The organism is Streptomyces sp. NBC_00536 (assembly GCF_036346295.1).
Taxonomy (GTDB): Bacteria; Actinomycetota; Actinomycetes; order Streptomycetales; family Streptomycetaceae; genus Streptomyces.
This window is the reverse complement of the sequence record NZ_CP107819.1, coordinates 2,061,759-2,174,402: the sequence shown is the minus strand read 5'-3', so window position 1 is coordinate 2,174,402 and position 112,644 is coordinate 2,061,759. Positions and strand designations below refer to the sequence as shown.

101 protein-coding genes, 1 tRNA gene and 4 pseudogenes (2 of these 106 running past the window's edge) are annotated in these 112,644 nt (G+C 72.4%); 51 read left to right on the top strand and 55 right to left on the bottom strand.

The genetic code is table 11. The features are described 5' to 3' along the window. The 5 genes in view from rbsK to OHS33_RS09365 are tightly spaced (at most 50 nt apart) and all read right to left on the bottom strand, a layout consistent with a single transcriptional unit that may run on beyond the window. Positions 1-264: the start of a ribokinase gene (gene rbsK / locus OHS33_RS09385; RefSeq protein WP_330329917.1), read on the bottom strand. Its footprint begins 642 nt before the window's first position; only the first 264 of its 906 coding nucleotides appear in the window; the start codon lies at positions 262-264; the stop codon falls past the left edge of the window. Continuing rightward, positions 261-1,898 (bottom strand): ADP-ribosylglycohydrolase family protein, encoded by a 1,638-nt coding sequence (locus OHS33_RS09380; RefSeq protein WP_330329916.1) that lies wholly within the window; start codon positions 1,896-1,898, stop codon positions 261-263. Before OHS33_RS09380 ends, rbsK begins: the two co-directional genes overlap by 4 nt. 50 nt (positions 1,899-1,948) lie before the next feature. Further along, a complete protein-coding gene (locus OHS33_RS09375) occupies positions 1,949-3,094 on the bottom strand; it encodes an ADP-ribosylglycohydrolase family protein (RefSeq protein WP_330329915.1) in 1,146 nt (381 codons plus the stop codon). 7 nt (positions 3,095-3,101) lie between these two features. Next, entirely contained in the window at positions 3,102-4,586 is a 1,485-nt protein-coding gene (locus OHS33_RS09370; protein ID WP_330329914.1) for an ADP-ribosylglycohydrolase family protein, read from the bottom strand. Continuing rightward, positions 4,583-5,617, bottom strand: a complete 1,035-nt coding sequence (locus tag OHS33_RS09365) for an ADP-ribosylglycohydrolase family protein (protein ID WP_330329913.1) — start codon at positions 5,615-5,617, stop codon at positions 4,583-4,585. The genes OHS33_RS09370 and OHS33_RS09365 overlap by 4 nt, the downstream gene beginning before the upstream one ends. A 281-nt stretch (positions 5,618-5,898) precedes the next feature. Here OHS33_RS09365 and OHS33_RS09360 point away from each other — a divergent pair, with 281 nt between their 5' ends. From OHS33_RS09360 to OHS33_RS09350, 3 genes are all read left to right on the top strand, one after another. After that, positions 5,899-6,630: a VIT1/CCC1 transporter family protein gene (locus tag OHS33_RS09360; RefSeq protein WP_330329912.1), complete on the top strand. Its 732-nt coding sequence runs from the start codon at positions 5,899-5,901 to the stop codon at positions 6,628-6,630. A 407-nt stretch (positions 6,631-7,037) separates the two neighbouring features. Next, positions 7,038-11,606: a glutamate synthase large subunit gene (gene gltB / locus OHS33_RS09355; RefSeq protein WP_330334975.1), complete on the top strand. Its 4,569-nt coding sequence runs from the start codon at positions 7,038-7,040 to the stop codon at positions 11,604-11,606. After that, the gene (locus OHS33_RS09350; protein ID WP_330329911.1) at positions 11,599-13,059 is read left to right on the top strand and encodes a glutamate synthase subunit beta; all 1,461 of its coding nucleotides are present in this window, start codon (positions 11,599-11,601) and stop codon (positions 13,057-13,059) included. The genes gltB and OHS33_RS09350 overlap by 8 nt, the downstream gene beginning before the upstream one ends. Positions 13,060-13,225: 166 nt before the next feature. On the opposite strand, the gene OHS33_RS09345 is transcribed toward OHS33_RS09350, so the two are convergent. The 3 genes from OHS33_RS09345 to OHS33_RS09335 all read right to left on the bottom strand — a co-directional run bounded on the left by OHS33_RS09345 (position 13,226) and on the right by OHS33_RS09335 (position 15,898). Continuing rightward, a complete protein-coding gene (locus OHS33_RS09345) occupies positions 13,226-14,005 on the bottom strand; it encodes a GntR family transcriptional regulator (RefSeq protein WP_330329910.1) in 780 nt (259 codons plus the stop codon). Further along, positions 14,002-14,544 carry a GntR family transcriptional regulator gene (locus OHS33_RS09340; protein ID WP_330329909.1) on the bottom strand — a complete coding sequence of 181 codons (543 nt, stop codon included), beginning with the start codon at positions 14,542-14,544 and terminating at the stop codon, positions 14,002-14,004. The genes OHS33_RS09345 and OHS33_RS09340 overlap by 4 nt, the downstream gene beginning before the upstream one ends. 694 nt (positions 14,545-15,238) lie before the next feature. Continuing rightward, positions 15,239-15,898, bottom strand: coding sequence for a hypothetical protein (locus tag OHS33_RS09335; RefSeq protein WP_330329908.1), 660 nt, complete (start codon positions 15,896-15,898; stop codon positions 15,239-15,241). A 529-nt stretch (positions 15,899-16,427) separates the two neighbouring features. Between OHS33_RS09335 and OHS33_RS09330 the strand changes: the two genes are divergently transcribed. The 3 genes and pseudogenes from OHS33_RS09330 to OHS33_RS09320 all read left to right on the top strand — a co-directional run. After that, the gene (locus OHS33_RS09330; RefSeq protein WP_330329907.1) at positions 16,428-16,649 is read left to right on the top strand and encodes a hypothetical protein; all 222 of its coding nucleotides are present in this window, start codon (positions 16,428-16,430) and stop codon (positions 16,647-16,649) included. Further along, positions 16,646-17,758 (top strand): hypothetical protein, encoded by a 1,113-nt coding sequence (locus OHS33_RS09325; protein WP_330329906.1) that lies wholly within the window; start codon positions 16,646-16,648, stop codon positions 17,756-17,758. The genes OHS33_RS09330 and OHS33_RS09325 overlap by 4 nt, the downstream gene beginning before the upstream one ends. 108 nt (positions 17,759-17,866) lie before the next feature. Beyond that, positions 17,867-19,150: pseudogene (locus OHS33_RS09320) on the top strand (DUF1906 domain-containing protein); the annotation flags it as partial. A 189-nt stretch (positions 19,151-19,339) separates the two neighbouring features. Here OHS33_RS09320 and OHS33_RS09315 read toward each other — a convergent pair. Genes OHS33_RS09315 through OHS33_RS09305 form a run of 3 tightly spaced genes read right to left on the bottom strand, consistent with a single transcriptional unit; the run spans position 19,340 to position 21,250 of the window. Next, positions 19,340-19,843, bottom strand: a complete 504-nt coding sequence (locus OHS33_RS09315) for a pyridoxamine 5'-phosphate oxidase family protein (protein WP_330329905.1) — start codon at positions 19,841-19,843, stop codon at positions 19,340-19,342. A 36-nt stretch (positions 19,844-19,879) separates the two neighbouring features. Further along, positions 19,880-20,620, bottom strand: coding sequence for a vWA domain-containing protein (locus tag OHS33_RS09310; protein ID WP_330329904.1), 741 nt, complete (start codon positions 20,618-20,620; stop codon positions 19,880-19,882). A 15-nt stretch (positions 20,621-20,635) separates the two neighbouring features. Beyond that, positions 20,636-21,250, bottom strand: coding sequence for a PadR family transcriptional regulator (locus OHS33_RS09305; RefSeq protein ID WP_330329903.1), 615 nt, complete (start codon positions 21,248-21,250; stop codon positions 20,636-20,638). Between the two features lie 132 nt (positions 21,251-21,382). On the opposite strand from OHS33_RS09305, the gene OHS33_RS09300 reads away from it, so the two are divergent. From OHS33_RS09300 to OHS33_RS09285, 4 genes are all read left to right on the top strand, one after another. Beyond that, positions 21,383-22,111 carry an SDR family NAD(P)-dependent oxidoreductase gene (locus OHS33_RS09300; protein WP_330334974.1) on the top strand — a complete coding sequence of 243 codons (729 nt, stop codon included), beginning with the start codon at positions 21,383-21,385 and terminating at the stop codon, positions 22,109-22,111. Positions 22,112-22,178: 67 nt separating this feature from the next. Continuing rightward, positions 22,179-22,526: a hypothetical protein gene (locus tag OHS33_RS09295; RefSeq protein ID WP_330329902.1), complete on the top strand. Its 348-nt coding sequence runs from the start codon at positions 22,179-22,181 to the stop codon at positions 22,524-22,526. A gap of 7 nt (positions 22,527-22,533) precedes the next feature. Beyond that, the gene (locus OHS33_RS09290) at positions 22,534-23,286 is read left to right on the top strand and encodes a class I SAM-dependent methyltransferase (RefSeq protein WP_330329901.1); all 753 of its coding nucleotides are present in this window, start codon (positions 22,534-22,536) and stop codon (positions 23,284-23,286) included. A gap of 21 nt (positions 23,287-23,307) precedes the next feature. Beyond that, positions 23,308-23,679 carry a DUF2568 domain-containing protein gene (locus tag OHS33_RS09285; protein ID WP_330329900.1) on the top strand — a complete coding sequence of 124 codons (372 nt, stop codon included), beginning with the start codon at positions 23,308-23,310 and terminating at the stop codon, positions 23,677-23,679. 286 nt (positions 23,680-23,965) lie between these two features. Here the strand turns inward: OHS33_RS09285 and OHS33_RS09280 are convergent, their stop codons facing one another. Together OHS33_RS09280 and OHS33_RS09275 are read right to left on the bottom strand one after the other, a co-directional pair. Further along, positions 23,966-24,964: an acyl-CoA dehydrogenase family protein gene (locus tag OHS33_RS09280; RefSeq protein WP_330329899.1), complete on the bottom strand. Its 999-nt coding sequence runs from the start codon at positions 24,962-24,964 to the stop codon at positions 23,966-23,968. Then, on the bottom strand, positions 24,964-26,109 hold the full coding sequence (locus OHS33_RS09275; protein ID WP_330329898.1) for an acyl-CoA dehydrogenase family protein: 1,146 nt from the start codon (positions 26,107-26,109) through the stop codon (positions 24,964-24,966). The genes OHS33_RS09280 and OHS33_RS09275 overlap by 1 nt, the downstream gene beginning before the upstream one ends. A gap of 86 nt (positions 26,110-26,195) precedes the next feature. Between OHS33_RS09275 and OHS33_RS09270 the strand changes: the two genes are divergently transcribed. The 5 genes from OHS33_RS09270 to OHS33_RS09250 all read left to right on the top strand — a co-directional run bounded on the left by OHS33_RS09270 (position 26,196) and on the right by OHS33_RS09250 (position 31,084). Continuing rightward, positions 26,196-26,984, top strand: a complete 789-nt coding sequence (locus OHS33_RS09270; protein WP_330329897.1) for an SDR family oxidoreductase — start codon at positions 26,196-26,198, stop codon at positions 26,982-26,984. A gap of 83 nt (positions 26,985-27,067) precedes the next feature. Continuing rightward, the gene (locus OHS33_RS09265; protein WP_330329896.1) at positions 27,068-27,682 is read left to right on the top strand and encodes a TetR/AcrR family transcriptional regulator; all 615 of its coding nucleotides are present in this window, start codon (positions 27,068-27,070) and stop codon (positions 27,680-27,682) included. A 20-nt stretch (positions 27,683-27,702) separates the two neighbouring features. Further along, on the top strand, positions 27,703-28,860 hold the full coding sequence (locus OHS33_RS09260; RefSeq protein WP_330329895.1) for an acetyl-CoA C-acetyltransferase: 1,158 nt from the start codon (positions 27,703-27,705) through the stop codon (positions 28,858-28,860). A gap of 229 nt (positions 28,861-29,089) precedes the next feature. Continuing rightward, positions 29,090-29,293: a cold-shock protein gene (locus tag OHS33_RS09255; protein ID WP_330329894.1), complete on the top strand. Its 204-nt coding sequence runs from the start codon at positions 29,090-29,092 to the stop codon at positions 29,291-29,293. A gap of 99 nt (positions 29,294-29,392) precedes the next feature. Continuing rightward, complete coding sequence (locus OHS33_RS09250; RefSeq protein WP_443065270.1) at positions 29,393-31,084, top strand: DEAD/DEAH box helicase; 1,692 nt, start codon at positions 29,393-29,395, stop codon at positions 31,082-31,084. Between the two features lie 78 nt (positions 31,085-31,162). Here the strand turns inward: OHS33_RS09250 and OHS33_RS09245 are convergent, their stop codons facing one another. Genes OHS33_RS09245 through OHS33_RS09225 form a run of 5 tightly spaced genes read right to left on the bottom strand, consistent with a single transcriptional unit; the run spans position 31,163 to position 35,640 of the window. Beyond that, entirely contained in the window at positions 31,163-32,122 is a 960-nt protein-coding gene (locus OHS33_RS09245; RefSeq protein WP_330329892.1) for a tyrosine-protein phosphatase, read from the bottom strand. Positions 32,123-32,152: 30 nt separating this feature from the next. Continuing rightward, a complete protein-coding gene (locus OHS33_RS09240) occupies positions 32,153-33,202 on the bottom strand; it encodes an NAD(P)H-dependent flavin oxidoreductase (protein WP_330334973.1) in 1,050 nt (349 codons plus the stop codon). Positions 33,203-33,260: 58 nt separating this feature from the next. Then, positions 33,261-34,025, bottom strand: coding sequence for a CoA-transferase subunit beta (locus tag OHS33_RS09235; protein ID WP_330329891.1), 765 nt, complete (start codon positions 34,023-34,025; stop codon positions 33,261-33,263). Beyond that, positions 34,022-34,894, bottom strand: a complete 873-nt coding sequence (locus OHS33_RS09230) for a CoA transferase subunit A (RefSeq protein WP_330329890.1) — start codon at positions 34,892-34,894, stop codon at positions 34,022-34,024. Before OHS33_RS09230 ends, OHS33_RS09235 begins: the two co-directional genes overlap by 4 nt. Then, positions 34,894-35,640 (bottom strand): enoyl-CoA hydratase family protein, encoded by a 747-nt coding sequence (locus OHS33_RS09225; RefSeq protein ID WP_330329889.1) that lies wholly within the window; start codon positions 35,638-35,640, stop codon positions 34,894-34,896. Before OHS33_RS09225 ends, OHS33_RS09230 begins: the two co-directional genes overlap by 1 nt. A gap of 56 nt (positions 35,641-35,696) precedes the next feature. Here OHS33_RS09225 and OHS33_RS09220 point away from each other — a divergent pair, with 56 nt between their 5' ends. After that, positions 35,697-36,506: an SDR family oxidoreductase gene (locus tag OHS33_RS09220; protein ID WP_330329888.1), complete on the top strand. Its 810-nt coding sequence runs from the start codon at positions 35,697-35,699 to the stop codon at positions 36,504-36,506. A 1-nt stretch (position 36,507) separates the two neighbouring features. After that, positions 36,508-37,416 (top strand): SDR family oxidoreductase, encoded by a 909-nt coding sequence (locus OHS33_RS09215; RefSeq protein ID WP_330329887.1) that lies wholly within the window; start codon positions 36,508-36,510, stop codon positions 37,414-37,416. A gap of 236 nt (positions 37,417-37,652) precedes the next feature. Here the strand turns inward: OHS33_RS09215 and OHS33_RS09210 are convergent, their stop codons facing one another. After that, positions 37,653-37,838, bottom strand: a complete 186-nt coding sequence (locus tag OHS33_RS09210) for a hypothetical protein (protein ID WP_330329886.1) — start codon at positions 37,836-37,838, stop codon at positions 37,653-37,655. Positions 37,839-37,949: 111 nt separating this feature from the next. Continuing rightward, entirely contained in the window at positions 37,950-39,644 is a 1,695-nt protein-coding gene (locus OHS33_RS09205; RefSeq protein ID WP_330329885.1) for a DUF885 domain-containing protein, read from the bottom strand. 424 nt (positions 39,645-40,068) lie between these two features. Between OHS33_RS09205 and OHS33_RS09200 the strand changes: the two genes are divergently transcribed. From OHS33_RS09200 to OHS33_RS09185, 4 genes are all read left to right on the top strand, one after another. After that, complete coding sequence (locus tag OHS33_RS09200) at positions 40,069-40,725, top strand: DUF4360 domain-containing protein (protein WP_330329884.1); 657 nt, start codon at positions 40,069-40,071, stop codon at positions 40,723-40,725. Between the two features lie 41 nt (positions 40,726-40,766). Beyond that, positions 40,767-41,426 (top strand): DUF4360 domain-containing protein, encoded by a 660-nt coding sequence (locus OHS33_RS09195; protein WP_330329883.1) that lies wholly within the window; start codon positions 40,767-40,769, stop codon positions 41,424-41,426. Positions 41,427-41,537: 111 nt separating this feature from the next. Further along, positions 41,538-42,386: a helix-turn-helix domain-containing protein gene (locus tag OHS33_RS09190; RefSeq protein ID WP_330329882.1), complete on the top strand. Its 849-nt coding sequence runs from the start codon at positions 41,538-41,540 to the stop codon at positions 42,384-42,386. Further along, complete coding sequence (locus OHS33_RS09185) at positions 42,346-42,606, top strand: DUF397 domain-containing protein (protein ID WP_330329881.1); 261 nt, start codon at positions 42,346-42,348, stop codon at positions 42,604-42,606. Before OHS33_RS09190 ends, OHS33_RS09185 begins: the two co-directional genes overlap by 41 nt. On the opposite strand, the gene OHS33_RS09180 is transcribed toward OHS33_RS09185, so the two are convergent. The 3 genes from OHS33_RS09180 to OHS33_RS09170 form a co-directional block, all read right to left on the bottom strand. Beyond that, positions 42,603-42,989, bottom strand: coding sequence for a VOC family protein (locus tag OHS33_RS09180; RefSeq protein ID WP_330329880.1), 387 nt, complete (start codon positions 42,987-42,989; stop codon positions 42,603-42,605). The genes OHS33_RS09185 and OHS33_RS09180 overlap by 4 nt on opposite strands. A 222-nt stretch (positions 42,990-43,211) precedes the next feature. Beyond that, a complete protein-coding gene (locus OHS33_RS09175; RefSeq protein WP_330329879.1) occupies positions 43,212-43,496 on the bottom strand; it encodes a hypothetical protein in 285 nt (94 codons plus the stop codon). 803 nt (positions 43,497-44,299) lie between these two features. Continuing rightward, positions 44,300-46,213, bottom strand: coding sequence for a CAP domain-containing protein (locus OHS33_RS09170; RefSeq protein WP_330329878.1), 1,914 nt, complete (start codon positions 46,211-46,213; stop codon positions 44,300-44,302). Between the two features lie 134 nt (positions 46,214-46,347). On the opposite strand from OHS33_RS09170, the gene OHS33_RS09165 reads away from it, so the two are divergent. After that, complete coding sequence (locus tag OHS33_RS09165; RefSeq protein WP_330329877.1) at positions 46,348-46,527, top strand: hypothetical protein; 180 nt, start codon at positions 46,348-46,350, stop codon at positions 46,525-46,527. A gap of 69 nt (positions 46,528-46,596) precedes the next feature. Here OHS33_RS09165 and OHS33_RS09160 read toward each other — a convergent pair whose 3' ends face one another. Continuing rightward, the gene (locus tag OHS33_RS09160) at positions 46,597-47,445 is read right to left on the bottom strand and encodes a hypothetical protein (RefSeq protein ID WP_330329876.1); all 849 of its coding nucleotides are present in this window, start codon (positions 47,443-47,445) and stop codon (positions 46,597-46,599) included. Between the two features lie 567 nt (positions 47,446-48,012). Here OHS33_RS09160 and OHS33_RS09155 point away from each other — a divergent pair. From OHS33_RS09155 to OHS33_RS09125, 7 genes are all read left to right on the top strand, one after another. After that, positions 48,013-48,768: a serine protease gene (locus OHS33_RS09155; protein WP_330334972.1), complete on the top strand. Its 756-nt coding sequence runs from the start codon at positions 48,013-48,015 to the stop codon at positions 48,766-48,768. Positions 48,769-49,030: 262 nt separating this feature from the next. Continuing rightward, positions 49,031-49,687, top strand: coding sequence for a response regulator transcription factor (locus tag OHS33_RS09150; RefSeq protein ID WP_330329875.1), 657 nt, complete (start codon positions 49,031-49,033; stop codon positions 49,685-49,687). After that, positions 49,684-50,880, top strand: coding sequence for a sensor histidine kinase (locus OHS33_RS09145; RefSeq protein ID WP_330329874.1), 1,197 nt, complete (start codon positions 49,684-49,686; stop codon positions 50,878-50,880). The genes OHS33_RS09150 and OHS33_RS09145 overlap by 4 nt, the downstream gene beginning before the upstream one ends. A gap of 11 nt (positions 50,881-50,891) precedes the next feature. Next, positions 50,892-51,224: a chorismate mutase gene (locus OHS33_RS09140; RefSeq protein WP_330329873.1), complete on the top strand. Its 333-nt coding sequence runs from the start codon at positions 50,892-50,894 to the stop codon at positions 51,222-51,224. A gap of 81 nt (positions 51,225-51,305) precedes the next feature. After that, entirely contained in the window at positions 51,306-53,825 is a 2,520-nt protein-coding gene (gene pepN / locus OHS33_RS09135; protein WP_330329872.1) for an aminopeptidase N, read from the top strand. Positions 53,826-53,987: 162 nt separating this feature from the next. Then, positions 53,988-55,415, top strand: coding sequence for a pyridoxal phosphate-dependent decarboxylase family protein (locus OHS33_RS09130; RefSeq protein ID WP_330329871.1), 1,428 nt, complete (start codon positions 53,988-53,990; stop codon positions 55,413-55,415). Then, a complete protein-coding gene (locus tag OHS33_RS09125; protein WP_330329870.1) occupies positions 55,412-56,827 on the top strand; it encodes a lysine N(6)-hydroxylase/L-ornithine N(5)-oxygenase family protein in 1,416 nt (471 codons plus the stop codon). Before OHS33_RS09130 ends, OHS33_RS09125 begins: the two co-directional genes overlap by 4 nt. 52 nt (positions 56,828-56,879) lie before the next feature. Here the strand turns inward: OHS33_RS09125 and OHS33_RS09120 are convergent, their stop codons facing one another. Continuing rightward, a complete protein-coding gene (locus tag OHS33_RS09120) occupies positions 56,880-58,673 on the bottom strand; it encodes a bifunctional metallophosphatase/5'-nucleotidase (RefSeq protein WP_330329869.1) in 1,794 nt (597 codons plus the stop codon). A gap of 174 nt (positions 58,674-58,847) precedes the next feature. On the opposite strand from OHS33_RS09120, the gene OHS33_RS09115 reads away from it, so the two are divergent. The 3 genes from OHS33_RS09115 to OHS33_RS09105 all read left to right on the top strand — a co-directional run bounded on the left by OHS33_RS09115 (position 58,848) and on the right by OHS33_RS09105 (position 63,801). Next, positions 58,848-59,570, top strand: a complete 723-nt coding sequence (locus OHS33_RS09115) for an SIMPL domain-containing protein (protein WP_330329868.1) — start codon at positions 58,848-58,850, stop codon at positions 59,568-59,570. 156 nt (positions 59,571-59,726) lie between these two features. Continuing rightward, the gene (gene pyk, locus OHS33_RS09110) at positions 59,727-61,154 is read left to right on the top strand and encodes a pyruvate kinase (protein WP_330329867.1); all 1,428 of its coding nucleotides are present in this window, start codon (positions 59,727-59,729) and stop codon (positions 61,152-61,154) included. Between the two features lie 115 nt (positions 61,155-61,269). Then, entirely contained in the window at positions 61,270-63,801 is a 2,532-nt protein-coding gene (locus OHS33_RS09105) for a bifunctional serine/threonine protein kinase/MFS transporter (protein ID WP_330329866.1), read from the top strand. Between the two features lie 23 nt (positions 63,802-63,824). Here OHS33_RS09105 and OHS33_RS09100 read toward each other — a convergent pair. Beyond that, a pseudogene (locus OHS33_RS09100) lies at positions 63,825-63,998 on the bottom strand (cation transporter); the annotation flags it as partial. A gap of 265 nt (positions 63,999-64,263) precedes the next feature. Between OHS33_RS09100 and OHS33_RS09095 the strand changes: the two are divergent. Further along, positions 64,264-64,422: pseudogene (locus tag OHS33_RS09095) on the top strand (IS5/IS1182 family transposase); the annotation flags it as partial. Between the two features lie 15 nt (positions 64,423-64,437). On the opposite strand, the gene OHS33_RS09090 reads toward OHS33_RS09095, so the two are convergent. The 4 genes and pseudogenes from OHS33_RS09090 to OHS33_RS09075 all read right to left on the bottom strand — a co-directional run bounded on the left by OHS33_RS09090 (position 64,438) and on the right by OHS33_RS09075 (position 66,584). After that, complete coding sequence (locus OHS33_RS09090) at positions 64,438-65,010, bottom strand: SUKH-4 family immunity protein (protein ID WP_330329865.1); 573 nt, start codon at positions 65,008-65,010, stop codon at positions 64,438-64,440. Beyond that, a pseudogene (locus OHS33_RS09085) lies at positions 65,007-65,291 on the bottom strand (MarR family winged helix-turn-helix transcriptional regulator); the annotation flags it as partial. The gene OHS33_RS09090 and the pseudogene OHS33_RS09085, both read right to left, overlap by 4 nt. A 21-nt stretch (positions 65,292-65,312) precedes the next feature. Next, a complete protein-coding gene (locus OHS33_RS09080) occupies positions 65,313-66,218 on the bottom strand; it encodes an ATP-grasp domain-containing protein (RefSeq protein WP_330329864.1) in 906 nt (301 codons plus the stop codon). A 21-nt stretch (positions 66,219-66,239) separates the two neighbouring features. After that, positions 66,240-66,584 carry a hypothetical protein gene (locus OHS33_RS09075; RefSeq protein WP_330329863.1) on the bottom strand — a complete coding sequence of 115 codons (345 nt, stop codon included), beginning with the start codon at positions 66,582-66,584 and terminating at the stop codon, positions 66,240-66,242. A 77-nt stretch (positions 66,585-66,661) separates the two neighbouring features. On the opposite strand from OHS33_RS09075, the gene OHS33_RS09070 reads away from it, so the two are divergent. Continuing rightward, positions 66,662-67,270 carry a TetR/AcrR family transcriptional regulator gene (locus OHS33_RS09070; RefSeq protein ID WP_330329862.1) on the top strand — a complete coding sequence of 203 codons (609 nt, stop codon included), beginning with the start codon at positions 66,662-66,664 and terminating at the stop codon, positions 67,268-67,270. A 74-nt stretch (positions 67,271-67,344) separates the two neighbouring features. Here OHS33_RS09070 and OHS33_RS09065 read toward each other — a convergent pair. Beyond that, a tRNA-Leu gene (locus tag OHS33_RS09065) sits at positions 67,345-67,419 on the bottom strand. A gap of 74 nt (positions 67,420-67,493) precedes the next feature. Between OHS33_RS09065 and OHS33_RS09060 the strand changes: the two genes are divergently transcribed. Next, a complete protein-coding gene (locus OHS33_RS09060) occupies positions 67,494-68,183 on the top strand; it encodes an ANTAR domain-containing response regulator (protein ID WP_330329861.1) in 690 nt (229 codons plus the stop codon). Between the two features lie 117 nt (positions 68,184-68,300). Here the strand turns inward: OHS33_RS09060 and OHS33_RS09055 are convergent, their stop codons facing one another. The 9 genes from OHS33_RS09055 to OHS33_RS09015 form a co-directional block, all read right to left on the bottom strand. Then, on the bottom strand, positions 68,301-69,017 hold the full coding sequence (locus tag OHS33_RS09055) for an ABC transporter ATP-binding protein (RefSeq protein WP_330329860.1): 717 nt from the start codon (positions 69,015-69,017) through the stop codon (positions 68,301-68,303). Continuing rightward, positions 69,014-69,895 carry an ABC transporter ATP-binding protein gene (locus tag OHS33_RS09050; RefSeq protein WP_330329859.1) on the bottom strand — a complete coding sequence of 294 codons (882 nt, stop codon included), beginning with the start codon at positions 69,893-69,895 and terminating at the stop codon, positions 69,014-69,016. The genes OHS33_RS09055 and OHS33_RS09050 overlap by 4 nt, the downstream gene beginning before the upstream one ends. A gap of 4 nt (positions 69,896-69,899) precedes the next feature. After that, positions 69,900-71,720, bottom strand: coding sequence for a branched-chain amino acid ABC transporter permease (locus tag OHS33_RS09045; RefSeq protein ID WP_330329858.1), 1,821 nt, complete (start codon positions 71,718-71,720; stop codon positions 69,900-69,902). A gap of 5 nt (positions 71,721-71,725) precedes the next feature. Then, positions 71,726-72,655 (bottom strand): branched-chain amino acid ABC transporter permease, encoded by a 930-nt coding sequence (locus OHS33_RS09040; RefSeq protein WP_330329857.1) that lies wholly within the window; start codon positions 72,653-72,655, stop codon positions 71,726-71,728. 91 nt (positions 72,656-72,746) lie between these two features. Beyond that, on the bottom strand, positions 72,747-73,979 hold the full coding sequence (locus OHS33_RS09035; RefSeq protein ID WP_330329856.1) for a branched-chain amino acid ABC transporter substrate-binding protein: 1,233 nt from the start codon (positions 73,977-73,979) through the stop codon (positions 72,747-72,749). Between the two features lie 300 nt (positions 73,980-74,279). Further along, positions 74,280-74,966 (bottom strand): Tat pathway signal sequence domain protein, encoded by a 687-nt coding sequence (locus OHS33_RS09030; RefSeq protein ID WP_330329855.1) that lies wholly within the window; start codon positions 74,964-74,966, stop codon positions 74,280-74,282. A gap of 5 nt (positions 74,967-74,971) precedes the next feature. Beyond that, positions 74,972-75,448: a hypothetical protein gene (locus tag OHS33_RS09025; protein WP_330329854.1), complete on the bottom strand. Its 477-nt coding sequence runs from the start codon at positions 75,446-75,448 to the stop codon at positions 74,972-74,974. 39 nt (positions 75,449-75,487) lie between these two features. Continuing rightward, on the bottom strand, positions 75,488-75,964 hold the full coding sequence (locus OHS33_RS09020; protein ID WP_330329853.1) for a PaaI family thioesterase: 477 nt from the start codon (positions 75,962-75,964) through the stop codon (positions 75,488-75,490). Positions 75,965-76,019: 55 nt separating this feature from the next. Continuing rightward, positions 76,020-78,299 carry an FdhF/YdeP family oxidoreductase gene (locus tag OHS33_RS09015; protein ID WP_330329852.1) on the bottom strand — a complete coding sequence of 760 codons (2,280 nt, stop codon included), beginning with the start codon at positions 78,297-78,299 and terminating at the stop codon, positions 76,020-76,022. Positions 78,300-78,434: 135 nt separating this feature from the next. Here OHS33_RS09015 and polA point away from each other — a divergent pair, with 135 nt between their 5' ends. Further along, positions 78,435-81,155 carry a DNA polymerase I gene (gene polA, locus OHS33_RS09010; RefSeq protein WP_330329851.1) on the top strand — a complete coding sequence of 907 codons (2,721 nt, stop codon included), beginning with the start codon at positions 78,435-78,437 and terminating at the stop codon, positions 81,153-81,155. Between the two features lie 72 nt (positions 81,156-81,227). On the opposite strand, the gene OHS33_RS09005 is transcribed toward polA, so the two are convergent. Together OHS33_RS09005 and OHS33_RS09000 are read right to left on the bottom strand one after the other, a co-directional pair. After that, complete coding sequence (locus tag OHS33_RS09005) at positions 81,228-81,545, bottom strand: hypothetical protein (RefSeq protein WP_330329850.1); 318 nt, start codon at positions 81,543-81,545, stop codon at positions 81,228-81,230. Beyond that, positions 81,542-82,081 carry a DUF4184 family protein gene (locus tag OHS33_RS09000; protein ID WP_330329849.1) on the bottom strand — a complete coding sequence of 180 codons (540 nt, stop codon included), beginning with the start codon at positions 82,079-82,081 and terminating at the stop codon, positions 81,542-81,544. The genes OHS33_RS09005 and OHS33_RS09000 overlap by 4 nt, the downstream gene beginning before the upstream one ends. A gap of 218 nt (positions 82,082-82,299) precedes the next feature. Here OHS33_RS09000 and OHS33_RS08995 point away from each other — a divergent pair, with 218 nt between their 5' ends. The 3 genes from OHS33_RS08995 to OHS33_RS08985 all read left to right on the top strand — a co-directional run bounded on the left by OHS33_RS08995 (position 82,300) and on the right by OHS33_RS08985 (position 84,899). Further along, positions 82,300-83,634: a lytic transglycosylase domain-containing protein gene (locus tag OHS33_RS08995; RefSeq protein ID WP_330329848.1), complete on the top strand. Its 1,335-nt coding sequence runs from the start codon at positions 82,300-82,302 to the stop codon at positions 83,632-83,634. A gap of 87 nt (positions 83,635-83,721) precedes the next feature. Beyond that, positions 83,722-83,862: an SPW_0924 family protein gene (locus tag OHS33_RS08990; protein ID WP_330329847.1), complete on the top strand. Its 141-nt coding sequence runs from the start codon at positions 83,722-83,724 to the stop codon at positions 83,860-83,862. Between the two features lie 14 nt (positions 83,863-83,876). Next, positions 83,877-84,899 (top strand): DUF3068 domain-containing protein, encoded by a 1,023-nt coding sequence (locus tag OHS33_RS08985; RefSeq protein ID WP_330329846.1) that lies wholly within the window; start codon positions 83,877-83,879, stop codon positions 84,897-84,899. 18 nt (positions 84,900-84,917) lie between these two features. Here the strand turns inward: OHS33_RS08985 and OHS33_RS08980 are convergent, their stop codons facing one another. Both OHS33_RS08980 and OHS33_RS08975 read right to left on the bottom strand, forming a co-directional pair. Beyond that, entirely contained in the window at positions 84,918-87,785 is a 2,868-nt protein-coding gene (locus tag OHS33_RS08980) for an ATP-dependent RNA helicase (RefSeq protein WP_330329845.1), read from the bottom strand. A 3-nt stretch (positions 87,786-87,788) separates the two neighbouring features. Beyond that, complete coding sequence (locus OHS33_RS08975; RefSeq protein ID WP_330329844.1) at positions 87,789-88,640, bottom strand: class I SAM-dependent methyltransferase; 852 nt, start codon at positions 88,638-88,640, stop codon at positions 87,789-87,791. Between the two features lie 348 nt (positions 88,641-88,988). On the opposite strand from OHS33_RS08975, the gene rpsA reads away from it, so the two are divergent. The 4 genes from rpsA to OHS33_RS08955 all read left to right on the top strand — a co-directional run bounded on the left by rpsA (position 88,989) and on the right by OHS33_RS08955 (position 92,817). Continuing rightward, positions 88,989-90,512, top strand: a complete 1,524-nt coding sequence (gene rpsA, locus OHS33_RS08970; protein ID WP_330329843.1) for a 30S ribosomal protein S1 — start codon at positions 88,989-88,991, stop codon at positions 90,510-90,512. 183 nt (positions 90,513-90,695) lie between these two features. Further along, complete coding sequence (locus OHS33_RS08965; protein ID WP_330329842.1) at positions 90,696-91,634, top strand: PAC2 family protein; 939 nt, start codon at positions 90,696-90,698, stop codon at positions 91,632-91,634. Between the two features lie 57 nt (positions 91,635-91,691). Beyond that, entirely contained in the window at positions 91,692-92,300 is a 609-nt protein-coding gene (gene coaE, locus OHS33_RS08960) for a dephospho-CoA kinase (protein ID WP_330329841.1), read from the top strand. Between the two features lie 145 nt (positions 92,301-92,445). Further along, a complete protein-coding gene (locus OHS33_RS08955; RefSeq protein WP_330334971.1) occupies positions 92,446-92,817 on the top strand; it encodes a tetratricopeptide repeat protein in 372 nt (123 codons plus the stop codon). Positions 92,818-92,872: 55 nt separating this feature from the next. On the opposite strand, the gene OHS33_RS08950 is transcribed toward OHS33_RS08955, so the two are convergent. Next, entirely contained in the window at positions 92,873-93,145 is a 273-nt protein-coding gene (locus OHS33_RS08950) for a DUF6343 family protein (protein WP_330334970.1), read from the bottom strand. 69 nt (positions 93,146-93,214) lie between these two features. After that, positions 93,215-93,859 carry a hypothetical protein gene (locus OHS33_RS08945; protein ID WP_330329840.1) on the bottom strand — a complete coding sequence of 215 codons (645 nt, stop codon included), beginning with the start codon at positions 93,857-93,859 and terminating at the stop codon, positions 93,215-93,217. A gap of 591 nt (positions 93,860-94,450) precedes the next feature. Between OHS33_RS08945 and OHS33_RS08940 the strand changes: the two genes are divergently transcribed. Continuing rightward, entirely contained in the window at positions 94,451-97,324 is a 2,874-nt protein-coding gene (locus OHS33_RS08940) for a DEAD/DEAH box helicase (protein ID WP_330334969.1), read from the top strand. Further along, positions 97,321-98,535: a hypothetical protein gene (locus OHS33_RS08935; RefSeq protein WP_330329839.1), complete on the top strand. Its 1,215-nt coding sequence runs from the start codon at positions 97,321-97,323 to the stop codon at positions 98,533-98,535. The genes OHS33_RS08940 and OHS33_RS08935 overlap by 4 nt, the downstream gene beginning before the upstream one ends. Positions 98,536-98,582: 47 nt before the next feature. On the opposite strand, the gene OHS33_RS08930 is transcribed toward OHS33_RS08935, so the two are convergent. After that, complete coding sequence (locus OHS33_RS08930) at positions 98,583-99,125, bottom strand: hypothetical protein (RefSeq protein WP_330329838.1); 543 nt, start codon at positions 99,123-99,125, stop codon at positions 98,583-98,585. Between the two features lie 190 nt (positions 99,126-99,315). Here OHS33_RS08930 and OHS33_RS08925 point away from each other — a divergent pair, with 190 nt between their 5' ends. Then, the gene (locus tag OHS33_RS08925; protein WP_330329837.1) at positions 99,316-99,939 is read left to right on the top strand and encodes a chaplin; all 624 of its coding nucleotides are present in this window, start codon (positions 99,316-99,318) and stop codon (positions 99,937-99,939) included. Here the strand turns inward: OHS33_RS08925 and OHS33_RS08920 are convergent. Beyond that, the gene (locus OHS33_RS08920; protein ID WP_330329836.1) at positions 99,915-100,601 is read right to left on the bottom strand and encodes a DUF2293 domain-containing protein; all 687 of its coding nucleotides are present in this window, start codon (positions 100,599-100,601) and stop codon (positions 99,915-99,917) included. The two genes, OHS33_RS08925 and OHS33_RS08920, sit on opposite strands and share 25 nt — an antisense overlap. A 243-nt stretch (positions 100,602-100,844) precedes the next feature. On the opposite strand from OHS33_RS08920, the gene OHS33_RS08915 reads away from it, so the two are divergent. Then, positions 100,845-101,282 (top strand): cupin domain-containing protein, encoded by a 438-nt coding sequence (locus OHS33_RS08915; protein WP_443065269.1) that lies wholly within the window; start codon positions 100,845-100,847, stop codon positions 101,280-101,282. Here OHS33_RS08915 and OHS33_RS08910 read toward each other — a convergent pair. Continuing rightward, entirely contained in the window at positions 101,246-102,685 is a 1,440-nt protein-coding gene (locus OHS33_RS08910) for a WGR domain-containing protein (RefSeq protein WP_330329835.1), read from the bottom strand. The genes OHS33_RS08915 and OHS33_RS08910 overlap by 37 nt on opposite strands. Positions 102,686-102,777: 92 nt before the next feature. On the opposite strand from OHS33_RS08910, the gene OHS33_RS08905 reads away from it, so the two are divergent. Next, positions 102,778-103,461, top strand: coding sequence for a uridine kinase (locus OHS33_RS08905; RefSeq protein ID WP_330329834.1), 684 nt, complete (start codon positions 102,778-102,780; stop codon positions 103,459-103,461). A 57-nt stretch (positions 103,462-103,518) separates the two neighbouring features. On the opposite strand, the gene OHS33_RS08900 is transcribed toward OHS33_RS08905, so the two are convergent. Then, complete coding sequence (locus OHS33_RS08900) at positions 103,519-104,346, bottom strand: DUF2182 domain-containing protein (RefSeq protein WP_330329833.1); 828 nt, start codon at positions 104,344-104,346, stop codon at positions 103,519-103,521. A gap of 127 nt (positions 104,347-104,473) precedes the next feature. Here OHS33_RS08900 and OHS33_RS08895 point away from each other — a divergent pair, with 127 nt between their 5' ends. Continuing rightward, on the top strand, positions 104,474-105,124 hold the full coding sequence (locus OHS33_RS08895; RefSeq protein ID WP_330329832.1) for a DUF1326 domain-containing protein: 651 nt from the start codon (positions 104,474-104,476) through the stop codon (positions 105,122-105,124). Positions 105,125-105,156: 32 nt separating this feature from the next. Here the strand turns inward: OHS33_RS08895 and OHS33_RS08890 are convergent, their stop codons facing one another. Together OHS33_RS08890 and OHS33_RS08885 are read right to left on the bottom strand one after the other, a co-directional pair. Further along, the gene (locus OHS33_RS08890; protein WP_330329831.1) at positions 105,157-106,086 is read right to left on the bottom strand and encodes a carbohydrate kinase family protein; all 930 of its coding nucleotides are present in this window, start codon (positions 106,084-106,086) and stop codon (positions 105,157-105,159) included. 35 nt (positions 106,087-106,121) lie between these two features. Further along, the gene (locus tag OHS33_RS08885; RefSeq protein ID WP_330329830.1) at positions 106,122-107,045 is read right to left on the bottom strand and encodes a pseudouridine-5'-phosphate glycosidase; all 924 of its coding nucleotides are present in this window, start codon (positions 107,043-107,045) and stop codon (positions 106,122-106,124) included. A gap of 195 nt (positions 107,046-107,240) precedes the next feature. Here OHS33_RS08885 and OHS33_RS08880 point away from each other — a divergent pair, with 195 nt between their 5' ends. Then, positions 107,241-107,636 (top strand): cupin domain-containing protein, encoded by a 396-nt coding sequence (locus OHS33_RS08880; protein WP_330329829.1) that lies wholly within the window; start codon positions 107,241-107,243, stop codon positions 107,634-107,636. A gap of 52 nt (positions 107,637-107,688) precedes the next feature. On the opposite strand, the gene OHS33_RS08875 is transcribed toward OHS33_RS08880, so the two are convergent. The 3 genes from OHS33_RS08875 to OHS33_RS08865 form a co-directional block, all read right to left on the bottom strand. Further along, positions 107,689-108,984, bottom strand: a complete 1,296-nt coding sequence (locus tag OHS33_RS08875; RefSeq protein ID WP_443065426.1) for an MFS transporter — start codon at positions 108,982-108,984, stop codon at positions 107,689-107,691. 347 nt (positions 108,985-109,331) lie between these two features. Then, a complete protein-coding gene (locus OHS33_RS08870; RefSeq protein WP_330329827.1) occupies positions 109,332-109,883 on the bottom strand; it encodes a methylated-DNA--[protein]-cysteine S-methyltransferase in 552 nt (183 codons plus the stop codon). Positions 109,884-109,949: 66 nt separating this feature from the next. Beyond that, positions 109,950-110,912: a glycerophosphodiester phosphodiesterase gene (locus OHS33_RS08865; RefSeq protein ID WP_330329826.1), complete on the bottom strand. Its 963-nt coding sequence runs from the start codon at positions 110,910-110,912 to the stop codon at positions 109,950-109,952. 338 nt (positions 110,913-111,250) lie between these two features. Here OHS33_RS08865 and uvrB point away from each other — a divergent pair, with 338 nt between their 5' ends. Then, positions 111,251-112,644, top strand: partial view of an excinuclease ABC subunit UvrB gene (gene uvrB / locus OHS33_RS08860; RefSeq protein ID WP_330329825.1) — the 5' portion only. Its footprint extends 745 nt past the window's final position; the window shows 1,394 of its 2,139 coding nt (coding positions 1-1,394); the start codon lies at positions 111,251-111,253; the stop codon falls past the right edge of the window.

Genomic DNA, 112,644 nt, shown 5'->3' with positions numbered 1-112,644 from the left:
CTCGACGGTGCGCAGCGCCGCCGTCTCGACCCCGGACGCGGAGAGCGCGGCGCGCAGCCGTACGCCGAAGGAGTCCGCGCCGACCGCCCCGATCATCGTCACCTCCCCGCCGCTGAGGGCCGCGGCGACGGCCTGGTTGGCGCCCTTGCCGCCGGGGACGGTGCGGAACTCGCGGCCGGTGACGGTCTCTCCGAGGCGGGGGGCCTTGGGGACGTAGGCGACGAGGTCCATGTTGGTGCTGCCGAGCACGGCGATGGCCGTCATGAGCGTGCTGCCTCCTGTGCGGTGAGGTGGGCGAGGGTGTCGAACCCGACGCCGTCGAAGCCGGGGACGCTGGTCGCGAGCCGGTTCTTGAGGGGGCCGGTCCAGCGGTGCGGGAGCCGGTCGGGGGAGCCGGCCAGCAGACCGGCGAGGGCGCCCGCCGTCGCGCCGTTGGAATCGGTGTCCCAGCCGCCGGACACGGCGCGGCAGACGGAGTGCGTGAAGTCGCCGTCGGCGTGCGTGAGGGCGGCCGCGATCAGGGCGGTGTTGGGGACGGCGTGCACCCAGTGGTAGTGGCCGTAGCGCTGGTGCAGCCGGTCGACCACGTCGTCGAAGCGGGCGTGCGCGTGCGCGTGGGCGCGGGCCTCCCGGACGGCGAACCGGACCGCCTCGGCGAGGCGCGAGCGCGGCGGTACGACGGCCAGTCCGGCGGCGATCGCGCCGTGCACGTCGGCTCCGGGGGAGGCCGCGGCGGCCGTGGCGGCGGCGATGAAGAGGGCGGCGTAGACGCCGTTCCCGGTGTGCGTGAGGACCGCGTCCCGGTGGGCCTGGGCCGCGGCGGCGACCGGATCGCCGGGGTTCGTCCAGCCGTGGACGTCGGCCCGGATGAGGGCGCCGATCCACTCGCGGAACGGATTGTGGTGGGTGGCCGTGGCGGGAGGCTCCAGGCCGAGCAGCAGATTGCGGTACGCGGCCCGCTCGGCGGTGAAGGTCCGCCCGGCGGGCAGCTCGTCGAGCCAGAGCCGGGCCACGTCGGCGGTGGTGAACCGCTTGCCGTGGCGCTGGAGCAGGAGCAGGTTCAGGAGGGGGTAGTTGAGGTCGTCGTCCTCGGGGGTCCCGTCGATGTTCTCGGCGAGGGAGGTGGGCGCGGAGCGGCGGTTCCAGGGGTACGCGGCGAGCAGCTCCGCGGGGACCCCGCGGGCGGTGAACCAGTCGTCCAGCGGCCAGTTCCCGGCGGCCCGGCCCAGCGCGCGGATCCCGGCGAGCGGCAGCTTCTCGACGGGCTTCCCGAGCACGCACCCCACGGCCCGCCCCAGCCAGGCGGCCTCCAGCCGAGCCGCCTCCGGCGAGGTGGCCGGGGTGCGGGCGCGGGGCGCGGCCGTGCGCTTGCCCCCGGGCCCGGCCCCGGCCCGAGGCTCGGCCTCGGGTGCGTCCTCGGGCCCGGCCCCGGCCCGAGACACCGCCCTGGGCACGTGCATGGCCCCGGCCTCGGGTGCGGCGCCGTACCGGAGTGCGGGGGCGGTCTCCGGCGGGGTTCCGGGGCGGGAGGCCGGGGGCCAGGTGGTGGTGATGGCGGGCCAGGGGTCCGGTTCGGCTGCCGAGGCGGGGCGGGGGAGGGCGGCCAGGTCGGCCAGGAGGCGGTCGGCCAGGGCGCGCAGCTCAGGGGTGGCGGGGGTGGGCGAGGCGCCCGCCCGGGTGGGCGCCGGGTGGCCGCCCGCCGCCAGCCAGGCCCGCCGCAGGGGCTCCGCGGCCGGGCCCCGCCCGTCCTCGGCGGCCTGGCGCAACTCGTGCCCGACCAGGTCCTCGGGCTGCGCCCAGCTCAGCCGGATGGCCCCGGCCGCGGCCCCGGCCCGGTGTACGGGCGCGGACTCCGGGGGCGTACCGATGGCCCGGGGCGGGGCCGTACCCGTACCCATACCCATACCCGTACCCGTACCCGCGCTCGTGCCCGGGGTCTGCCGTGGGGTCACTGGAGGGGGGCGATCGTGGTGAAGGCGGATTCGTGGGCGCGGCGGCGGGTGAGGTCGAGGGCGAAGACCTCGCGGGCCACCCGGGCCAGGGCTGCCGCGGGGGCGTGCAGGTCCAGTCGGCTCGCCTCCGCGACCTCCTTCGCCCAGGCCCGCGGTACCACCGCCGCACCGCCCATCGCTCCGGCCAGCGCCCCCGCCATCGTGGCGATCGAGTCGCAGTCCCGCCCGTAGTTGACCGCCCCGAGCACGGCGGGCTCGTACCGCCCGTCCGCGACCAGCAGCATGCCCAGCGCGACCGGGAGTTCCTCGATCGCGTGCAGCCGGGACGGCCGCCGGGCGCCGAGCGAGGGCGTGCGGTAGTCCGGGCCGACCGAGTCGTACGGGGCCACCGCGGCCCGCAGCGGCCCGAGCGCCGACTCGACGTCCCGGTGCGGGGACGCGGCTTCGGCGACCGCCGCGATCGCGGACCGGGTGCCGTCCTTGGACAGGGAGAGCGCCGCAGCGACCACCGAGGCAGCCGTCGCCCCCGGCGCGCACGCCGCCGCCACCGCCGCCGCGAACACCCCGGCGGCCTCCCGCCCGTACGACGACTGGTGGGCGCCCGCGATGTCCAGCGCCTCCGCGTAGGCACCCGCCGGATTGCCCGCGTTGACGATGCCGACCGGCGCCATGTACATCGCGGCCCCGCAGTTGACGATGTTGCCGCTGCCCGCCTCGCGCGGGTCCACGTGCCCGTAGTGGAGCCGGGTCACGATCCACTTCTCGGCGAGGAAGATCCGTTGCAGGGGCAGGGCCTCGGCCTCCAGTTCCGGGATCCAGCGCGGCCGCGTCATCAGGTCGGGGACGAGGTGGTCGGCGACCGCGTAGGCGTCCAGGTGGTCGCGTACCGCCTCGTAGACGCGTACCAGCGCGTGCGCCATCAAGGTGTCGTCCGTGACGTGGCCGTCGCCCTTGTGATACGGCGCGATCGGGCGCGCGGTGCGCCAGTCCTCGTACCAGGGGCCGACGATGCCGTGCACCCGGCCGCCGTGCCGTTCCACGATCTGGTCCGGGGACCAGCCCTCCACCGGGCCGCCGAGCGCGTCCCCGACGGCCGCGCCGACCAGGCAGCCGGCCGCCCGGTCCTCAAGAGTGAGGGTCATGTCCGAATCATCCCCTGGGGTGGTGGGTGCTGTGGGTCTTGGGTGAGGTGAGTTCCGTACGCGCGAGCAGGGCGGCGAGTGCCACGAGGTCGGTACCGGCGAGGCGGGGCAGCGCGCAGCCCGACAGGATGCGGCAGGCGTCGCGCCAGGCCGGCGCGATCGAGTCGCCGCCGCCGAGGGCGCCGGTCAGCGCCCCGGCGAGGGCGGGGGCCGAGTCCGCGACCCGGGACAGGCAGGCCGCCGCCGGTACCGCTTCGGCGACCCGGCCGCGGGCGGCGGTGGTCAGGGCCAGGGCGACGGGGACGGTCTCGGCGGCGGCGATGCCGTAGCTGTAGACGTGGTCCACGATCTGGTGCTCCAGCAGCGGCACGATGGCGAAGGCGCCGCCGTCGGGGTTCGCGCGGGCGAGCGCGACGGCGTGCCGGGCGTTGCGGCCGATCTCGGTTCCGGCGGGGAGCCGGCCGAGCGCGGCGTCCACGGCGGCGTCCGTACCCGCCCCCGCCAGGGCGGTGGCGATGGCGGCGGCCATCGCGCGGGCGCCGTGCACGCCGTCGCCGTCCTGGGTGTAGCGGGCGTCGAACTCGGCGAGGTCGGCGGCCGCCTCCGGGTCCCCGGGGTGGACGACCGCGAGGACGCAGGCCCGGACGCAGGCGGCGTCGTCGAAGTAGTGCGGGTTGTCGTGGCCCGTGGCGGGCGGGCGCAGTCCGGCGGCGAGATTGCCGAGGCCCGCGCGTACGGAGATCCGCGCGCGCAGCGGCAGCACCGCCGACTCGACCTCGGGGGCCCGGTCGGCGGCCGCCGCGACCTCGCTGGCCAGGGCGTTCCAGGCCAGGTCGATGGCGGCCCGCATCCGGCGGGAGCGGCTCAGATCGCTCAGCAGCGCGCCGGCGGCGGTGAGCACGGACTCGGCGGCGAAGGCCGCCCACTCGGCGTCGTCGCTCGGGCCGAGGCGCAGGGGTTCGGGGGGCTGGTTGAGGGCGATGGGGACGGGGAGGGTGGTGGTGGCGTTCTGCTCGGCGAAGGTGTCCAGCTCGCGGGTGAGGCGGCGGGTCCACTCGGGCATCCGGCTGGCCCGGTGCCGGGCGGCGGGCCACCCGGCCGCGTCCCCCGCGGCGAGCCCGAGCAGCAACCCCTCGATCCGCCGCCCCCCATCACCCCCGCCGTCCGGCCCGGCCCCGGCCGGGGCCTGCGGCCCGGTCGTGGCCCCGGGTCCGTCCTCGGCCGTACGGTCCTCCGCGCGGGCCCCGGCCGTGAGACCGTCCGGGGTGGCCGCCCGGGGATGCCCGACGACCGTGCCCGGCTCGCCGGAGCGGGCGCCCGCGGGGCAGACGTCCGCCTGGGCCTGATCCGTGCCCGCGAGACGGGCGTCCGCCGGGGCCGGTACCGGGCCCGCGCCCCGTTCCGGGCCCGCGCCCGGGTCCGTACCGGGGAGCCGTTCCAGGTCTGGGCGCGGGGGGTCGGTGGGTGGGGGCGGGGAGAGCGGGGTGGTCATCTGGGGGGCTCGGTTTCCGGGGTGAGGAGGTCCGCGATGTCCAGGACGTGGTAGCCCCGCATCGAGGGCAGGCAGCTGCCCCGGACCGGGCCGATCACCGAGGACCACGCGGCGGGGATGGCGGCGGCTCCGGACAGCGCGCCGGCCAGGGCGCCCGCGACGGCCGCCGTGGTGTCGGCGTCGCGGCCCATGTTGACGGCGGTCAGGACGGAGCCCGCGAAGTCCCCGCCGCACGAGGCGAAGGCGCCGAAGGCCAGGCCCACCGCCTCCGGCGCCAGGTCCGTCCACGGGTAGCCGCCGATGACCACCGCGGAGCGCACCGCCCGTTCGCCGCGCGGGGCGGCGGTCACGGCCCGGCGCAGGGAGCGGGCGGTCCAGGAGTCCGAGGGGATGACGGACAGGGCCGCGGAGACCACCGAGGCCGGGGATCCGCCCGCCATGGCCGCGGCCACGCCCGCCGCGACGGCCTGGCCGCCGTAGATGCCCTCGCCGTCGTGGCTGACGGAGCCGTCGATCGCGACGAGCCGGGCGGCCTCGGCGGGGCGTCCGGCCGCGAAGACCCCGAACGGGGCGGCCCGCATGGCCAGTCCGTCCGACCACGCGTGCCGGTGCTGCGCGGAGATCGGCGCGGCGAGCCCCCGCCGCAGGTTCTCCAGGGTGCCGCGCTCCGAGAAGCCCGCGCCCCGGAAGGGGCCTTCGTCCAGGTCCGCGATCCAGTGGTGCCAGGCCCGTTCGACGTGCGCGACGGTGAGCGCCGACCCGTGCCGGGCCAGCAGCAGGCCGGAGAAGATCGCGTACTCGGTGTCGTCCGTACCGGCCGGGTCGTCCGACACGAAGCCTTCGATACGGCCCCACTTGGCCCGGATCTCGGACGGCTTCATGTTCTCCGCCGGAGCGCCCAGCGCGTCGCCCACCGCGAGACCGAGCAGGGCACCCCGCGCCCGGTCCAGTACGACCCGTAGGCCCGGCTCCGGACCTGCCTGCGGATGCGACTCCGGATGCGACCGCGGATTGGATGCAATCAGCTCCATGGGCGCGCCTCTCCACTTGGTGGAACTCATGATGAGCCCATGGGGGATTTGTGCCATGGCATCGGGTTTGTCGGTTGCCGCGAAACACCCGTCGAACCCTCCCGTCACCCGGTCGCCGAGGGACGAAAGCCCTGGTAAGTACGGCCTACCTTGCTGGCGGAGCCCAGAAATCGTGCGTAGTTTCGAGGTGTTCAGGGGGAGTGGGTGCCTGCACATGGCCCGGGCATTCCCGTGCCGTACTCACGCGCGCCCATTCACACGCAATTGGGGAGTTACGCCACATGTCCATTATCGACACCGAAGCGCCGCTGCACGGGGCCCACCGCGACAACCACACCCACCGTGACGTCAACGGTGGCTGGCTGCGCCCGGCCGTCTTCGGTGCCATGGACGGACTGGTCTCCAACCTCGCCCTGATGACCGGTGTGGCGGGCGGTGCGGTCGCGACGCAGACCATCGTCATCACCGGGCTCGCGGGCCTGGCCGCGGGCGCGTTCTCGATGGCGGCCGGTGAGTACACCTCGGTCGCCTCCCAGCGGGAGCTGGTCCTCGCCGAGCTGGACATCGAGCGCCAGCAGCTGAAGAAGCACCCCGTCGACGAGATGGAGGAGCTGGCCGAGCTGTACGTCTCGCGCGGGGTCGACCCGTCCCTCGCCCGCGAGGTCGCGATGCAGCTGTCCCGCGACCCCGAGCAGGCGCTGGAGATCCACGCCCGCGAGGAGCTGGGCATCGACCCGGACGACCTGCCCTCGCCGCTGGTCGCCGCGGTCTCGTCGTTCGGCGCCTTCGCGCTGGGCGCGCTGCTGCCCGTACTGCCGTACCTGCTCGGCGCGACCGCGCTGTGGCCCGCGGTGCTGCTGGCGCTGGTGGGTCTGTTCCTGTGCGGTGCGGTCGTTTCCCGGGTCACCGCCCGGTCGTGGTGGTACAGCGGCCTGCGCCAGCTGCTCCTGGGTGGCGCGGCGGCGGGTGTGACGTACATCCTGGGCACGTGGATCGGTGGCGTCGTAGGCTGACCACCCCCCGAAGGGTGAGACACTATGCAGTAAGCAGCATAAGTAGTTCATGGCTGGTTCATTACTCGCCGGTTTCGATCGGTTTCGATCGCATGTCCGGCGGGCATGAGGTGTAGGGCGGTTGGGCAATGATGCCCGGCCCGCACGGGACTTCCGCCTCCGCGCAGGGACTTCCGCCTCGCGTATTCGCCCGCGTAGGTCCCCTCTTTCCGTTTCGCGCAGTGTCCGCATGCTGGAACGCGATATCCGGTTCCCGGGATTGCCGCCATCATGTAACCTGCACGAAATTTCGCAGAGGGCCAACGTCGTCCCTCGGCTATGCATATGCCACGACGACGACGGGAGTCCCGATGCGTTCCGCATCCACGCACTCCGCGACCGGCCCCAGCACCACCGCCTGGTCGCCCATGGACGGTCGCCCCGCCCAGCAGGGCATGTACGACCCGCGCAACGAGCACGACGCCTGCGGCGTCGGTTTCGTGGCCAACCTCACCGGCGAGGCCAGCCACACGCTGGTCGAGCAGGCGCTGACCGTACTGCGGAACCTCGAGCACCGCGGCGCCACCGGCTCCGAGCCCGATTCGGGCGACGGCGCCGGAATCCTCTGCCAGGTCCCCGACGCGTTCCTGCGCGAGGTGGCCGGATTCGAGCTTCCCGAGGCCGGCGCCTACGCCGTCGGCATCGCATTCCTCCCCGCCGACGGCCCCGCACAGGCCGTCGCCGTGGAGCAGATCGAGGCCATCGCCGCCGAGGAGCACCTCACCGTGCTCGGCTGGCGCGAGGTGCCGGTCGCCCCCGACCTGCTCGGCAACGGCGCCCGCGCCACCATGCCGGCGTTCTCGCAGCTCTTCGTGAGCAACGGCAGCACCGGCATCGAGCTGGACCGCAAGGCGTTCGTGCTGCGCAAGCGCGCCGAGCGCGAGGCGGGCGTCTACTTCCCGTCGCTGTCCGCCCGCACCATCGTCTACAAGGGCATGCTGACCACCGGCCAGCTGGAGCCCTTCTTCCCGGACCTCTCCGACCGTCGCTTCGCCTCGACGCTCGCCCTGGTCCACTCGCGGTTCTCGACGAACACCTTCCCGTCCTGGCCGCTCGCCCACCCGTACCGCTTCGTCGCGCACAACGGCGAGATCAACACGGTCAAGGGCAACCGCAACTGGATGAAGGCCCGCGAGTCCCAGCTGGCTTCAGAGGCCTTCGGAGAGGGCGCGCTGGAGCGGATCTTCCCGATCTGCACCCCCGACGCCTCCGACTCGGCGTCCTTCGACGAGGTCCTGGAGCTGCTCCACCTCGGCGGCCGTTCGCTCCCGCACAGCGTGCTGATGATGATCCCCGAGGCGTGGGAGAACCACACCTCGATGGACCCCGACCGCCGCGCCTTCTACCAGTACCACTCCACGCTGATGGAGCCCTGGGACGGCCCGGCCTGCGTCACCTTCACCGACGGCACCCAGGTCGGCGCGGTCCTCGACCGCAACGGTCTGCGCCCCGGCCGCTACTGGGTCACCGACGACGGCCTCGTCGTCCTGGGCTCCGAGGTCGGCGTCCTCGACATCGACCCGGCCAAGGTCGTCCGCAAGGGCCGCCTGCAGCCCGGCAAGATGTTCCTCGTCGACACCGCCCAGAAGCGGATCATCGAAGACGACGAGATCAAGGCAGACCTCGCGGGCGCGGCGCCGTACGCCGAGTGGCTCGAAGCCGGTGAGATCGAGCTGGAGGACCTCCCCGAGCGCGAGCACATCGTGCACACCCACGCCTCGGTCACCCGCCGCCAGCAGACCTTCGGGTACACCGAGGAAGAGCTGAAGGTCATCCTGGCGCCGATGGCCCGGACCGGCGGCGAGCCGCTCGGTTCCATGGGCACGGACTCGCCGATCGCGGCCTTGTCCGAGCGCCCCCGGCTGCTCTTCGACTACTTCACCCAGCTCTTCGCGCAGGTCACCAACCCGCCGCTGGACGCCATCCGCGAGGAGCTCGTCACCTCGCTGCTGTCCTCCCTGGGCCCCGAGGGCAACCTGCTGGAGCCGACCTCCGCGTCGTGCCGCAGCGTCACCCTGCCCTTCCCGGTGATCGACAACGACGAGCTGGCCAAGCTCGTCCACATCAACGCCGACGGCGACATGTCCGGCATGAAGGCCGCCACCCTCTCGGGCCTCTACCGGGTCTCGGGCGGCGGCGAGGCGCTCGCCGCGCGGATCGCGGAGATCCGCGCCGAGGCCGACGCCGCCATCGAGAACGGTGCCCGCCTGATCGTCCTGTCGGACCGGCACTCCGACGCCGAGCACGCGCCGATCCCCTCGCTGCTGCTCACCTCCGCGGTCCACCACCACCTCATCGCCACCAAGCAGCGCACCCAGGTGGGGCTGCTGATAGAGGCCGGTGACGTCCGCGAGGTCCACCACGTCGCCCTGCTCATCGGCTACGGCGCGGCCGCGGTCAACCCGTACCTGGCGATGGAGTCCGTCGAGGACCTGCTGCGCGCGGGCACCTTCCTGTCGGACCTGGAGCCCGAGCAGGCCATCAAGAACCTGATCTACGCGCTCGGCAAGGGCGTCCTGAAGGTCATGTCCAAGATGGGTATCTCCACGGTCGCCTCCTACCGCGGCGCCCAGGTCTTCGAGGCCATCGGCCTCAACGACGACTTCGTGGGTACGTACTTCAGCGGCACCGCCACCAAGATCGGCGGCGCCGGCCTGGACGTCATCGCCAAGGAGGTGGCCGCGCGCCACGCCAAGGCGTACCCGGCCTCCGGCATCGCCCCGGCGCACCGCGCGCTGGACATCGGCGGCGAGTACCAGTGGCGCCGCGAGGGCGAGCCGCACCTGTTCGACCCGGACACGGTGTTCCGCCTCCAGCACGCCACCCGCAACCGCCGGTACGACATCTTCAAGCAGTACACGGACCGGGTGAACGAGCAGTCCGAGCGGCTGATGACGCTCCGCGGGCTCTTCGGCTTCAAGACGGGTGAGAACGGCGGCGAGGGCTCCGGCGCCCGCCCGTCCATCTCGATCGACGAGGTCGAGTCGGTCGCCGACATCGTCAAGCGCTTCTCCACCGGCGCCATGTCGTACGGATCCATCTCCAGCGAGGCTCACGAGACCCTCGCCATCGCCATGAACCAGCTGGGCGCCAAGTCCAACACCGGTGAGGGCGGCGAGGACCCGGACCGCCTGTACGACCCGGCCCGCCGCTCGGCGATCAAGCAGGTCGCCTCCGGCCGCTTCGGCGTCACCAGCGAGTACCTGGTCAACGCGGACGACATCCAGATCAAGATGGCGCAGGGCGCCAAGCCCGGCGAGGGCGGCCAGCTGCCCGGCCACAAGGTCTACCCGTGGGTCGCCAAGACCCGGCACTCCACCCCGGGCGTCGGTCTGATCTCCCCGCCGCCGCACCACGACATCTACTCCATCGAGGACCTGGCTCAGCTGATCCACGACCTCAAGAACGCCAACCCGGCGGCCCGCATCCACGTGAAGCTGGTCTCCGAGGTCGGTGTCGGCACCGTCGCCGCCGGTGTCTCCAAGGCGCACGCGGACGTCGTCCTCATCTCCGGCCACGACGGCGGTACGGGCGCCTCCCCGCTCACCTCCCTCAAGCACGCGGGCGGTCCCTGGGAGCTCGGCCTCGCCGAGACCCAGCAGACGCTGCTGCTCAACGGCCTGCGCGACCGTATCGTCGTCCAGACCGACGGACAGCTGAAGACCGGCCGCGACGTCATCATCGCCGCGCTCCTCGGCGCCGAGGAGTTCGGTTTCGCGACCGCGCCGCTCGTCGTCTCCGGCTGCGTCATGATGCGCGTCTGCCACCTCGACACCTGCCCCGTCGGCATCGCCACGCAGAACCCGGTGCTGCGCGAGCGGTTCTCCGGCAAGCCCGAATTCGTCGTGAACTTCTTCGAGTTCATCGCGGAGGAGGTGCGCGAGCTGCTCGCCGAGCTGGGCTTCCGTACGATCGAGGAGGCCGTCGGCCACGCCGAACTCCTCGACACCACCAAGGCCGTCGCGCACTGGAAGGCCCAGGGCCTCGACCTGGACCCGCTCTTCCACGTGCCCGAGCTGGCCGAGGGCGCGGTCCGCCACGCCGTCATCGAGCAGGACCACGGTCTGGCCAAGGCCCTCGACAACGAGCTGATCCGGCTGGCCGCCGACGCGCTGAACGCCCCGAGCGCCGAGGCCGCCCTGCCGGTCCGCGCACGGGTCGCGATCCGCAACATCAACCGGACCGTCGGCACCATGCTCGGCCACGAGGTCACCAAGCGGTTCGGCGGCGCGGGCCTGCCCGACGACACCATCGACCTCACCTTCACGGGTTCGGCCGGCCAGTCCTTCGGCGCCTTCCTGCCGAGCGGTGTCACGCTGCGGCTGGAGGGCGACGCCAACGACTACGTCGGCAAGGGCCTCTCCGGCGGCCGGATCGTGGTCCGCCCGGACCGCGGCGCCGACCACCTGGCCGAGTACTCGACCATCGCGGGCAACACCATCGGCTACGGCGCGACCGGCGGCGAGATGTTCCTGCGCGGCCGCACCGGCGAGCGCTTCTGCGTCCGCAACTCCGGTGCCCTGGTCGTCTCGGAGGGCGTGGGCGACCACGGCTGCGAGTACATGACCGGTGGCCAGGCCGTGGTGCTCGGCGAGACGGGCCGTAACTTCGCGGCCGGCATGTCGGGCGGCGTCGCGTACGTCATCGACCTCGACCCCTGCAACGTCAACGTCGGCAACGCGGGCGCGGTCGAGACCGACCTGTCCGACACCGACAAGCAGTGGCTGCACGATGTGGTGCGCCGCCACGAGGAGGAGACCGGCTCGACCGTGGCCGCCAAGCTCCTCGCTGACTGGTCCGTCTCGGTGGACCGCTTCAGCAAGATCATCCCCACCACGTACAAGGCAGTGCTCGCCGCCAAGGACGCCGCTGAGCGGGCCGGACTCTCCGAGTCCGAGACCACCGAGAAGATGATGGAGGCGGCGACCCATGGCTGACCCGAAGGGCTTCCTCACCACCCCCCGCGAGACCGCCTGTTCCCGTCCCGTCGCCGAGCGGCTGAAGGACTGGAACGAGGTCTACGTCCCGGGCTCGCTGCTGCCGATCATCAGCAAGCAGGCCGGGCGCTGCATGGACTGCGGCATCCCGTTCTGCCACAACGGCTGCCCGCTCGGGAACCTGATCCCCGAGTGGAACGACTTCGCGTACCGCGAGGACTGGACCGCCGCGTCCGAGCGCCTGCACGCCACGAACAACTTCCCGGAGTTCACCGGGCGGCTGTGCCCGGCTCCCTGCGAGTCGGCGTGCGTGCTCGGCATCAACCAGCCCGCCGTCACCATCAAGAACGTCGAAGTCTCGATCATCGACAAGGCGTGGGACAACGGCGACGTCACCCCGCAGCCCCCGGACCGCCTCTCCGGCAAGACCGTCGCCGTCATCGGCTCGGGCCCGGCGGGACTCGCCGCCGCCCAGCAGCTGACGCGGGCCGGTCACACGGTCGCCGTGTACGAGCGCGCCGACCGCATCGGCGGCCTGCTGCGGTACGGCATCCCCGAGTTCAAGATGGAGAAGGTGCACATCAACCGCCGCATCGAGCAGATGCGCGCGGAGGGCACCAAGTTCCGTACGGGCGTCGAGATCGGCCGGGACATCCCGGCCGACGGGCTGCGCCGCCGCTACGACGCGGTCGTCATCGCGGCCGGTGCCACGGTCTCCCGCGACCTCCCGGTCCCGGGCCGCGACCTGAACGGCATCCACTTCGCGATGGAGTACCTGCCGCTCTCGAACAAGGTGCAGGAGGGCGACTTCGTGGCGCCCCCCATCACCGCCGCGGGCAAGCACGTCGTCGTCATCGGCGGCGGCGACACCGGCGCGGACTGCGTGGGCACCGCCCACCGCCAGGGCGCGGCCTCGGTCACCCAGCTGGAGATCATGCCGCGTCCCTCCGAGGACCGGCCCGCCGGCCAGCCGTGGCCGACCTTCCCCATGCTGTACAAGGTCACCTCGGCCCACGAGGAGGGCGGCGAGCGGATCTACTCCGTCTCCACCACCCACTTCGAGGGCGACGAGGACGGCAACGTCCAGTCGCTGCACCTGGTCGAGGTGGCCTTCGAGGACGGCAAGCTCGTCCAGAAGGAGGGCACCGAGCGCGTCCTCCCGGCCCAGCTGGTCACCCTCGCGATGGGCTTCACCGGCACGGACCAGGCCAACGGCCTGGTGGAGCAGTTCGGCCTGGAGCTGGACGCGCGCGGCAACGTGGCGCGGGACGCCTCCTACGCGACCAACGTGGACGGCGTCTTCGTCGCCGGCGACGCGGGCCGCGGCCAGTCCCTGATCGTGTGGGCCATCGCCGAGGGCCGCTCCGCGGCCCGCGGCGTGGACCGCTTCCTGACCGGCGCGAGCACCCTCCCGTACCCGGTCAAGCCGACGGACCGCTCGCTGATGGTGTAACCACCGGCCCCTCCCTCCGGGGAGGGACCACCGGTCCGTCATTACCCCTCCCTCCGCGGGAGGCCCTCACACGGTCCGTACAACGGCGTACGGAACTCTGACACGGCGCCCGCCAGTCTCCGACCAGGGAAGGCGGGCGCTGTGGCATGCCCGGGGGCGGGCGGCGTCAGGCGGGCGAGAACTCGTACCGCAGCTCGTACAGGTGGCCCGACTTGACCATGACGGTCACCTCGACCGGGCGCCGGTCGTCGCTGAAGACCGTCCTCAGGGTGCGGAGCACCGGCAGGTCGCTCGTCAGCCCCAGCGCGCGGTGCTCCTCCTGGGTGGGGATGCGGGCCGATACCCGGTCGACGCTCAGTCGGGGCGGAAAGCCGAGTCCGGTCAGGAGAGTGGGTGTGCCGCCCTTGATCTTGCGGGCCTCGGCGAGCGCGGTGCCGAGTGCGATGCCCAAGGGGTAGTAGGAGCAGACCAGTTCGGCCGGTTCGCCGTCGATCCGCAGCACCTGGCGTCGCAGCACCGCGTGCTCGCCGTCCCGGAGCCCGAGCGCTGCGGCGACATCGGCGGGCGGCGTCACCTCGCGCACCTCCACGAGCGTGCTGACCGCGTGGGCGCCGGGTCCCGCGGCGTCGGTGAGCCAGGGGTAGGGGTCGTCGCCGGATGACAGCGCGAGGGAGGCCGCGGGGCGGATCGTCCGCTGCTGGTGCTCCCGTACCGTCACCCCCGAACCCGCGCGTCCGATGACGAGCCGCTCGTCCTTGAGGAGTCCCAACGCCTTCTGGACGGTCGCGCTCGAAGCGTCGAACCGGGCCTTCAGGTGGACCGTGGACGGCAGCTTCGCGCCGGGAGCCAGGTCGCCGTTCAGGATCTCGTCCCGGAGGTCGGCGGCGATGCGGACGTGGAGCGGGCGCTGGTCGAGCGGCTGTTCCTCGGGGCTGGGCAACGTCATCCGATCCTGGTCTCGTAGCGCAGCTGTGCGCGGTCCGCGGGCATGACCATCACGTCGGCCTGGAGGGGGCGGTCGGCCGCGTCCAGGGTGACCCGGGAGACGAGGAGCACCGGTTCGCCCGGCGCGCTGCGCAGGTGGCCGCGCTCCTCTTCCGTCGGCAGCCGCGCCGTGACCTCCTCCACCACCCGTACGCCGACGTGCCCCAGCGCGGCGAGCAGGGTGACCGCTCCGCCGCGGATCTTCGCGGTGGACGCGAGCGGGGTCCCGGCCGCGATCGCGGCGGGGTAGTAGGTGTCCGTCAACTCGCGGGGGACACCGTCCAGTTCGATGATCCGCCGACGCCGTACGACCCTCCCCGCGACGGGGACGCCCAGCATCCGCGCGACCTCGTCCGACGCGGGCTCCTCCTCGGCGTACAGGATGCGCTGCCCGCCCACGCGCCCCCGGGCCGCGGCCTCGGCGGTCCAGGCATCCGGCTCGCCTTCGGCACGGGGCGTCAGATATGGCGCCGACGCACTGGTCCACTGGCCTTCGCTCATGCTGCCCTCCGCTGCCCCTGTCCGGCTTTGCGGGTCCCACGCTATGCGACGAGTGGGCGTAGACTCAGGGGCGCAACCTTGCTGGAGTTCGCAAATAGCGCACGGCCTGTGTGGCCTTGAAGGCTCAGCGTCAAGACGGTGGGGTGGGCATGTCCTTTTCTCGGCAGCAGACCTTTCCCGGGAGGGGTTCCGGCGCTCCGGAGCGCCGCCCCTGACGCGCTGTCCGGCCGGGGGCTGTGGATCGCTTCGGTACTTGCCGACGAGTTCACCGTGGAGGACGAATCGGTCGGCAAGACTGTTCGCGTGGCCTTCCGAGTTCCGGCCGGTCCGGGTGTTTCCCAGGGATCGCCTGATGCTGCATACCACGTTGCGCACTGGGCCGACCCGTCCGAACGGTGAGCCGGCGGCCTACGCGAGGCCGGGCTGTCCCGTGTCGTTGAATCGGTGGACCGAGCGTCGCAGGAGGTCAAGGAACTCGGCGAGGCCGTTCGTCAGGCTCGGGAGGGATGGATCGCATTCTCCCCTGGGGCGTAGCCGTGCTTCTCCTCGAATCCGCGGGTCAGGGCGGAGAGGGCCGCCGACACCTCCTCGCGCCAAGCCGCGAGTGAGGTGGGTGTGAGACGGGTGGAGTGGTGCGGACCGCGCATGGCTCCATTTTCGCACCGGCCCTACTCGGGCCTGTTGCGAAAGTGGATCAGGAGTCGTGGTCGACTGGGGCGGCCGTCTGGTCTGACCAGCCCCGCGACAGGGGGAGGCGGCCGGATCGGAGCGTGTCGCGCTGTTCGGTCACCCAGTGCTCAACCTGATCTACGGATTCCGCGACAGGCTGGTCCGTGGTGTCGAGCAGGTGGGTGCACCATCGCGGATCGTCGGCGGTCCACCCGGTCCAGCGGTGCCAGGCCATGCGGGGCCAGCTGTCGTCGATGATGACGTCGGGTCGGGATCGGGGATCCTCGGCGTGCTTGCGGTGCCAGGCGGCCCAGCCGAGGAAGGCGTCGACGGCCGGAGCGTCCCATCGGTCCGAGTCGCGCTTGGTGAGCCTGTCGCGCCGGGCCTCGTCGGACACGTCGACCAGACAGACCGCGATGCCATCCAGCAACGGGGCGGAGGGGCTGGCCAGGACCTCTCCCAGCGGGGACTGCCCGGTCAGCAGGAGGTCGACTCCGCGGGCCTGGTATTCCAGCGCGCGACGCACCCACATCTCGGTCATGCGGTTTCGCCACTGGCGATCGGCGCCTTCCGGTACGCCGAGCTCGTCGAAGTCGTGCACGGCAATCCGCCCCAGCCGCTCGCCCACGGAGTAGGCGAGCGTGGTCTTGCCCGAACAGCTGGAGCCGGTCAGTTTGAGCAGCATCTCACCAGGGTGGCAGGTCAGTAGCGATGTCCCCGAAGGGTTTTCCCGGAACCTTCCGCCCCGCTCTGGTGCTTGTCACGACCACTCATTGATGGCAGCGACCAGTACGGTCGCTTCGTAGCGGACAGCCGGCTTGTCGTATGCCGTCGCCACCGCGCGGTGCCTCTTCAGCTGCCAGGCGGTGACGAGGAGCTAGAGCGGCTTCTGACCCTGCTCGACCGCCAGGTGCAACTTGGTGGTCAATCCGCCGCGCGAACGCCGGAACGTCCCGCCACGGCGCACCAGTCCTGGTCCGCCGGCGTATGCCGTCGATCAACTGCCGACGCGTCCACGTCGGCGGCCACCCCGGCTTCTTGCCCAGCGGCAGCAACGCAACAGACCCTCGTGCGGGGTGCCGGGGCCGTGGGCGAGGTTGCGGTTCGGCGGCCTCCGTACGGGCGCTACCCGCGAGTATTGACTATTAGTCAAAGCGGGATCAGGCTCGGGGGTGAGCCGTTGTCGTGGTGTCGCCGTCGTGGGAGGTCGTCCCGTGGGTGCTGAGGAATTCGCCAGGCTGGGTGCGGAGTTGCGGGGGGACGGGCCGCCCGGGGTGTTTGCCGGGCTGAGTGGTGGGGAGTTGGGGCGGCTCGCCGACGCGGTGCGGGGGGAGCGGGAGCGGCGGGCCGCCGGGTTGGGGGAGGCGGCCGAGGAGGCGCTGAAGCTGGTGCCCGCGCTCGCTCGGGGCGCCGTGCGCAAGGTGCTGTTCCGGTGAGCCGCGCCGAGGTGGAGAAGGTCGCGCGGCTGCTGGGGGAGGGGGATCCCGGGGCGCTGCGGTTCCTGGAGGCGCTGCCCGCCGGGGACGTGCGCCGGTTCCGGGAGCAGGTCACCGCCGTGCTCTATGACGGGGCGCCCGAGATGCTCGACCGGATCGCCGCCGCGACCAAGCTGGTGCCCGCCGCGGTGGCCGCCGCCATCTCGCAGAAGGCGCTCGGCCCCCGGCTCGCCGCGGCGGTCGCGGGCCGGCTGGATCCCGGGCGGGCCGCCGACATCATCGAGAAGCTCCCGGTGGCCTTCACCGCCGAGTCCTGCGCCCACCTGGACCCCCGGCGGATCGCGGGGGTGGTCGACCGGCTCGACGAGGGGCTCGTCGTCCGCATCGCCGTCACGCTCGCCGAGTCGGCCGACTTCCTCACCATGGGCCGCTTCGTCGGCCACCTGCGCGACCGGGCGCTTTCCCGGATCCTCGAACAGGTCGACGACGAGGCGGTCCTGCGGACCGGGTTCTACGTCGACCTGCCCGAGCGGCTGCCGCAGATCCTGCGGCTGATCGGTGACGAGCGGCTCGCGGGCGTGGTCCGGGCGGCCGCGGCGGGCGGGCTGTGGGAGGAGGCCCTCGGCGTCGCCGCGATGGTCAGCGGCGAACAGCGCGAACGGATCGCCCAGCTGACGGCCCGGCTGGACGCCCCGGCCCTGGATTCGCTGGTCCGGGCGACCCACGAGCGCGGGCTGTGGGAGGCGCTGCTGCCGCTCGTCGCGCTGCTGGGGGAGGAGGACCGTACGGCGGTCGCCCGGCTGGAGGCGCTGCGCGCGCCCGAAGTGTTGCGCGGAGTGGTCCGGGCCGTGGTGGGGACGGGCCTGTGGGGGGAGTTTCTGCCGCTGGTCGGCGTACTGCCCGAGGACGGGCGCCAGGTGGTCGCCGACACCGCCGCCCTGCTGGGCGACGGCGAACTGGACGCGCTCGTGCGCGAGGTCGACAAGCGGGACCTGTGGGAACTGGTCCTGCCCCTGGTCGAGCTGATGGACGACGCGGGCAGGACTCGGGTCTTCGAGCTGCCCGCGTTCCAGGACCAGGAGCAGGACGAGGACCGGGACCAGGAGTAGGACCAGGAGTAGGACCGGGACCGGGAGCAGGACCAGGCGGGTAGTTAGCCGGGCGGTCGCGGCCTCGCCGGATCTCCGGGAGGCCGCGGCACCTGTATACACAGCGTCATGTCGCGAGTCATGTCGAATGTCATGGTCATGCGCCGGCTGCTGGCCTCCGCCTGCGGGGTCGCCCTCGCGCTGACCCCGCTCGGGCCGGTCGCCGCCGCCGACGAGGGGCCCGGTCCCGGGCCCGGCCGCTCCTACGACTACCGCGGGCTGCGCTTCACCTTCCCCGCGACCTGGCGGGTCGTCGACCTCGAGCGCCACCCCGACGCCTGCGTGCGCCTGGACCTGCCCACGCTGTACGTCGGCCACGCCGGGCCGCAGGGCGAATGCGCGGGCCGGGCGGTCGTGGACCGCGCCGACACCCTGCACCTGGAGCCCGTACAGGACGCCCCGCAGCGGGCCGACATCCCCACCGTGGAGGTACCGGTGGGCACCGCGCTGCCCGCCGCCGCGCCCCGCACGCCCAGCAACGAACTCCGCTACTCCTTCGCCCAGTCCGGGGTGATGGCCACCGCCTCCTACGGCGACACGGCCGCCACGGTCCGCGCGGTGATCGAGAGCGCGCGCGTGGTCGGGAGCCAGGGCGACGACCCGGGCCCCCCGGGCCACCCCGGCCACCCCGGTCCGCCCGCCGTCCGGCCCGTGCCCCGGCCGGGGGCCTCGGTCACCCCGGGCGCTTACACCGGGGAGGGCTTCGACGCCTGTACGGCCCCCCGCCAGGCCACCATGGACGGCTGGCGCGACGAATCCCCGTTCGGGGCCGTCGGCATCTACATCGGCGGCGGCTCCCGCGCCTGCGCCCAGCCGCAGCTGACCGCCGCCTGGGTGAAGCGGCAGGGCGCCCGGTGGCACCTGATGCCGATCTGGGTGGGCCGCCAGCCCTGGCACAGCGCCTCCACCGGGCTGTCCACCGACCCGGACAGCGCGGCCGCGCAGGGCCGGGCGGCCGCCGACGGCGCCGCCTCGGCCGCCCGCTCGCTGGGCCTGGGCGCGGGCACCGTCCTCTACAACGACCTGGAGAACTACACCGACCGGGCCACCTGGGACCGGCCGGTGGTCGCCTACATCGGCGCCTGGACCGAACGGCTGCACGCCCTCGGCTACCGCGCCGCCGCCTACCTCGCGGCCGGTTCGGGGATGAAGGCGCTCAGCGCCGAATACGCGCGCACCGGGCGCGCCGTCCCCGACGTCGTGTGGGCCGCGGCCTGGAACGGCCGCGCCTCGGTCTCGGACTCCGACCTGGGCCTGCCCGCGCGCAGCGGGCAGTGGAGCGGGCGCCGCCGCGCCCACCAGTACCAGGGCGACCACGACGAGACCTACGACGGCGTGACCATCAACATCGACCGCAACCGGGTCGACGTGAACCCGGCCGCGATCACCCTCCCCGGGACCGGAACCGCCCCCGAGACGGTCCCGGTCCCGGTCCCGGCCCCGGTCACCGCCCCGGCCCCGGTCACCGCCCCGGCCCCGGTCACCGCCCCGGACAGTGACGACGCCGACGACGAGGCCGATGACCCCGACGGCGACCGGTCCTCACGCCTCCCGGGCGGGCTCGTCGTCGTTCCCCCGGCGGATCGTGCGCAGCCCGTCGGCCGGGGTCCAGACGCGGACCACCAGGTCGTCGCCGTCGATCCCGGTGTGGACCACCTCGGCCAGCTCCACGCGGAACAGGTGCGAGGGGTGCGGCGGCTCGCCTGACTCCTCGGCGAACCGGTGCAGCTCGGGCGGGTCGAGGATCTCCACGGCCCGCCCGGAGATCCGTACGTCCCCGTCGGGCATAGCCTCGTCCGCGCCCGGATTGGTGTGCAGCGCGAACCGCGGGTCGCGCCGCAGGTCCAGGGCCTTCATGGACCCCGGCATCATCCCGAGCCACAGCTCACCGCCCCGGAAGGTGGTGTTGAGCCCGCTGACCCGCGGTGAGCCGTCCTTGCGCAGGGTCGCCAGGACGTGGTGCGCGTACTGCCCGAAGCGGGTCCGGACCGCCTCGGCGAGTTCCGGCTCGGCCTGTTCGAAGTGCGCCCAGTTGTTCGTCGTCATACCGCCATGAAAGCGCCTGCCGGCGATGACACCGGCTCAGGCGCGCGACGCGGGCGCCACGATGCCCGCCGTACGGGCCGCCGCCAGCCACGACGGGAACTCCGCCACCAGCCGGTCGTACAACTGCCCGTCCGGCACCGCGCGCGGGTCCTCCCCGGCGTGGAAGTAGCCCGCGTTGTCGACGACGCGGGCCTGCGGCACCGGCAGCTCGTCCAGCTTGCGCAGGAAGTCGAACTGGGTGCTGTGGGTGTTCCCGAAGCCGACGAACTGCCAGAACAGCGGCAGCCGGGCCGCCTTGCACAGGTAGCGCTCCGCCGCCGTCTTGTTCAGCGGGCCGCCGTCCGTCTGGAAGACCACCAGGGCGGGGGCTGTGGACCCGCTCTCCAGGTAGTGGTCGATGACCGCGTCCATCGCCGCGTGGTAGGCCGTCTTGCCCATGTGCCCGAGGCCCGCGACGATCCGGTCCACCTCGCCCGCGTGCCGCTCCAGTGAGATCTCCGCGACGGCGTCGATGTCCGTGGAGAAGAAGACCACCGGGACCCGGCCGTCGTCGTCCAGGTGCGCGGACAGCCCGAGCACCCGGTCCGCGAAGGCCTGCACCGTGCCGTCGGCGTAGTACGGGCGCATCGAGCCGGAGTAATCCAGTACCAGGTAGACCGCCGCCCGCTGACCGTCCAGGCCGTGCTTGCGCAGCGAGACCCCGGCGCTCTTGTACAGGCTGACGAGCGCCGGAGCGGTTTCTTCCATCTTGCGCAGATCGATCGCACTGCCGGTCATGGCCCCGAGGGTACTTCAGCCGCCGGAGCGGGGCGCGGCGTCCGCCCTGGCGGCCGCCCGGGCCGCCTCCAGTGCCTCGATGTCCTCCAGCATGGCGGCGGCGAGGTCGCGCTCGGAGGCGTAGTACCGCTCGGCCCACTTGAGGGTGAGCGCGGGGTGGGCCCACGCCGCCTCGTCCTTGGCGACCTCGACGTCGGCGACCGCCCGCAGGCGCATCTGCTCCGCGAACTCCTGGTGCCGCGCCAGCACTTCGCGCATCTGCTCCGGCTCCAGCAGGTGCCCCAGCCACAGCCGCAGCATCGGCCCGTGCTTGAGGACGGGCGGGTCGACGGGGGCCTCGCGGGCCCAGGTGCGCACGGCCTCCATGCCCTCGTCCGTGATCCGGTACACCCGCTTGTCGCGGGTGCCGGTCTCCTGCGCGACCAGGCGCGAGGTGGCGTAACCCGCCTTCTCCAGGCGCTTCAGCTCGCTGTAGATCTGGCTGAAGGACGGGCTCCAGTAGAAGAACGTGAGCGACCGGTCCGACCACTTCTTCAGGTCGTAGCCGGACAGCTCCTCCCCGAAGGAGAGCAGCCCGAGCACCGCCCAGCTGGTCGCGGGAAGCGCGCGCCTGTTCGTCTCGTCTGCCACGGTCCGCAGTCTATGACCGCACGGAATGCGACCGGTCCCGGCGCCGCTCTTCCCCCTGTCATGTATGCCTGCTAGAAATATTCCTAATCAGAATAGTTGTGATGCGCACTGGAGGGCTGAGCCGTGGGAGCGCTGATCGCACTGGACGGAAAGGTCGTCGTCATCACCGGCGCCGGACGCGGCCAGGGCGCGGCCGAGGCCCGGCTGTGCGCGGAGGCGGGCGCGCGGGTCGTCGTCACCGACATTCGCGAGGACGAGGGCCGCGAGGTCGCCGCGTCGCTGGGCGGCCAAGGCCTGTACGTACGCCACGACGTGGCCGACGCCGAGAGCTGGGCCGGGGTGACGCGGGCCGCGGTGGCCGCGTACGGAACCGTCTCGGCCCTGGTCAACAACGCGGCCCTGTGGCGCACCGCCCACGTGGAACAGCAGAGCGCCGAAGGCTTCGAAGAGTTGCTCCGGGTCAACCTCCTGGGCCCCTTCCTCGGCATCCAGGCGGTGGCCCCGCTGCTGCGCGCGGCCGGGGGCGGGTCCATCGTGAACATCTCCTCCACCGCCGGCCTGGTCGGGATACCCGGCCACGCGGCTTACGGCTCCACCAAGTTCGCCCTGCGCGGGCTGACCCGGTCGGCCGCCCTCGACCTGGCCGGGGACGGGATCCGGGTCAACTCCGTGCACCCGGGCGCGATCGACACGCCGATGGTCGCCCGGGCGGTGGAGGGCCGGGACTGGTCACACCTGCCGCTGGGGCGGATGGGGCGCCCGGAGGAGGTCGGCGAGCTGGTGCGGTTCCTGTGCTCGGACGCCTCCGCCTACATCACGGGCGCGGAGTTCACCGTCGACGGCGGGATGACCACCCAGTGAGCGGCGCGGGCGCGGGGCTCGCGGGGGCGGCCGAGTGGCTGGCCCGGACCCCTTCTATCGTCGCGGGATGACGACTACGACAACCTTGTGGCGGCCGACCGGGCCGGTCGAGCTGGAGCTGGTGGCCGCGGCCGACTGGCGGGCCTGGCCGCCGCGGCTGCCCGAACAGCCGATCTTCTACCCGGTCCTGAACGAGGACTACGCGATCCGGATCGCCCGCGACTGGAACGTCAAGCACGACGGGGCGGGCTTCGTGACCCGCTTCGAGGTGGACACGGAGTTCCTCGCCCGGTACCCGGTCCAGCAGGCGGGCGGGGAGACGATCCTGGAGCTGTGGGTCCCGGCCGAGGAGCTGCCCGAGTTCAACGCCCACCTCGTGGGGAAGATCGAGGTCGTGCACGCGTTCCGCGAATAATGGGGCGATGACCACCTCACCGAGCGATGACCACGTCCGGGCCCGGGCCCGTTCCTTCGATGCCGCCGCCGTGCTCTACGGGGCCAACCGGCCCGGGTATCCGGCGGAGTTGTTCGACGCCGTCGAGGAGCTGGCCGGGCGGCCGCTGGACGGGGCGCGGGTCGCCGACGTGGGCGCCGGGACCGGGATCGCCAGCGCGCTGCTGGAGGCGCGCGGGGCGCGGGTCGTCGGCGTCGAGCCGGGTGACGGGATGGCGGCCGAATTCCGCCGGGCGCGTCCCGGGATACCGCTGGTCCGGGGGGACGGGGACCGGCTGCCGCTGGCCGACGGCTCCGTCGACCTCCTCACCTACGCCCAGGCCTGGCACTGGACCGACCCCGCCCGGTCCGTCCCCGAGGCGCGGCGGGTGCTGAGGCCCGGCGGGGCGCTCGCCCTGTGGTGGAACGACCTGGACGTGTCCGTCCCCTGGATCGACGCCCAGGACCGGCGGGTGGCGGCCCTCTTCTCCGCGGAGCCGGGCATCGCCCCGCGTGGCCTCCCTGCCGAACTCCCCTTCACCACCCGGGAGGTCCGCTGGTCGCGCCGGATCCCCCTCGATACGCACCTCGCCAACCTGGCCAGTCACTCCGCCTTCCTGGTCCTGGGCCCCGGGGTCGCCGGGGAGTTCTTCGACGCGGAGCGTGCCCTGCTGCTCGGCCGCTTCCCCGACGGGACGGTGACGGAGGAATACGTGACCACCCTGTGCCTTGCCCGGACCTGAACCAGGGGTCATCGTGGCCGCATGTCCTCGACCGCCCGCCGCCGGGCCCGCCCGCTCTTCCTCGTCAACGAGGGCCTCGCCTTCCTGCTGGAGGTCGTGGCCCTCGTCCTGCTCGGCTGGTGGGGCGCGACGCGTGACCTGCCGGTCGGCGGAGCCGTGGCCCTGGCGGTGGTCGCTCCGCTCGGGGCCGCCGTGCTGTGGGGCGCCTTCGCGGCGCCCAAGGCCCGGTGGTCCGTACCGCTGGCCGCGCAACTCGGCGTCAAGGCGGTGGTGTTCGGGGCGGGGGCCGCTGCGCTGCTCGCGCTGGCGGGTGGGGTGGCGGCCGGTTGCTTCGCCGGGGTCGTCGTCCTCAACACGGCGGCCGCGACGTACCACCGCCGGGCCGCTGCCTGAGGCCGTGTCCTGGCGGAGCCCTGGGGTGCCCGGCCGCGGGCCGTCGTCCTGGGCTCTGCCCAGACCCGCGCCTCAAACGCCGGCGGGGCTGGGGTGGCCGCTGCCGTTCCTCCGGCGGGGCTGGAGGTGGGCATTTTCAGCCCGTCCGGCGTTTGAGGACCGGGTCCGGGCGGAGCCCGGGACGCCCAGCCGCAGGCGACGTTGGTGCTCGGCCGCGGGCCGTCGTCCTGGGCTCCGCCCAGACCCGCGCCTCAAACGCCGGCGAGGCTGGGTATGCCGGGCATTTTCAGCCCGTCCGGCGATTGAGGGCCGGGGTCAGGACCTCCGCTCGGCAGGTTGACGGGGAGCCCCAGGCGTCGCGGAGGGGGCGGGCTTTGCGGAGCCAGAGGGAGAGGTCGAGTTCCTCGGTGTAGCCGACCGCGCCGTGGAGTTGGAGGGCCGACAGGGCCGCCCGGTAGCCCGCCTCCCCGGCGGAGACCTTCGCGGCGGCGATCTCCCAGGGGGCCAGGCTCAGGGCCGCGGCCCACACCAGCGGCCGGGCGAACTCCAGGGCGAGGAGGGTGTCCGCCAGGCGGTGCTTCACCGCCTGGAAGGACCCGATCGGCACCCCGAACTGCGTGCGCTGCTTCGCGTACTCCACGGTCCGGGCGAGCAGCGCCTCACCCACGCCCAGGCTCTGCGCCGCAGTCATGAGCCGGGCCCAGTGGAGGGCCACAGCGGCCGCCGCCGTCACCCGGGGGCCCGTGGCCAGGAGTTCGCCTCCGGGGGCGGGGCGCGAGAGGTGCCGGGCGGGGTCCAGGGAGGCCAGTTCCGACACCGGCCCGGGTGCCGCGAGGCGTAGTTCGCCGGTCGCCGACACCGTGAAGGTGTGGTCGGTGGCCGAGGCGTCCACCGCGTACGGGCCGCCGTCCGCCAGGACCACCGTGGCCAGTGCCTCGCCCGAGAGGAGGGCCGGGAGGAAGCGTTTGGCCAGGGCCCCGTCCCCCAGCTCCGACAGCAGCACCACCGCCCCCACCGTCTCCGCCAGCGGCCCCGGCACCGCCGCGCGGCCCAGTTCCACGAAGCCCAGGGCCAGTTCCACCGGGAGGGCGCCGAGGCCTTCGTACTCCTGCGGCGCGGCCAGCGCGAACAGTCCGGTGTCCGCGAGCCGGGTCCACAGGGCCCGGCCGGGCCCGTACGCCCCGGCGGACCAGGACCGTACGACGGCGGGGACGGCCGCGGCGGCCAGCAGACCGCGCAGGGTGCGGGTGAAGTCCGACTGCTCGTCGGTCGGCAGGAAGCGCATCAGCGGCGGCCCTTCGGGAGGCCGAGCAGCCGCTCGGCGATGATGTCGCGCTGGATCTCGTTGGTGCCCGCGTAGACCGGCCCGGCCAGCGAGAAGATCCACGGCTCCGCCCACGGCCCGTCGGCGAGTTCCCCGTCCGCGCCGAGCAGGTCCAGCGCGCTCTCGTGCAGGGCGATGTCGTATTCGCTCCAGAACACCTTGTTCAGGCTGGACTCGGCGCCGATCGTCTGGCCCGCCGCGAACCGGGAGGCGTTGGTCCAGGTGAACAGTTCGTAGGCGCGCGCCCCGATCACGGCGTCGGCGACCCGGTCGCGCAGCGCCGTGTCGGCCGGGTCGGCCCGCTCCCGCCACAACCGGGTGAGACGGTCCGCCGCGGCCAGGAAGCGGCCGGGGGAGCGCAGGGTGAGCCCGCGCTCGTTGCCCGTCGTGGACATCGCGATCCGCCAGCCCTGCCCCGGCTCGCCGATCACGTCCTCGTCGGGGACGAACACCCGGTCCAGGAACAGTTCGGCGAAGGCGGGCTTCCCGTCGAGGCGCCCGATGGGCCGTACGGTCACCCCCGGCGCCCGCAGCCCGAACATCAGGTAGGTCAGCCCCTGGTGGGGTTTCGCGGCCTCCGGGTCCGTGCGGAAGATGCCGAAGGCGCGGTCCGCGAAGGCGGCCCGCGAGGACCAGGTCTTCTGCCCCGACAGCAGCCAGCCGCCGTCCGTGCGCTCCGCGCGGGACGTCAGGGAGGCGAGGTCGGAGCCGGACTCGGGCTCCGACCAGGCCTGCGCCCAGATCACCTCGCCGCTCGCCATCGGGGGCAGGACGCGGGCCCGCTGCTCGGGGCTCGCGTGGTCGAAGAGGGTGGGGGCGAGGAGGTTGATGCCGTTCTGCGAGACCCGGCCGGGCGCCCCGGCGGCGAAGTACTCCTCCTCGAAGACCAGCCACTTCACGATGTCCGCGCCCCGGCCGCCGTACTCCTCGGGCCAGGACACCACCGACCAGCGGTCGGCGGCCAGGCGCGCCTCCCATTCCCGGTGCGCGGCGAAGCCCTCGGCGGTCTCCAGCGAGGGGAGCGGCGCGTCGGGGACGTTGGCGCGCAGCCAGGCGCGGGCCTTGGCCCGGAACGCGGTCACTTCGGGTGTGTGGGTCAGGTCCATCCCGGAACATCCTTCCCTAACAAGTGTTTGGTAGGTTAACGTACGCCCATGAGCAGCGTCGAGGAGTTCCGCAAGGAGGTCCGTGCATGAACGCCACCGCTCCCCGGTACGTCGCCGGGCACGGGCTGCTGACGGACCGCGCGGCCGTGATCACCGCGGCGGCCGGGGCCGGGATCGGCGGGGCCACCGCCCGCCGCTTCCTGGAGGAGGGGGCCCGTATCGTCATCGGCGACGCGCACGCCCGCCGCCTCAAGGAGACCGAGGAGGCGCTCGCCGCCGAGTTCGGCGCCGACCGGGTCACCTCCCTGCCCTGCGACGTCACCGACGAGGAGCAGGTCACGGCCCTGTTCACGCTCGCCGAACGCACCCACGGCGGCCTGGACATCGTCGTCAACAACGCCGGTCTGGGCGGTACCGCCGCCCTCGTCGACATGACCGACGAGCAGTGGACCAGGGTCCTCGACGTCACCCTGAACGGCACCTTCCGCTGCACCCGCGCCGCCCTGCGCTCGCTCCGGGCGGCGGGCAACGGCGGGGTGATCGTCAACAACGCCTCCGTCATCGGCTGGCGCGCCCAGAGCGGCCAGGCCCACTACGCCGCCGCCAAGGCCGGGGTGATGGCGCTGACCCGCTGCGCGGCCCTGGAGGCCGCGGAGTTCGGCGTACGGATCAACGCGGTCGCCCCCAGCCTCGCCATGCACCCGCACCTGGTGAAGGTCACCAGCGCGGAACTCCTGGACGAGCTGACGGCGCGGGAGGCCTACGGGCGCTACGCCGAGCCGTGGGAGGTCGCCAACGTCATCGTGTTCCTGGCCAGCGGCTACGCGTCGTACATGACCGGCGAGACCGTATCGGTCAGCAGCCAGCACGCGTAGGACGGCGTAGGGCGGCAAGGGACGGCAAGGGGCGGCTCAGGACGGCGTAGGACCACGGGAACCACGGGGACCACAATGGGCGCGTGCCAACGAACCAGAAGAAGCAGCAGGTGACGGCCTCGCCGGAACGCCGGCGGGAACTCCTCGCCGTAGCCGCCGAGGTCTTCGCCGCCCAGGGCTACAACGCCACCACCGTCCGCAAGATCGCCGACGCCGCCGGGATGCTCGCCGGCAGCCTCTACTACCACTTCGATTCCAAGGAATCGATGCTGGACGAGATCCTCTCGACCTTCCTGAACGAGCTGTGGCAGGGCTACGACACCGTGCTCGACGCCGGGCTCGGCCCCAGGGAGACCATCGAGGCCCTCGTCACCGAATCCTTCCGGGAGATCGACCGGCACCGCGCCGCCGTCGCGATCTACCAGAAGGAGGCCCGGCACCTGTCCGCGCAGCCCCGCTTCCACTACCTCTCGGACTCGCAGGTCAAATTCGAGAAGGCGTGGCTGGGGACGCTGGAGCGGGGGGTCGCCGCCGAGGTCTTCCGCGCCGACCTGGACATCCGCCTCACCTACCGCTTCGTGCGCGACACGGTGTGGGTGGCGGCGTCCTGGTACCGGCCGGGCGGCCAGCACAGCCCCGAGGAGATCGCCCGCCAGTACCTCTCGATGGTCCTGGACGGGATCGCGCTCCGTACCTGAACCCTCACCAAGGAGTCCCGATGCCCGAGGCCTACATAGTCGACGCGGTACGCACCCCCGTGGGCCGCCGCAAGGGAGGCCTGTCCGGGGTCCACCCGGCGGACCTCGGCGCCCATGTCCTCAAGGCCCTCATGGAGCGGTCCGGGGTGGACCCGGCCGCCGTCGAGGACGTGGTCTTCGGCTGCCTCGACACGGTGGGCCCGCAGGCCGGTGACATCGCCCGGACCGCGTGGCTGGCCGCGGGGCTGCCCGAGGAGGTCCCCGGCGTCACCGTCGACCGCCAGTGCGGCTCCTCCCAGCAGGCCGTCCACTTCGCGGCGCAGGGCGTCCTGTCCGGCACCCAGGACCTGGTGGTCGCGGGCGGCACCCAGAACATGTCGATGATCCCGATCGCCTTCGCCTCCCGGCAGGCCGCCGAACCGCTCGGCCTCACCGAGGGCCCCTACGCGGGCTCCGCGGGCTGGCGCGCCCGCTACGGCGACGCCCCCGTCAACCAGTTCCACGGCGCCCAGCTGATCGCCGAGAAGTGGGGGATCTCCCGCCTCGACATGGAGGAGTTCGCCCTGCGCTCGCACCAGCGGGCGCTGCGCGCCATCGACGAGGGCCGTTTCGCGCGCGAGACCGTCGCCTACGGGGACGTCCGCACCGACGAGGGCCCGCGCCGGGACACCACCCTGGAGAAGATGGCGGGCCTGAAGCCCGTCGTGGAGGGCGGCACCATCACCGCGGCCGTCTCCTCCCAGGTCTCCGACGGCGCCGCCGCGATGCTCATCGCCTCGGAGCGGGCCGTCGCCGAACACGGCCTCACCCCGCGCGCCCGCATCCACCACCTCTCGGTCCGCGGCGAGGACCCCATCCGGATGCTGTCCGCACCGATCCCCGCGACGGCGTACGCACTGAAGAAGACCGGGATGTCGCTGGCCGACATCGACCTGGTGGAGATCAACGAGGCCTTCGCGCCGGTGGTCCTCGCCTGGCTGAAGGCGACCGGAGCGGATCCCGAACGGGTGAACGTCAACGGCGGAGCGATCGCCCTGGGGCACCCGCTGGGGGCCACCGGGGTCAAGCTGATGACGACGCTGCTGCACGAGCTGGAGCGCACCGGGGGCCGCTACGGACTCCAGACGATGTGCGAAGGCGGAGGTCAGGCCAACGTGACCATCATCGAACGGCTCTGACCGCGCTCCGACCGCCCGCGCGCCCCGGCGGCCCGCCGGGGCGCGACACAGCGATGTTGGTCACACACTCGCGGCGAAGATCCCCGGCCTTCCTGTGGTACGTTGGAGACGTTGCAGTTGTGGTACCCATGAACTTTATGTGCGCCTGACGGGATTGCTCCTCAGGCGCTTTTATTGTTTCCGGCATTCTCCGGATGGGGCCCTTGCCACCTATTCAGGAGATTTAAAAATGGCACTTGGCACCGTGAAGTGGTTCAACTCGGAAAAGGGCTTCGGCTTCATCGAGCAGGACGGCGGCGGCCCGGACGTCTTCGCGCACTACTCGAACATCGCCACCCAGGGCTTCCGTGAGCTCCAGGAGGGCCAGCGCGTGTCCTTCGAGGTCACCCAGGGCCAGAAGGGCCCGCAGGCCGAGAACATCCTGCCTGCCTGACGCTCTTCGCACGGCCGGGGTCCGCACCGTGAGGTGCGGGCCCCGGCCTGTGTGTTGTTACGTCGCTTGTTTCTGCCGGTTCCAGGAGGGCTTTCCCGCATGACCAGCTCCAGCTCCGCACGTCCCAGCCGCCGTCCCGTCAGGGGTCGGGGTGCTGCTCAGGGACGTCCGAAGGCTGGCGGCGGCCGGCCCAAGGGCGGTTCCGCCCAGCCTGCCCGGCCGCAGGAATTCACCATGCCGGACCCGATCGCTCCGGCCCTCCCCCCGGTGGCCGCCTTCGCGGACCTCGACATGCCCGCCGCGCTGCTGAAGACCCTCGCCGCGCAGGGTGTCACCGAGCCGTTCCCGATCCAGGCCTCCACCCTCCCGAACTCCCTCGCGGGCCGTGACCTCCTCGGCCGCGGGCGCACCGGCTCCGGCAAGACCCTCGCCTTCGGCCTGGCCCTGCTGGCCCGTACGGCCGGCCGCCGCGCCCAGCCGAAGGCGCCGCTCGCGCTGGTCCTCGTACCGACCCGTGAGCTGGCCCAGCAGGTGACGGACGCGCTGACGCCGTACGCCACCGCCGTGAACCTGCGCATCACCACCGTCGTCGGCGGCATGTCGATCAACCGGCAGTCCGGCGCCCTGCGCCGCGGCGCCGAGGTCCTCGTCGCCACCCCCGGCCGCCTGAAGGACCTCATCGAGCGCGGCGACGCGACCCTCGACCAGGTCTCGATCACGGTCCTCGACGAAGCCGACCAGATGACCGACATGGGCTTCATGCCGCAGGTCACCGCGCTGCTCAAGCAGGTCGAGCCCGGCGGTCAGCGGATGCTCTTCTCCGCGACCCTGGACAAGAACGTCGACAAACTGGTCAAGATGTTCCTGGACGACCCGGTCTCGCACTCCGTGGACCCGTCGGCCGGCGCCGTCACCACGATGGAGCACCACGTCCTGTACGTCATGGACGAGACCGACAAGAAGGCCGTGGCGACGCGTATAGCCGCTCGCGACGGCCGGGTGATCATGTTCGTCGACACCAAGCGCGGGGTCGACCGCATGGTCAAGAAGCTCCTCGCGGACGGCGTCCGCGCCTCCGGCCTGCACGGCGGCCGCTCGCAGCCGCAGCGCAACCGCACCCTCGACTGGTTCAAGACGGGCGAGGTGACCGCCCTGGTCGCCACCAACGTCGCGGCCCGCGGCATCCACATCGACGACCTCGACCTCGTCGTCAACGTGGACCCGCCGACCGACCACAAGGACTACCTGCACCGCGGCGGCCGTACCGCCCGCGCCGGTGAGTCCGGCAGCGTGATCACGCTGGTCCTGCCCGAGCAGAAGCGCGAGATGACCCGGCTCATGTCGGACGCGGGCATCAACCCCCGCACCGCGCAGATCCGCTCCTCGGACGAGGAACTGGTCCGCCTCACCGGCGCCCGCGTGCCCTCCGGCATCCCCGTCGTGATGGAGGTGCCGCAGCCCACCCCGGCCAAGCCCCGCACCGGCACCAAGAGCGGTGGCGGCCAGGGCGCGCGCCGTCGCTCCGGCGGCCCGCAGGGCGCCGGCTCCGGTTCCGCGTCGGGCTCGGGCGAGCGTCCGCGCCGCGCCCGCGGCACGGCCGGCGTCTCCGCGCCCTCCGGCGGCTCCGCCGCCGGTGGCCAGGGCCGCCGCAGCGGTGGCTCCGGCGCGGCGGGCGGCGCGTCCGCCCGCACCCGCACCGGTGGCGGCGCCCAGGGCGCGAGCCAGGGCTTCGGCCAGGGCCGTCGCCGCGCGACCGGCGGCGGCGCCGGTTCGGGCCGTCCCAGCGCCTGACGATCCAGTACCTGTACGACGAGAACGCCGGGCAGCGCATGATGCGCTGCCCGGCGTTCTCGCGTTCCCGGCCGGGTCCTACGACCGGACCAGCTTCGTCTGGAGCTTCGCCAGGGTCTTCAGGTCCAGCCCGAGGCCGTCCGTCAGATAGCCGTAGAAGCTCCCGTAGTCGGCCTCCAGCTGCGCCGTCGCCGAGTCCAGGTAGTCCTGGCGGACCTCCTGGAGCGGGATCAGCAGGTCCGGGTTCTGCATCCGGCCGGACTGTTTGAGCCCCGCCCGGACCTGGGCGTCGTACGCCGCGCGGAAGGTGTTCGAGGCCAGGTAGTCGCGCTCGGCCGTGGGCTGCGGCACGGCCAGGGCCCGCAGGAGGACGTAGCTCATCCAGCCCGTCCGGTCCTTGCCGGAGGTGCAGTGGTAGAGCAGCGGTCCCTGCGCGCCGTCCGCGATCTCCCGCAGGGTCGCCGCGAACTGCGCCCGGCTGTCGGGGCTGGTGACGAAGGTGCGGTAGATGTCGCGCATGTAGGCCTCGGCGCGGCCGCCGCCGAGGATCTGCTCCTGCTTGACCGGGTCGCCGGTGGCGATGGCGCCGACCAGGGTCCCGTACAGGCCCAGGTCGCTGACCTGGCGCGACGTGGGGGTCAGCCCGGCGGGCAGCCGGTCGGCGCCGTCGTACTGGAGTTCCATGGGGATGCGGAAATCGACGACCTTCGTGAGGCCGAGACCGGAGACCGTGGTGAGGTCCGCGTCGGTCAGCTTGCTCAGCGCGTCGGAACGGTAGACGAGGCCCTGGCGGACCTGGCCGCCGAGGAGGGTGCGGTACCCGCCGATGTCACGGACGTTGACCGCGCCCTGGAGGGGGATCTGGCGGATCGTTTCCGCCAGCTGCTGCTGGTACGGGTACGGGTACGGGTACGGGTGCTGCTGGTGCCGGGCGGTGGCCGTCGGCGCGGCGTACGCGGCGCCGACGGGCAGGGTGCCGACGGCGAGCGCGGAGAGAAGCACTCCGGTCGCCGCCAGGCGGATTCGGGCACGGCTCATCGATGCGACTCCTGAGGGGGAGAAGGGGGATCACCCTGCCGGAGGCAGGGCGCGGAGCACTGCGTGTGCCTCGGCCATGACGCGGGCGACGAGTTCCGCACAGGACGGAAGGTCCTCGATCACGCCCGCGACCTGGCCGGATGCCATGACGCCGAGGTCCGTACGGCCCTCGACCATGGACGCCTTGAGGAGCATGGGGGTGTTGGCGGCGAGCAGGACCTGGCTCCAGGACAGGTCCTTGCCGTGTTTCATCGCGAGCCCGTCGCGGACCATCTGCGGCCAGCTCAGCCCCGAGATCCGGCGGAAGGCCGCCGCGTGCCGGACCGCCTTGGCCAGCGCCCGGGTACGGCCCGCCCGCTCCAGGGAGATGACCAGCTCGCTGCGCAGCATCCGGTGCGGCAGCCCGTCCACGGCCGTCGTCACCGTGACGTCCTTGACGCCCGCCGCGAGGTAGCGCGCCTTGACCGGGTCCGGGACGGTCGAATCGGAGGTCAGCAGGAACCGGGTGCCCATCGCGATGCCCGCCGCCCCGAAGGCGAGGGCGGCGACCAGACCGCGCCCGTCGCGGAAGCCGCCCGCGGCGATCACCGGGATGTCCACCGCGTCCACGACCTGCGGCAGCAGTACGGTCGTGGCCACGTCCCCGGTGTGCCCGCCGCCCTCCCCGCCCTGCACGATCACGGCGTCCGCGCCCCAGGCCGCGACCTTCTCCGCGTGCCGGCGCGCCCCGATGGACGGGATGACCACCACGCCCGCGTCCTTGAGCCGCGCGATCAGCTCCCTGGACGGCGCGAGCGCGAAGGACGCGACGCGCACCCCCTCGTCGATGATCAGCTGCGCCCGCTCGGCCGCGTCCCCGGCGTCCGCGCGCAGATTGACCCCGAAGGGTGCCTGCGTACGGGACTTGACCTCCTGCACCGCGCTGCGCAGCTGGTCGACGGTCATCGTGGCGGAGGCCAGGATGCCGAGCGCGCCGGCGTTGGCGGCGGCGGACACCAGGCGCGGGCCCGCGACCCAGCCCATGCCGGTCTGGACGATGGGGTGCTCGATGCCGACGAGCTTGGTGAGGGCGGTCTCCATCACGGTCTCCATCCGGTCTCCGTCACGGTGTCCATCGAGGCCTCCATCGCGGCCTCCATTACGCGGGCACCTCGCGCAGGCGGGTGGCGCGCGGGTCGAGTTCCTCGTGGATCAGGCGCAGTTCGGCGGCGGTCGGCTCGCGGGTGTACGCGCATTCCCCCTCGCTGATCCCCGTGAGGTCGAAGCCGGTGGCCGCGCGGACCTCCTCGACCGTCACCCCCGGGTGCAGGGAGGCGATCCGCATCGAGCGGTCCGGGGTCTCGAAGTCGAACACGCCGAGGTTGGTCACCACGCGCGGGATGCGGTGGAAGCGGGTCGCGGAGGGGCCCGCCGCGGCGGCGCGGTCGTAGCCCACGCCCGAGACCATGTCCACGCGCTCCACGAACACCCGCGAGGAGTGCTTGGGGATCCAGTAACTCACCGGATTGTTCAGGGTGTTGACGGGGGCCCCGCGCACGCCGAGCAGCTGCCGGGCGGGCTGCTCCCAGTCGCCGATGCAGGAGATGTTCTGGTTCCCGAACCGGTCGATCTGGCTCGCGCCCATCATCACGTGCCGCTTGCCGCCGGTGACCATGGCCAGGTGCTGGCGGTAGGGCAGCCAGCCCTCGATGGCCCCGTCCGGGCCGACCAGGAACGCCTCGCCGTTGGTCAGCAGCAGGTCGGGGGAGAAGGTGCGGCGGGCGAGCCGGGCGCCGATGGAGGGGATCAGGCCCATGGGGCTCGCGAGCACCTCGCCGTTGTCCCGCCAGGCCTCGGCGCAGGCGATCACGCAGTGGTCGGCGCGGGTGGCCGCGGAAGTCGCTGCTGTCGCTGGGGTCGTCACTGCTGCTCCTCGTGCCAGGCCTGGACGGCGGACTGGTAGGCCTTCTCGTTGCCGGACAGGAAGCGGGCGGTGAACTCCGCCCAGGCGGCCGGATCGGCGGCCGCGGCGGCGTACGCCTTCTGGAAGGGCTCGTCGCGCTCGTAGTCGGGGGCGCAGGTGGTGAAGTGCGCGCCGTGCGGGGTCTCGACGACCCCGGTGACCGAGTGCCGCTTGATCAGCAGGGTCTGCGGGGCGGCCGCGCGGGTCAGCTCGGCGGTCTCGACGAGGCGTTCGCAGGAGACGTACGCCGTGTCGGCTGCCTCGCAGAAGAGGTCGTCGAAGTACGGGTCGGGGCCCAGGTACTGGCCGTTGCCCGCGCGGTCGGCGCGGTTCACGTGGACCAGGGCCGCGTCCATGCGCAGGGCGGGTACGGCGACGAACTCCTCGCCGTCGGCGTAGGGGGAGGTGACCGTGCGCAGCTCGGGGTTGACCCGCATCACGTCGGAGCCGAGGCCGGCCCGGACGGGGAGGAAGGGCAGCCGGTTCGCGGCGGCGGTCAGGCCCCACATGAACATGGCCTCGTCGATCTCGGTGAGGTCGAAGGCGCCGCGTTCGCGGGCGGCCCGGAAGTGGGGTTCGAGGGGGATGGAGTCGAGGGTGGTGAAGGCGGCCACCAGCTTGCGGATCTTCCCGGCCGCGGCCAGCAGGCCGACGTCGGGCCCGCCGTAGGAGATCACGGTGAGATCGGTGATCTCGGACCGGAGCAGTGCTCTGACCAGGGCCATCGGCTTGCGGCGCGAACCCCAGCCGCCGATCCCGACCGTCATTCCGCTGCGCAGCCGCCCGACCACCTCTTCGGGGGACATGATCTTGTCGGTCTTGTCGCTCATCAGCGCTCCTCGCCTCCGAAGGTGTCGCGGACCCGGTCGGCGACCCCGCTGAGATTGGCCTCGAAGGTGAAGCCCTGCTCGAAGCGGTAGCTGCGCCGCACGTCCACGGGGTCGATGCCGTTGATCGCCGCCTTGGCCAGGCGGATCAGATAGCCGTCCTTGAGCGCGATCTCGGCGGCCAGCTCCAGGGCCGCCGCGCGCAGGGCGCCCGGCGGAACCACCTTCCACACCGAGCCGTGCGCGTGCAGTTCGGCGGCCGTCGCGGTGCGCGAGGTGTAGTACAGGGCGCGCATCAGGTGCTGGGGGACCAGCCGGGACAGGTGGGTGGCCGCGCCGAGCGCGCCCCGGTCCAGCTCCGGCAGCCCGAAGGTGGCGTCGTCGCCGGCGACGATCGCGTCCGCGTTGCCGACCAGGCCGATGCCGCCGCCCAGGCAGAAGCCGTGCACGGCGGCGACCACCGGGACCTCGCATTCGTACACGGCCGCGAAGGCCTCGTAGCAGCCGCGGTTGGCGCCGATGAGCGCGCCGTGCCCGGTGTCGCGCTGCATCTCCTTGATGTCGACGCCCGCGTTGAAGCCGCGGCCCTCGGCGGCCAGGACCACGCAGCGGACCTCGGGGTCGCGGCCCGCGGCGCGCAGGGCGTCGGCGAGGTCGTACCAGCCTTGTACGGGCAGGGCGTTGACCGGTGGGTAGTCGACTGTGACGAGTGCGATGCCCTTGCCGGGGCTTGAGGTGGAGACACCCATGAGCGGATCAGCTACCTTTCCACCAAACGTTTGTTAGGGGAGGAAGGTAGCAGCCCATGGAGCTGGACGGGAGGGTCGTCGTCGTCACCGGCGGCACCCGGGGCGTCGGCGCCGGGATCGCCCGGTCGTTCCTCGCGGCGGGCGCGCGGGTCGTCGTATGCGCCCGCCGCCCCCCGGACGAGCCGGTGGTGGCGGACGGTCGCGAGGCCCTCTTCCAGGCCCTCGACCTGCGCGATCCGGCGGCGGTGGGGGAGTTCTTCGCGGCCGTCGCCGAGCGGTACGGGCGCCTCGACTGCCTGGTCAACAACGCGGGCGGCACCCCCTACCGGCTGCTCGGCGAGGGCGAGGCGGAACGGCACGCGCGGGTCCTCGCCCTCAACCTGACCGCCCCGATGACCGCCTCGCTCGCCGCGTACCCGTTCCTGCGGGAGGCGGGCGGCCCGGCGGGCGGCTCGGCAGGCGGCTCGGTGGTCATGATCGGCAGCGTCAGCGGCACCCGCCCCTCGCCGGGCACCGCCGCCTACGGGGCCGCGAAGGCCGGGCTGGAGAACCTGGCCCGCTCGATGGCCGTCGAATGGGCCCCCGACGTACGCGTCAACACCCTGGTGCTGGGCATGGTCCGCACCGAACTGTCCCACCTGCACTACGGGGACGAGAGCGGGATCGCGGCCGTCGGCGCCACCGTCCCGCTCGGCCGCCTCGCCGAACCCTCCGACGTGGGCGCGGCGGCCGTCTTCCTGGCCTCCGACCGAGCCGCGTACGTGAGCGGCGCGAGCCTGCTGCTGCACGGCGGCGGCGAACGCCCCGCCTTCCTGGACGCCGCCACCGCAAACAAGGACACGAACACGGACACCAAGGAGAACTGACATGGGCATTGCCGCTGACCGGGTAGTGATCGTGACGGGCGCGGGGCGGGGGCTGGGCCGGGCCCACGCGCTGGCCTTCGCGGCGGAGGGGGCGCGGGTCGTCGTCAACGACCTCGGGGTCGGCCTCGACGGCCTGCCGGGGCCGGACAGCCCGGCCGCGCTGGTGGTGGCGGAGATCCGCGCGCTGGGCGGCGAGGCGGTGGCCCACGGCGGGGACATCGCGACGGCCGGGGGCGCGGCCTCGCTGGTCGAGTGCGCGCTCGACGCCTTCGGGCGGCTCGACACGCTGGTCAACAACGCCGGGTTCCTGCGGGACCGGATGCTCGTGAACCTGGACGAGGACGACTGGGACGCGGTCATGCGGGTCCACGTGAAGGGGCACTTCCTGCCGCTCAAGCACGCGGCGGCGCACTGGCGGGCCGAGTCCAAGGCGGGCCGCGAGGTGGCGGCCCGGGTCGTCAACACCTCGTCCGGGGCCGGGCTGCTGGGCTCCGTCGGCCAGGGCAACTACAGCGCGGCCAAGGCGGGGATCCTCGGCCTGACCCTGGTCGCGGCGGCGGAGATGGGGCGGTACGGGGTCCAGGTCAACGCGATAGCCCCGGCGGCGCGGACGAGGATGACGGAGGCGGCCTTCGCGGACACCATGGCGGCCCCTCTCCCCGGAGCCTTCGACGCGATGGCCCCGGAGAACGTCTCCCCGCTGGTGGTGTGGCTCGGCTCCGACGCCTCGGCGGGGGTCACGGGCCGAGTCTTCGAATCAGAAGGCGGCCGTATCACCGTAATGGAGGGCTGGCGCCCGGGCCCCACCGCCGACCGCGGGTCCCGCTGGACCCCCGCGGAAGCGGGCGAGGCGGCCGCGAAACTCCTCTCCGCCTCCGAGCCCCCGCACCCGGTGTACGGGGCCCGGTAGCGCACGGCCGCGCCAGCCCCGCCAGGCCACCCCCAGCCTCGCCGGCGTTTGAGGCGCCCCCGGAGGGCAGAGCCGCCCGGCGTTTGAGGCGCACCCGTTGTACGGGGCTGGCGTCGCCTCCGGCGGGCCCTCAAACGCCGGGCAGGCTGGAATCGGCCCCCGGGCCGGGGCCCTCAAACGCCGGGCGGGCTGATGAGGCGGCCCTCAAACACCGGGCAGGCTGGTTTGGCGTCGGCTCAGCCGTCCACGTGGATGTGCCGGAGCGGGTAGAACTTGCCCGTCAGGGTCTGGTTCTTGCTGAACGGCTGCACCCGCACGTCACCCTTGGTGGGCGCGTAGCTGAACCACCCCGAGTGGTTGCCGGTGCCCAGGGATGTGACGTTCGCCGAAGACGTTGCGGACCGGCACCGCACCTCGCGCAATGGCCACCTGGCGCAACCTCGCCATCGGCGCCCTCCGCCTGGCCGGCAGAACGAACATGGCCGCCGACTCCGGCACACCGCCCGCGACTACGCCGAAGCCCCGCGTCGGGGCTACAGCGCCGCGAGGTTGTCGACCAGATCGTCGAGGCCCAGGGAACCCTGGGAGAGCGCCTTCATGTGCCAGGTCTTGAGGTCGAAGGAGGCCCCCTGGCGCCGCTGGGCGGCTTCTCGACCCGCCAGCCAGGCGCGTTCGCCGAGCTTGTATCCGATGGCCTGGCCCGGCCAGCCCAGGTAACGGTCGATCTGGCCGATCCGCTCCTCGGCGGGGGTGCCGTTGTAGGTGGCCATGAACTCCGTGGCCAGCGCCGGAGTCCAGCGCTCGCCGGGGTGGAAGCCGGAGTCGGCGGGGATGGTGAGGCGCAGGTGCATGCCGATGTCGATGATCACCCGGATGGTCCGCAGCATCTGCTCGTCCAGGAAGCCCATGCGATAGCCCGGGTCGGCGAAGTACCCCAGGTCGTCCATGAGCCGCTCGGCGTACAGTGCCCAGCCCTCGATGTTGGCGCTGACGATGCCCAGCGTGGCCTGGTAGCGGCTCAGCCGGTCGGCCATGGCGACCCACTGGGCGAGCTGCAGGTGGTGGCCGGGCACGCCCTCGTGGTACCAGGTGCTGACGAGCTGCCAGGTCGGGAAGGACTCCCGGCCGAGGGTGGGCAGGTAGGTCCGGCCGGGGCGGCTGAAGTCGAGGCTGGGGCCCGAGTAGTAGGGCCCCCCGACGCTCCCTGCAGGTGCGATCAGGGACTCGACCTTGCGTATCGGGTCGGCGAAGTCGAAGTGGTGGCCGTCGAGGGCGTCGATCGCCTCGTCCATGATCCGCTGCAGCCAGTCGCGGATGCCCTCCTCGCCCTTGACCGCGTGGCCGTGCTGCTCAAGGTGGTGCATGGCTTCCAGAGGAGTCGAGCCGGGCAGGACGCGGTCGGCCTCGATCCGCATCTCGGCAAGCGTCCCGTGGAACTCGCTCCAGGCCCACTCGTAGGCCTCGTCCAGGTCGAGGTCGGCACCGGTGCAGTAGCGGACGGCGCGCAGGTAGCGCTCGCGGCCGACGGCGTCCGGCGTGCGGGCGGCGGCGGGGGCGTAGGTATCCCGCATCCAATCCCGGAACTCCGCGACTGCGGCGGTGGCTCGTAGGGCGGCGGTGTCCAGTTCGGTGCGCAGCGACTCGGGGCCGTCCGCGACGAAGTCGGCGAACCAACCGGCGCCGCCGCCGCCCGCCTGCCGTCCAGCCGTCTGTCCGGTCCAGGCGGTGAGCTGGCTGATGACCACGGCCACCTGCCGAGGAGCGGCGAGCAAATCGCGGGAGATCCCCTCGGTGATGGTCGTCCGGTAGCCGTCGAGCGCACCGGGGAGATTGCGCAGCCTTCCGGCCACGGCGGCCCAGTCCTCGTCGGTGGCGGTGGGCATGAAGGTGAAGATGTCGCGCACCTGGTGGACGTGTGCACCGATCGCGCGCAGCTGGCGGAAGTTGTCACCGGAGTCCTGCACGGCGAGCTCGGCGGTGAGACGCTCCCGCAGCAGCCGGGCACAGGCCTGCTCGGCGGGGTCGACCGTCACCGGGGCGGCATCGAGGGCGGCGAGGGCACGGCGGGCGATTTCGGCGTGGGCCTCGAAGCCCTCCGGCGAGAGGTCCGGCTGCCGCTCGTCGCCCGGGTGCAGGCCCAGCCACGCGGCTTCCAGCGGGTCGTGCGCCGCAACCTGGTTGAGGTAGCTGTCGGCGATGGCGCGCGGGCCGATCGATTCGTCTGTCATGCAGTCATCATGACGTGCCGTCATCCGGACTGGTCACACTGCTCGCCTCGGCCGGCTTCTGGCTCTGCTCGACGCGGTCGTACGGTCTCCGCTCGTAGGCGGCGGTGGGGTCTTGGGCGAAAGTCGGAGCCACCCCCCATCGCATCAAGAGCCACTCCGTTTGGCGGAGTTGGGGGACCGCTCCTTGGTTCCGGACATTCCCGGGGGAGGGGCGGACCCGGGCTCGGGGTGGTGCGCTGATGGGGAGGTCCGGGCGGGGAGCGGAGGCGTGGGTTCGGGCCAGGGGGGCGGGGATGGGCCGGGGGCGGGGGCGTTGTCCGTATCCCGTCCTTACCGGGCCGACCCCGCCGTGGTGGCATGTGCATGCCCAAGGCGGATCCGCATTCCGGATCCGTACGCGCACCCACCGGACGGAGTACCGGACATGCCCCTGCGCAGACTGGCCCTCGGGGCCGCGGCCCTGACCCTGACGGCCGTGGCCGTCCCCAGCGCCACCGCCCAGGCCGACGACACCGCCTACGTGCCACCCGGCCGGGTCACCGTGGAGGTGGTCGGGGCGAACGGCTCCGGCTGCCCCCTGGGTACGGCCGATGTCGCCGCCTCGCCCGACAACACCGCCTTCACCGTCACCTACAGCGACTACCTCGCCCAGACCGGAGCGGGCGCGGGCGGCACGGAATTCCGCAAGAACTGCCAGCTCGCCCTACGGGTCCACGTCCCCCAGGGCTTCACCTACGCCATCGCCCGCGCCGACTACCGCGGCTTCGCCAGCCTCCAGCGCGGCGCCTACGGGCAGGAGCGCGCCGGGTACTACTTCCAGGGCGCCTCACAGACGGCCCGTACGACCCACCAGTTCGGGGGCCCGTACTCGGACAACTGGCAGTCCAGCGACCAGACCGGTTACGCCGACCTCGTCTGGGCCGCCTGCGGCGAGGACCGCATCCTCAACGTCAACACCGAACTCCGCGTCTACGCGGGCACGTCCAGCCCGCAGACCCTGAACTTCATGAGCATGGATTCGACGGACGGCAGCGTCAACACCGTCTACCACTTCGAGTGGAAGCAGTGTCCGGCCGCCTGAAACCCGCCCGTACCACCACCTCACGGCCAGGAGTGACATCGATGTCTCCTTCCCTGTCCCGAACCCTGCTCGCCGCCGCGGCGACCGCCGCGCTGCTCGTCACCGCGGCCCCGGCCCACGCGACACCGATCACCGTCCCGCCCGACAAGATCGTGATCGAACTCGCCACCGTCAACGGCTCCGGCTGCCGCGAAGGCACCGCGCAGGTCGCCGTCGCGCCGGACAACACGGCCTTCACGGTCACCTACAGCGAGTACCTCGCCCAGGTCGGCCCTGGCGCCCCGCCCACCGCCTTCCGCAAGAACTGCCAGCTCAACCTGCGCGTGCACGTGCCGTCCGGCTTCACCTACGCGATCGTCCAGGCCGACTACCGCGGCTTCGCCTCCCTCCAGCGCGGCGCGTCGGGGCAGGAACGCGCGGGCTACTACTTCCAGGGCATGCCGCAGACGACCCAGCGCAGCCACCAGTTCACGGGCCCGCTGGACGACAACTGGCAGTCGACCGACAAGACCGAGTACTCCGACCTGGTCTGGGCCCCCTGTGGCGAGCAGCGCAACTTCAACATCAACACGGAGCTGCGCGTGAACGCCGGGACGTCCAGCCCGACCTCGACCAATTTCATGGCCATGGACTCCACGGACGCGAGCGTGAACACGCTCTACCACCTGGCCTGGCAGGTCTGCCCGGCGCCGAGGGCGTAACCCGTTGGTGGGCGGTTGCCCGGTTTCCGGTACCGGGGTGCGGTGGGGTCGTTACGCTCGGTCGCTGACCGGAACGTACGCCGCACGGCGTGTACTTGGGGGTGACCGCCCATGGTCTGTATTCGCGAACTCGATCCCGACGCCTCTCCGCTGGACTACTACGGCGCAGAGCTACGGCGTCTGCGGGAGGCTGCCGGGCTGAAGCAGACGGAACTCGGCGACATCATCTACTGCACCGGGTCCCTGGTCGGGCAGATCGAGACCACCCGGAGGATCCCGACCCGGGAATTCTCGGACCGGGTGGATGTGGCGCTGGGCACGGATGGGCAGTTCGGCCGCCTGGTGGGGCTGGTATTGAGGAGCCAGCTGCCGTCCTGGTTCCAGGCGTACGCCAAGCTGGAGGCGAGGGCGGCGTACATCTCCACCTACCAGGCTCAGGTGGTGTACGGGCTGCTGCAGACGGAGGCCTACGCGCGCGCGGTGCTGGGCGCCGACCGGCCCAAGAACCTCGACGACCTCGTCGCGGCCCGGTTGGACCGGCAGCGCATCCTGGATCAGGAGTGCCCGCCTGCGGTCTGGGTCGTGCTGGACGAGGCGACGCTGCTCCGGGAGGTCGGAGGCCGGGACGTGATGCGAGAGCAACTCCGCCACCTGTTGACCTTCCGTGACCGGCAGTGGCTGCAGATCCAGGTGCTTCCCTTCTCGACCGGCCAACACAGCGCAACTCGTGGGTCGTTCAACCTCCTGCGCTTCGATAGTGACCCTGACCTCTTCTACGCCGAGAGCTACGACATCGGGCACATGACCGCCAACCCGCAAGTGATCAAGGAGCGTTCGGTCGGTTACGCTCGCTTGCAGGCCGACGCGCTCTCAGTGGAGGACTCGGCGGCACTTATTGCCCGAGTAGTGGAGGAGCGCTATGGATACCACCCTGAACCTGGCGGGTGCGCAATGGCGTAAGGCGTCGTACAGCGGCTCCGGTGGCGGCGACTGCGTCGAATGCGCCCCGCTCGGCCCCGCCGCCTGGCGCAAGGCTTCGTACAGCGGCAACACTGGCGGCGACTGCGTCGAGGTCGCCCCCCAGCCACACCTCGTGGCCGTTCGGGACTCCAAGGTCCCGAACGGCCCCGTGTTCACCGTCGGCCGCACCGCCTTCGCGGCCTTCGTCGAGGCTCTCTAGCCGCGCTGGCGCAGGGAGATGCGGTTGCCGTCGGGGTCCACGGCCTCGATGCGGACGCCGTACGGGTACGACTCCGGTTCAGCCCGGTCGAAGGTGACCCCGCGGTCGCGGAGCACCTTGAAGTCCTCCAGCAGGTCGTCCGATTCGAGGATGACCGGGCCGGGCGTGGTGTTCGGCACCACCTCGGCCGGCTGGCCCGCGGCCGCCGCGTGGGACCACAGGATGAGTTCCACCGGGCTGCCCGGGACGGCCACGGTGAGGAAGCGGCCGTCGGGTCCCGGGTAGTCGATGCGCTTCTCCAGGCCGAGCTGCTCCGTGTAGAAGCTCAGCGCGCGGTCCTGGTCGGTGACGTAGAGCGTGACGTACATGATGTTGGTCAGCATGGTGATGTCCTTCCGTCGGTCCACCGGTGGGTCGGTGCCACCTCACTGACGGATCCCGGCGGCCGAATGTGACGGCCCGGGCAAACGGACCGGACCCGGCCCCCTGGCGGGAGGTCGGGTCCGGTGTCCACTCATGCGACGGGGTATCACTACCCACTACACCCACTCGCTGAACCGCAGCCGGCCCATCATGTTGTCCATCGCCCGAGCTTTTTTTGGACGTCAGCCCATGGCGCCTCGCAGGCTGTGCGCGCCGTGCAGGGGGCCGCGCAGGCCGGTTGGGGTGGGAACCCCGCTCGCGCCGAGGAACTGGCGCACCGAGATGATGTTCGCGGCGCTGGTGACGGTGGCCTCGGACGGGACGGTCCGGTGCTCGAAGCCGTTGGTGACCTGCACGGTGAACCGGTACGCCGTACGGGGCCGCAGCGGCTGGTCCGTGGTGAACGTCCCCGAGTAGTTCGCCCCGTGCGGAACGATGTTGTGGGTGTGGAGCCGGGGCTGGTCCACCGGCCCCCAGAAAATGTTGCCACGGAGCCGCCCAGCACGGTGCCGGCGTACCGCTGGACCACGTTCGCGGGCAGGTCGACTTCCCGGACCGCGCGGCCGTCCATGGGGCCGGTGACGGGGCCGGTCGGGAACTCGATCCAGACTTCGTCGGGGTCCTCGGGGTCGGGGACGAGGTGAGGAGGTCGCCCACCTCGATCGCCCCGAAGGAGGCGTCGACCCGGCAGTAGGTCTTGCCCACCATGGCGATGGGCCGGGCGCCCTCACCGCATCCGGAGTCGAGGATCATCCCCGGCCGGTAGGTGCCGGCTCCGGCGACGATCCCGATGGCCCTCTTGTCGTAGGCGCGGTCGCTCGGTGCGATCCGGCCGTCCTCGTCGAGGCTCATGAGGGTGCCCGGTTCGCAGGCGGCCGCGGGCCGCGTCTCGAAGAGCTCGGCGAGGTCGCCGCCGACGAGCCGGATGTCCCCGGTGACTTCGAGGTCGCCGTTGACCGCCACCCTCCCCTGGAACACTCCTGCGGGACCGTGCTTGCTGGTGCCGAACACGCCCGCGCCGTTGAGGCTCTGCCCGACGACTCCCGAGCCGTCGGCCTTGTTCTCGCCCCGGTGTTGCTGCCGTGGACCCCGGCGCCTCCGGTCGTGCTCGAACTGATGCCGGCGACGCCGTGCCACGTGCCGCCGTCTCCGCGGACGCCTACGGATCCGCCCTGGCCGAAGACCGCGATGCTGTCGCCGTCGGACAATCCGTGGAAAGCCGGTTCACCAGTGGTTCTGTTCTCGACAGTCGCCATGGACCCTCCCTGCGCTACTGCGGGGCTGCGCTGTTGGGGGGTGCGATGTTGAAGGAGCCGTGGCCGGACCAGGCGCCTGCTGCGCTGGCGCCGTCCCACCAGTCGGTTCCGATGGATCCGTCGGTGCCGATCCAGAAGACGTCGAGGTGGCCTTCTTTCTGGGATACGGCGCTGATCGCTGAGTTGGGGGTGGCGCTGTTGGGGGGTGCGATGTTGAAGGAGCCGTGGCCGGACCAGGCGCCTGCTGCGCTGCCGCCGTCCCACCAGTGGGTTCTGACGGAGCCGTCGGGGCCGATCCAGAAGACGTCCAGGTGGCCGTTTTTCTGGGACACGGTGGTGATTCCTGATGTGGGGGCCGCGCTATTGGCCGGTGCGATGTTGAAGGAGCCATGGCCTGCCCAGGCGCCGGCTGCATTGGCGCCGTCCCACCAGTGGGTTCTGACGGAGCCGTCGGGGCCGATCCAGAAGACGTCGAGGTGGCCGGCTTTCTGGGACACGGTGGTTATCGCTGAATTGGGGGCCGCGCTGTTGGCGGGGGCGATGTTGAAGGAGCCATGTCCGCCCCAGGCGCCTGCTGCGCTGCCGCCGTCCCACCAGTCGGTTCTCACGGAGCCGTCGGGGCCGACCCAGAACACATCCAGATGACCATCCCGCTGCGACACGGTGGTGATTCCTGATGTGGGGGCTGCGCTGTTGGCCGGTGCGATGTTGAAGGAGCCGTGGCCAGCCCAGGCGCCGGCTGCATTGCCGCCGTCCCACCAGTCGGTTCTGATCGAGCCGTCGGGGCCGATCCAGAAGACGTCGAGGTGGCCGTCCTTCTGGGACACGGCGCTGATGGCTGAGTTGGGGGCCGCGCTGTTGGGGGGTGCGATGTTGAAGGAGGTGTGGCCGGACCAGGCGCCTGCTGCGTTGGCGCCGTCCCACCAGTCGGTTCTGACGGAGCCGTCGGGGCCGATCCAGAAGACGTCCAGGTGGCCGGCTTTCTGGGACACGGTGGTAATCGCTGAGTTGGGGGCTGCGCTGTTGGGGGGTGCGATGTTGAAGGAGGTGTGGCCGGACCAGGCGCCTGCTGCGTTGGCGCCGTCCCACCAGTCGGTTCTGACGGAGCCGTCGGGGCCGATCCAGAAGACGTCCAGATGACCATCCCGCTGCGACACAGCGCTGGTGCCACGGAAGGGCGCTTTGGATGACGGTGCCGGTGGAACCGGGCCGCCGCCGGTCGGAATGGCCCGCTGCGTGTTGATGTTGCCTGCGGCGCTGTACCGGCAGACCAGAATCCACCCCGTGCTGTTCGCCACGGGTACGTCTTCCTTCACGCCACAACCGACCGTGGTGGTGGGCGACTCGGGGGCCATCCACACCATCTGGGAGTAATGACCCCATGCGTGGAAATTGGTTCCGGAGGCCGAGTTGCTGTTGACCGGGGCGTTAGTGTCGGCGTCGAACTTGGCTTTCTCGGATATCCAGCTGAAGCCCACTGAGGGGTCCAGTGCCATCATGGGCTGCGCCGGCCCGGGGAAAGCGTTGAAAAGGTTCTCGCCCTCGTTGCCATTCGTGGCACGGCTGCTGTGGTGGAGCCCGCCGCCCTGGCTGGATGCGGGGTCATCGGCCCAAGCCTGCGCGTCACAGGCGAGCTTGGCATCCCATGTCACAGAAACCAGCGGAAGGCCGGGATGGAATTTTTGGATGGCCTCGCGGCGTGCGTCGTTGTGCGCACGGACGATATTGGCGGCGTCGGCGTCGCTTATCTGCGAGCCCGTGCCGGGCGGAGCGTTCTGTGAAGGGCATGTGGGTGACTTCTCGGGGGATTTCACATCTGAAGCAGGCCCTGAAGCCGTGAGTGCGTATGCGGAAACGGCCGAGGTCGGGCCCGTCATGAAAAGGCCACAGAGAAGCGCAACCGCCGTCGCGAAAGAGTTCGGTTTCATCGAACACCTCGACGTGGATTTTCACCGAAGGTCAGAGGGGCGATGAGATCATTGTCGCCCCTTCGGGGAGGATCCGCTCGGCGGAAGCCGCGGAGGGGGGTGTTCCGGGGCGGGCGGCCGGGCACACCCCGCACATGAGCACGAACGCCATCATCATGTGGGGTGTCCTGGCGTCGTTCGTCGCCTTCTTCGTGCTCGGCTGGCTGGCGAGCCGGAGCCGGGGCAGCCCTCCGCTGCGCGGGCCGGGCGATGAGGACGGCGACGGCTGCGGGGGCGGGGGTGACGGGTGCGGATGCGGGTGCTCGGACGCGTGAGCCGGGTGCGGCGGGGGCTGCGGGGGAGGCTGCGGAGGCATGTGGCCCCGGCCGGGCCGGGGTTGCGGCTCAGGTGTCGCACTCCAGCACCGTGTGGCACACCCCGCAGCGCGCCCGCAGCCGCCCGCGCACCGGGACGCGCAGCCGCTGCCCGCACACCGGGCAGGGGAAACTGACCGGCTGCCCGGCCCGCTTGTCCCTCGCATAGCGCCGCCGCTCCAGCAGGCCCGCCCCGGCCAGCGGGGCCCGGCGCCAGTCCCGGCGGGCCTCCTCGCGTCCGCGTACGTAAGCCTCGTACGCCTGGGGGCTGGTGAACCAGGTTGAGAGGTCCTCACCCAGCAACTCCCCGCGCTTGGCGAGTACGTACCCGAACTCCTCCGGGGTCAGATAGCCGAGCTTCTGGTGGGTGAGCGCGTCCTCGCGGTAGGCGTCCAGCAGCAGCCAGCCCGCCCCGAGGTAGGCGGCGGCGGTGTCGGTGAGGATCTCGTTGTCGGCGGTGTCGGGAAAACCGAGGCCGAGGCGGTGCAGCAGGACGTGCGTGACCTCGTGCGAGAGGGCGGCGGCCAGATCGCGCCGGTGCGTGCGGAAGCGGTCGTTGACCTCGATGAAGTACTCGGGCCCGGCGGTGAGTTCGACGGTGGCCGCGTGCTCCATCTCCCGGAAGCTGATGATCATCCGGGCGTCGGGGAGCCGGAAGTGGCGGACCATGGCGGAGGCCACGCGGTGGGCGCCGAGGTGCAGGTCGTCGGTGTCGGGGAAGGCGGCGTCGGTGGGGGCGAAGGCCGTTGCGTACGCGTGGATGCCGGTGGTCGACAGGCGGCGGTGCAGGGCGCTCAGCGCGCTGCGGATGGTGGTGAGGTGCGGGAAGCCGTGCCTGATGGGGCTGTTCCGGCTGCCGCCCCCGCTGCTCTTCGTCATCCGTCCTCCTCGGACAGCCTGTCCTGCCTGAGCCGTCTCGGCCTCGCCGGTGAACTGGGCCACTTCAGCCTCGCCGGCGTTTGAGGCGCGGGTCTGGGCGGGGCCCGGGTGCTGCCGCCACCCTCAGCCTCGCCGGCGTTTGAGGCGCCGGTCCGGGCAGAGCCCGGGTGCTGCCGCAACCCCCAGCCTCGCCGGCGTTTGAGGCGTGGGGTCTGGGGCGGAGCCCCAGGGGCCCCGCAGGGGACGACGGCCCTTGCGGGCCGCCCCGGGCTCTGCCCGGACCCGCGCCTCAAACGCCGGCGGGGCTGAGGGTGGCCCGGCGGGGGTGGGGGTGGCCCGGCGGGGCTGAGGTGGCCGGGGCCCGCAGGGGGCCGGGTCGGAGCTTGGCCGGAATGGGGGTCTTGTGGGGGCGCCGGGTGGGATGTGACATGGACCCGTCATGTTCGCCGTCCTCGCGGCGGCTTGCGCGACGCAAACACGCACCGCCCCACCCCCACGAAAGGCAGCGTGCCGACTGTGTTGCAGACCCAGACCCAGACCCAGACCCGGACCCGGAAGAGCCTCAGCCTGCTCCGCCGTACCCTCGCCATCGCGGCGGTCGCCCTCGCGGCCGTCAGTCTCCAGCCCGGTTCCGCCACCGCCGCCCCGACCCCCGTCGTCGGCGGCACCCGCGCGGCCCAGGGTGAGTTCCCCTTCATGGTCCGCCTCTCCATGGGCTGTGGCGGCGCCCTCTACAGCTCGCAGATCGTGCTGACCGCCGCCCACTGCGTCGACGGCTCCGGCAACAACACCTCCATCACCGCCACCGCCGGGTCCGTCGACCTCAACAGCTCCAGCGCCGTCAAGGTCAGGTCCACCAAGGTGCTCCAGGCCCCCGGCTACAACGGCAAGGGCAAGGACTGGGCCCTGATCAAGCTCGCCAAGCCCATCAACCAGCCCACCCTCAAGATCGCCGACACCACCGCCTTCAACAACGGCACCTTCACCGTCGCGGGCTGGGGAGCCACCCGCGAGGGCGGCGGCCAGCAGCGCTACCTGATGAAGGCCACCGTCCCCTTCGTCTCGGACGCCGCCTGCCAGGCGGCCTACGGCAGCGACCTGGTCCCCGGTGACGAGATATGCGCCGGCCTCGACCAGGGCGGCGTGGACACCTGCCAGGGCGACTCCGGCGGCCCGATGTTCCGGCGCGACGACGCCGGGGCCTGGATCCAGGTCGGCATCGTGAGCTGGGGCGAGGGCTGCGCCCGGCCCGGCTTCCCCGGTGTCTACAGCGAGGTGTCCACCTTCGCCAGCGCGATCCGCGCCGCGGCCGCCACGCTCTGATCCAGATCCAGATCCAGATCCAGATCCAGATCCAGACCAGCACCGACTCTCGTCCTTCCGGCCGTGCGGGATGCGGCCGGAAGGACGAGGCCCTTCGCCCCATATGTACGTAAGGTCGAGCGCAGTACCGCGAGGCCGGCACAGCGCCGTCCCCGCCCCGCGGTCGCCTCCCCGCGGTCCGCTGTGCGGTTGCGGTCCGACACGCGCCCCGGTCCCATGGGAAGGGTCCAGCGGCGACGGGCGACAGTGGGGCAGGCACGGCATGGCGATCAGTGTGGTCATCGCGGACGACCAGGAGATGGTCAGAACCGGATTCCGGATGATCCTGGAGAGCCAGCCCGACATCGAGGTGCTCGCCGATGTGGTCGACGGCGAGGCCGCGCTCCTCGCGGTCGAGGAACACCGGCCCGACGTGCTCCTCCTCGACATCCGCATGCCCCGCCTCGACGGCCTCGAAGTCACCCGGCGACTCGCCGGACGCGACAAACCGCGCATCGTCATCGTCACCACCTTCGACCTCGACGAGTACGTCCACGCGGCGCTCCACGGCGGCGCCTCGGGCTTCCTCCTCAAAGACGCGAGTCCGGCCATGCTGGTTGAAGCGGTCCGCGCGGCGGCCGTCGGAGACTCCCTCGTCTCGCCCGCCATCACCGTGCGGCTGCTGCGCGAAATGGCCCCCCGCACCCCCGCCGCCGTGGCCGCCCGGCGCCCCGCCGAACCGCTCACCGAGCGCGAGGTGGACGTCGTACGCTGCCTCGCCCGCGGTATGACGAACGCCGAGATCGCCGCCGAGCTGTACGTGTCCCTCTCCACCGTGAAGACCCATCTGGCCAACGTCCAGGCCAAGCTCGACGCCCGCAACCGGGTCGAGATCGCGGCCTGGGCCTGGGAGAGCGGCCTGGCGGCGAGCACGGCGTGAGCCCGCTCGCCAGCTGGTCGCGGCGGCATCCGCAGGCCGCGGCCCGGATCCGGGTCGGGCTCACCCTGCTGCTCCTCGGGCTCGTCAGCTTCGAGGCCGCCGTCCTGACCCGCCAGCCCACCGTCCCGCACGCCGTGATCCTGGCCTCCGGGGTCCTCGTCTGCCTCAGCGCGGCGCCCTGGCCCGGGATCGGCCTCGTCCCGCGCGCCTCGTTCGCCGCCGCCGTGACCTGGTCCGCCACCGGCTTCCTCATCTTCGTCAACGACCCCATCAAGGTCTGGGGCGCGGGCGAGGCCATAGCGCTCCTGGTCCTGCTCAGCGGCGTACTCCTGCGCACTCCCGCCCGTACCGCGGCCGTCCTCGGGCCGGTCCTCGGCCTCGGCTGCATGGCCGTGCCCGTCCGGGACTCCGACCCCGGCCGCTTCACCCTCCTCTTCTCCGTCCTCGCGGTCGTCGTCACCGCCTACTCCCTGCTGCTGCGCCTCCAGGCCGTCCAGCGCCGCCGCGAGGTGCGCGCCGTCCGAACCGCCGAACGTCTGGAACTCGCCCGCGAACTCCACGACCTGGTCGCCCACCACGTCACCGGCATCGTCGTCGAGGCCCGCGCCGCCCGCTTCACCAACGTCTCCGCCGAACGCGCCGCCGAGATCCTCGGCCGCATCGAAACCGCCGGTGACGAGGCCCTCGGCTCCATGCGCCGCCTCGTCACCGTGCTCCGCGAGGACGACGGGGGACCCGGCACCGCCCCCGTCGCGGGCCTCGACGACATCCGCGAACTCGCCACCCGGTTCTCCGTCACCGGCCCGCCCGTCGTCCTCTACATCGAACAGGGCCTCGCCGATACCCTCCCCGGCGATGTCGCCGCCACCGCCCACCGCATCGTCCTCGAAGCCCTCACCAACATCGGCAAGCACGCGGCCACCGCCACCGCCGTCCGGATCGGCCTGCGCACCGTCCGTACCGGCCTCGAAGTCCGCGTCGCGGACGACGGCGGCCGCCCCGCCAGGCTCTCCGAACAGGCCCGCGGCGGCGGTTACGGCCTCGCGGGCATGACCGAACGCGCCGAGGCCATGGGCGGCACCCTCAGCGCGGGCCGCGCCCCCGAAGGCGGCTGGCTGGTCACCGCGATCCTCCCCTTCACCAGCCGTCTCACTGGCCGAGCGGCCGAAGACCCCGTCCCACCAGCCACGTAAGCTCGGGAACCATGACGAACAGCGACATCGACAGCGGCATCGACGAGAACGTCCGTGAGGAACTGGCGCGGCTGCGGGACAGCATCGACAACATCGACGCGGCCGTGGTGCACATGCTCGCCGAACGTTTCAAGTGCACCCAGCAGGTCGGCCACCTCAAGGCCAAGCACCAGCTGCCGCCGGCCGACCCGAACCGCGAGGCCAGCCAGATCGCCCGGCTCCGCCAGCTCGCCGAGAACGCCAAACTCGACCCGGCCTTCGCCGAGAAGCTCCTCAACTTCATCATCGCCGAGGTCATCCGGCACCACGAGACGATCGCCGCGGGCGAGGACACCGACGCGTAGCCGACGCCCCGTCGCCGCGTCGCGCGCGCCCGGGCCCCTCGGCCCTGTGGCGCGCGCCGTCGTTTTGGCAGCATGGGGCGCATGTCCGCACTGACGCGCAACGAAGCGCAGACCCGAGCCGCCCTCCTCGACGTCCACCACTACGCCGTCGCCCTCGACCTCACCCGGGGAGACGACACCTTCGACTCCACCACCGTCATCCGGTTCAGCGCCCGCGCCGCCGGTGACACCTTCGTGGAGCTGAAGCCGGAGGAACTGCGCTCCGCCGTGCTCGACGGCAGCCCGCTCGACCCCGCCGCACTGACCGGCAACCGGCTCCCGCTCACCGGGCTCGCCGAGGGCCCCCACGAGCTGCGCGTCGAGGCGGCGATGCGGTACTCCCGCACCGGCGAAGGCCTCCACCGCTTCACCGACCCGGCGGACGGGGAGACGTACGTCTACAGCCAGATGTTCCTGGACGACGTGCAGCGCGTGCTGCCCGCCTTCGACCAGCCCGACCTCAAGGCCGTCTTCGAATTCACCGTCACCGCGCCCGCCCACTGGAGCGTCATCGCCAACGGGACCACCGAGCGGACCGGGCAGCGCGACGCGGACGGCGCCGGAATCTGGAAGTCCGCGCCCACCCCCGTCATCTCCACCTACCTCGCCGCGGTCGCCGCGGGCCCCTGGCACACCATCCGCACCGAACACGCCGGGCTGCCCTTCGCCGTGCACTGCCGGCAGTCCCTCGCGCCCCACCTCGACGCCGATGCCGAGGAGATCCTCGGCATCACCACGGACTGCTACGACCGCTACCACGAGAAGTTCACCGAGCCCTACCCCTTCGACTCCTACGACCAGGCCTTCGTCCCCGAGTTCAACGCGGGCGCCATGGAGAACCCCGGCCTGGTCACCTTCCGCGACGAGTACATCTACCGCTCCGCCGTCACCGACACCGAACGCCAGTGGCGCGCCGTGGTCATCGCCCACGAAATGGCCCACATGTGGTTCGGTGACCTCGTCACCCTGCGCTGGTGGGACGACATCTGGCTGAACGAGTCCTTCGCCGAATACATGGGCTACCAGATCCTCACCGAGGCCACCCGCTTCACCGGCGCCTGGACCGACTTCGGCCTCGCCCGCAAGGCCTGGGGCTACGACGCCGACCAGCGGCCCTCCACCCACCCCGTCGCCCCCGACCCCGAGGCCGTCCCCGACACCGCCTCCGCCCTCCTCAACTTCGACGGCATCTCCTACGCCAAGGGCGCCTCCGCCCTGCGCCAGCTCGTCGCCTGGCTCGGCGAGAAGGACTTCCTCGCCGGGATCAACACCCACTTCCAGCGGCACAAGTTCGCCAACGCCTCCCTCGCCGACTTCGTGGACTCCCTCGCCGCCCACACCGGACGCGACGTCCACACCTGGGCCGACACCTGGCTGCGCACCACCGGCACCGACACCCTCGTCCCGCGCGTCGAGGACGGCGCCGACGGCTGGACCCTCACCGTCGACCGGCAGGGCAGCCGCCCCCACCACATCGCCATCGGCGCCTACGACGACGTACCCGGCGAGGACGGCGTCCTCGAACAGCGCGTCCTGCTCGACCTCGACCTCCCCACCGGCGAGGTCATCTCCGGCGTCGGCCCCCGCCCCGCCCTGCTCCTCCTCAACGACGGCGACCTCAGCTACGCCAAGGTCCGCCTCGACCCCGGCTCCTGGGACACCGCGCTGCGCGCCCTCTCCGGCATCCCCGACGCCCTCACCCGCAGCATCATCTGGAACGCCGCCCGCGACATGGTCCGCGACGGCGAACTCCCGCCCGCCGCCTACCTCGCGGCCGCCGCCGCCCACCTCCCGCGCGAAGGCGACCTCGCCATCGTGCAGAGCGTCCTCGGCTTCGCCCGCGCCCACATCGCCGACCGCTACCTGCCCGCCGCCGAGCGCACCGCGGCGCTCGCCACCCTCACCTCCCTCACCCGCGCCCTCATCCGGCGCACCGAGGACGGCGCCGAACCCGGACTGCGCCTCGCCGCCGTCCGCACCTTCATCGACAGCGCCACCCAGCCCGACACCATCGCCGCCTGGCTCGCCGACGGCACCGTCCCCGGCGGACCCGAACTCGACCCCGAACTGCGCTGGCGCGTCCTCGGCCGGCTCGCCGCCCTCGGCGCCGTCGGCGAGGGCGCCATCGACGCCGCGCTCGCCGCCGACCCCAGCGCCACCGGCGAGGAAGGCGCCGCCCGCTGCCGCGCGGCCCTCCCCGACGCCGACACCAAGCAGGCCGCCTGGGACCGGATGTTCCACGACGACACGCTGTCCAACTACCTGTTCTCCGCCACCGCCCAGGGCTTCTGGCAGCCCGAACAGGCCGAACTCCTGCACGCCTACGTGCCCCGCTTCTACCCCGAGGCCCTCGGCCTCACCGCCCGCCGCGGCCCCGCCATCGCCGAAGCCGTCGGCCGCTACGCCTTCCCCGTCCACGCCATCGACCAGGACAACCTCCGCGCCGGACAGGACTGCCTCGACCAGGGCGAGCCCATCCCGCTGCTCCGCCGCAAGCTCATCGACCAGCTCGACGACCTCGCGCGCGCCCTGCGCGTACGGAGCGGACCGGCGGCCGACTGACGGGCGTCCAACGGGCCGGCGGCTGACCGGCGGCTGACCGGCGGGTGAAAAACAACCACCGGACAAACCCCGGCGGTTACCCCATTCGGGTCGGATCGTTGTACCGGGCGGGGCCCGGCGGGGCCGCGCCCCGCGCCCCGCCCAGCTTCCGTGAGGACCCGCGTGACGACCCGCACGACTCCACCGCACGGCACCCCGCCCCCGCTGCCCCCGCTCGCGGGCGGCAGCGGGGGCGCCGACGCGCTGCGGCCCCTCCTCGACACCGTCCTCGACGCCCTCACCACCGGCGCCGCCGCCCGCGGCGGCCCCCTCCCCGCGGGCGGCCCCGACGCCGTCGCGGCCAGGGTCAGCGCCGCGCTGGGCGACGTACTGCCCGCGCACGGCCACGGTGACCACGAAGCCCTGCGCACCCTCGTCCACACCCTCGCCGCGGGCGCCGCCGACCCCGCCGACCCGCTGTGCGCGGCCCACCTGCACGGACCGCCGCTCGCCGTCGCCGCCGCGGCCGACCTCGCCGCCAGCGCCCTGAACCCGTCGCTGGACTCCTGGGACCAGGCCCCCGCCGCCTCCGTGATCGAAGCGCTCCTCACCCGCGCCCTCGCCGCAGAGCTGTACGACACCCCGCGCCCCGACGCCCTCGTCACCACCGGCGGCACCGAAGCCAACCAGCTCGCCCTGCTGCTGGCCCGCGAACGCCACCGGGACGAGGGCCCGCTCACCGTCCTGCACGGCGCCAACGCCCACCACTCCGTCCCCCGCTCCGCCTGGCTCCTCGGCCTCCCCCCGGCCACCGCGATCCCCACCCCCAGCGGCACCCTGCACCCCGCCGACCTCGATGCCGCCCTCACCCGGGCCGCCCGCACCCGGCCCGGACCGGTCCTGGTCACCGCCACCGCGGGCACCACCGACGCCGGACTCATCGACCCCCTCGACGCCCTCGCCGACGTCTGTGAGCGCCGTGGCGCCGACCTCCACGTCGACGCCGCGTACGGCGGCACGCTCGCCCTCAGCCCCCGCCACCGCCCCCTCCTGCACGGCCTCGGCCGCGCCCGGTCCATCACCCTCGACCTGCACAAACTCGGCTGGCAGCCGGTCGCCGCCGGGCTCCTCGCCGTCCCCGACAGCGCCCTGCTGGCCCCCCTCGCGCACCAGGCCGACTACCTCAACGCCACCGACGACACCGAAGCGGGCCTGCCCGACCTGCTCGGCCGCTCCCTGCGCACCACCCGCCGCCCCGACATCCTCAAGATCGCCGTCACCCTGCGCTCACTCGGCCGCGACGGCCTCGCCCGGCTCATCGACGGCACCTGCGACGCCGCCCGGCAGCTCGCCCGCCTCATCGACGCCCACCCCGGCTTCGAGCTCCACGCACCCCCCACCATCAGCACCGTCCTCTTCCGGCCCGTCCCCACCGACGACGCCCGGCTCGCCGGGATCCGCCGCACCCTCCTCCTCGAAGGCCGCGCCGTCCTCGGCCGCGCCACCGCCGACGGCCGCTTCTGGCTCAAAGCCACCCTGCTCAACCCCCACACCACCACAGGGGACCTCGCCACCCTCCTGACCCTCCTGGAAGGCAGCACCCACCGATGACCGCCCCACTCGAAGCACCCCATGACCTCGTCGGAATCGGCATCGGCCCCTTCAACCTCTCCCTCGCCGCCCTCGCGCACGGCCTCCAGCAGCAGGAGTTCTCCGACGGCGGCCTCGCCACCGCCTTCTACGACCAGCGCCGCGACTTCACCTGGCACCCCGGCCTCCTCATCGACGGCGCCACCCTCCAGGTCCCCTTCCTCGCGGACCTCGTCACCCTCGCCGACCCGGCCAGCCCCTGGACGTTCCTGAACTACCTCAAGCACAAGGAACGGCTCTTCCCCTTCTACTTCGCCGAGCGCTTCCACATCCAGCGCGCCGAGTACGACGCCTACTGCCGCTGGGTCGCGGGCCAGCTCCCCGGCCTGCACTTCGGCCACCAGGTCGACGCCGTCCGCTGGAACCCCGAACGCAGCCTCTTCGAAGTCGACTTCACCCAGCTCGACGCCGACGGCGAGGCCGAAGCCCTCGGCCGCACCTACACCCGCAACCTCGCGCTGGGCATCGGTACCGCCCCCTACGTCCCCGAACCCCTGCGCCCCCTCGCCGACGCCCCCACCGTCCCCGTGATCCACTCCGCCGACTACCTCGACAACCGGCAGCGGATCCTCGGCGCGGAACACGTCACCGTCATCGGCTCGGGCCAGTCCGGCGCCGAGGTCTTCCTCGACCTGCTGCGCGCCCGCCCCGCCGGCCGCGAACGCCTCACCTGGCTCGCCCGCACCCCCTCCTTCGCCCCCATGGAGTACTCCAAACTGGGCCTGGAGCACTTCACCCCCGACTACACCCGCTACTTCCACGACCTCCCCGAGCCCGTACGGGACAAGCTGCTGCCCGCGCAGTGGCAGCTCCACAAGGGCATCGACGCCGACACCATCGCCGCGATCCACGACGAGCTGTACCGGCGCACCCTGCACGGCGGCTGGCCCGACGCCGTCCTCACCCCCGGGGTCAGCGTCCGCACCGCGGGCCGGGTCGCGACCACCAAGGTCGAACTCCACCTCGAACACCTGGAGCAGGGCACCCGCTCCCGGCTCACCACCGACGCCGTCGTCCTCGCCACCGGCTACCGCGAACGCCCCCTCGGGCAGCTCCTGGCCGGCCTCGACCCGTACATGCGCAAGGACTCCTCGGGCCGTCCGCGCATCGACGACCGGTACCGGATGAAGCTCGACCCGACCGTCACCGGGACCGTCTACGTCCAGAACGGCGAACGGCACACCCACGGCGTCGGCGCCCCCGACCTCGGGCTGGCCGCCCACCGCAGCGCCACGATCCTCAACACCCTGACGGGCAAGGACCCCTACCCGCAGCCCGCCCGTACCGCCTTCACCTCCTTCGGCCTCGAACAGCGCGAAGCCGCCCGCCCGAGGGTCCCCGGCGCGCTGCTGCCGCTGGTCGAACACCCCTGAGGCGGGGCGGGGGAGGGGGCGCGGTATCCGCGCCCCCTCCCGGGCCACAGCACTAGAACACCGGCACCCCGGCCCGCGTCAGCTTCCAGTCCACCGACGCGAACTGCGCCGGGTCGACGGTGCCCTTCGCCTTCACCCACTGGATGATGGTGTTGCGTATCTCCTCCGAGTTGGCCCACAGCTGCTTGGCCTTCGGCACGTGCGGGAAGTTGCCGCCGCCCGAGGCCCGGTAGTTGTTGACCGCCAGGACGAACTGCGCCGCCGGGTCCACGGGCTTGCCCTGGAAGGACAGCCCGGTGATCCGCGAGCCGGCGGGCTGCGCGATGTCGATGTCGTAGGTCACGCCGTACACCGCGTCGTAGTTGTAGTCCGGGATGTTCTCCGCGTTCGTCAGCTTCGCCGGGTCCACCGGGTCACCCGGCGCCGTCCGCGCGTAGTACTTCGCCGAGAACTCCAGGTAGTCCTTCAGCTGCGCGCCGGTCAGCAGCCGCGCTTCGAGGGTGTTCTCGAACGGGTACAGGCCCGCCGCGTCCTTGATCGTCACCTGGCCCGCCGGGATCGCCGCCGTCCGCGAGAAGCACGAGGCCTGCGAGAGGACCGGCAGCGCCGCCCACTCCGTCGCCGCCAGCGCCGTCTTCACCGTCTCCACCTGCACGTGGCTGATCAGGTCGATGATCGCGACGTCCTTGAACGGGCCGTCCGCCGAGGACATCGCCTGCGTCGAGGTGCCGATCACCTGGTTGACGTACGCCACCACCTTGCGGTGCTCGTCCGACAACAGCCGGACGATCTTCGGGTCCTCCGCCGCGGTGTTGGAGTTCAGCACCCGCGCCGCGACCTTGGCCACCGACCAGCGGCCCTTCGCCCAGGTCAGCTCGAAGTCGAACAGGGTCAGGCGCTGGCCCCACTTGAGCGGCTCGGACAGCACCACGTCCTTGCCGGTCGCCTTGTTCTTCACCCGGTACTCCGGGATCTCCGTGTGCGCGTGGCCCACCAGGATCGCGTCGATCCCCGGCACCTGCTCGGCCACCAGGGCGGCCGCGTTCTCGATGTAGGGCAGCTGGTCCCCGTAGCTCGACGTACCGCTCGACCCCGAGTGCGCCGAGACGATCACCACGTCGGCGCCCAGCGAACGCAGCCGCGGCACGTACTTCGCCGCCTGCTCCTCCAGACCGGGGAAGGTCATCTTCCCCTGCACGTTGGCCTTGTCCCAGATCGCGATCCCCGGATTCGTCAGACCCAGCACCGCCACCTTCACGTCCGGACCGTGCGGCGTGCACAACCGGTGCATGCTGTACGGCGGGAAGGCCGGGCGCAGCGTCTTCGCGTCCAGCGCGTTCGCCCCGAGCAGCGGGAAGTCGCACTGCTCCTCGAACTTCCGCAGCACCGGAATGCCGTAATTGAATTCGTGATTGCCCAGCGCCGCCGCGTCGTAACCGATCGCGTTCATCGCCTGCGCCATCGGGTGCACCGGACCGCGGCGCGCCGTGATCGGGTCCACCTTGGCGTAGTAGTACGACAGTTGTGTGCCCTGGATCGTGTCGCCCGCGTCGATCATCAGGGTGTTGCCGCGGCCCTTCTCCTCGCGGACCTGGTTCACCAGCGTGGAGATCTTCGCCAGGCCGACGTCATTGTGCGCCTTGTCGTCGAACTCCTTGTCCGTGAAGTAGTCCCAGTTGAAGACATTTCCGTGCAGGTCGGTGGTCCCCATCACCGTGAACGCGTACGTCCGCGGCGGCCGGGACTGCTGCGCGGCGGCGGCCGGGGTGGTCGTGGCCCCCGTCAACGCCACCGCGGCTCCCGTCGCCGCCGTGGTCCCCAGAAACGTCCTGCGGTCGAACGCCATGCCATCTCCCCTTGTGAGGCGTGCCCTGTTGCCCTGTGAGGCGCCAACAATGCGCGCGGTAACGCGCGTAGATAACGCGCGTAGATTCTGACCGGTCGGCGGCGACGGCAACACCCCTGTCAGGTTTCGATCCGATGACCAGCCCCGAACGGGCGACAGTGCGAGAGTGAAACCATGACCGACGACGCAACGCCCCAGCCCGACGGAACCCACCAGCCCTACGGCACCCCCGACGTCCCCCGGGTCGCCGTGCGCGGCGAAGCCCGCATTGAGGTCGACCCCGAGATCGCCCGCATCGGCATCACGGTCAGCGCCCGGGGCGTCGACCGCCGGGCCGCCCTCGAAGACCTCACCCGGCGCAACAATGCGGTCCTGGACCTGGTCAAGAGCTACGGCGACCCCGTGGAGAAGCTCGAAACCGGAGCCTTCTCGATCACCCCCGAACTCACCCGCCAGGGGCGCGGCGAACGCGTCCGCGCTTACCACGGCCGGGTCGTCATCACCGCCGAACTCTGCGACTTCACCGCCCTGGGTGAACTCACCACCCGCCTCGCCGACCTCGAACTCACCCGTGTGGACGGACCCTGGTGGGCGCTGCGCCCGGACTCGCCCGCCCACGGCCAGGCCCGTCGGCAGGCCGTGCTCGAAGCCGTCAAGCGGGCCCGCGAATACGCCGAAGCCCTCGGCGCCCGCCTCGCCGCCCTGGTCGAACTCGCCGACCTCGGGGCCGAGGACGCCGGACCGCGCATGATGGCCGCCCCCGGCAGCGCCATGCGCTCCATGGCCTATGGCGGCGCCCCCGAGGAACACGCGCCCGCCCTCGATCTCGAACCCCAGCGGCAGACCGTCTACGCCCAGGTGAACGCCCGCTTCACGATGACCCCTCCGCGGCTCTGACGCACTCGTCCGCCGGTTTCCCGGCGGCCTCCGGGGGTGCTCATCGGAGCACCCCCGCGCACATTCAATAAATGTCAACAAGGTTTTGCCCAACGGTTGTTGAGTGGACACCCGGAACCAATTCTCTACTCCCCGGTAGGGGCATACGCTCAGCCCATGCGCCGAGCGAAAATCGTATGTACCCTGGGCCCCGCAACCGACTCATACGACCAGATCAAAGCCCTGGTCGAAGCCGGAATGGACATCGCCCGCTTCAACCTCAGCCACGGCACCTACGCCGAACACGAGGAGCGTTACCACCGGGTGCGCAAGGCCTCCGACGAAACCGGCCGCAGCGTCGGAATCCTCGCCGACCTTCAAGGTCCGAAGATTCGCCTCGGCCGCTTCCGTGAAGGCCCCGTACTCCTTGAACGCGGCGACGAGTTCACCATCACCGTCGAGGACCACGAGGGCGACCGCCACACCTGCGGCACCACCTACAAGGGCCTCTCCCACGACGTCACCACCGGCGAGCGCATCCTCGTCGACGATGGCCGCGTCACCCTCGAAGTCACCGGGGTCGACGGCCCGCGCGTGCGCACCCTCGTCGTCGAGGGCGGCATGGTCTCCGACCACAAGGGACTCAACCTCCCCGGCGTCGCCGTCTCCGTACCCGCCCTGTCGGAAAAGGACATCGACGACCTCCGCTGGGCCCTGCGCACCGGCGCCGACGTCATCGCGCTCTCCTTCGTACGCAGCGGCCGCGACATCGAGGACGTCCACCGCATCATGGACGAGGAAGGCCGGCGCCTCCCCGTCATCGCCAAGATCGAGAAGCCGCAGGCCGTCGAGAACATCGACGACATCGTCGCGGCCTTCGACGGCATCATGGTGGCGCGCGGCGACCTCGGCGTCGAAATGCCCCTGGAGCAGGTCCCGATCGTGCAGAAGCGCGCGGTGAAGCTCGCCAAGCGCAACGCGAAGCCCGTCATCGTGGCCACGCAGATGCTCGACTCGATGATCGACAACTCCCGCCCCACGCGCGCCGAAGCGTCCGACGTCGCCAATGCCGTCATCGACGGGACCGACGCCGTCATGCTCTCCGGCGAGACCAGCGTCGGGAAGTACCCGGTCGAGACGGTCCGCACCATGGCCCGCATCGTCGAGGCCGCCGAAGAGGACATCCTCGCCAAGGGCCTGCCGCCGCTCACCGAGCGGAACAAGCCGCGCACCCAGGGCGGGGCCGTCGCGCGCGCCGCCGCCGAGATGGGCGACTTCCTCGGCGCCAAGTTCCTCGTCGCCTTCACCCAGAGCGGGGACACCGTCCGCCGCCTCTCCCGCTACCGCTCGCCCATCCCGCTCCTCGCCTTCACCCCGGACCCGGCCACCCGCTCCCAGCTCAACCTCACCTGGGGCGTGGAGACCTTCCTCGGCCCGCACGTCGACTCCACCGACGCGATGGTCGCCCAGGTCGAGGAAGAACTCCTGCGCATCGGCCGCTGCGAACCCGGCGACGTGGTCGTGATCACCGCGGGCTCGCCCCCCGGTGTCACCGGCTCGACCAACCTCGTGCGGATCCACCACATCGGCGACGCGGTGCGCTAGCGCGGTGCGGTACGTGGTGCGATAAGGGGAGGGTCCGCCTGTCCGGTGGGGCGCCGAGGTGCGTCAATCACCGGACGGGCCTTGTCCCGTTGGAGAGTTGGACTATCTTTCTCCCGTGGACCAGCTGATCGCCGAAGACCCGACCCGTATAGGGCCCTACCGCCTGATCGCCCGACTGGGCGCGGGCGGCATGGGCCTGGTCTATCTGGGCCGCTCCGAGGGCGGACGCACCGTGGCCGTGAAGGTGGTGCAGGCCGAGTTCGCCGGGAACCCCGAATTCCGCAAGCGCTTCGCGCGCGAAGTGGCCGCCGCGCGGCGGGTGGGCGGCAGCTGGACGGCGGCCGTGCTCGACGCCGACCCCGAGGCCGCCATCCCGTGGGTGGCGACCCAGTACATCCCGGGCCCCGACCTGCAGACCGTGGTCGCCCAGGACTTCGGCCCACTGCCCGAGCACTCGGTCCGCACCCTCGCCAACCGGCTCGCCCTCGCCCTGCGCGCCGTGCACGACGCCGGTCTGATCCACCGGGACCTCAAGCCCTCCAACGTCCTCGTCACCGTCGACGCCCCGCGCGTCATCGACTTCGGGATCGCGCGGGCGATGGACAGCCTGGCCGGGGACAGCCTGCACACCCACACCGGCATGCTGATCGGATCCCCGGGCTTCATGTCGCCGGAACAGGTCCGCGGCCTCGAACTCACCCCCGCCAGCGATGTCTTCTGCCTGGGCGCCGTCCTCGTCTACGCGTCCACCGGGCGGCTGCTCTTCGGCGCGACCGGCACCGGGCTGAACGCCCACCTCTTCCGGATCGCGGAGGAGGAGGCCGACCTGACCGGCGTACCGGAGTCGCTCGTCGAGCTCGTCCGCTCCTGCCTGCACAAGGACCCCGCCCAGCGGCCCACCCCCGAGGAGGTGGCCGCGCGCACGGCGACCGACCAGGCCGGGGAATGGCTGCCCGGCGCGGTCCTGGCCCAGCTCGGGCGGCACGCCGCCGAACTGCTGGACTTCGCGCCCGCCGCAGCCGTGGGAGAAGCGCCCGCCGGAGCCGTGGCCGAAGCGCCCGCCGCGCGGCCCGACCCCCGCGTCGCGTCGGCCCAGCCGTACGCGCCCCCGCTGCCCCCGCCGCCCGCCTACGCCCCCACGGCCCCCTCGCCGCTGATCCCCGGGCAGGGCTTCGGCCCGCCGCCGGGCCCGGTCCCCGGCGCCTGGTCCGCCACCGCCTCCCCGGGCTCCCTCCAGGAGCCGGGACCCCCGCACCCCCGGCGCTGGTGGGGCCTGGCCGTCATCGCCCTGGCCCAGCTGATGGTGCTGCTCCAGGTGTCGGGCCTCGGCATCATCCTCCCCACCCTCCAGGTCCAACTGCACCTGGCCGCCAAGGACCTGAGCGGAATGGGCAACGCCTACGCCCTCGCCTTCGGCGCGCTGCTGCTGCTCGGCGGCCACCTCGCCGACCTGGTGGGCCGCAAGCGGATGCTGATCGCCGGTGTCGTCGGCTTCGCGGCGGCCTGCGCCCTCGGCGGCGCGGCCGGTGACGTGGGCACGCTGGAGTGGGCCCGTGCCCTGCAGGGCGTCTTCGGCGCGCTGCTGTCCGCCTCCGCACTGTCCCTGGTGGCCGGCGGCTTCACCGACCCGAAGGAACGCGGCCGGGCCTTCGGCGTGTACGCCACGGTCGTCGGCAGCGGTTCGGTCCTCGGCCTGTGCACGAGCGGCTGGCTCGTCGAGAGCATGAGCTGGCGCTGGACCTTCTACTCCGGCGTCGTCCTCGCCGTGATCGCCCTGGTCGGCGTGCTCACCCTGGTGCACGACCGCCCGGGCACCACCGGGGCCCGCCCCGACCCGGTCGGCGCCGTCCTCGGCTCCGCGGGCCTGACCGCCCTGACCTTCGGCCTGGTCGGCGCCCAGCCGAGCGGCTGGTCCCTCACCCCGCTGCTCCTGCTCCAGTTCGGCGGCGGCGTCCTGCTGCTCGTGGCCTTCGCCTGGTGGCAGAGCAGCACGTCCCACCCGGTGCTCCCGGTGGACCGCAACCGCGTCGGCGCCTTCCTCGCCATGGCTCTGGGCGGTGTCGGCCTCTTCACCTTCCTCGCGGCCATGACCTTCTACCTGCAATTCGTCCACGGCGCCTCCCCGCTCGACGCCGGGCTGAACCTGCTGCCCATGGTCGCGGCGACCGCCCTCACCGCCACCCTGATCACCCCCCGGCTGATGCGCCGTGCGGCGCCGCGCGTCCTGATCGTGGCGGGCCTGGTGCTCACGGCCCTCGGCCTGGCGCTGCTGGCCGGTCTCGCGATCGACAGCGGCTACATGACGCTGGCCCTGTCCGGCAGCCTCATCGCCGGCCTCGGCTCCGGCCTGGCCGTCCCCTCGCTCCTCGCCGTCACGACCGGTACCGCCGTACAGCACTCCGGAGGCGCCTCGGGAGTCATCACAGCCGCCCAGCAACTCGGCGGGTCGATCGGTGCGGCCGTGCTCAGCACCACGATCGCGTCCCGCGTGACCGGCGCGCGCGCCGCGTCCGTGCTGCCCTCACAGCTCGCCCGGGAACTGCAGCACGGCTACGCCACCACCCTCTGGTGGTCCTGCGGCGCCACCCTGCTCGCAGCCCTCCTGGCCGCCCTCCTGATCACGACCAGGCCCACCGACCAGGCCTAGGCCGTGTCCGGCGGGGCGAGTGCCCGGAGCGCATGCCACGCGACCGCGGCGGCCGAGGACACCTCGATGACCGAGTCCAGGCCGAAACCGATCAGCGCGGTGGAGGAGGTGATCGTCCCGGCGGTGATCGCGACGATTGCCTCGATGGCGTTGTAGGTGATGGCGGCCGCGACCAGCAGCCGTATTCGGCGGGCCAGCGCCGACCAGGCCGTGGCCGTCTCGCGTGTCCTGCCCGTGTACGGACCGCGGGCCGGCGGTCGCCGGACGGTCGGCGGCCAGCGGCGGCCTCTGGCCGAGATGGGCGGGAATCCGGCCACGAACCGCCGAACACCCTCCGCGAACGATCGTGCTTCGGCACGCTCGTCGACGGGACGCACTCCCGCACTCACCGGGCCACTCTGGGGGCCGGGGGCCCACTGCGTCCGCATGGCACAACCATGGCCAGGTGAACGCTGATGCAGAGGGCCGGATCGAACGGTCTACCGGCGCCGCAATGAGGTCGAGCGCACCATCAACCGGCTCAAGACGTTCCGTGCGGTCGCCATCCGCTACGACAAGCGGGCCCGCGTCTTCCATGGGGCGGTCACGGTCGCGGCGATCCGACTGCGGCTCCGCCCGTGACCACCGCGTCCTCGGCTATAGCTCTTCCGGGACCAGGACTCCGAGCTCGACTTCCTCGAAAACGCGTGACCACCAGGCCTCTTCATCCTCGAACACCTTCGGATCGCTCTGCCGGGCCCGCTCCATCACGTCTTCGACGTAGTCCTCGTAGTCGTCGTCCGCATCGCTCTTTCCCGAGGAGGCGAACGCCTCCCACACCTCCAGGACGTTCTGCAGACCAGCAACCGAAGAGTTGACCAGCCCGTACTGCTGATCCCCATCGCCTTCATGGCCGCGGACCATCCACACTTCACCGCTGTCGATCAGCAGCCAGTACGTGCTGACGCCGTCCTCGAACACACCGAGGAACGCAGCCCGACCGGGCGGAAGGTCGCGGACCTCCAGCTCCCGACCCGAGTCCCGTACGAACATGCGATTGCAGTCGGCCGGCAACCCCCGCTCGACCAGCCCGGACACGGCCTCGCCGCCCACACCCAGGCGCGCGAGAGAACTCGCGTCATATGGCAGCCACAGCGCGCTCGGCAACCGGCACCCGGCCCCGGTCACTTCGGTCATCAGCGCGTCGAAGCCGGCGGGCCGGGTGGTCATGAGGACACCTCGGTCAGGGCTTGCAGGGCGGCGCGCAGCGCGGCGATCGCCTCGGCCGGCTGGCCCTGGAGCGCGCGGCGCTCCAGACCGGTGACGGCCTCGCGGATCGTGGCCGCGGCCACCCGCCCGGAGGCGGTGAGCTCGATGAGCACCGCGCGGCGGTCTCCCGGGCGGGTGCCGCGGGTGATGTGGCCGCGCCGTTCCAGGCGGTCCAGGATGCTGGTCAGCGTGGTGGGGCGGGTGCCCACGGCAGCGCCGAGCTCGGACACGGTCCGGCCCTGGCCGTCGGCGAGGTTGTCGTTCTATCTGGAGTGAGCCGCCCCGGCCGCCGGGGGGTCGATCAGGAGCGCGGCGAATGCGCTCAGGTCGGCGGACCGGTGCAGATCGCTGACCTGGCCGTCGCCGACTTCGACGACCCGCCACACCCCGTCCGAGCGCAGGGCCACGTCGGTCGTGACGAACCTGCACCCCAGGCGCCGCACCGCCGGCCCGATGTGATCGAGGTCGGGCACCAGCCCGCGCCCGAACGGGCTGTCCGGATGGGGCGTCAGCAGCCCGGGTTCACCATCCAGCCACCACACGCGCACTTCGGCCGCGACGGACTCCAGCTTCGGGAACGTCTCGAAGGCGCGGACGACGACCCCACCGGTCAGGGACTCCTCTTGTAGCTCCACGAAGCGCTGCACCACGCGTGTCAGCTCCCCGGCACGGGCGAGATCGGGAATGAAGCACGCCTGCTCCCACTCGTGCTTGCGGGATTTGACGTAGTCCTTCACGATCCCCGCACCCGGCGGCAGCGGCTCGGTGAGAGCCGTCAGGTCGTCGGCGGTCAGCACCTCACCGGGCTCGGTGGGGCGCCACACGCTGGCGGGTGTGATCTCGGCGAACGTCGCATACCAGCCCGGCAGTTCGTGGGCGGTCCGGTACTGCTCGGGTGAGACGAGCAACTCGGTGCCACGCCGGCTCAGCGCCGCAGCCAACGCGGCATATCGGTCGCCGGGAATCATCCAGCCCCGGTACCAGACGTTTCCCAGTCCGGCCGGTACGAGTGCCACGGCCTGCTGCGCGTCGCCCCGCAGCAGCGTGTCGTGGTCGATCAGCCCCACCGTTCCGCCCCGGGCGCGCACCTCCCGCGCTTCCGGCGCGAAGTGCGCGTCCACGCTTCGCGGTTTCAATGCGTCACGGCAGTACAGGACAGGCGTCGGCATGATCGAGACGCTACGGAACCTTCAGCCCTCGGGCCACTGGTTTCGGGCCGGTATGCCGGGCAAGGCCCCCGCCGCGGATTTCGCGCTCCGGCCCGCGCGCAGCTCCGGTGCGAAGAACGGCCCGAGCGTCCCGCCTCCCGTGCCGGCGAAGACCTTCTCGGCCGCCGTGTCATGCCGGGGCAGCCCGCGCAGTCGTGGTGCTGCCCGCACGCTCCCCAGCCAGGCCTCCGCCTCGGGGAAGTTGGGGATGCGCACCTCGTGGCCCGCCGTGGCGAACTCCTCGCCCGTGGCCTCGTACCAGTGCTGCCGCCAGTGCTCCTGCCCGTGTTCCTGCCAGTGCTCCTGTGTGATCACGAATCCGTTCATGGCTGAGCCCCCGCCCTCTGTCGCCTATCGAAACGCTACGCAGCGTTTCGATAAACGGTAGCGGCTATCGTGAAGTCGTGTCAACCAACATCACCCCCCGCACCGGCGGCCGCCTCCGCAATGAGGAAGCCCGTCAATCCGTCCTGGAGGCCACCGCCGCCCTCCTCCTGGAGAACGGCTACGGCGCCCTCACCATCGAGGGGGTCGCCAAGCGGGCGAACGTCGCCAAGAGCACGGTCTACCGCTGGTGGAAGGGCAAGCCCGAACTGGTCATGGACGCCTCCGTCCACACCCCCGAGGCGGACACCGAAAGCGGACCCGAACCCGACACCGGCACGCTCGCGGGCGACCTCACCGCGTTCCTCGCCGACCTCTACGCCACCGCCGGCGATCCCGTCCGGGCCCGCGCACTCACCGGGCTCGCGGCCGAAGCCCAGCTCGACCCCGGATCCGCCGCGCCCTTCCGGGCCTGGGCCCGGACCCGCCGTGATCTGGTCCGCGCCCTCTTCGCCCGGGCCGTCGCCCGCGAGGAGATCGACGCGGCCACCGATCCCGACCGCGCCGCCGACCTGGTCCTCGGCCCCTTCTGGTACCGGCTCCTCGTGGAGGGCGCCGCCCCGGATCCCGCGGATGCCGGAACGCACGTCGCCTCGGTGCTCCAGCGGCGCGTGGTCAGCCCAGAGTGACCGACAGCTCGGCCCGATTCGCTCATCAGAGCTAAGGTTCGCGGCATTCGCGCGACCATGGAATGTAAGGAAAGTGCCCCAGGTGGGATTCGAACCCACACTGTCCGCTGTTTGAGAGCGGCCTCTCTGACCAGTTGGAGTACTGGGGCCTACGAAACGAAGGACTCAACGAACCCTGCGCGAGACCACCTTACAGGAGCTAGGTAGGCTCAGGGGAGCTGTTATGCCCCGCAACGAGGAGCCCTCCGTGACCGCCGAGCACGAGTCGTCGCCCACGCCCGTCGACGCCGACCAGTCGCATGTCCCGCCGCTGACGACCCGCGTCGTCATCGCCGAGGACGAGGCGCTCATCCGGCTCGACCTGAAAGAGATGCTGGAGGAGGAGGGCTACGCGGTCGTCGGCGAGGCCGGCGACGGTCAGCGCGCCGTGGAGCTCGCCCGCGAGCACCGCCCCGACCTCGTCATCCTGGACGTGAAGATGCCCGTCCTGGACGGGATCTCCGCCGCCGAGATGATCGCCGAGGAGTCCATCGCCCCGGTGCTGATGCTCACCGCGTTCTCGCAGCGCGACCTCGTCGAGCGGGCCCGGGACGCGGGGGCCATGGCGTACCTGGTCAAGCCGTTCTCCAAGAGCGACGTGGTCCCGGCCATCGAGATGGCCGTGTCCCGCTTCGCCGAGCTGCGCGCGCTGGAGAAGGAGGTCGCCGACCTCTCCCTGCGCCTGGAGACCCGCAAGCTCGTGGACCGCGCCAAGAGCATCCTGCAGACGCAGTACGGCCTGACCGAGCCCGCCGCCTTCCGCTGGATCCAGAAGACCTCCATGGACCGCCGCATGTCGATGCAGCAGGTCGCCGAGGCGGTCATCGAGGACGCCGAGGAGAAGAAGAACGCGGCCGCGGCCGCCGGCGAGTAGCCCCAGGCGGCTCGTCCGAGTCCACCCGAGCCCGTCAACGCAGGTGGCCCGCCCCGGAAATCCGGGGCGGGCCACCTGCGTTGTATGTCAGGTCGGGCGGTATGCCAGGTCGGGCGGTCAGTCCTCGCCGAGGTACGCCTTGCGGACGTCCTCGTTGACGAGCAGTTCGCGGCCCGGGCCGGACAGGACGATCTTGCCGATCTCCATGACGTGACCCTGGTCGGCGAGCGAGAGCGCGGCCTGCGCGTTCTGCTCGACCAGCAGGATCGTGGTGCCCGCCGCCTTGAGCTCGGAGATCGTCGCCATGATCTTCTGCATCATGATCGGCGAGAGACCCATGGACGGCTCGTCCAGCATCAGCAGCTTCGGGCGGCACATGAGCGCGCGGCCCATCGCCAGCATCTGCTGCTCGCCGCCCGAGAGGGTGCCCGCGGCCTGCTTGCGGCGCTCTCCCAGGATCGGGAACAGCTCGTAGGCGCGCTGGACGTCCTTCTGGATGCCTTCCTTGTCCTTGCTGAGGAAGGCACCGAGGAGGAGGTTGTCCTCGATCGTCATGCGCGGGAAGATGTGCCGCCCCTCGGGGGAGTGGGCGAGCCCGAGCGCGACGATGTCGTGCGCGGGGGTCTTCTTCAGCGACTTGCCGTTGAACCGGATCTGGCCGCCGCGCGGCTTGATCAGGCCGGACAGGGTCCGCAGGGTGGTCGTCTTGCCCGCACCGTTGGTGCCGATGAGGGTGACGATCTGGCCGGCCTCGACGCTGAACGAGATGCCCTTGACGGCTTCGATCTTGCCGTAGGCGACCCGGAGGTCCTCGACCTCGAGGAGTGCGGTCACTTGGCTTCTCCGTCCGTGCTGGTGGTGCTGTGCGCCTCGGCGGCCTCGACCTCCGCGACCTCATCGGCGCCGGGGGCGCCTTCGAAGGGTTCACCGAGGTAGGCGGCGACGACGCGCTCGTCGCCCTGGACCTCGGCCGCGGTGCCCTCGATGAGCTTCTCGCCCTGGACGAGACAGGCGACCCGGTCGCAGAGGTTGAAGATGAAGCGCATGTCGTGCTCGATGACGAGTACGGCGATGCCCTGGTCCCGGATGGCGAAGATCAGCTCTTCGGCGGCGCGGGTCTCCTGCGGGTTCATGCCCGCGGTGGGCTCGTCCAGCAGGATGAGCCCGGGGTCGCTCGCGAGGGCGCGGGCGATCTCCAGCTTGCGCTGCTCGCCGTAGGGCAGGTTGCGCGCGAGGTGCTCGGCCTTGTGGGCCAGGCCGATGAACTCCAGGAGTTCGATGGCCCTCGCGCGGCTCGCGGCCTCTTCGCGGTGGAAGACGGGCAGCCGCAGCAGCGAGGACCACAGTCCCTGCTTGGTGCGGGTGTGCCGGCCGACCAGTACGTTCTCCAGCACCGTCATGTTGTTGAAGAGCCGGATGTTCTGGAAGGTACGGGCGATCCCGGCCGCGGTGACCTTGTACGACTTGGGCGGCAGGACCGTGCCCTTGTACCGGACTTCACCCTCGGTGGGGATGTAGAGGCCGGTCAGGCAGTTGAAGAAGGTGGTCTTGCCCGCGCCGTTGGGGCCGATGAGGCCGACGATCTCGCCGCTCTTGACGGTGAGGTCGACGTTCTTGACGGCCGTGAGGCCGCCGAAGCGCATCGTGACGCCCCGCGCGTCGAGGACGGTCTCCGCCGTGGTGGCGGCGGGGGTGTCGGTGGTGGTCGTCATGGGTTCAGACCCCTGCCTTGCCGAGGACCGTGGGCGCTTCCATGTCCTCGTGGAGTTCGAGCTGGTTGCGCCGGTTGGGGATGATGCCTTCGGGGCGCAGGCGCATCAGGACGATGAGGGCGATGCCGAAGATGAGGAGCTGCTTGTCGCCCATGATCTGGAGCTTGTTGGGCAGCAGGAAGAGCAGCGAACCACCGATGAGGGGTCCGGCGATCGTTCCCATGCCGCCCAGGACCACGGCGGCGAGGAGGAACGCGGAGTTCGGCGGGACGGTGTTGGCGAAGACGTACTGCTCGGGCGTCACGGTGTACTGGACGTGAGCCTGTACGGCGCCGGCCAGACCGGCCAGGGTGGCGCCGAGGGCGAAGGCGATGAGCTTGACGCGGAAGCCGTTGATGCCCATGGCCTCGGCGGCGGTCTCGTCCTCGCGGATGGCGACCCAGGCGCGCCCGATGCGGGACTCCGAGCTGCGGCGGAAGACCATCACCACGATGAAGGTGATGAGCAGCATCAGCAGGAAGTAGTTGGCGAAACGGCCGATGGTGAATCCGGCGATGGTGTGTTCGGCGCCGAAGTCGAAGCCGAACATGTCCACGTTCGGGATCGAGGAGATGCCGTTGGGACCGTTCGTGACGTCCGGGCCGGAGATGCCGTCGAGGTTGTTCATGGAGATCCGGAAGATCTCACCGAAGCCGAGCGTCACGATGGCGAGGTAGTCGCCGCGCAGCCGCAGGGTGGGGGCACCGATCAGCACACCGAAGACCATGGACGCGGCGGCGCCGATGAGGAGCGCGGCCCAGAAGGGGAGGTGCACGCCGAACGGGGAGTTGGGCGAACCGGAGACCAGGGCCGCGGTGTAGGCGCCGACGCCGAGGAAGGCGACGTAACCGAGGTCGAGGAGACCGGTGAGGCCGACGACGATGTTCAGGCCGAGCGCGACGGTGGCGAAGATGAGGATGTTGACGCCGAGGGTCGCGTACTGGTCGTCGGTCTGGGTGAAGGGGAAGGCCGCGGCGGCGACGAACGCTCCGATGAGGGCGACGTTGCGGTGCCGGCCGGTGATGGCCGAGAAGCGGGCGATGAGGCCGGCCTGGTGGAGGGCCGCGAACCCGAAGGCCGCGGTGAGCAGGAACCCGAAGAAGAGTTCCGAGTACGGCGTGCCGATGCCGAAGGTGAAGACGCCCAGGCTGACGCCGAGGAGGACCGCGATGAGCAGGATCTCCAGGTAGGCGGGCAGCGCCTTGGCGGGGCGGACGGCGCCCTTGGTGAAGGCCGCCTTGACGGTGGTCCACTTGTTGCGGCTGTCCAGCTTGAAGTTGTCCCAGCCGCTGTCCTCGGGGTCGGGCGTCTCGGGGACCGGGTGCTCGAAGGGGAGCGCGAGGGCGCCGACGAGGGCGAGGAGGCTGACGGCCGCGAGGAAGAAGCCGCCGGGCTCGAGGTTCACGATGCCGCCGAGTTCGTTGACGATCGCGATGATCGTGAACCAGGCGGTGGTGAAGACGGCGAGGGCGGACAGCTTGATCGCCGCGTCGGCGCCGGCCGGGGTGAGCCAGCCGAGGCCCTTGACGCCGTACGACGCGAGGCCGAAGAGGGCGGTCATCAGGCCGCCGACGAGGACCAGCCACTGCAGGCCCGCGGGGGAGCCGTAGTAGGTGAGGTCCCCGGGGAACTTGGCGGTCCAGGTCCAGGAGAGGAAGGCGGAGAGGGCGGTGAGCGCGCCGCCGACGGTGGCGAGGGCGCGGCCGGCCTTCTCCGGGAGGGGAACGAAGCCCCGGACGGCGGTGGCGGTGGCGGTCTGCGGGGTGTCCGCGGTGTTGTTCGTCATGGTTGTCACGCCCTGTCGGCCACGCGCTGGCCCAGCAGGCCCTGGGGCCGGAAGAGGAGCACGAGGATGAGGAGTACGAACGCCCAGGTGTTGCCCCAGGTCTGACCGCCCAGCTGGTGGAAGCCGGGGATGTCGGCGATGTAGGCGGTGGCCATGGTCTCGGCGAGGCCGAGGACGAGGCCGCCGATCATGGCGCCGTAGATGTTGCCGATGCCGCCGAGGACGGCAGCGGTGAACGCCTTGAGGCCGAGCAGGAAGCCCATCTTGTAGTTGATCTCGCCGTACTTGAGGCCGTACGCGACGGCTCCGACGGCGGCGAACACGGCGCCGAGGGCGAACGCGACCGTGATGATGCGGTCGGTGTTGATGCCCATGAGCTTGGCGGTGTCCGGGTCCTGCGCGGTCGCCTGCATGCCGCGGCCGGTGCGGGTCTTCATGACGAAGTAGCCGAGGAAGGCCATGGAGATGGGGGCGGCGATCAGCAGGAAGATGTCACCGGTCTGGATGGTGACACTGCCGATGTTGAAGGGGCCGCCGGAGATCTCGGGGAAGACGATGGAGGACTTCGCGTTGGGGTACCAGGCCCAGACCGCCTGCTGGAGGGCGAGCGAGAGGCCGATGGCGGTGATGAGAGGGGCGAGCCGGGGAGCGTTCCGCAGCGGCCGGTAGGCGAAGCGTTCCGCTCCGACGGCGAAGAGGGTCGCCACGATGACGGCGCCTATGAGCATGAGGGGCAGCGCGATCCACATGGTGGTGCCCTTGGGGAGGATCGACCAGACCGAGAAGGCGCCGAAGCCTCCGGTCATGAAGATCTCGCCGTGCGCGAAGTTGATGAGCTGGACAATGCCATAAACCATCGTGTAGCCGATGGCGACGAGCCCGTACATGGATCCCAGTAGCAGGCCGTTGACCAGCTGTTGCGGCAGTTCGTGCACCGCAGGTCCTCCGAGTCTTTCGACGGATGTGACACCGCGCGGGGCGCTGTGTGCGCGCCCCGCGCGGCAGAGGTGAGGTGGTGCGGGCCGGTTACTTGGCGGGGTAGGTACCCGACTCGACGGTCTTGAAGTCCGGGCCGTCGACCTTGTAGACGGTCAGCTGCTTGTTGGTGGCGTCACCGAACTCGTCGAAGGAGACCTTGCCGGTCACACCGTCGAAGGAGACGCCCTGGACGGCGTCGAGCACCTTGGCGCGGGCGCCGTCGGGGAGCTTGCCGTTGTTGGCGTCGACGGCCTTCTTGACGGCCTCGATGATGGCCCAGGCGGAGTCGTACGAGTAGCCGCCGTAGGCGGAGTAGTCGTCCTTGTAGCCGGCCTTCTTGTAGTTCGCGATGAACTCCGTGGCGGACGGCAGGGTCTCGACGGGGGCGCCGACCGAGGTGCAGAGGTCGCCCGCGGCGGCGGGGCCGGCCAGGTCGACGTACTTCTTGTCCTTCATGCCGTCACCGCCGACGAGCGGGATGTTGGCACCGGCGGCCTTGATCTGCTTGCTGAGCGGGCCGCCCGCGGGGTACTCGCCGCCGTAGTAGACGACGTCGGCGCCGGAGGTCTTGACCTGGGTCACGATCGCCGAGAAGTCCTTGGACTCCGGGTCGATGTGGCCCTCGCCGACGACGGCGCCGCCGAGCTTGGTGAACTCGCCCTTGAAGGTACCGGCGAGGCCGGCGCCGTAGGTCTTCTTGTCATCAATGATGAAGACCTTCTTCTTGCCCGCCTTGTTGAAGAGGTACTGCGCCGCGTACGGGCCCTGGATGGCGTCCGTGGTGGCGGTGCGGAAGTAGCTCTTGTAGGTGCGGACCTTCTGGCCGCTCGCCCAGTTCGGACCCTGGGTCAGGGACGGGCTGGTGTTGGCCGGGGAGATCTGGGTGAGCTTGGCGTCGTCGAAGACCTTCTGCATCGACTCGGACACCGAGGAGTTCAGCGGGCCGACGACACCGAGGACGTTCTTGTCCGCGACGAGCTTGGTGGCGTTCTGCTGTCCGGAGGACGGCTGGGCCTGGTCGTCGAGGGCCTCGATCTTGAAGGTGACGCCCTTGACGTACTTCTTGTCGTTGGCCGTCTTGACGGCGAGGTCCACCGAGTTCTTGATGCCGAGGCCCAGGGCGGACAGGTCGCCGGTCAGCGGCGCGTCGACGCCGATGGTGACCGTGACGTCTCCGCCGCCGGAGGTGTCCGCCTTGTTGTCGCGAGAGCCACAGGCGGTGAGAGTGAGAGCGCCCGCGGCGAGGGCGGCCGTCACGGCGATGAGCGAACGATGACGCACGATCAGTCCTTTCCTGGCGCCGCGTCCCCCCTGGGACGCGCCGAGTCGAACGCGGGGAACCGAACTGAATGGCATCCGGCGGTCGCGGTAACTGGCCGTGACTCTAAGCCGGTCTCAGGACGATATGGAGGGCTCAGGCCAATGATGTGACTCTCTTGTTATGCCACGGCGTAATACATAGCGGATCTCTGGGGGTGGAACGGGGGAATTCCGGCCGGTTCGTCTTGTCCGCATGCTGAGATCCGGCAGGACTGTCGAGCGGTTTGAGTCCTGACAAGCCAGGCCTCTCAAGGGTTTTGGTCATGACCCCGGCGTGGAGCCCGCATCTCGGTCTACGGGACAGGCCCTGGTCAGAGCGGTGGAAAGATCCCTGGCATATCGGTCACCGAGGATGTAAGCGTGATCCTCTTTCCGGAATCCATTACTCAGGGTTACTTCCAGAAAAGGGAGTCCCGCATTCCGTGCAACATGCACACAGTCCGCCACGTGAATCTGCACGACAACCTCACGGACCTCACCCGCAGCCACGACGACGGGTGAGGGTGGCCGTACGGTCACCGTCAGTGCCCGGGACGGCTGGCCGATCCGCTCGATCGTCACCGGGGGTCCGGAGGAGGTCCGGGCACGCACAGTGAACTCGAAGGCGATGCCCTCCGGAGTCGTCTCCGGCGGCTCGGGCTCCCCGTAGTCCAGGGCGAGGGTCTGTGAGGGCGCGGCCGGCGGCGGCGCCGGTACGGGCGCGGGCGGCCGGGGCCGGACGGCGTAGAGGTAGCCGCCGCCGAGGCCGAGGGCGGCCGCCAGAGCCGCCGCGGCCAGCGCGAGGCGGTGGCGGGCGCAGCGGGCGCGGACGCGCTCCAGGAGGGCGCGGGGGGCGCTGGCGGGCCCGCCGGGGAGCGTGCCGGGGGGATCGCCGGGGAGGTCGCCGGGCTCGTGGCCCGCGGTGCCCTCGCCCGGTTCGACCGGGCCGATGCCGCTCATCCCGCTCATCCCGGTCATCCCCAGGGGCCGCCGGTCGGGACGGCCGAGCGGTGGCGCTCGGCGCAGCGGGCGCGCGCCTCGCGGGCGACGAGCTGCCGGGCGGCCGTATCGGCGGCGGCGGGGGTGCCGGGGGTGCCGGGACCCCCGCCCGTCGCCCGGAGTGCGGCGCGGGCGTCGGCGAGCACCGCGCGCAGGATCTCGTTCTGGTCCCCGGACAGGCCCATGGACTGGTAGTCGAGGCCGCCGGGGCCGGGGGAGCCGCGGGTCTCGCCGTCGAGGACGATCCCGGCCCAGTGGGTGATCAGCGCGGTGCAGAGGTCCTCGGGCGAGGCGGCCCGGGGGGTGGGGTCCGCGGTGGAAGCCGGGCCGGACCCCGTAGGGGAACCTGCGCCGGAACCGGGGCCCGGTCCGGAGCAGCCGGTGACGGCGGCGGCGAGGAGCGCCGCGGCACACGCCGCGAGGACGCCGCGCGGCGCCGGTCCGGATCCCATGCGGGAACGCTAGACCGGCGCCGGGGTGAGGGCAACTGGTCAGTCGTTACGGGGCTGTTGCGGGTTGGCGTCGCGCAGCAGGCAGGTGAGGCGGGCGGTGCAGATCCGCCGCTCCTCCTCGTCCGTGATGACGATCTCGAACGTCGTGGTGGAACGGCCCTTGTGCACGGGGGTGGCGGTGCCGGTGACCAGGCCGGACCGGGCGCCGCGGTGGTGCGTGCAGTTGAGGTCCACGCCGACGGCGACCTTGCTGATGCCGCCGTGCATCATCGCGCCGATGGACCCGAGGGTCTCGGCGAGCACCGCGGAGGCCCCGCCGTGCAGCAGCCCGTACGGCTGGGTGTTGCCCTCGACGGGCATGGTGCCCACGACCTTGTCGGCCGAGGCCTCCAGGATGCGGATGTCCATGCGCTCGCCGAGGTGCCCGGCGGAGAACAGCGAGGGCAGGTCGATGCCCAGCGCCGCGTACTCGTCGAGGACTTCCTGCGGGAACTTCACGGCCTGCTGCTCGCCCATGGGCCTGCTCCGTTCGTCAACGTTCGTTAACCATCTTGTCCGAAGGGCCGTTCTATCAGGTCGATCGGACCGGTTCGAAGCGCACGACGACGGACTTGCTCGCCGGGGTGTTGCTGGTGTCCGCCGTCGAGTCGAGGGGGACCAGCACATTGGTCTCCGGGTAGTACGCGGCGGCGCAGCCCCGCGCCGTCGGGTAGTGCACGACGCGGAAGCCGGGCGCGCGGCGCTCCACGCCGTCCCGCCACTCGCTCACGATGTCGGTGTACGCGCCGTCGGCGAGCCCCAGCTCGGCGGCGTCCTCGGGGTTGACCATGACCACGCGACGGCCGCCGGTGATGCCGCGGTAACGGTCGTCGAGGCCGTAGATCGTGGTGTTGTACTGGTCGTGGCTGCGCAGGGTCTGGAGCAGCAGCCGGCCCGCGGGGACGCGCGGGTACTCCACCGGGGCGGCGGTGAAGTTCGCCTTGCCGGTCTTGGTGGGGAAGCGGCGCTCGTCGCGGGGCCCGTGCGGCAGCTGGAACCCTCCGGGACGGGCGACCCGCGCGTTGAAGTCCGCGAAACCGGGGACCACGCGGGAGATCCGGTCCCGGATGGCCGCGTAGTCCTTCTCGAACTCCTCCCACGGCGTGCGGGAGGCCGCGCCGAGCACGGCGCGGGCCAGCCGGGCGACGATCGCGGGCTCGGAGAGCAGATGGGGACTGGCGGGAGCGAGGTTGCCGCGCGAGGAGTGGACCATGCCCATCGAGTCCTCGACGGTCACGAACTGTTTGCCCCGCGCCTGGACGTCCTTGTCGGTACGTCCCAGCGTGGGCAGGATCAGGGCGCGCCGCCCGGTCACCGCGTGCGAGCGGTTCAGCTTGGTCGACACGTGCACCGTCAGGGCGGCGCGGCGGATCGCGGCCTCCGTGACCTGCGTGTCGGGGGTCGCGCCGACGAAGTTGCCGCCCATGGCGAAGAGGACCTTGGCCTTGCCGTCGCGCAGCGCCTCGATGGAGCGGACCACGTCGTAGCCGTGCGAGCGCGGCGAGGTGATGCCGAATTCCTTGTCGAGGGCGTCGAGGAAGGCGGGCGCCGGGCGTTCGAAGATGCCCATGGTCCGGTCGCCCTGGACGTTCGAGTGGCCGCGGACGGGGCACACGCCGGCGCCGGGGCGGCCGATGTTGCCGCGCAGCAGCAGGAGGTTGACGACCTCGCGGATGGTGGCGACGGAGTGCTTGTGCTGGGTGAGGCCCATCGCCCAGCAGACGATGGTCCGCTCCGAGGCCAGGATCATGGCCAGGGCTTCCTCGATCTCGGGGCGGGTCAGGCCCGTCGCGGTGAGGGTGTCGGCCCAGTCGGTGTCCTTGGCGGCGGCCCGGAACTCCTCGTACCCGTGCGTGTGTTCACGGATGAAGGCCTCGTCGGTGGCGCCCTCCGTCGCCAGGACCAGCTTGTTGAGCAGGCGGAACAGGGCCTGGTCGCCGCCGATCCGGATCTGCAGGAAGAGGTCGTTGAGGGCGGTGCCCTTGAGCATGCCGAGCGGGGTCTGCGGGTTCTTGAACCGCTCCATCCCGGCCTCGGGCAGCGGGTTCACCGAGATGATCTTCGCCCCGGCGGACTTGGCCTTCTCCAGCGCGGAGAGCATGCGCGGATGGTTCGTGCCCGGATTCTGCCCGGCGACGATGATCAGATCGGCCTGGTGCAGGTCCTCCAGCGAGACGCTGCCCTTGCCGATGCCGATCGTCTCCGTCAGCGCGGAGCCCGAGGACTCGTGGCACATGTTGGAGCAGTCCGGCAGGTTGTTGGTGCCGAACTCGCGGGCGAAGAGCTGGAAGAGGAACGCCGCCTCGTTGCTGGTGCGGCCCGAGGTGTAGAAGAGCGCCTCGTCCGGGGAACCGAGCGCGGTCAGCTCCTCGGCGATGATCTCGAAGGCCCGCTCCCAGCTGACCGGCTCGTACCGCTCGCCGCCCTCGGGCAGCAGCATCGGCTGGGTGATCCGGCCCTGCTGGCCGAGCCAGTAGCCGCTGCGCTCCGCCAGGTCGGCCAGCGGGTGGGCGGCGAAGAACTCCGGGGTCACCCGGCGCAGGGTGGCCTCCTCGGCCACGGCCTTCGCGCCGTTCTCGCAGAACTCCGCGGTGTGCCGCTTGTCGCCCTCGGGCCAGGCGCAGCCCGGGCAGTCGAAGCCGTTCTTCTGGTTGACCTTGAGCAGGGTCCGCGCGGTGCGCGCGACGCCCATCTGCTGCTGGGCGATCTTGAGGGTGTGGCCGATCGCGGGCAGGCCCGCGGCCGCGTGCTTCGGGGGCGCGACCTGCGGCGCGTCCTGCACCGGGTCACCTGTGGGCGGTCTGGTGGCCATGTCGCTCCCCTTCGAGCATCGCAGCGGCTCTGCTGCGGATAGCGCGTACACCTCCGATCCTGTCACGGCCCGCCGACAACGCCGACGCCGCGATCGCCGTCCGGAATTGTCGGTGGGGCGGCCTAGGATCGAGGCGTGGCAGATTCAGCATCGAAGAAGACCGACCAGCCGACCGCAGCGGACCGCCCCCGCCTGATGCTCATGGACGGGCACTCCCTGGCCTACCGGGCGTTCTTCGCGCTGCCCGCGGAGAATTTCACGACCGCGAGCGGACAGCCGACCAACGCCGTCTACGGCTTCGCGTCGATGCTGGCGAACACGCTGCGCGACGAGGCGCCCACGCACTTCGCGGTGGCCTTCGACGTCTCGCGCAAGACCTGGCGCTCGACGGAGTTCCCCGAGTACAAGGCGAACCGCTCCAAGACCCCCGACGAGTTCAAGGGGCAGGTCGAGCTGATCGGCGAACTCCTCGACACGATGAGCGTGCCGCGGTTCGCGGTCGACGGCTTCGAGGCCGATGACGTGATCGCCACGCTCGCGACCCAGGCCGAGGCCCTCGGTTTCGACGTGCTGATCGTCACCGGCGACCGGGACTCCTTCCAGTTGGTGTCCGAGCGGACCACCGTCCTCTACCCGACCAAGGGCGTCTCGGAGCTGACCCGCTTCACGCCCGAGAAGGTCGAGGAGAAGTACGGGCTCACCCCGCAGCAGTACCCCGACTTCGCGGCGCTGCGCGGCGACCCGTCCGACAACCTCCCCGGCATCCCGGGCGTCGGCGAGAAGACCGCCGCGAAGTGGATCAACCAGTTCGGTTCCTTCGCGGAGCTGGTCGAGCGCGCCGACGAGGTCAAGGGCAAGGCCGGGCAGAACTTCCGCGACCACCTGGACGCGGTCAAGCTGAACCGGGTCCTCACCGAGATGGTCCGCGACGTCGAGCTGCCCAAGACCCCCGCCGATCTGGCCCGCGCGCCCTACGACCGCACCGCCATGACCGGCGTCCTCGACGTCCTGGAGATCCGCAACGCCTCGCTGCGCGAGCGGCTCCTCGCCGTCGACCCCGGCGCGGCCGAGGAAGAGGCCCCCGCACCGGCCGCCGGGATCGAGCTGGACGCCTCCGTGCTGGACACCGGCGAGCTGGCGCCCTGGCTGGAGAACCACGCGGGCGGCCCGCTGGGCATCGCCACCGTCGACAGCTGGGTGCTCGGCGCCGGCAAGATCACCGAGGTGGCGCTGGCCGCCGCCGGCGGCGCCGCGGCCTGGTTCGAGCCGTCCGCGCTGGACGAGGCCGATGAGCGCGCCTTCGTCGCCTGGGCCGCGGACCCGGCGCGCCCCAAGACCGTCCACAACGCCAAGGCCCTGATGCGGGTCTTCCCCGAGCACGGCTGGAGCCTCGCGGGCGTCGCCATGGACACCGCCCTCGCCGCCTACCTGGTCAAGCCGGGCCGCCGGTCCTTCGACCTGGACGTGCTGTCCCAGGAGTACCTGCACCGCGAGCTGGCCCCCGCCGCGGCCGACGGGCAGCTCGCCTTCGGCGCCGACGACACCGCCGAGGCCGAAGCGCTGATGGCGCAGGCCCGCGCGGTCCTCGACCTGGGCGGGGCCTTCACGGGCCGGCTCGCCGAGGTCGGCGCGACCGAGCTGCTCCACGACATGGAGCTGCCCACCTCCGAGCTGCTCGCCCGGATGGAGCGGTACGGCATCGCCGCCGACCGCGACCACCTCGAAGCGATGGAGCAGCAGTTCGCGGGCGCGGTGCAGCAGGCCGTGAAGGAGGCGCACGCCGCGGTGGGCCACGAGTTCAACCTCGGCTCGCCCAAGCAGCTCCAGGAAGTGTTCTTCGGCGAGCTGGACCTCCCCAAGACGAAGAAGACCAAGACCGGCTACACGACGGACGCGGACGCGCTGGCCTGGCTGGCCACCCAGACCGAGCACGAACTGCCCGTGATCATGCTGCGCCACCGCGAGCAGGCCAAGCTGCGGGTCACCGTCGAGGGCCTGGTCAAGTGCATCGCCGCCGACGGCCGCGTGCACACCAGCTTCAGCCAGACTGTCGCCGCGACCGGACGCCTGTCCTCCACCGACCCGAACCTGCAGAACGTGCCGGTGCGCACCGACGAGGGCCGGGCCATCCGCCGCGGCTTCGTCGTCGGCGAGGGCTTCGCATCGCTGATGACGGCCGACTACAGCCAGATCGAGCTGCGCGTCATGGCGCACCTCTCCGAGGACGAGGGCCTGATCGAGGCCTTCGCCACCGGCGAGGACCTGCACACCACCGTCGCCTCCCAGGTGTTCGGCGTGGAGCGCTCCGAGGTCGACGCGGAGATGCGCCGCAAGATCAAGGCCATGTCCTACGGCCTGGCCTACGGGCTGTCCGCCTTCGGCCTCGCCCAGCAGCTGAACATCGAGCCCGCCGAGGCGCGCGGCCTGATGGACACCTTCTTCGAGCGCTTCGGCGGGGTGCGGGACTACCTCCAGCGCGTGGTGGAGGAGGCCAGGGCCACCGGGTACACGGAGACGGTCCTGGGCCGCCGCCGCTATCTGCCCGACCTCAACAGCGACAACCGTCAGCGCCGTGAGGCCGCCGAGCGGATGGCGCTGAACGCCCCGATCCAGGGCACGGCCGCCGACATCGTCAAGGTCGCGATGCTGCGCGTGGACCGGGCGCTCACCGAAGCGGGGCTCACCTCGCGGATGCTGCTCCAGGTCCACGACGAAATCGTGCTGGAGATCGCCCCCGGCGAGCGCGAGGCCGTCGAGGAACTGGTCCGCCGCGAGATGGCCGCCGCCGTCGACCTGCGGGCCCCGCTGGACGTGTCCGTGGGCGTGGGCACCGACTGGGAGTCGGCCGCGCACTGACACCGCGGCCGACCGGCACCGCCGCCGACCGGCACCGCCGCGCGGCCCGCCGAGTCCGTACGCCCGTCCCCGCTATGCGGTGGGGACGGGCGTACGCGTTTCCTCGGGGTGGCTGCTGCTGTCGCGGTGGCGGTGGCGCAGGCGCACCAGGACCCCGTACAGCAGCAGGGCCACGGCGAGCCCGCCACCGGTTCCGAAACAGACGGTCGGGATGATGTCGAGCGGGCTGCGGACCCGGTCGTGGTACGTGAAGAAGCGGGCGACCCGCAGCCCCACCCCGGCGCCCACGCAAGCCCCGGCCAGGACGGCCGCGCCCCAGCGGTCCACCCGCCCCAGCACCGGTACGCAATCCGGTGCGGGGCGCCGCGGCAGCCGCCGCAGCGCGCTCACCGTGAACCAGCCGAGCGCGACCGCGGCCAGTGCCGAACTTCCGTACTGCAGCCAGGTGTAGAGCGGCAGCCCCAGGGCGAGCGGGCGGCCCAGGTCGGGCAGCATCCGCATGCCCACCGGTCCATGTGCGTGAAGCTGTCCCACACGATGTGCGTGAGCGAGCCGAGCACCGCGGAGAGGTAGAAGCGGAGCGCCAGCACCGGCGGCCGGATCCCGCGCCAGTGCTCACCGCGGACCAGGGCGTGCACCCGGCCGCGGGCCCGCCGCGGGAGCAGCGCGACGAGCGGCTCGCGCAGCAGCAGCCAGCATCCGGCGAGGGCCGCGGTCAGGACAGCGTCGAGGGTGAGCACGCCCGGCACGGAGTGCGCGAAGTCGCCGTAGCCCATCACCCCTTGGACGACGGCGTCCGCGAAGTAGAAGGTGTCGGGCGCGAACGAGCCCAGTACCAGGGCGGAGGCGATCAGCGGCCCCCGCGCGCGGCCGGTCCGGCGGATCACCGGAAGGACGGCGGCCGCATGGCTGAGTGTGAACGGCATGGCACCTCTCGTCGGTCTCTCGCGGCCGCGGTCCGGCGGTGGTCCCACCGCGGTCCGCGCTGCGGTCTTTACTTCGGTCCAATGCGCCCCGAACGGTCGGGACAGTATGCGTGACCTGCCCAAGACGTGCGGAAGTGGTGAATTCCGCAGCCAGGTTGATGCAGTGTGAAGCGAGTTGACGTACCGTCGCGCGGACGTCGAGGGGGAGGAGTCCGCACATGTCGGCTCGGTCAACAGTCCGGTCATCGGTCAGGTCATCGAGCCGGTCAACGGCTCGCTCCAGCCACGGGTGGCTGCGGGGCGGTCTCGCGATCGTCGTCTCCGCCCTGGTCGCGGGCGCCGTGACCGGTTCGCAGGCGCCGGGCGCGCTGGTCCTCGCCGATGCCGGGAGCGGCACGCGCAGCGAGCAGCCGACGACGGCGCCGGGCGGAGCCACCGCCTCCGGCAACTCCGCCTACATCACCGAACTCCCGCCCCTCACCAGCCCCGAGCCGCCCGCCGTGCTGCAGGCCGCCGACACCCCCGGGCCGGCACCGGCCCCGGCGGCCACGCCCACGCCCACGGGTGAGGCGGCGGCCACGGGTCCGGCGGAGGGCGCGCAGGGGATACCGGCGTCCGTGCTGGCGGCGTACCGGGGTGCGGAGCAGAAGATCGCGGCGAGCGACCCGAGGTGCGGGCTGCGCTGGCAACTGCTCGCGGCGATAGGCAAGGTCGAGTCCGGGCAGGCCCGCGGCGGCCGGGTGGACGCCGCGGGCACGACGCTGCGGCCGATCCTGGGGCCCGTACTCGACGGCAACGGTTTCGCGAACATCCCGGACACGGACGGCGGGGCGTACGACGGGGACGCGGCCCACGACCGGGCGGTGGGGCCGATGCAGTTCATCCCGTCCACCTGGGCGGCCTGGGGCCAGGACGCGAACGGCGACGGGCGGCGCGACCCGAACAACGTGCACGACGCGGCCCTCGCCGCCGGGCGCTACCTGTGCGCGGGCACGCGGGACCTGCGGGTGGGCGCGGACCTGGACCGGGCGGTCCTCTCCTACAACTACTCGACGGAGTACCTGGCGACGGTGCGGTCCTGGTACGCCTACTACCTGAAGGGCGCGCACGAGGTGCCGGACGGATCCGGCGCCGGTGCGGGCGCGGGTACGGGTACGGGCGCCGGTACGGACCCGGGCGCGGGCACGGTGGTGACGGCGCCGACCGTGAAGCCGACGCCCAAGCCGACACCGGTCCCGACGCCGAAGCCGACTCCCACCCCGACCCCGAGCCCGACTCCCACGCCGAGTCCGACCCCGAGCCCGAAGCCGAGTCCGAGTCCGACGCCGACACCCACGCCCATGCCCACGCCGAGCCCCACGACCACCCCCACCCCGGAGCCGTCGGCGAGCCCGACGCCCACCCCCACGCCGGAGCCGTCGGCCAGCACGTCCCCCGCTCCGAAGCCGAGCGCGAGCCCGAGCGTGAGCGTGAGCCCGTCCCCGTCCCCGTCGCCCAAGGCGTCCGCGAAGGCCTCCCCGAGCGCCTCGCCCGCGGCCCCGGAAAGCCCGTAGCCAGACGGTTCTCATCTCGACCCCGCGTTGCTACGGTGCGCCAGACCTGACGACACATCAGATCTCGGAGATCCCGGAGGCACCGGCATGCGCGCACTCGTCGCCGCCGCCATCGGGCTGGCCGCCGCGCTGGCCCTCGTCCTCACCGTCACGGCGATCGGAGTGCCGGAAGGCAGGACCTCGCCCAGGCCCCTGCTGACCACGATCCCCTCCGCCCCCGGAAAGTAAGAGGAGGCCCGGCCATGCGACGCAGAGCGAGCCTCGTCCTGCTTGCCCTAGCCGTGTTCTGCACCGCCCTCGCGCCCCTGCTGCGCTGGTACGCGTACCCCCGGCTCGCGAAGATCCCGCCGAGCCAGTACCAGGAGATGGTCCTGGAGGCGAAGAACGCGACCCTCCTCGACTACAACAACGGCATGGAGCCCAAGAAGGTCGACAAGGTCACGATCATCCAGACCCTCAAGGGCAACGTCGAGGCGTCCAAGGAGATCGAGGCGAGCGCGGGCAAGGACGTCGTCGTCTGGGACACCCTCACCTACATCGCCGGGCCGGACGGCAAGATGGTCTCCCAGATCCCCGAGCGCTACATCTTCGACGCGCACACCCAGGACCCGGTGCACGCCACCGGCGAGATGGTCGACGGGGACGCGGTCAAGCGCGAGGGCATCGAGTTCAAGTGGCCGTTCTTCACCGAGCCGCGCGACTACCTGTACTTCGACGCGCAGACGCGCACCTCCTCGCCGATCCACTACGTCGGCCCGCGGACGTTCCGCGGCCTGGACGTCTACTACTTCGAGATGACCGTCCCCTGGTCCAAGGTCCCCATGCCGAAGAAGATGCCGATCCCCGGCATCGACCCGGCGAAGATCGAGGAGCAGACCGGCACCTCCCTCTGGTACTCGGCCACCATGAAGTTCTGGGTCGACCCGGTCACCGGAGCGCCCGTCAACGCCGAGCAGAGCATCCAGCAGGAGATGCGCGGCGGGATCGCGGCCGCGCGGCCCGACGGCAAGCTGACCGCCTTCGCCGGGGACGTCAAGATCCGGCCGGACTACCTCGACTACACCGTCGACCTGGTCAAGTCGAACCGCACCAAGGTGCTCGCCCTGCACACCTACGGGCCCGAGGGGCTGCTGGTCGCCGGCCTCGGCCTCTTCGGGCTCGCCCTGTGGCTGGAGGCGCGCGGCCGCCGCCTGCGCGGATCCGACGGCGGCGGACCGGGCGACGACCCGGCCGAGTCGGCGGCGCCGGTGCCCGCGGCGGCCTGACGCGCCTACCTGACGTGCCTAAGGCGAGCGGCGCAGCCGGTTCGTGGTGTGGCGGGTGGGCTCGGCGGCCGCCGGGTCCTCCGGCCAGGGGTGGCGGGGGTAGCGGCCGCGCAGCTCGGCGCGCACGGCGCGGTAGCCGTCCCGCCAGAACGACGCCAGGTCGGCCGTGACCGCCGCCGGGCGCCCGGCGGGCGACAGCAGGTGCACGAGTACGGGCACCCCCGCGACCAGCGGGGTCCGCGCGAGGCCGAACAGCTCCTGGAGCTTGACCGCCAGGACGGGCTGGCCGTCGCCGTCGCCGTAATCCACCCGGATCCGGGAACCGCTGGGGACCGTGATCCGTTCGGGAGCCAGCTCGTCCAGCCGGGCGGCCTGCCCGGTGGCCCACGGCAGCAGCCGGTTCAGGGCCTGGCCCGCCTCGATCCGGCCGAGATCGGCGCGGCGCCGGGCCCGGGACAGCTCCGGCTCCAGCCAGTCGTCCGCGCGCGACAGGAGTACGTCGTCCCGCGCGACGTCCGGCCAGGGCGCGCCGAGGGTGCGGTGCAGGAACGCGAGGCGGGCCCGCAGCGTGCGGGCGTCGGCGGACCAGCGCAGCAGGCTGAGGCCCTCGGCGCGGAGCCCCTCCAGCAGGGCGGCCCGGACCCGGTCCGGGGCGGGTGCGCGCAGCGGGCGCACGGTCAGCTCGATCGCGCCGAGGCGCTCCACGTGGCGGGCGCTGACGTCACCGCCCGCCCAGCGGACCTCCTCGCCGGAGGACAGCAGGTGCGCGGCGGCCGCGCGGGCCGTGTCCTCGTCGACGAGGGCGGCGAGCCGGATCCTGGCCGAGGGGGAGTGCGGGGGGCGGTCCGCGACGGCGACGGCCAGCCAGGGCGCGCTGCGCAGCCGCGACCCGTCGCCCAGCTCGGCCCCCGTCCCGGAGGCCATGAGATAGGCCCCCTCCCCCTTCCGCTGCGCGACCCGCTCAGGAAACGCGAGCGCCACGATCAGCCCAACGACAGCATCGTCCCCAAGCCCCCCGCCCCGACGCGGGCCCGCTTCCAGCTCCGACGGCGGAGCATTCCGGTGCCCGGTGCCCGGGGCAGCCTCCGGCGGCGCCTCAAACGCCGGCGAGGCTGGGGTGTGTGGCCGGGCCGACTCCTCTGCCGGGCACGCCGGTATGGCCTCCGGCGGCGCCTCAAACGCCGGCGGGGCTGTTTTTGCGCCCGCCTCGGATCCCCGTGCGGCTGCACCGACTCCTGCCGACGTCCCGGACGCGCCCGATTCCAGCCTCGCCGGCGTTTGAGGCGCCCCCGGAGGGCGCGCCGGAGGCGTCGGTGGAGCGTCTGCCTCAGCCACAGGCGTCCCGGGCCCGGTGCGCGGGGTGGGGAGGGCGCGGGTGAGGCGGTGGGATTCGGTGCGCCAGCGGGGGGCGTAGGCGTCGGTGGCGCGGCGGGCCTGGCGCCAGGCGGCGGCCAGGTCGTCGCCGTACTCCCGCGGCGGCTCCTCGCTCAGGAGGGCCACCACCTCCGCCGCCCGCCGCGCGCCGACCTCCGCCGCGCCGTCCAGCAGCGCGCGGGCCAGGCGCGGGTGCAGGCCGAGGCGGGCCATCGCGTGGCCCCGCGCGCTCACCCGCCCGGCCGGGGACACGGCGTCCACGGCCGCCAGTACCTCCCGCGCCGCCGCCATCGCACCGGCCGGGGGCGGGTCCAGCAGCGCCAGGCCGGTCGCGTCCGGGTCACCCCAGCAGGCGGCCTGGAGCGCGAACTGGGCCAGGTCGGCGATCCGGATCTCGGGGGAGGGGAACGCGGCGAGCTGTCTGTGCTCCGCTTCGGGCCAGCAGCGGTACACCGCGCCCGGCGCCTCGCGCCCGGCCCGCCCCGCCCGCTGGCGCGCCGACGCGCGGGACGCCCGTACGGTCGCCAGCGCGCCCAGGCCCCGCGCGTGGTCCACCCGCGGCTCGCGGGCCAGCCCCGCGTCCACCACGATCCGCACCCCCGGCACGGTCAGGCTGGACTCCGCCACGGCCGTCGCCAGGATCACCCGGCGCCGCCCGGTGCCGCCCGCGAGGACGGCGTCCTGCACCGCCGCCGGGGCCCGCCCGTGCACCTGGAGCACCTCGGCGTCCACCGCGCCCAGCTGCCCGGCGACCCGGGAGATCTCCCCGACGCCGGGCAGGAAGCACAGCACGTCCCCCGCGCGCTCCGCCAGCGCCCGCCGCACCACCGCCGCGACGTGGGTCAGCAGCGCCGGGTCGACGCGCATGCCGTGCGGCGGGCGCACCGGACGTACCGGCGGGGCCCACACCACCTCGACCGGGTGCGCGACCCCGGCCGCCTCCACGACCGGCGCGTCCCCCAGCAGCCGCGCCCACCCGGCGGCGTCGGTGGTCGCGGAGGCGGCGAGCAGCCGCAGCTCCGGGCGCAGTGCCGCCCGTACGTCGAGGAGGAAGGCGGCGACGGTGTCGGCGTCCAGGTGCCGCTCGTGGCACTCGTCCAGGATCACCACGTCGGTGCCGGCCAGCTCCTGGTCCCGCTGGAGGCGCTGGAGCAGCACTCCGGTGGTCACCACCTCGACCCGGGCGTCCGGCCCCACGACCCGCTCGCCGCGCACCGTGAAGCCGACCGAGGCCCCGGCCGGCTCGCCCAGCAGCCAGGCCATCCGCCGCGCCGCCGCCCGGGCCGCGATCCGCCGGGGTTCGGCGACGATCACCTTCCGCGCGGGGCCGCCGCCCACCAGACCGGCCAGGACCAGCGGGACCAGCGTGGTCTTGCCGGTGCCGGGCGGCGCGCACAGCACCGCCGTGCCGTGCGCGTCGAGCGCCGCGACCAGCTCGGGCACGGCCGCGGCGACGGGGAGGGATTCCAGGGCGGAGGTACGGACGGCGGAGGCGCGGGTGACGGGTGCCATGGGTCAGCCGCGCTCGCAGACGAAGATCGCGGTGCCGGGGATCAGGTTGCCGCGCAGCGGGGACCAGCCGCCCCACTCCTGGCTGTTCCAGGCGGGCCACTCGGGCTCGACGAGGTCGAGGAGACGGAACCCGCCCGCGACCACGTCCCGGACCCGGTCGCCGAGGGTGCGGTGGTGCTCCACGTAGACGGCGCGGCCCTGCTCGTCCTGTTCGACGTAAGGGGTCCGGTCGAAGTAGGAGGCGGCGACGGAGAGGCCCTCGGGCCCGGGCTCGTCGGGGAAGGCCCACCGGATGGGGTGGGTGACGGAGAAGACCCAGCGGCCGCCGGGCCGCAGCACGCGGTGCACCTCGCGCATCACGTTCACCGGGTCGGCGACGAAGGGGACCGCGCCGTAGGCGGAGCAGGCGAGGTCGAAGGAACCGTCGCGGAAGGGCAGGTTCCCGGCGTCGGCCTCGACGAGGGGGACGTCATCGCCGATCCGCAGGGCGTGCTGGAGCTGGCGGTGGGAGAGGTCGAGGGCGACCGGCCGGGCGCCCTGCGCGGCCAGCCAGCGCGAGCACTGGGCGGCGCCCGCGCCGATCTCCAGGACGTCGAGCCCCTTCAGGGAGGCGGCCGGCCCGAGCAGGGCGGCCTCGGCCTCGTCCAGGCCCTCGGGACCCCAGACGAAGCGGTCGTCGCCGAGGAAGGCGCCGTGGTCGCTCTGGTACTCGTCGGCGTTGCGGTCCCACCAGCCACGGCTCGCGCGACTGCTCTCCGCTTCCCCGGCGGCACGGCGCGTGGCCTCGGCGTCGTCGTCGCCGGCGGCCGCTTCCGCTTCGTACGCTTCTTCGGGGTCGTAGTCCTCTTGGTTCATGGGGCCCGTCGTCGTAGTCTTCGAAAATAAGGCAGGGAGCCGGTCATCACGGGTTCCCCGCCTACGAATTGTGCCGGGTAAATGGCGTTCTGCCCCGGGTGTCCGCCTTCGCGCATTGACCCTGTCCGGCTGCCCCCGTATGCTACAAGTTGCGCTGCGAGCCTGTGCTCCTCAGACCTAGCAGGCTGCGCTCGCATCTGTTGCAGTCCCCTCGGTTTTCGAGGCTCCCGCCGCTCTTCGAGCGTTCTGGAGACCTCCTTGGCTGTCCGGTCATAGGCAGATGGCGATAAGGGCTCCCGGCGTAGCAGTACCTACGACTTTCTGTCCGTAACCGGAGCCCTTTCCCACATGACGAGCAGCACCGAGACCACCGCCACCACTCCTCCGCAGGTAGCGGTCAACGACATCGGCGACGCGGAAGCTTTCCTCGCGGCGATCGACGAGACGATCAAGTACTTCAACGACGGCGACATCGTCGACGGCGTCATCGTCAAGGTCGACCGGGACGAGGTTCTCCTCGACATCGGTTACAAGACGGAAGGCGTGATCCCGAGCCGCGAGCTCTCGATCAAGCACGATGTCGACCCGAACGATGTCGTCAAGGTCGGCGACGAGATCGAGGCCCTGGTTCTCCAGAAGGAGGACAAGGAAGGCCGTCTCATCCTGTCCAAGAAGCGCGCTCAGTACGAGCGTGCCTGGGGCACGATCGAGAAGATCAAGGAAGAAGACGGCATCGTCACCGGTACCGTCATCGAGGTCGTCAAGGGTGGTCTCATCCTCGACATCGGCCTCCGCGGCTTCCTGCCGGCCTCTCTCGTCGAGATGCGTCGCGTCCGCGACCTCCAGCCCTACGTGGGCAAGGAGCTCGAGGCGAAGATCATCGAGCTGGACAAGAACCGCAACAACGTGGTCCTGTCCCGCCGCGCCTGGCTCGAGCAGACCCAGTCCGAGGTTCGCCAGACGTTCCTCACCACCCTGCAGAAGGGTCAGGTCCGCTCCGGCGTCGTTTCCTCGATCGTCAACTTCGGTGCCTTCGTGGACCTGGGTGGCGTCGACGGTCTCGTCCACGTCTCCGAGCTGTCCTGGAAGCACATCGACCACCCGTCCGAGGTTGTCGAGGTCGGCCAGGAAGTCACCGTCGAGGTCCTCGACGTCGACATGGACCGCGAGCGCGTCTCCCTGTCGCTGAAGGCGACGCAGGAAGACCCGTGGCAGCAGTTCGCCCGGACGCACCAGATCGGTCAGGTCGTCCCGGGTAAGGTCACCAAGCTGGTTCCGTTCGGTGCGTTCGTCCGTGTGGACGAGGGCATCGAGGGTCTGGTCCACATCTCCGAGCTGGCCGAGCGCCACGTGGAGATCCCGGAGCAGGTCGTCCAGGTCAACGACGAGATCTTCGTCAAGGTCATCGACATCGACCTTGAGCGTCGCCGGATCTCGCTGTCGCTGAAGCAGGCCAACGAGTCCTTCGGTGCCGACCCGGCCTCGGTCGAGTTCGACCCGACGCTGTACGGCATGGCTGCCTCGTACGACGACCAGGGCAACTACATCTACCCCGAGGGCTTCGACCCCGAGACCAACGACTGGCTCGAGGGCTTCGACTCCCAGCGCGAGACGTGGGAGCGCCAGTACGCCGAGGCGCAGGTCCGCTTCGAGCAGCACCAGGCGCAGGTCATCAAGAGCCGCGAGGCCGACGAGGCCGCCGCTGCCGAGGGCGCTGCAGCCCCGGCCGCCGGTGGCAGCACCGGTGGCGGCACGAGCAGCCTGTCCGGTGGTTCGTACTCCTCCGAGGGTGCGGACGAGACCTCCGGCGCCCTGGCGTCGGACGAGGCCCTGGCGGCGCTGCGCGAGAAGCTGGCCGGCGGCCAGAGCTGATCGCAGCGCATGGCAGTGCGCTCCGGCGCACGGCTGAGCTGAGCTGAACGACGAGGCCCGTCCCCTTCGGGGGGCGGGCCTCATCGCGTTTCTCCCCGATCAGCGGCCAACTGGTCAACTGGGGAATGGCGGCGCTTCCTTGAACGTTCTTGGCAGAGAACGAGACGAAGGGGAGTGGTGACGGTGCTTGATCCGCAAGGGCTGTACGAGTGGGATGCGAAGGGTCTGGCCGTGGTGGACCTGGCGCTCGCCCAGGAGTCCGCCGGGCTGGTCATGCTCTACCACTTCGAGGGGTACATCGACGCGGGAGAGGCCGGCGAGCAGATCGTTGAGCGGCTCCTGGACGCGCTGCCCCACCAGGTGGTGGCCCGTTTCGACGCGGACCGGCTCGTGGACTACCGGGCCCGGCGTCCGCTGCTGACCTTCCAGCGGGACCGCTGGAGCGACTTCGAGGCCCCCGCGCTGGAGGTCCGGCTCGTCCAGGACGCCACCGGCGCGCCGTTCCTGCTGCTGTCCGGTCCCGAACCGGACGTGGAGTGGGAGCGCTTCGCCGCCGCGGTGCAGCAGATCGTGGAACGTCTCGGCGTCCGCCTCTCGGTGAACTTCCACGGCATCCCGATGGGCGTCCCGCACACCCGCCCCGTCGGCATCACCCCGCACGGCAACCGCACCGACCTGATGCCGGGCCACCGCAGCCCCTTCGACGAGGCGCAGGTGCCGGGCAGCGCGGAGTCCCTGGTGGAGTTCCGGCTCGGCCAGGCCGGACACGACGTCCTGGGTGTCGCCGCGCACGTCCCGCACTACGTCGCCCGCTCCTCGTACCCGGACGCCGCGCTGACCGCCCTGGAGGCGATCACGGGCGCGACCGGCCTGGTGCTGCCGAGCGTGGCGCACGCGCTGCGCACCGAGGCGCACCGGACGCAGACGGAGATCGACCGGCAGATCCGGGAGGGCGACGAGGAGCTGGTCAACCTCGTGCAGGGCCTTGAGCACCAGTTCGACGCGGCGGCCGGGGCCGAGACCCGGGGCAACATGATCGCGGAGCCCGCCGAGATCCCCTCGGCGGACGAGATCGGCCGCGAGTTCGAGCGGTTCCTCGCGGAGCGCGAGGGCGAGGCGTAGGACCCGGGGGGCGGGCCGTACGTCGGCGCTCCAGGGGCGGGGGCTAGGCTGCGGGCCATGTTGAAGGTGGGCCTGACGGGCGGAATCGGTGCCGGTAAGAGCGCGGTCTCACGACTGCTGGCGGGGTACGGGGCGGTGATCGTGGATGCCGACCGGATCGCGCGGGAGGTCGTGGAGCCCGGTACGCCCGGACTCGCCGCGGTCGTGGCCGCCTTCGGGGAGTCCGTACTGGCCCCCGACGGCACCCTCGACCGGCCGAGGCTCGGCTCGATCGTCTTCGCCGACCCGGAACTCCTGAGCACCCTGAACGCGATCGTGCACCCGCTGGTGGGCGCCCGTTCGGCCGAGCTGGAAGCGGCCGCGGGGCCCGACGCGATCGTCGTGCACGACGTACCGCTGCTCACGGAGAACGGTCTGGCACCGCTGTACGACCTGGTCGTCGTCGTGGACGCGGCGCCGCGGACCCAGCTGGCCCGGCTGACCTCGCTGCGGGGTATGGCCGAGGACGAGGCGCGGGCCCGGATGGCGGCGCAGGCGACCCGGGAACAGCGACTGGCGGTGGCCACGCTGGTCATCGACAACGACGGGCCGCTCGCGGCGCTGGAACCGCAGGTGCGCAAGGTGTGGGAGGAACTCACCGCGCGCGCGGCGCAGCCCCGCGCCTGAACGGCCTCCTGAGCGGCCTCCTGAACGGCATCCTGAACGGGCTTGGAACCGCGGTGCGTTGAAGGCGCCCGGAGAGGGAAGGAAACACATCGTGTCCGACACCACGCCGCCGTCCCCGTCCGCCCCGGAGCCCGCACCGGAGCCGGTGCCCGGGCCCGGCTCCGTCAGCCCGGAGACCCATGTCATCGACTTCCGGGCCGCCGAGCAGCTGCTCGCCGCCCGGGACCCGAGGGGCGCCGTGAAGCTGCTCGACTCGGTGATAGCCGCCCACCCGGAGAACACCGCCGCCCGGCTGCTGCGCGCCCGGGCCTTCTTCGCGGCCGCCCAACTGAGGCCGGCGGCACTGGAGTTCGAGCTGGTCCTGGAGCGGGAGCCGGACAACGCCTTCGCGCACTTCGCGCTGGCCCGTACGCACCAGCGGGCCGGTCAGCCGGAGCGGGCCCGCCGACACTTCCGGCTCGCCGCGGCCCTGGACCCGCAGCCGGAGTACCTCCAGGCGGCGGGGTTCGAGGAGTAGGTCCGAGGGCTCGGTTCGAGGACTGGGTTCGAGGACTCGGTCCGAGGAGCAGGTCCTACCCGCGCTCGTACCAGCGGTGCGGCGGTTCGTACGGCGGTACGTCCGGGCCCGGCTGGTAGTGCGGGCCCTGGTGGATGTGGTGCACGATCATCGCCATGTCGACGCCGACCAGGAGCAGCAGCGCCCCGCAGGCCGCGGCCCAGGCGGGCTGCCCGGCCACCGCGAAGGCGGCCGTGCCGGCGGCGGCCCAGACCAGCCCCCACACGCTGAGCCAGAACCGCAGCCGCAGCGGACTGCGCGCGGTCACCGGCTCGTTCCCGGAACGCATGGCCATCGCCTCGGCTCTGTCGCCCGACCGACGTTCCTCCCGTCCGTCCATGGTCCCACGCGCGGCCCGTCAGGGGTTGAGCTTGTTCACCGCCGTGGTGGTGGTCTTCTTGAAGGCGGGGACGGGGGCGTCGGCGAGGACCCCCATCTGCCCCCACTTCACGACGGTCACGGTGGAGCCGTCACGCCCGATGCCGTAGAGGTGGACACCGGGCTCGGAGTCCGGGACCGAGGTGTGCACACCGTAGACGTGCGCCCCCTCCTCGACGGGGAGCGTGCCGTAGTCCTGCCAGGAGGCCGTCCCGCCCGGGTTCGCGCGCCGCCAGTCGGCCGCGCAGGCCGCCACCTCGCGCTCCAGGGCGGCGGCCAGCCTCTCGGCCGCCGCGTCGGAGGCGGTGCGCACCGAGACCTGGACCGCGCTGGTGTCGAGGTCGGTGCCGAAGGCGCGGTGCGCGCTGCCTGCGGCGGGCAGTGCGGCCTCCAGGCAGAACGGGGCGGGGTCGGGGAGGCCCTGGGTGACCTTGCCCTGGGTCCACGGGGAGGTGGGGTGCGGGGGCATGTCGCGGCTGGTGAGGAAGCCGGGGGCGGGGGCGGTGGGTGCGGGTGCGGTGGCGGCCGAGGCGGACGCGGCCGCGGACGCGGTGAGCGCGAAGGTGAGTGTGAGTGCGGCTGTCGCGGTGAGGGCGGTGGCTGAGGCGGTGACGCGTCGGAACATGGGCGGACTCCCTCTGCAACGGTCTGTGCGGACAGCCATACCCCGGTCGCGCACCGGTGATGCGAAGGTCAATCCCGCAGGTCAACGGCATTGTCAGTGCCCCCACCTAGACTCGTTGGCAGTGACATCCCGCAGTCGTGGGTTCGCAGGAGTGAGGGAGGGGGGAAGGCAGTGGAACATTCGCCGCGTGACCGCGCGCTCGCCGCGCGGGCGCTCCGGGCGGCCGCCGCGGTCCGTGCCGCGTCGGCCGCGACCGCCGAGCGAGCAGCGGGCTCCCGTGGCGTCCCCCCGGGCTCCCCTGGCTTCCCCCCGGGCGCCGCGGATTCCCCGGGCTCTGCGGGCCCCTCGGGTGCTTCCGGCTCCGTGGGTTCCTTGGGCTCTGCGGGCTCGCCGGGCTCCGTGGGGTCCCGGGGCTCTGCGGAGTCTGCGGGGTCTGCGGGTCCCTCGGGCGCCTCCGGCTCCGTGGGTTCCTTGGGCCCTGCGGGCTCGCCGGGCTCCCGTGGCTCCGTGGGCTCCCCGGGCTCCGTAGGGTCCGGCGGGACCGGGCGGGGCCGTCCTGTGGCGTCCACGCAGCGGCAGCGGCAGCCGCAGCTGCGGTCGCAGACCGGGGGGCGGGCTCGGCCGGGTGCTGCGCTGCTGTGTCACGCCGCACTCTTTCTGCCCGCCGCCGTGCCCCGGCAGGGGCGGATCGCCTTCTGGTCGCCGTCGGGCGATGAGCTGCCGGATCCCGCGGACCTCCTCGGCCTTCCCGGCGCGGTCCGCGAACCGCTCGGCGCCGTCCGCCCCGCGGGAGCCACCCTGCGGACGCGGACCGTCCCCGCGCTCGTCCTCCCGCTCAGCGCCGCGCTCCCGCTGCTCGCCGTGGCCCCGCGGCATCCCGCCGCCCACCCGGCCACCCGGGCCTGGGGCACCGCCGCCCGGCAGGCCCTCGCGCTCGCCGCGCGGGGCCGGCTGCTCCCCGGCCTGACCCCGGACGGCTTCGACGCCTGGCGCGTGGGCCCCCTGGACACCGAGGACATCGCCTACCTCCGCGCGGTCGCCGCCGCCCTGCCCTACGAGGGGTACGCCGCTCCGCTGCCCGGGCGCCGCCCGCTGTCCCTGCCCGAGCCGGAAGCCCTGGTCCGCGCCTTCCTCGACGCCGTCGCGGACACCCTGCCGCGGACCCCGGCCGCGCCGGTCGCCGCCGGTCGCCCCTTCGCCTCGGCCGAGCCGCAGCAGGTGTCCGGCCTGCGGGAGTGGGCCGCGCAGGTGGCCGCCGGGGCCGACGCGGGGGTGGGGATCTCGCTGCGGCTCGACCTCTCCTCGTACCGCCTCTTCGACGCCGAGGAGGGCGCCGCCCAGGACACCGACCAGGTGCGCCGGGCGGGGGCGGCCGTGGTCCAGGTGCACAGCCTGGCCGATCCGACGCTGGTGACCGACGCGGGCGCGCTGTGGGCGGGGGTGGCCACCGACCGGTTCGGCCCCCGGGCCCGGGTCGAGGCCGTGCTCGCGCTGCGCCGGGCCGCCCGGGTGTGGCCGCCGCTGCTGCGGCTGCTGGACCAGCCCGTGCCCGATGTGCTGGCCCTGTCGGACCCCGAGCTGGAGGACCTGCTGGGCGCCGCCGCGACCCGGCTCGGCGCGGCCGGGGTGAGCGTCCACTGGCCGCGGGACCTGGCTCGTACGCTGAGCGCGAGTGCCGTCGTACGGTCGACCGCGCCCGGTTCGGCCACCGACGGGACGGCGTTCTTCGACGCGGCCGGGCTGTTCGCCTTCTCCTGGGAGCTGGCGCTCGGCGGGGACCGGCTGACCCCCGGCGAGATGGACGCCCTCGCCCAGGCCCACCGGCCGGTGGTGCGGCTGCGCGACCAGTGGGTGCGGGTCGATCCGGAGCTGGTGCGCAAGGCCCGCAAGCGGGATCTGGGGCTGCTGGATCCGGTGGACGCGCTGGCGGCCGTACTGACCGGCGAGGCCGAGGCCGAAGGGGAGACCGTGCCCGCCGTCGCCGTGGGCGCGCTGGCCGAGCTGCGGGACCGGCTGACCGGGGAGCTGGTACCCCTGCCGCAGCCGCCCGGGCTCCACGCCACCCTGCGCGACTACCAGGCGCGCGGGCTGGCCTGGCTGGACCTGATGACCTCCCTCGGCCTCGGCGGCTGCCTCGCCGACGACATGGGACTGGGCAAGACCGTCACGCTGATCGCGCTCCACCTGCACCGGGCGCGCCCCGAGCCGACCCTGGTGATCTGCCCCGCGTCCCTGCTGGGCAACTGGCAGCGGGAGATCGAGCGGTTCGCCCCCGGTGTTCCGGTGCGCCGGTTCCACGGGGCCGGCCGCAGCCTGGAGGGCCTGGCGGACGGCTTCGTCCTCACCACCTACGGGACGATGCGGGCGAGCGCGTCCCGGCTGGCCGGCCAGGACTGGGGGATGGTCGTCGCCGATGAGGCGCAGCACATCAAGAACCCCCATTCGGCGACCGCGCGGGCCCTGCGCACCATCGGTGCGCCGGCCCGGGTCGCGCTGACCGGCACCCCCGTCGAGAACAACCTGTCCGAGCTGTGGGCCCTCCTCGACTGGACCACCCCCGGGCTGCTCGGCCCGCTGACCGCCTTCCGGGCCCGGCACGCCCGGCCCGTGGAACACCAGCAGGAGGAGGACGGCGGAAACGAGGAGGCGGTGGCCCGGCTGGCCGCGCTGGTGCGGCCGTTCCTGCTGCGCCGCAAGAAGTCGGACCCGGGGATCGCGCCGGAGCTGCCGCCCAAGACGGAGACCGACCACCCCGTCTCGCTGACCCGGGAGCAGGCCTCCCTCTACCAGGCCGCGGTGGACGAGGCGATGGCCGTGATCGAGGCGAGCGAGGGCATCGAACGCCGCGGCATGATCATGAAGCTGCTGGCCTCGCTCAAGCAGATCTGCAACCACCCGGCGCAGTACCTCAAGGAGGAGCGGCCCCGGATCCCGCACCGCTCCGGCAAACTCGCCCTGCTGGACGAGCTGTTGGACACGATCGTGTCCGAAGGCGGTTCGGTGCTGGTCTTCACTCAGTACGTGACGATGGCCCGGATCCTGGAGCAGCACCTGACGGCCCGCGGGATCCCGGTCCAGCTGCTGCACGGCGGCACCCCGGTGCCCCGCCGCGAGGAGCTGGTCGACCGCTTCCAGGACGGTGAAGTCCCGGTGTTCCTGCTGTCGTTGAAGGCGGCGGGCACCGGCCTGAACCTCACCCGCGCCGGTCACGTCATCCACTACGACCGCTGGTGGAACCCGGCCGTGGAGGAACAGGCCACCGACCGGGCCTACCGCATCGGGCAGACCCAGCCCGTCCAGGTCCACCGGATCATCGCGGAAGGCACCGTCGAGGACCGCATCGCCGAGATGCTGGAGGCCAAGCGCGCGCTGGCCGACGCGGTCCTCGGGTCGGGCGAGACCGCGCTGACCGAGCTGACCGACCGTGAACTCGCCGACCTCGTCTCCCTGCGCAGGCGCTCGTGATCACCGCACGCGACGATCTGCGCCGCACCTTCGACTCCCTGCCCGCCGGGGCCGAGGCCGTGAGCTGGTGGGGGCGGGCCTGGGTGGCCGCGCTGGAGGGGCTCTCCCGGGACTCCGCACGCCTCGGGCGCGGGCGGACGTACGCCTATGACGGGCACGTCGATGCGGTGACGGTCACCCCCGGGCGGATCGTGGCGTACGTGCGGGGCAGCCGGGCCCGGCCGTACCGCACGGAACTGGCCCTGACCGCCTTCACGGAGGAGGAGTGGGACGACCTGCTGGAGGACACGGCCGCGCAGCCCGCCGCCCTGGCCGCCCTGCTGGAGCGCGAGATCCCGCAGTCCCTGGCCGGGCGGCTACTGCCGCGCGCCGGGGACCTCGTACCGCACTGCTCCTGCCCGGACGCCGGACTCCCGCCGTGCAAGCACGCCGCCGCGCTCTGTTACCGCGCGGCCCGGCTGCTCGATGAGGACCCGTTCGTCCTGATGCTGCTGCGCGGGCGGGGCGAGCGGGACCTCCTCGACGAGCTGACCCGCCGCAACGCCGCCCACGCCGCCCGCGAACAGCCGGAAGCCGCGAGCGACTTCCCCGGCGTCCCCGCGCGCGGAGCCGTGCACCGCACCGCCCTCCCGCCGCTGCCCGCCCCGCTCGACGCGCCGCCCGTGGGCGCCGCCCCCGCCTACCCGGGGGAGCCGGGCGCGCCCGATCCGCTGGCCCTGGACCAGCTCGCCGCCGACGCCTCGGCGCGCGCCCACGCACTCCTGGCCACCGGCGAGGACCCGATCGCGGGGCTGACGCTCTGGCAGGACGCGGTCCGCCTCGCCACGGCCCAGCCGGCGACCTCGGGTCTGGCGGCCTCGACCCGCGCCCTGTACCGCGATCTGGCCGCCGCCACCGGCCGCTCCCCGGGCGACCTGGCCCGCGCGGTCGCGGCCTGGCGCCAGGGCGGCCGCGCCGGGCTGCTGGTGCTGGAGGAGGAATGGGATCCGCCCGCGGGGCCCTTCGACCGCGCCCGCCCGGCGCTGCTGGCGGCCGAGCAGGGTTCCTTCCGGCCCCGCCGCAACCACCTCAGCAGTCGTGCCTCCCAGCTCCGCCTCGGCCGCGACGGCCTCTGGTACGCCTACGAGTCCGACCCGGGCCAGGAGGACTGGTGGCCCTGTGGCCTCCCGTCCCCCGACCCCCTCGCGGCCTTGGCCTCCGCCCGCCGCTGACGGCGGCGGCGGGAGACGGGCGGTCGTGGCCGGGCGGCGCCGGGGGCTCAGGCCGTGGGCAGTGAGGCCGCCCAGCGGGTGAGGGTGGCGAAGTCGCGTTCGCGCAGGCCGCGGCGGGGGTGGATCCGCAGGAGGAGGGACGGGGCCGGGTGGTGGGCGCGGGCCCAGGCGCGGTCCCGTGCGGTGATCATGTCGTCGACCCAGGCGAAGGGCCGCCCGGCGGCCCAGTCGAGGAGCGGCCGGGTCTTCCAGTAGAGCCCGTCGGGGTCGTGGGCGAACAGTTCCGGCCATTCGATGACGGGAAGATCACTGGGTAGTCCGATGTGCGGGGCGATCATCGTGTTGGCCTGGTGCATCCAGGTGGTGGCCCAGGCGAGTTCGAAGGGCAGGGCCTGGAGCCGCGGGCCGTGCGTGGGGTGCAGGCGGACCCGCAGTCCCCGCCGGGCGCTCGCCGAATCCGGGTCGCGGCGGGCCATCCAGAGGGCTGGGCGCATCCGGTGCGTGGTGTATCCACGCAGCCCGGCGAGGCGCGACCGGAACGGGTTGAGCGGGCCGTCCACATCGAGGAGCAGCAGCGGTCTGTCCATCATGAAGTACGGACTACCCAGTACACGATGGAGTGAAATGCCTACCGGCGCTATAACCCGAATGGGTTTGGCGCGTTGTTCCCGGTACGGGTGCAACGCCCGTGAACTCTTCCGGAAGGCAGGGAAACTGATGCGACGCAGTCGTCGAAATGGCTTGATCGCGGCGGTGGTTGCGGGAGGTGGACTGGCTGCCGTGAGCGCGGGTGGCTTCGCCTACGCCGACGCGGACGCGGGCGGGTCGGCGCAGCGCTCGCCGGGGCTGCTGTCGGGGAACCTGGTGCAGCTGCCGGTGCACGCCCCGGTGAATGTGTGCGGGAACACCGTGAGCGTGGTGGGCGTGCTCAACTCCGCCGCGGGGAACCGGTGTACCAACGCGGGACCCGGCGAACATCCTGATCCGCGGCCCTCGCATCCGTCGGGCCCGTCGTCCTCGACGGGCCCCTCCCGGCAGGGTGCCGGGCACGGCGGGGGAGCGGTCGCGGAAGGGCGCGGAAAGGATTCGCCTGGCCTGCTGTCCGGCAACGGGATCCAACTGCCGGTCGATCTCCCGGTGAACATCAGTGGCAACGCGGTGAGCGTGGTCGGAGCCGGGAACTCCGCCGCGGGCAACACCTCGGTCAACGGGACCCCGCCCAGCGGCGCCAAGCCCGTCCAGCCGCCCGCGGCGGTACGCCCGGTCACCCCGCCCGCGCCGCCCCGGGCGACGGGTCCCGCGCTGGCCCACACCGGCGCCGACGGGCTCGGCTACCTCCTGCCGGGCAGCGCCGCCCTGCTCCTCGGCGGGGCCCTGCTCTACCGCCGGTCCCGCACGAGCTGAGGCGGGCCGGCCGGGCCGGGGCGCCAGGAGGCCAGGACCGCCTCGATCCGCGGAGCCAGCCGCGCGCGGGCCTCGAACCGCGGGACGCCCGCCATCAGCAGGGCGTCGTACTCCGTGTCCTCGTGCCGCACCGCGGCGCGCACCGCGACCGAGACGGCCTGCTCGGACAGGGCCCGGCCCGCCGCGCTACGGCCCACCCGCCCGCTGCCCCGGACCGAGGCGTGCGCCGCGATCGCCAGGGCGCGGTCGGGCGGGCAGCCGGGGAACAGCCGCGCGATCTCGGCGGCGAAGAGCGCCGTGAACCGGGTGTCCTCGGCGGCCCGGCGCACCCGGTCGCGGGCCCGGCGCCGGGCCCGCGCCTCGGCGTCCACGAGGCAGGCGGCCTCGGCCCGGGCGAGCGCGTGCTCCTCGACCAGCAGGCCCTGGCGCTCGTGCCGGCGCCGGCGCTTGTTGAACCGGACCACCACCGCGCACAGCGAACTGCCCGTCCTGGCCCGGCGGGTGAGGGCGGCGTCCCCGCGCGGGAGATAGACGAGGTGCCCGAGATCGGCGCAGTCCAGGCAGCGGGGAACACCGGACTCGCGGACGAGGTGCGGGAGCGGGCCGTGCCCGCACTCCGCGCAGCTGATCCGCTTGAGTGGCTCGAACACGACGAGGTCCATACAGAGGTGATACCGCCCCCGCGTCCCTCTATCACCTTGGAGCGCCCGGCAGTTGCCGTTCCGGGAATCCTTTCCGGTCAACCTGACGCCGTCATACCGTGGAGGGCTCGAAAGGCGCTCGTCCGTGCCTGGAGGGGGAGCGCGGAGGGGGAGCACATGGTGGGTGGCCTGAAGCCGGTCGTCAGGGGCACGGAGGCGGCGTTCAGAGCGAGGGTCCCGGCCCCCGCCCCGCCGAGAGATCCGGTGCGGATACGTCCGGCGGCCGTGCCGCCGACCCTGGCCGGATCACCAGCCCTGACCGGATCACCAGCCCTGGCCGAATCACCGACCCTGGCCGGATCGCCGGCTCTGGCCGAACTCGTGGAGCGGGAGATAGTCATAGCGCCGGGCGGTTCCACCGGCTGGCACTTCCACCACGTCCCGCTGCACGCCGTCGTCCGGTCCGGGACGCTCACCCGGTTCCTGCACGACGGCACGGTCGAGGTCAACGAGGCCGGGGCGCGCTTCATAGAGCGCGGTGGCGCCGAACACGTCCACCTCGGCCGCAACTTCGGCGACGATCCCGTCGTCCTCCGCGTCACCTACGCCCTTCCCGAAGGCCTGCCCCTCTCGGTCGACGCCCCCGCGCCCCGCACGCGCCCCGCTCAGACCAGGCGGCGTATCTCCCCGCGCACCCGGTAGAAGCCTCCAGGAGCCGGATGCAGCCCGTCCACCACATACCGGGCCCCCGCCTCCCGGATGCCCCGCGGGAACTGCACGTTCCACGAGGGCTCGAAGCCGCCCGACACCACCTGCACCCGCATGCGGCCGCCCTGCTGGACGCACTCGACCACTACACCGCCCGCGGGCGCCACCGTCACCGTCGCCACCGCGGCGGGCGACGCCGCCGGGGTGAACACGGGCAGGGCCGCCGCCGACTTCACGTCCATCGCGGTCGGCACCGAGCCCTGCTGGGCCGCCGCGATCGCCGCCTCGCTCGCGTCCACGCACACCAGCGACCCGTCGGTGGTCACCAGGTACAGCCGCTCGTCCAGGTACTGCATGGAGAGCGCCGAGCCGCTGCCGGTCCCCAGCTTCCACAGCCGCCGCCCGTCGGCGTCGAAGCAGTACACCGACGAGGACGAGTCGCCCGCGAAGACATGCCGGCCGTCGGGCGAGGTCGCGCAGGAGTACACCGATCCGTCGCACCGGTAGGTGGCCTCGACGGCCCCGGTCGCTTTCGACAGCCGCTCCACGGTGTACCGCGAGGTCCCCGCGAACACCGCGCGGTCCTCCTGCCAGCCGAAGAGCACCTGGCCGTTGGTCGGGGTGTGCCACAACTCCCCGGTCCCGTCCGGCGCATACGCCGTCACGCCCGCGCTGTGCCCGTGGTAGACCGCGTCCCCGTCCGCCCGGACCATCCAGCCGTTGGACCCCGAGGACTTGCGCGACCACTGGAACTCGTCCTCGTGGTCGATGACGGTCAGGCCGCCGTTGCGGTCGGACACGGTGAGCACGCCCTCGCGGATGTCCAGCCAGAAGATGTCCACGTCCGCCGCGATGTCGTAGGCCCCGAACGGGACCTTCGACGACAGGTCGTACACCGTGCCGTCATCGCAGCCCGCATAGATCCAGAACTCGTCCGCCACCAGGCACTTGACCCCGTCCGGCAGCGAATAGCGGGCCAGCACCTCGCCGCCGTGGCTCAGCGTGTAGACGTCCCCCGCCTGGTTGCCGACCCAGCAGCGGTCCTCGTCCACATGGATCCCGAACGCCGAGGCCCCCGTACGGAACCGCCACAGCACCGGCGCCACCGCCCGCGCGGTCGAGGGCGCCGAGGTCACCTGGCGGCGCGAGACCGCACGCGCCGTCCGCTGCCCGCGCACGGCCGGGGCGTACCCCTTGCGGACCTTCTCCCCGACCTTCTTCGCGGCCGCCGCCCGCGCCTTCTCGACGGTCGGGAAGGAGGAGTTCTGCAGCTGTCCGTCCGCCCCGATCCGGCCGTAACGCACCGAGACGGCCGTCCCGTCGACGGTCACCTCATAGAACTTGTGCGCGCCGCCACCGTCCTGCGACAGCTCCAGATACGTCGTCTCGCGAGCCATGACAGACCCCTCCCCAAGGCCGGGCCGACGGCACTTCCGCGTCGGTGATCCCTTGTTGAGAAACGCTACGGGCGACCACTGACAATGGGACCGTGCAGCTGGAAGCGATCACATGGGAGGGGATGGCCGAGCGGCTCGCGGGCCATCTCGACGACGCGCGGCAGGCGGCGGGCGGCGACATCGGCCGCAGTGCCGGCGGCGGCCCGGACTCCGGCGCGCCCTGGCTGCGGCTGGCCGTGGACGGCGCACCCGCCGCCGGTACCGGCACGCTCGCCGGGCACCTCGCGGACGCCCTGCGCCTGCGCGGCCGTTCGGTCCTCGTCGTGCCCACCGGCGGTTTCCTGCGGCCCGCCTCGCTGCGCTTCGAGTACGGCCGCCGGGACGTGGACGCGTACCTCGGCGGCTGGTACGACACGGCCGCCCTCTGGCGCGAAGTCGTCGGACCGCTGGACCCCGGCGGCAGCGGCCGGGTGCTGCCGGACCTGTGGGACCCGGTCACGGACCGCGCGACCCGCAGTCCCTACGTGACCCTGCCGCCGGGCGGGGTGGTGATCCTGCACGGACCGTTCCTGATGGGTCATTGGTTCCCCTTCGACCTCAGCGTCCACATCCGGCTCTCCGCCGGGGCACTGGCCCGCCGCACGCCGGAGGCCGAACGCTGGACCCTGCCCGCTTTCGCGCGCTACGACGCCGAGACGGATCCGGGGTCGGCCGCCGACGTCGTGGTCCGCGCCGACGACCCCCGCCACCCGGCCTGGACCGGCCTCCCGCACTGAGCCGCGCGAGGTGCCGTGCCGGGCGCCGTGACCTGGTGAACCTTCACGGTCAATGCGCTACGGGCGGAGCATCTCCGTCATGGGTGATTGCGGCGGGATCAGGCCCGGCAGCAGCCAGGGCTGGAAGAGGCTCAGGACCGCGAGAGCGAGGAAGGCGGCCCCGACGACCCGCGAGAACACGGGGCCCAGCCGCCAGAGCTTCTCCACGAAGATCACCACGGCCACCGCGGCCATCGCCAGGACGTTCATGACGCCCAGCGGGACGAGCACGACCATCAGTCCCCAGCAGCAGCCCACGCAGTACGCCCCGTGGTGCGCCCCGACCCGCAGATCGCGGGCCCGGGGCCGGAAGCCCGCGTAGCGCACGAGCTGGCCCATCGGGCTCCGGCAGTGCCGCAGGCAGAGGTCCTTCCAGCGGCCGAACTGGTACAGCCCGGCGACCAGGAAGGCCCCGGCGCCGACCCAGCGCCCGGCTCCCGGGTGCTGGTCCACCAGGGCCCCGGTCCCGGCGAGGAGCCCGTAGGCGATCAGGCCGAAGGCCGTCCAGGCCAGCAGGTACCCGCCGGCGAACTGGGCGGTACGAGCCACCCGCACGGCTCCCGTGGGCGACTGGCGCCCGATGGTCCGCGCCCAGGTGAGGGCCACCGGGGCCACCGACGGGAACATCATGGCGGTCATCATGACCAGCCACAGCAGCAGGAACAGCGGGACGCCCATGCCCATGGTTCCCGGCTCGACCCCCATGTCACGGGCCTGGTCGACCACCAGCACCCAGGCGAGGAGGGCGATCGACGCCATCACGGACCAGGCGAAGGCGAGCTGCCGGGCCGAGAGCAGATTCGCCGGACGCAGAGGGGGTGACAGGGCCTTCCGGTCGAGGCGCACACCTCCAGCACATCACGGCGGACGTGGGCGTGCGCGCGGGAACGCGTGTACGCGGAACGCACCACCTCCGGGTGACCCCCGCGGTGGGACAATCGGGATGGATGCCCGGTCACGAGGAGGCAGGGAGATGTCCGAGACGGCGACCATTCCCCGGTGGCACGCGGCGGGCGACTGGTTCGACACCTGCAAGTGCAACGTGCCCTGCCCCTGCTCGTTCGCACAGCTGCCCACCCACGGCGATTGCGACGGCATCCTGGCCTGGCACATCCGCGAGGGCCGTTACGGTGACGTGCGGCTGGACGGCCTGAACGTGCTGATGGTGGCCTCGTTCGTCGGCAACATCTGGGCCGAGCACACGGACGCGTACGCCGCGGTCTTCGTCGACGAGCGCGCCGACGACCCCCAGCGCGGGGCGCTTCAGATGATCTTCGGCGGGCAGGCAGGCAGCTGGCCCGCCGAGATGGTGGGCATGATGGGCGCCGAAATGCGCGGCATGGAGTTCGCCCCCATCGAGATCGAGGTCGCCGACGACCTCGCGAGCTGGCGAGCCGTCGTACCGGGCCGGGTCGAGGCGAGCGCGGTCGCGCTCACGGGGCCCACGACCCCGGAGGGCGCGCGCGTCCAGTCGACGAACCTGCCGGGTGCGGAGACCGGACCGGGCCAGGTCGCGACCTGGGGCCGCTCGACGGTGGACCGCGCCGATGCCCACGGCTTCCTCTGGAACCGCGAAGGCCGGTCCAGCAAGCACATCACCTTCGACTGGACCGGGCCCGAGTAGTACGACCGGTGCGAACGGTACGACGACAGGACCTACGGCCGTCCGCCCAGCCGGGTCACCGCGACCGCCCCCGCCCGGCAGCCCGCCCGCGCCGCCTCCACCGGGTCCGCGCCCGCGAGCCGGGCGGCCAGGAACCCGCCGGTGAACGCGTCGCCCGCGCCCGTGGAATCCACCGCCAGCGCGGGCTCCGCCGTGACCTCGGCGGTCACCCGGCCGCCCTCGGCGACCAGCGCCCCGGAGCACCCGCGGGTCACCACGACCAGCGGCACCCGCAGGCTCAGCTCGGCCGCCGCCCGCGCGGAAGGGGCCGGTCCGGGCAAACCGGCCAGCAGCCGCGCCTCGTCCTCGTTGGGCAGGAGCACATCGGCCCCGGCCACCGCGTCGAGGAAACGGTCCACCCCCAGCGCGGCCAGGAACCCCGCCGAGGCGGGGTCCACGCTCACCGCGATCCCGCGCTCGCGGGCCGAGCGCAGCGCGAGCCGGGCCAGCTCCCGGCTGGTGTCCCCGAAGAACAGGTAGCCGGACAGGTGCAGATGGGCCACGCCGTCCAGCAGGCCCGGGGTCCAGTCGGCCCGGGAGAGCCGCAGCACGGCCCCGCTGTCGGTCAGGAAGGTCCGCTCCGCGTCCTTGCCGACCAGCGCCACCACCGTCCCGGTGGGCTCGACCGGGTCGATCACCAGCAGCGGCCGCACCCCGGCGGCCCGCAGCGCGTGTTCGTGCCACTGCGCCGACTCCGCGCCGACCCGCGCGAGCAGCGCGACGTCGGCGGCGCCCTCGTGGGCCGCCCAGCAGGCCGCGTTGGCCCCCGCGCCGCCCGGCATCGTACGGATCCGGGCCGCCGTGTCGGTGGCCGGAGCCAGCGGTTCCAGGTGCACGGCCACCACGTCCGTGACCACGTCACCGACCACCAGCAGGCTCCCCGCGAATTCCGCGCCCGCCGCGCCGGCCGTGCCGGACCGCACGGCGGGCGCGGGTCCGGGTGTTCCCCCCGGCCCGGTCACCACGCCGCCCAGGCCGCCGCGATCCGCGCGCCGAGGCGCACGTTGCCGCGCACCGCCGCCAGATTGGCCTCCAGCGAGGCCCCGCCGGTCGCCCGCACCAGGAAGCCGAGCAGGAACGGGGTCACCGCCTGCCCGGTGATGCCGCGCTCCCGGCACTCCGCGAGGGCCTGGGCCAGGACCCGGTCGTGCAGGTCCGGATCCAGCTGCTCCGCCTCCGGTACCGGGTTGGCGACCAGCAGCGCGGATCCGGGCCCGCCCAGGGCGTCCTGAGCGGCCATCACCCCGGCCACCTCCTCCGGCCGGTGCACGGTCCAGTCGACGGGCTCGCCGGAACTGGTCAGGTAGAACCCGGGGAAACGATCCGTCCCGAAGCCCAGCACCCCCACCCCCAGGGTCTCCAGCCGCTGCAGCGTGGCCGGGACGTCCAGGACCGACTTCACCCCGGCGCACACCACCGTGATCCGGGTCCGTGCGAGCAGCGACAGGTCCGCCGACTCGTCCTGCGCCCGGGCCCAGTCTCGGTGTACGCCGCCCAGCCCGCCGGTGGCGAAGACCCGCAGCCCGGCCCGCGCGGCCAGGAAGGCGGTCGCCGAGACCGTCGTCGCCCCGGTGGCGCCCGCCGCCATCGCGGGGGCCAGGTCCCGGTGCCCGAGCTTGCGCACCCCGTCGCCGGTGGCGATCCGCTCCAGCTGCGCCTTGTCGAGCCCGGCGTGCGGCACCCCGTCGAGCACCGCGACGGTGGCCGGAACCGCGCCCTCCGACCGGACGATCTCCTCCAGTTCACCGCCCACCTGGAGGTTGCGGGGCCGGGGCAGGCCGTGCGCGAGGATCGTCGATTCGAGGGCGACGACCGGCCGCCGCTGCGCGAGCGCGTCGCGTACCTCTTCCGACAGGACCGGAACCGCTGAGTGCTGTGACATGTCCCCATCCATGGCACGGGATCCACGCCCCCAAACGCGCCCCCGGCGCAACTGTCCGAGATACGCGGGGTGCGCGGGGCGTGCGGGCCGGGCCAACGCCGTTGAGGGGCTGGACAGGGTGACTCGTCCGCCCCGCCGATCCTGGACGACCTGGTCACCGCGCGCGGCCGCCGGGCCGGGCTAGGGTTTCGCCGCATGAGCACCGAAGACCCCGCCGCGACGCCCGCTTCCGCTTCCGCCCCCGCCTCGTTCGCCGTGTCCGTGCCCGACGTACCGGACGCCGACCTGGAGACGGAGGAGCTCGACCCGGGCCAGATCGTCTCCGGTGACCCCGTCGTGACGGGCAAGGTGCTGTGGGAGTCCGAGGACGGCAAGCAGCTGCGGGGCATCTGGCAGATCACCCCCGGCGTGGTCACCGACACCGAGGCGAACGAGCTGTTCGTCGTCGTCAGCGGCCGGGCCACCATCGAGATCGAGGGCGGCGGGCGCCTGGAGGTGGGCCCCGGCACCGCCTGCGTGCTCCGGGAGGGCGACAAGACCACCTGGACCGTGCACGAGACGCTGCGCAAGGCCTACCACATCAGTCTCTGACGACCCCGGCCCAAGCCCCGGCCCAAGCCCCGGCCCAAGCCCCGGCCCCGGATCAGGCCCGGGGGGTGTCCGCGGGCACGGGGTGGCGGCGCGCGGTGAACAGGGCGAGCCCCGCCATCGGCAGCAGCAGCGCCGCCCCGACGGCGTTGAGCCAGCCGTAGCCCGCCTGCGAGACGATCAGCCCGGACAGCGCGCCGCCGACGCCCGCGCAGGTGTTCATGGTCAGGTCGGACAGGCCCTGCACGGCGGCCCGCGCGGCCTGCGGCACCGAGTCCGTCAGCAGTGCCGAACCGGAGACCAGCCCGGCCGACCAGCCCAGCCCCAGCAGGAACAGGCCCGCCGCGGTCTGCGCGTGGTTCGCCCCGGCGGTGCCCGCGAGCAGTGCGGCGATCGAGAGCAGCCCGGCCGCCAGGCCGATCACGGACAGCCGGCCGAGCCGGTCCGCGAGCCAGCCCATCACCGGCGAGAAGGCGAACATCCCGGCGATGTGGCCGCTGATCACCAGACCGATGAGCTGGAGGCCCGCGCCGTGGTGCCCCAGGTCGACCGGGGTCATCACCATGATCGAGACCATGGCGGTGTGCGTGACGGCGACCGTCACCAGGGCGAGCCGGGCCCGCGGGGAGGCCCGTACGGCGGCGAACCCGGCCCGCAGCGAGCGGCCCCCGGCCGCCTGCTCGGCCGGACCGGCCAGGGCCCGGGCGGTCAGCAGCGGATCCGGCCGCAGGAGTACGCCGATCAGCAGCGCGGTGAGCAGGAAGATCACGGCGGCCCACAGGAACGGGCCCGCCTTCTCGGGTATGGACGTCCCCGCGAAGCTCCGGCTGGCCGGGGCCGAGAGGTTGGGTCCCAGGACCGCGCCGATGGTCGTGGCCCACACCACCGTCGAGATGGCCCGGGCCCGCCGGTCGGGGGCCGCCAGGTCGGCCGCGGCGAACCGGCACTGGAGGTTGGCGGAGGAGGCGGCGCCGAAGGCGGCCATGCCGAGCAGCAGCAGCGGGAAGTTCCCCAGCACGGCGGCCAGCACCACCAGGACCGCGCCGCCCGCACCGATCAGATAGGCCAGGACCAGCCCCGGGCGGCGCCCGCGCGCGGTCATCAGCGCCGCGAGCGGCAGCGAGACCAGGGCGGTCCCCACGACGGAGGCGGTCGAGGCCAGCCCCGACATGGCTTCGGTACCGCTGACCTCGGTGGCCAGCACCGGGGCCAGCGCGATGCTGATCGGTATGCCGAGCCCGCCCAGGATCTGGCTGGCTATGAGCACGCCGGAGGTGCGCCTGCGCAGCCCGGGCAGGTCGGCTTCGGTCACGGCCCGGACATCCCGGGGCGTCCGGGCCGTGCCGGCCACCGGATCCGGTCGACGGGGCCCGCCGGGCTCCACGGGTCCGGCGGACCGGTCCGTACCGCCGTGCGGGGCGGTCACGACGTACACCCCCGTTCCGGCGGACCGGAGCGGACGGGCCGTGCGGGGCGGGGAACGGCGGGCGGGGCCGCGGCAGCAGTCACCGGCGCAGTGTCGCACCGCCCGCCCCGCGGGGGAACCGGATAGTTCCTGGTCAGCCGCAGCGGACCGGCGGGTCCGCCCTCCGGGGGCGCCTCAAACTCCCCCAGCTACCGCTGGGAGGTGCCCCCGGGCGAGGCTGAATTGGCCCCCTCGGCGGCACATCCCTAGCCCCGCCGGACCGGTGGCTCCGGTCAGAACAGCGGCTCCGGGAGGACGCCCTCCAGGGACAGCAGGGTCCGCTTGGTCTCCACCCCGCCGCCGAAGCCGCCGATCCCGCCGCCGTTCTCCACGACCCGGTGGCAGGCCACGACCAGCGGCAGCGGATTGGAACCCATTGCCGCGCCCACGGCCTGGGCCGCGCCGGGCCGGCCGACCCGGGCGGCCAGCTCCCCGTACCCGATGACCGACCCGTACGGCACGGACCGGTCCAGCTCCTGGAGCACCTGGCGGTTGAAGCCGGAGCTGAGGCGCCAGTCCAGCGGCAGCTCGAAGCGCCGCAGGTCACCCGCGAAGTAGGCGGCGAGCTGGCGTATGGGCTCGGCCAGCAGCACCTCTTCGCCCGGGGCGGGGCGGACGGCCGCCGCGCCGAGCCGGGCGATCAGCGGCCCGGCCGTCTCCGGCGACGCATGGAAGGCGACCTTCACCAGACCCTCGGGGGTCGCGGCAAGGAGGAGCGGACCGATGGCGCTCGCGACCACGGTCCATTCGAGGTGCGGCCCCCGGGGCCGCTCGGTGCTGTCCACCCGACCACCGTACGGCGCCCCACCGACAATGCCCCCGGACCCGGGATCCGGGGGCATCGCCGCCGGTCAGTACCCGTACACCGTCCGCCGGACCACGTCGGGGGCGTTGGTGATGATGCCGTCCACGCCCATCTCCACGACCCGCCGGGTCGTCTCCGGGTCGTCCACGATCCAGGTGTCCACCTCCATGGGCCGCCCGTGCGGACCCCGGAGGGCGTGCACGTCGGCCACCCACTCGGCCGAGATCTCCCGGAACCACGGGTTGATCCGGTCGGAGAACGCGGCGTACCGCTCCAGGTCTTCCTCCGGTGGCGCGCCGAGGAAGGCCGTCACCACGTCCGGCCGGAGCTTGTGGACCAGGGCCACGGAGTCGGCGCTGAAGCTCTGGACGACGAGGCGGGAGGCGACGTGCCGCTGGTCGAGCCAGCCGGTCCGGTCGAGGAGGTCCAGGATCTGGCGCTCGATCCCGGGGTACAGCTCCGGCTTCTTGACCTCCAGCAGCAGGCGGCCCTGGTTGCGTTCCACCCGGTCCATGTACTGCCGCAGGGTCGGGATCCGCGCGCCCGCGAACTCGGGACGGAACCAGCTGCCCGCGTCGAGCCGGGCGATCTCCGCCGCCGTGAAGTCCTTCACCCGCCAGGGGCTGCGGTTCGGGAAGACCTTCCGGACGTCGGTGGTCCGCTTGAGGGTGTCGTCGTGGACCACGACGAGGACGCCGTCCTTGGTGCGCTGGACGTCGTTCTCCACCCAGTCGATGCCGAGGTGGGCCGCGAGGTCGATGGAGGCCAGCGTGTTCTCCGGGGCGTACGCCGAGGCCCCCCGGTGCGCGTACACGACGGGCAGCCCGAGCAGCCCGGTCAGCGGCCCCGCCTTCGGCCCGGCGAGGGGCGCCGGGGCCCGCACCGCGGCCGGTACGGCCTTCGGACCGGCCGCCCGGTGGGACGGCGCGGTGGCGGAGGCCGGCCCGGCCAGCGCGGAGAGGGTGATGCCCAGCACGGCGGCAGCCGCGGCAACGGTTCGGACGTACATGTGCGGTCTCCTCGGGTCACGGGTCAGTCGCGGGTCACAGGTCATGAACACGAGCGGAGGAGGGGGCGCGGGCGGCGGTCATGGGCTGGATCCCGCCCCTCTTGGCGTATTTGACGGTCTGTCGCGGAATGTGACGGTCTTATCGCGATGATGCCGTTCACGATCAGGACGTCGCCACCGAACTACGACAAACGGACCACTGTCACCCTGTGTCCCGGGGCGTCACCGACGCGTGTCACGCCCGGTCGCGGCCCCTCCGCGTCCCTGCCGCGTCCCCATCGGCGGCCCGCGGGGCGCGCGGATGCGTGAGTGTCAGTGGGGGGCCGTACGGTTGACTCATGCGGCCCGTATCGAAGATCGAACGCACGGTGGCGCCTTTCGAGGTCGTCAGTCCCTACCAGCCCAGCGGCGACCAGCCGGCGGCCATCGCCGAGCTGGAGAAGCGCATCCGCGCGGGTGAGAAGGACGTCGTCCTGCTGGGCGCGACCGGCACCGGAAAGTCGGCCACCACGGCCTGGATGATCGAGAAGCTCCAGCGTCCGACGCTGGTCATGGCACCGAACAAGACGCTGGCCGCCCAGCTGGCGAACGAGTTCCGGGAACTGCTGCCGAACAATGCCGTCGAGTACTTCGTCTCGTACTACGACTACTACCAGCCCGAGGCGTACGTCCCGCAGTCGGACACCTACATCGAGAAGGACTCCTCCATCAACGAGGAGGTCGAGCGGCTGCGCCACTCCGCGACCAACTCGCTGCTGACCCGCCGCGACGTGATCGTCGTCGCGTCGGTCTCCTGCATCTACGGCCTCGGTACCCCGCAGGAGTACGTCGACCGGATGGTCTCCCTCAAGGTCGGCGAGGAATTCGACCGGGACCAGCTGCTGCGCCGCTTCGTCGACATCCAGTACACCCGCAATGACGTCGCCTTCACCCGCGGCACCTTCCGGGTGCGCGGCGACACCATCGAGATCTTCCCGGTGTACGAGGAACTCGCGGTCCGCATCGAGATGTTCGGCGACGAGATCGAGGCCCTCTCCACCCTGCACCCGCTGACGGGCGAGGTCATCAGCGAGGACCGCGAGCTGTACGTGTTCCCCGCGAGCCACTACGTCGCCGGGCCCGAGCGCATGGAGAAGGCGGTCGCGGGCATCGAGGCGGAGCTGACCGCGCGCCTCGCGGAGCTGGAGAAGCAGGGCAAGATGCTGGAGGCCCAGCGCCTGCGCATGCGCACCACCTACGACCTCGAAATGATGCGGCAGATCGGTTCCTGCTCCGGCATCGAGAACTACTCGCTGCACATGGACGACCGCGAGCGCGGCTCCGCGCCCAACACCCTCATCGACTACTTCCCCGAGGACTTCCTCCTCGTCATCGACGAGTCGCACGTCACCGTGCCCCAGATCGGCGCGATGTACGAGGGCGATGCCTCGCGCAAGCGGACCCTGGTCGACCACGGCTTCCGGCTGCCCTCCGCGCTGGACAACCGCCCGCTGAAGTGGGAGGAGTTCCAGGAGCGGATCGGCCAGACCGTCTACCTGTCGGCCACCCCGGGGAAGTACGAGCTGTCGCGCGGCGACGGCTTCGTCGAGCAGGTCATCCGCCCCACCGGGCTCATCGACCCCGAGGTCGTCGTCAAGCCCACCGAGGGTCAGATCGACGATCTGGTGCACGAGATCCGCCAGCGCGTCGAGAAGGACGAGCGGGTCCTGGTCACCACCCTCACCAAGAAGAT

Coding starts and splice junctions, on each gene's coding strand:
- OHS33_RS09000 (WP_330329849.1), bottom strand. CDS start 82,081: ATGCCGTTCACACTCAGCCATGCGGCCGCCGTCCTTCCGGTGATCCGC.
- rpsA (WP_330329843.1), top strand. CDS start 88,989: ATGACGAGCAGCACCGAGACCACCGCCACCACTCCTCCGCAGGTAGCG.
- OHS33_RS08895 (WP_330329832.1), top strand. CDS start 104,474: ATGTCCGAGACGGCGACCATTCCCCGGTGGCACGCGGCGGGCGACTGG.
- OHS33_RS09360 (WP_330329912.1), top strand. CDS start 5,899: ATGTCCATTATCGACACCGAAGCGCCGCTGCACGGGGCCCACCGCGAC.
- OHS33_RS09245 (WP_330329892.1), bottom strand. CDS start 32,122: ATGAGCCGTGCCCGAATCCGCCTGGCGGCGACCGGAGTGCTTCTCTCC.
- OHS33_RS09015 (WP_330329852.1), bottom strand. CDS start 78,299: ATGGCCACCAGACCGCCCACAGGTGACCCGGTGCAGGACGCGCCGCAG.
- OHS33_RS09380 (WP_330329916.1), bottom strand. CDS start 1,898: ATGGGTACGGGTACGGCCCCGCCCCGGGCCATCGGTACGCCCCCGGAG.
- OHS33_RS09240 (WP_330334973.1), bottom strand. CDS start 33,202: ATGGAGACCGCCCTCACCAAGCTCGTCGGCATCGAGCACCCCATCGTC.
- OHS33_RS08880 (WP_330329829.1), top strand. CDS start 107,241: ATGAGCACCGAAGACCCCGCCGCGACGCCCGCTTCCGCTTCCGCCCCC.
- OHS33_RS09140 (WP_330329873.1), top strand. CDS start 50,892: ATGACGAACAGCGACATCGACAGCGGCATCGACGAGAACGTCCGTGAG.
- OHS33_RS09350 (WP_330329911.1), top strand. CDS start 11,599: ATGGCTGACCCGAAGGGCTTCCTCACCACCCCCCGCGAGACCGCCTGT.
- OHS33_RS09060 (WP_330329861.1), top strand. CDS start 67,494: ATGCCCCGCAACGAGGAGCCCTCCGTGACCGCCGAGCACGAGTCGTCG.
- OHS33_RS09275 (WP_330329898.1), bottom strand. CDS start 26,109: ATGGACCTGACCCACACACCCGAAGTGACCGCGTTCCGGGCCAAGGCC.
- pyk (WP_330329867.1), top strand. CDS start 59,727: ATGCGCCGAGCGAAAATCGTATGTACCCTGGGCCCCGCAACCGACTCA.
- OHS33_RS08920 (WP_330329836.1), bottom strand. CDS start 100,601: ATGGACCTCGTCGTGTTCGAGCCACTCAAGCGGATCAGCTGCGCGGAG.
- OHS33_RS09020 (WP_330329853.1), bottom strand. CDS start 75,964: ATGGGCGAGCAGCAGGCCGTGAAGTTCCCGCAGGAAGTCCTCGACGAG.
- OHS33_RS09280 (WP_330329899.1), bottom strand. CDS start 24,964: ATGCGCTTCCTGCCGACCGACGAGCAGTCGGACTTCACCCGCACCCTG.
- OHS33_RS09295 (WP_330329902.1), top strand. CDS start 22,179: ATGACGACTACGACAACCTTGTGGCGGCCGACCGGGCCGGTCGAGCTG.
- coaE (WP_330329841.1), top strand. CDS start 91,692: ATGTTGAAGGTGGGCCTGACGGGCGGAATCGGTGCCGGTAAGAGCGCG.
- OHS33_RS09255 (WP_330329894.1), top strand. CDS start 29,090: ATGGCACTTGGCACCGTGAAGTGGTTCAACTCGGAAAAGGGCTTCGGC.
- OHS33_RS09180 (WP_330329880.1), bottom strand. CDS start 42,989: ATGCTGACCAACATCATGTACGTCACGCTCTACGTCACCGACCAGGAC.
- OHS33_RS09160 (WP_330329876.1), bottom strand. CDS start 47,445: ATGACGAAGAGCAGCGGGGGCGGCAGCCGGAACAGCCCCATCAGGCAC.
- OHS33_RS09335 (WP_330329908.1), bottom strand. CDS start 15,898: ATGCTGCTCAAACTGACCGGCTCCAGCTGTTCGGGCAAGACCACGCTC.
- OHS33_RS09115 (WP_330329868.1), top strand. CDS start 58,848: ATGACCGACGACGCAACGCCCCAGCCCGACGGAACCCACCAGCCCTAC.
- OHS33_RS09225 (WP_330329889.1), bottom strand. CDS start 35,640: ATGGGTGTCTCCACCTCAAGCCCCGGCAAGGGCATCGCACTCGTCACA.
- OHS33_RS09050 (WP_330329859.1), bottom strand. CDS start 69,895: ATGACGACCACCACCGACACCCCCGCCGCCACCACGGCGGAGACCGTC.
- OHS33_RS09090 (WP_330329865.1), bottom strand. CDS start 65,010: ATGACCACCCGGCCCGCCGGCTTCGACGCGCTGATGACCGAAGTGACC.
- OHS33_RS08930 (WP_330329838.1), bottom strand. CDS start 99,125: ATGATGGACAGACCGCTGCTGCTCCTCGATGTGGACGGCCCGCTCAAC.
- OHS33_RS09030 (WP_330329855.1), bottom strand. CDS start 74,966: ATGAGCGGGATGAGCGGCATCGGCCCGGTCGAACCGGGCGAGGGCACC.
- OHS33_RS08865 (WP_330329826.1), bottom strand. CDS start 110,912: ATGTACGTCCGAACCGTTGCCGCGGCTGCCGCCGTGCTGGGCATCACC.
- OHS33_RS09370 (WP_330329914.1), bottom strand. CDS start 4,586: ATGACCACCCCGCTCTCCCCGCCCCCACCCACCGACCCCCCGCGCCCA.
- OHS33_RS08990 (WP_330329847.1), top strand. CDS start 83,722: ATGCGCGCACTCGTCGCCGCCGCCATCGGGCTGGCCGCCGCGCTGGCC.
- OHS33_RS09315 (WP_330329905.1), bottom strand. CDS start 19,843: ATGACGACGAACAACTGGGCGCACTTCGAACAGGCCGAGCCGGAACTC.
- OHS33_RS09045 (WP_330329858.1), bottom strand. CDS start 71,720: ATGACGAACAACACCGCGGACACCCCGCAGACCGCCACCGCCACCGCC.
- pepN (WP_330329872.1), top strand. CDS start 51,306: ATGTCCGCACTGACGCGCAACGAAGCGCAGACCCGAGCCGCCCTCCTC.
- OHS33_RS09150 (WP_330329875.1), top strand. CDS start 49,031: ATGGCGATCAGTGTGGTCATCGCGGACGACCAGGAGATGGTCAGAACC.
- OHS33_RS09285 (WP_330329900.1), top strand. CDS start 23,308: ATGTCCTCGACCGCCCGCCGCCGGGCCCGCCCGCTCTTCCTCGTCAAC.
- OHS33_RS09340 (WP_330329909.1), bottom strand. CDS start 14,544: ATGAGCGAAGGCCAGTGGACCAGTGCGTCGGCGCCATATCTGACGCCC.
- OHS33_RS09200 (WP_330329884.1), top strand. CDS start 40,069: ATGCCCCTGCGCAGACTGGCCCTCGGGGCCGCGGCCCTGACCCTGACG.
- OHS33_RS08950 (WP_330334970.1), bottom strand. CDS start 93,145: ATGCGTTCCGGGAACGAGCCGGTGACCGCGCGCAGTCCGCTGCGGCTG.
- OHS33_RS09220 (WP_330329888.1), top strand. CDS start 35,697: ATGGAGCTGGACGGGAGGGTCGTCGTCGTCACCGGCGGCACCCGGGGC.
- OHS33_RS09025 (WP_330329854.1), bottom strand. CDS start 75,448: ATGGGATCCGGACCGGCGCCGCGCGGCGTCCTCGCGGCGTGTGCCGCG.
- OHS33_RS08980 (WP_330329845.1), bottom strand. CDS start 87,785: ATGGCACCCGTCACCCGCGCCTCCGCCGTCCGTACCTCCGCCCTGGAA.
- OHS33_RS09290 (WP_330329901.1), top strand. CDS start 22,534: ATGACCACCTCACCGAGCGATGACCACGTCCGGGCCCGGGCCCGTTCC.
- OHS33_RS08975 (WP_330329844.1), bottom strand. CDS start 88,640: ATGAACCAAGAGGACTACGACCCCGAAGAAGCGTACGAAGCGGAAGCG.
- OHS33_RS08885 (WP_330329830.1), bottom strand. CDS start 107,045: ATGTCACAGCACTCAGCGGTTCCGGTCCTGTCGGAAGAGGTACGCGAC.
- OHS33_RS09190 (WP_330329882.1), top strand. CDS start 41,538: ATGGTCTGTATTCGCGAACTCGATCCCGACGCCTCTCCGCTGGACTAC.
- OHS33_RS09230 (WP_330329890.1), bottom strand. CDS start 34,894: ATGAGCGACAAGACCGACAAGATCATGTCCCCCGAAGAGGTGGTCGGG.
- OHS33_RS09365 (WP_330329913.1), bottom strand. CDS start 5,617: ATGGAGCTGATTGCATCCAATCCGCGGTCGCATCCGGAGTCGCATCCG.
- OHS33_RS09215 (WP_330329887.1), top strand. CDS start 36,508: ATGGGCATTGCCGCTGACCGGGTAGTGATCGTGACGGGCGCGGGGCGG.
- OHS33_RS09075 (WP_330329863.1), bottom strand. CDS start 66,584: ATGAACGGATTCGTGATCACACAGGAGCACTGGCAGGAACACGGGCAG.
- OHS33_RS09260 (WP_330329895.1), top strand. CDS start 27,703: ATGCCCGAGGCCTACATAGTCGACGCGGTACGCACCCCCGTGGGCCGC.
- OHS33_RS09375 (WP_330329915.1), bottom strand. CDS start 3,094: ATGACCCTCACTCTTGAGGACCGGGCGGCCGGCTGCCTGGTCGGCGCG.
- OHS33_RS09120 (WP_330329869.1), bottom strand. CDS start 58,673: ATGGCGTTCGACCGCAGGACGTTTCTGGGGACCACGGCGGCGACGGGA.
- OHS33_RS09195 (WP_330329883.1), top strand. CDS start 40,767: ATGTCTCCTTCCCTGTCCCGAACCCTGCTCGCCGCCGCGGCGACCGCC.
- OHS33_RS09205 (WP_330329885.1), bottom strand. CDS start 39,644: ATGACAGACGAATCGATCGGCCCGCGCGCCATCGCCGACAGCTACCTC.
- OHS33_RS08995 (WP_330329848.1), top strand. CDS start 82,300: ATGTCGGCTCGGTCAACAGTCCGGTCATCGGTCAGGTCATCGAGCCGG.
- OHS33_RS08945 (WP_330329840.1), bottom strand. CDS start 93,859: ATGTTCCGACGCGTCACCGCCTCAGCCACCGCCCTCACCGCGACAGCC.
- OHS33_RS09170 (WP_330329878.1), bottom strand. CDS start 46,213: ATGAAACCGAACTCTTTCGCGACGGCGGTTGCGCTTCTCTGTGGCCTT.
- OHS33_RS09165 (WP_330329877.1), top strand. CDS start 46,348: ATGAGCACGAACGCCATCATCATGTGGGGTGTCCTGGCGTCGTTCGTC.
- OHS33_RS09345 (WP_330329910.1), bottom strand. CDS start 14,005: ATGACGTTGCCCAGCCCCGAGGAACAGCCGCTCGACCAGCGCCCGCTC.
- OHS33_RS09125 (WP_330329870.1), top strand. CDS start 55,412: ATGACCGCCCCACTCGAAGCACCCCATGACCTCGTCGGAATCGGCATC.
- OHS33_RS08910 (WP_330329835.1), bottom strand. CDS start 102,685: ATGGCTCGCGAGACGACGTATCTGGAGCTGTCGCAGGACGGTGGCGGC.
- OHS33_RS09250 (WP_443065270.1), top strand. CDS start 29,393: ATGACCAGCTCCAGCTCCGCACGTCCCAGCCGCCGTCCCGTCAGGGGT.
- OHS33_RS09185 (WP_330329881.1), top strand. CDS start 42,346: ATGGATACCACCCTGAACCTGGCGGGTGCGCAATGGCGTAAGGCGTCG.
- gltB (WP_330334975.1), top strand. CDS start 7,038: ATGGACGGTCGCCCCGCCCAGCAGGGCATGTACGACCCGCGCAACGAG.
- OHS33_RS09270 (WP_330329897.1), top strand. CDS start 26,196: ATGAACGCCACCGCTCCCCGGTACGTCGCCGGGCACGGGCTGCTGACG.
- OHS33_RS09310 (WP_330329904.1), bottom strand. CDS start 20,620: ATGACCGGCAGTGCGATCGATCTGCGCAAGATGGAAGAAACCGCTCCG.
- OHS33_RS08985 (WP_330329846.1), top strand. CDS start 83,877: ATGCGACGCAGAGCGAGCCTCGTCCTGCTTGCCCTAGCCGTGTTCTGC.
- OHS33_RS09080 (WP_330329864.1), bottom strand. CDS start 66,218: ATGCCGACGCCTGTCCTGTACTGCCGTGACGCATTGAAACCGCGAAGC.